The 115343-nt window shown below is 60.1% G+C and carries 96 protein-coding genes and 1 pseudogene; 46 read left to right on the top strand and 51 right to left on the bottom strand.

Annotated elements, in window-relative coordinates; genetic code table 11:
• Positions 1-342: 342 nt before the first annotated feature.
• Together PspCFBP13508_RS19335 and purL are read right to left on the bottom strand one after the other, a co-directional pair.
• Positions 343-654 carry a YqfO family protein gene (locus PspCFBP13508_RS19335; protein WP_095050948.1) on the bottom strand — a complete coding sequence of 104 codons (312 nt, stop codon included), beginning with the start codon at positions 652-654 and terminating at the stop codon, positions 343-345.
• Positions 655-659: 5 nt separating this feature from the next.
• A complete protein-coding gene (purL, locus tag PspCFBP13508_RS19340; protein ID WP_137215430.1) occupies positions 660-4556 on the bottom strand; it encodes a phosphoribosylformylglycinamidine synthase in 3897 nt (1298 codons plus the stop codon).
• 285 nt (positions 4557-4841) lie between these two features.
• Here purL and mltF point away from each other — a divergent pair, with 285 nt between their 5' ends.
• Positions 4842-6302 (top strand): membrane-bound lytic murein transglycosylase MltF, encoded by a 1461-nt coding sequence (gene mltF / locus PspCFBP13508_RS19345; protein WP_137215431.1) that lies wholly within the window; start codon positions 4842-4844, stop codon positions 6300-6302.
• 83 nt (positions 6303-6385) lie between these two features.
• Here mltF and pdxJ read toward each other — a convergent pair whose 3' ends face one another.
• The 8 genes from pdxJ to lptF form a co-directional block, all read right to left on the bottom strand.
• Positions 6386-7132 carry a pyridoxine 5'-phosphate synthase gene (gene pdxJ, locus PspCFBP13508_RS19350; protein ID WP_137215432.1) on the bottom strand — a complete coding sequence of 249 codons (747 nt, stop codon included), beginning with the start codon at positions 7130-7132 and terminating at the stop codon, positions 6386-6388.
• A gap of 39 nt (positions 7133-7171) precedes the next feature.
• Positions 7172-7861, bottom strand: a complete 690-nt coding sequence (gene recO / locus PspCFBP13508_RS19355) for a DNA repair protein RecO (RefSeq protein ID WP_016771561.1) — start codon at positions 7859-7861, stop codon at positions 7172-7174.
• A 166-nt stretch (positions 7862-8027) separates the two neighbouring features.
• A complete protein-coding gene (gene era / locus PspCFBP13508_RS19360; protein WP_016771562.1) occupies positions 8028-8930 on the bottom strand; it encodes a GTPase Era in 903 nt (300 codons plus the stop codon).
• The gene (gene rnc / locus PspCFBP13508_RS19365) at positions 8923-9612 is read right to left on the bottom strand and encodes a ribonuclease III (protein ID WP_024011703.1); all 690 of its coding nucleotides are present in this window, start codon (positions 9610-9612) and stop codon (positions 8923-8925) included. Before rnc ends, era begins: the two co-directional genes overlap by 8 nt.
• Before the next feature lie 169 nt (positions 9613-9781).
• On the bottom strand, positions 9782-10636 hold the full coding sequence (lepB, locus tag PspCFBP13508_RS19370; RefSeq protein ID WP_016771563.1) for a signal peptidase I: 855 nt from the start codon (positions 10634-10636) through the stop codon (positions 9782-9784).
• A gap of 9 nt (positions 10637-10645) precedes the next feature.
• Complete coding sequence (lepA, locus tag PspCFBP13508_RS19375) at positions 10646-12442, bottom strand: translation elongation factor 4 (protein ID WP_133334871.1); 1797 nt, start codon at positions 12440-12442, stop codon at positions 10646-10648.
• Positions 12443-12615: 173 nt separating this feature from the next.
• On the bottom strand, positions 12616-13677 hold the full coding sequence (gene lptG, locus PspCFBP13508_RS19380) for an LPS export ABC transporter permease LptG (protein WP_122601897.1): 1062 nt from the start codon (positions 13675-13677) through the stop codon (positions 12616-12618).
• Positions 13670-14791, bottom strand: coding sequence for an LPS export ABC transporter permease LptF (gene lptF / locus PspCFBP13508_RS19385; RefSeq protein ID WP_130910109.1), 1122 nt, complete (start codon positions 14789-14791; stop codon positions 13670-13672). Before lptF ends, lptG begins: the two co-directional genes overlap by 8 nt.
• A gap of 296 nt (positions 14792-15087) precedes the next feature.
• Between lptF and PspCFBP13508_RS19390 the strand changes: the two genes are divergently transcribed.
• The 5 genes from PspCFBP13508_RS19390 to rlmF all read left to right on the top strand — a co-directional run bounded on the left by PspCFBP13508_RS19390 (position 15088) and on the right by rlmF (position 21699).
• On the top strand, positions 15088-16578 hold the full coding sequence (locus tag PspCFBP13508_RS19390; RefSeq protein ID WP_137215433.1) for a leucyl aminopeptidase: 1491 nt from the start codon (positions 15088-15090) through the stop codon (positions 16576-16578).
• 57 nt (positions 16579-16635) lie between these two features.
• The gene (locus PspCFBP13508_RS19395) at positions 16636-17064 is read left to right on the top strand and encodes a DNA polymerase III subunit chi (protein ID WP_137215434.1); all 429 of its coding nucleotides are present in this window, start codon (positions 16636-16638) and stop codon (positions 17062-17064) included.
• Positions 17065-17072: 8 nt separating this feature from the next.
• Positions 17073-17471, top strand: coding sequence for a DNA polymerase III subunit chi (locus PspCFBP13508_RS19400; RefSeq protein ID WP_110647046.1), 399 nt, complete (start codon positions 17073-17075; stop codon positions 17469-17471).
• A 128-nt stretch (positions 17472-17599) separates the two neighbouring features.
• Complete coding sequence (locus tag PspCFBP13508_RS19405; protein ID WP_073473636.1) at positions 17600-20446, top strand: valine--tRNA ligase; 2847 nt, start codon at positions 17600-17602, stop codon at positions 20444-20446.
• Between the two features lie 233 nt (positions 20447-20679).
• Positions 20680-21699 carry a 23S rRNA (adenine(1618)-N(6))-methyltransferase RlmF gene (gene rlmF / locus PspCFBP13508_RS19415; RefSeq protein ID WP_016771571.1) on the top strand — a complete coding sequence of 340 codons (1020 nt, stop codon included), beginning with the start codon at positions 20680-20682 and terminating at the stop codon, positions 21697-21699.
• 210 nt (positions 21700-21909) lie between these two features.
• On the opposite strand, the gene PspCFBP13508_RS19420 is transcribed toward rlmF, so the two are convergent.
• On the bottom strand, positions 21910-22191 hold the full coding sequence (locus PspCFBP13508_RS19420; protein ID WP_003221909.1) for an HU family DNA-binding protein: 282 nt from the start codon (positions 22189-22191) through the stop codon (positions 21910-21912).
• Between the two features lie 486 nt (positions 22192-22677).
• On the opposite strand from PspCFBP13508_RS19420, the gene yejK reads away from it, so the two are divergent.
• Both yejK and PspCFBP13508_RS19430 read left to right on the top strand, forming a co-directional pair.
• Positions 22678-23682: a nucleoid-associated protein YejK gene (gene yejK / locus PspCFBP13508_RS19425; RefSeq protein WP_039759184.1), complete on the top strand. Its 1005-nt coding sequence runs from the start codon at positions 22678-22680 to the stop codon at positions 23680-23682.
• Entirely contained in the window at positions 23682-24032 is a 351-nt protein-coding gene (locus tag PspCFBP13508_RS19430) for a glutaredoxin family protein (RefSeq protein ID WP_016771573.1), read from the top strand. Before yejK ends, PspCFBP13508_RS19430 begins: the two co-directional genes overlap by 1 nt.
• A 118-nt stretch (positions 24033-24150) precedes the next feature.
• Here the strand turns inward: PspCFBP13508_RS19430 and PspCFBP13508_RS19435 are convergent, their stop codons facing one another.
• From PspCFBP13508_RS19435 to PspCFBP13508_RS19455, 5 genes are all read right to left on the bottom strand, one after another.
• The gene (locus PspCFBP13508_RS19435) at positions 24151-25086 is read right to left on the bottom strand and encodes a glutathione S-transferase family protein (RefSeq protein ID WP_110600239.1); all 936 of its coding nucleotides are present in this window, start codon (positions 25084-25086) and stop codon (positions 24151-24153) included.
• 84 nt (positions 25087-25170) lie between these two features.
• Complete coding sequence (locus tag PspCFBP13508_RS19440) at positions 25171-25473, bottom strand: GIY-YIG nuclease family protein (RefSeq protein ID WP_130912780.1); 303 nt, start codon at positions 25471-25473, stop codon at positions 25171-25173.
• 40 nt (positions 25474-25513) lie between these two features.
• Entirely contained in the window at positions 25514-25984 is a 471-nt protein-coding gene (locus tag PspCFBP13508_RS19445) for a nuclear transport factor 2 family protein (RefSeq protein ID WP_137215435.1), read from the bottom strand.
• Positions 25985-26173: 189 nt separating this feature from the next.
• Positions 26174-27478: a CynX/NimT family MFS transporter gene (locus PspCFBP13508_RS19450; protein ID WP_137215436.1), complete on the bottom strand. Its 1305-nt coding sequence runs from the start codon at positions 27476-27478 to the stop codon at positions 26174-26176.
• Complete coding sequence (locus tag PspCFBP13508_RS19455; RefSeq protein WP_137215437.1) at positions 27468-28127, bottom strand: FadR/GntR family transcriptional regulator; 660 nt, start codon at positions 28125-28127, stop codon at positions 27468-27470. The genes PspCFBP13508_RS19450 and PspCFBP13508_RS19455 overlap by 11 nt, the downstream gene beginning before the upstream one ends.
• Before the next feature lie 156 nt (positions 28128-28283).
• Between PspCFBP13508_RS19455 and PspCFBP13508_RS19460 the strand changes: the two genes are divergently transcribed.
• Positions 28284-28565: a type II toxin-antitoxin system MqsR family toxin gene (locus PspCFBP13508_RS19460; protein ID WP_137215438.1), complete on the top strand. Its 282-nt coding sequence runs from the start codon at positions 28284-28286 to the stop codon at positions 28563-28565.
• A 35-nt stretch (positions 28566-28600) separates the two neighbouring features.
• On the top strand, positions 28601-29083 hold the full coding sequence (locus tag PspCFBP13508_RS19465; RefSeq protein WP_137215439.1) for a type II toxin-antitoxin system MqsA family antitoxin: 483 nt from the start codon (positions 28601-28603) through the stop codon (positions 29081-29083).
• Positions 29084-29136: 53 nt separating this feature from the next.
• Here the strand turns inward: PspCFBP13508_RS19465 and PspCFBP13508_RS19470 are convergent, their stop codons facing one another.
• The 4 genes from PspCFBP13508_RS19470 to PspCFBP13508_RS19485 form a co-directional block, all read right to left on the bottom strand.
• Positions 29137-29901, bottom strand: a complete 765-nt coding sequence (locus PspCFBP13508_RS19470; RefSeq protein ID WP_016771581.1) for an amino acid ABC transporter ATP-binding protein — start codon at positions 29899-29901, stop codon at positions 29137-29139.
• Between the two features lie 13 nt (positions 29902-29914).
• Positions 29915-31009 carry an amino acid ABC transporter permease gene (locus tag PspCFBP13508_RS19475; RefSeq protein ID WP_130912787.1) on the bottom strand — a complete coding sequence of 365 codons (1095 nt, stop codon included), beginning with the start codon at positions 31007-31009 and terminating at the stop codon, positions 29915-29917.
• Between the two features lie 10 nt (positions 31010-31019).
• Positions 31020-32201: an amino acid ABC transporter permease gene (locus tag PspCFBP13508_RS19480; RefSeq protein WP_137215440.1), complete on the bottom strand. Its 1182-nt coding sequence runs from the start codon at positions 32199-32201 to the stop codon at positions 31020-31022.
• Between the two features lie 66 nt (positions 32202-32267).
• Positions 32268-33299, bottom strand: coding sequence for an amino acid ABC transporter substrate-binding protein (locus PspCFBP13508_RS19485; protein WP_016771583.1), 1032 nt, complete (start codon positions 33297-33299; stop codon positions 32268-32270).
• 468 nt (positions 33300-33767) lie between these two features.
• Here PspCFBP13508_RS19485 and PspCFBP13508_RS19490 point away from each other — a divergent pair, with 468 nt between their 5' ends.
• The 5 genes from PspCFBP13508_RS19490 (at position 33768) to PspCFBP13508_RS19510 (ending at position 39049) form a co-directional block, all read left to right on the top strand.
• Positions 33768-34424, top strand: a complete 657-nt coding sequence (locus tag PspCFBP13508_RS19490) for an alpha/beta fold hydrolase (protein ID WP_137215441.1) — start codon at positions 33768-33770, stop codon at positions 34422-34424.
• Positions 34425-34520: 96 nt separating this feature from the next.
• The gene (gene rhlB / locus PspCFBP13508_RS19495; RefSeq protein ID WP_137215442.1) at positions 34521-35999 is read left to right on the top strand and encodes an ATP-dependent RNA helicase RhlB; all 1479 of its coding nucleotides are present in this window, start codon (positions 34521-34523) and stop codon (positions 35997-35999) included.
• A 117-nt stretch (positions 36000-36116) separates the two neighbouring features.
• Positions 36117-37061, top strand: coding sequence for an ornithine cyclodeaminase family protein (locus PspCFBP13508_RS19500; protein ID WP_137215443.1), 945 nt, complete (start codon positions 36117-36119; stop codon positions 37059-37061).
• A 149-nt stretch (positions 37062-37210) separates the two neighbouring features.
• Complete coding sequence (locus PspCFBP13508_RS19505) at positions 37211-38338, top strand: FAD-binding oxidoreductase (RefSeq protein ID WP_137215444.1); 1128 nt, start codon at positions 37211-37213, stop codon at positions 38336-38338.
• 84 nt (positions 38339-38422) lie between these two features.
• Positions 38423-39049 carry a PAS domain-containing protein gene (locus PspCFBP13508_RS19510; protein WP_130912792.1) on the top strand — a complete coding sequence of 209 codons (627 nt, stop codon included), beginning with the start codon at positions 38423-38425 and terminating at the stop codon, positions 39047-39049.
• A gap of 101 nt (positions 39050-39150) precedes the next feature.
• Here PspCFBP13508_RS19510 and PspCFBP13508_RS19515 read toward each other — a convergent pair whose 3' ends face one another.
• From PspCFBP13508_RS19515 to PspCFBP13508_RS19540, 6 genes are all read right to left on the bottom strand, one after another.
• Positions 39151-39927, bottom strand: coding sequence for an ABC transporter substrate-binding protein (locus PspCFBP13508_RS19515; RefSeq protein WP_137215445.1), 777 nt, complete (start codon positions 39925-39927; stop codon positions 39151-39153).
• Positions 39928-40189: 262 nt separating this feature from the next.
• Positions 40190-40642, bottom strand: coding sequence for a molybdopterin synthase catalytic subunit MoaE (moaE, locus tag PspCFBP13508_RS19520; RefSeq protein WP_073473663.1), 453 nt, complete (start codon positions 40640-40642; stop codon positions 40190-40192).
• A 3-nt stretch (positions 40643-40645) separates the two neighbouring features.
• Complete coding sequence (gene moaD, locus PspCFBP13508_RS19525; RefSeq protein ID WP_130912794.1) at positions 40646-40888, bottom strand: molybdopterin converting factor subunit 1; 243 nt, start codon at positions 40886-40888, stop codon at positions 40646-40648.
• On the bottom strand, positions 40885-41358 hold the full coding sequence (gene moaC, locus PspCFBP13508_RS19530; RefSeq protein ID WP_137215446.1) for a cyclic pyranopterin monophosphate synthase MoaC: 474 nt from the start codon (positions 41356-41358) through the stop codon (positions 40885-40887). Before moaC ends, moaD begins: the two co-directional genes overlap by 4 nt.
• A 175-nt stretch (positions 41359-41533) precedes the next feature.
• Entirely contained in the window at positions 41534-42928 is a 1395-nt protein-coding gene (locus PspCFBP13508_RS19535; protein WP_024011685.1) for a PhoH family protein, read from the bottom strand.
• Positions 42929-43265: 337 nt separating this feature from the next.
• Positions 43266-44390 carry a polysaccharide deacetylase family protein gene (locus PspCFBP13508_RS19540; RefSeq protein WP_137215447.1) on the bottom strand — a complete coding sequence of 375 codons (1125 nt, stop codon included), beginning with the start codon at positions 44388-44390 and terminating at the stop codon, positions 43266-43268.
• A gap of 266 nt (positions 44391-44656) precedes the next feature.
• Here PspCFBP13508_RS19540 and yaaA point away from each other — a divergent pair, with 266 nt between their 5' ends.
• From yaaA to PspCFBP13508_RS19620, 16 genes are all read left to right on the top strand, one after another.
• Positions 44657-45436: a peroxide stress protein YaaA gene (gene yaaA / locus PspCFBP13508_RS19545; RefSeq protein WP_137215448.1), complete on the top strand. Its 780-nt coding sequence runs from the start codon at positions 44657-44659 to the stop codon at positions 45434-45436.
• Positions 45437-46245: 809 nt separating this feature from the next.
• A complete protein-coding gene (locus PspCFBP13508_RS19550) occupies positions 46246-47562 on the top strand; it encodes a UDP-glucose/GDP-mannose dehydrogenase family protein (RefSeq protein ID WP_016771595.1) in 1317 nt (438 codons plus the stop codon).
• Positions 47563-47788: 226 nt separating this feature from the next.
• The gene (gene alg8, locus PspCFBP13508_RS19555) at positions 47789-49273 is read left to right on the top strand and encodes a mannuronan synthase (RefSeq protein WP_177435472.1); all 1485 of its coding nucleotides are present in this window, start codon (positions 47789-47791) and stop codon (positions 49271-49273) included.
• A gap of 35 nt (positions 49274-49308) precedes the next feature.
• A complete protein-coding gene (locus PspCFBP13508_RS19560; protein WP_024011680.1) occupies positions 49309-50478 on the top strand; it encodes an alginate biosynthesis protein Alg44 in 1170 nt (389 codons plus the stop codon).
• Between the two features lie 9 nt (positions 50479-50487).
• Positions 50488-51996, top strand: coding sequence for an alginate biosynthesis TPR repeat lipoprotein AlgK (gene algK / locus PspCFBP13508_RS19565; protein ID WP_177327021.1), 1509 nt, complete (start codon positions 50488-50490; stop codon positions 51994-51996).
• Entirely contained in the window at positions 51993-53474 is a 1482-nt protein-coding gene (locus PspCFBP13508_RS19570) for an alginate export family protein (RefSeq protein WP_110600255.1), read from the top strand. Before algK ends, PspCFBP13508_RS19570 begins: the two co-directional genes overlap by 4 nt.
• A 26-nt stretch (positions 53475-53500) precedes the next feature.
• Positions 53501-55072, top strand: coding sequence for a mannuronan 5-epimerase AlgG (gene algG, locus PspCFBP13508_RS19575; RefSeq protein WP_137215449.1), 1572 nt, complete (start codon positions 53501-53503; stop codon positions 55070-55072).
• 11 nt (positions 55073-55083) lie between these two features.
• On the top strand, positions 55084-56550 hold the full coding sequence (locus PspCFBP13508_RS19580; protein WP_122751910.1) for an alginate O-acetyltransferase: 1467 nt from the start codon (positions 55084-55086) through the stop codon (positions 56548-56550).
• Positions 56551-56558: 8 nt separating this feature from the next.
• A complete protein-coding gene (locus PspCFBP13508_RS19585) occupies positions 56559-57683 on the top strand; it encodes a mannuronate-specific alginate lyase (RefSeq protein ID WP_137215450.1) in 1125 nt (374 codons plus the stop codon).
• A 214-nt stretch (positions 57684-57897) separates the two neighbouring features.
• The gene (locus tag PspCFBP13508_RS19590) at positions 57898-59463 is read left to right on the top strand and encodes an MBOAT family protein (RefSeq protein ID WP_024011674.1); all 1566 of its coding nucleotides are present in this window, start codon (positions 57898-57900) and stop codon (positions 59461-59463) included.
• A 10-nt stretch (positions 59464-59473) separates the two neighbouring features.
• Positions 59474-60646, top strand: coding sequence for an alginate O-acetyltransferase (locus PspCFBP13508_RS19595; protein ID WP_137215451.1), 1173 nt, complete (start codon positions 59474-59476; stop codon positions 60644-60646).
• A gap of 14 nt (positions 60647-60660) precedes the next feature.
• Positions 60661-61317, top strand: coding sequence for an alginate O-acetyltransferase AlgF (locus PspCFBP13508_RS19600; RefSeq protein ID WP_137215452.1), 657 nt, complete (start codon positions 60661-60663; stop codon positions 61315-61317).
• Positions 61318-61419: 102 nt separating this feature from the next.
• Complete coding sequence (locus tag PspCFBP13508_RS19605; protein ID WP_024011673.1) at positions 61420-62871, top strand: mannose-1-phosphate guanylyltransferase/mannose-6-phosphate isomerase; 1452 nt, start codon at positions 61420-61422, stop codon at positions 62869-62871.
• A gap of 266 nt (positions 62872-63137) precedes the next feature.
• The gene (locus PspCFBP13508_RS19610; protein WP_137215453.1) at positions 63138-63602 is read left to right on the top strand and encodes a multidrug transporter; all 465 of its coding nucleotides are present in this window, start codon (positions 63138-63140) and stop codon (positions 63600-63602) included.
• Positions 63603-63638: 36 nt separating this feature from the next.
• On the top strand, positions 63639-64463 hold the full coding sequence (locus tag PspCFBP13508_RS19615; protein WP_137215454.1) for an SDR family oxidoreductase: 825 nt from the start codon (positions 63639-63641) through the stop codon (positions 64461-64463).
• Positions 64464-64700: 237 nt separating this feature from the next.
• On the top strand, positions 64701-65696 hold the full coding sequence (locus PspCFBP13508_RS19620) for a sel1 repeat family protein (protein WP_137215455.1): 996 nt from the start codon (positions 64701-64703) through the stop codon (positions 65694-65696).
• Between the two features lie 98 nt (positions 65697-65794).
• Here the strand turns inward: PspCFBP13508_RS19620 and PspCFBP13508_RS19625 are convergent, their stop codons facing one another.
• The 4 genes from PspCFBP13508_RS19625 to PspCFBP13508_RS19645 form a co-directional block, all read right to left on the bottom strand.
• Positions 65795-66661 carry an HlyD family secretion protein gene (locus PspCFBP13508_RS19625; RefSeq protein WP_137215456.1) on the bottom strand — a complete coding sequence of 289 codons (867 nt, stop codon included), beginning with the start codon at positions 66659-66661 and terminating at the stop codon, positions 65795-65797.
• A gap of 10 nt (positions 66662-66671) precedes the next feature.
• Positions 66672-66872, bottom strand: a complete 201-nt coding sequence (locus PspCFBP13508_RS19630) for a DUF1656 domain-containing protein (RefSeq protein WP_016771611.1) — start codon at positions 66870-66872, stop codon at positions 66672-66674.
• The gene (locus PspCFBP13508_RS19635) at positions 66862-69054 is read right to left on the bottom strand and encodes an FUSC family protein (RefSeq protein ID WP_137215457.1); all 2193 of its coding nucleotides are present in this window, start codon (positions 69052-69054) and stop codon (positions 66862-66864) included. Before PspCFBP13508_RS19635 ends, PspCFBP13508_RS19630 begins: the two co-directional genes overlap by 11 nt.
• Positions 69055-69193: 139 nt before the next feature.
• On the bottom strand, positions 69194-70693 hold the full coding sequence (locus PspCFBP13508_RS19645; protein ID WP_137215458.1) for an efflux transporter outer membrane subunit: 1500 nt from the start codon (positions 70691-70693) through the stop codon (positions 69194-69196).
• 272 nt (positions 70694-70965) lie between these two features.
• Here PspCFBP13508_RS19645 and PspCFBP13508_RS19650 point away from each other — a divergent pair, with 272 nt between their 5' ends.
• From PspCFBP13508_RS19650 to PspCFBP13508_RS19665, 4 genes are all read left to right on the top strand, one after another.
• Positions 70966-71934, top strand: a complete 969-nt coding sequence (locus PspCFBP13508_RS19650; protein WP_137215459.1) for a LysR family transcriptional regulator — start codon at positions 70966-70968, stop codon at positions 71932-71934.
• Between the two features lie 415 nt (positions 71935-72349).
• Positions 72350-72724, top strand: a complete 375-nt coding sequence (locus tag PspCFBP13508_RS19655; protein ID WP_137215460.1) for a DUF6124 family protein — start codon at positions 72350-72352, stop codon at positions 72722-72724.
• Between the two features lie 1094 nt (positions 72725-73818).
• Complete coding sequence (locus PspCFBP13508_RS19660; RefSeq protein WP_137215461.1) at positions 73819-74793, top strand: D-glycerate dehydrogenase; 975 nt, start codon at positions 73819-73821, stop codon at positions 74791-74793.
• Positions 74794-74933: 140 nt separating this feature from the next.
• Positions 74934-75443 (top strand): DUF2165 domain-containing protein, encoded by a 510-nt coding sequence (locus PspCFBP13508_RS19665; RefSeq protein ID WP_137215462.1) that lies wholly within the window; start codon positions 74934-74936, stop codon positions 75441-75443.
• Positions 75444-75461: 18 nt separating this feature from the next.
• On the opposite strand, the gene PspCFBP13508_RS19670 is transcribed toward PspCFBP13508_RS19665, so the two are convergent.
• Complete coding sequence (locus PspCFBP13508_RS19670) at positions 75462-76364, bottom strand: DMT family transporter (protein WP_137215463.1); 903 nt, start codon at positions 76362-76364, stop codon at positions 75462-75464.
• A 140-nt stretch (positions 76365-76504) separates the two neighbouring features.
• Between PspCFBP13508_RS19670 and PspCFBP13508_RS19675 the strand changes: the two genes are divergently transcribed.
• Positions 76505-77380, top strand: a complete 876-nt coding sequence (locus PspCFBP13508_RS19675) for an AraC family transcriptional regulator (RefSeq protein ID WP_130912814.1) — start codon at positions 76505-76507, stop codon at positions 77378-77380.
• 199 nt (positions 77381-77579) lie between these two features.
• On the opposite strand, the gene PspCFBP13508_RS19680 is transcribed toward PspCFBP13508_RS19675, so the two are convergent.
• The 6 genes from PspCFBP13508_RS19680 to PspCFBP13508_RS19710 all read right to left on the bottom strand — a co-directional run bounded on the left by PspCFBP13508_RS19680 (position 77580) and on the right by PspCFBP13508_RS19710 (position 83987).
• Entirely contained in the window at positions 77580-80009 is a 2430-nt protein-coding gene (locus tag PspCFBP13508_RS19680; RefSeq protein ID WP_137215464.1) for a TonB-dependent receptor, read from the bottom strand.
• A 212-nt stretch (positions 80010-80221) separates the two neighbouring features.
• Positions 80222-81211 (bottom strand): FecR family protein, encoded by a 990-nt coding sequence (locus PspCFBP13508_RS19690; protein WP_137215466.1) that lies wholly within the window; start codon positions 81209-81211, stop codon positions 80222-80224.
• Positions 81208-81774, bottom strand: coding sequence for an RNA polymerase sigma factor (locus PspCFBP13508_RS19695; RefSeq protein ID WP_016771621.1), 567 nt, complete (start codon positions 81772-81774; stop codon positions 81208-81210). The genes PspCFBP13508_RS19690 and PspCFBP13508_RS19695 overlap by 4 nt, the downstream gene beginning before the upstream one ends.
• Before the next feature lies 1 nt (position 81775).
• Positions 81776-82102 (bottom strand): DUF3325 domain-containing protein, encoded by a 327-nt coding sequence (locus PspCFBP13508_RS19700; protein ID WP_122610800.1) that lies wholly within the window; start codon positions 82100-82102, stop codon positions 81776-81778.
• A complete protein-coding gene (locus PspCFBP13508_RS19705) occupies positions 82102-83685 on the bottom strand; it encodes a PepSY-associated TM helix domain-containing protein (protein WP_137215467.1) in 1584 nt (527 codons plus the stop codon). Before PspCFBP13508_RS19705 ends, PspCFBP13508_RS19700 begins: the two co-directional genes overlap by 1 nt.
• A complete protein-coding gene (locus PspCFBP13508_RS19710) occupies positions 83682-83987 on the bottom strand; it encodes a DUF3649 domain-containing protein (protein ID WP_041479671.1) in 306 nt (101 codons plus the stop codon). Before PspCFBP13508_RS19710 ends, PspCFBP13508_RS19705 begins: the two co-directional genes overlap by 4 nt.
• Before the next feature lie 146 nt (positions 83988-84133).
• Here PspCFBP13508_RS19710 and PspCFBP13508_RS19715 point away from each other — a divergent pair, with 146 nt between their 5' ends.
• From PspCFBP13508_RS19715 to fecA, 3 genes are all read left to right on the top strand, one after another.
• Positions 84134-84664, top strand: coding sequence for a sigma-70 family RNA polymerase sigma factor (locus tag PspCFBP13508_RS19715; protein ID WP_137215468.1), 531 nt, complete (start codon positions 84134-84136; stop codon positions 84662-84664).
• The gene (locus PspCFBP13508_RS19720) at positions 84661-85593 is read left to right on the top strand and encodes a DUF4880 domain-containing protein (protein ID WP_137215469.1); all 933 of its coding nucleotides are present in this window, start codon (positions 84661-84663) and stop codon (positions 85591-85593) included. Before PspCFBP13508_RS19715 ends, PspCFBP13508_RS19720 begins: the two co-directional genes overlap by 4 nt.
• 145 nt (positions 85594-85738) lie before the next feature.
• On the top strand, positions 85739-88072 hold the full coding sequence (fecA, locus tag PspCFBP13508_RS19725) for a TonB-dependent Fe(3+) dicitrate receptor FecA (protein WP_137215470.1): 2334 nt from the start codon (positions 85739-85741) through the stop codon (positions 88070-88072).
• A gap of 481 nt (positions 88073-88553) precedes the next feature.
• Here the strand turns inward: fecA and PspCFBP13508_RS19730 are convergent, their stop codons facing one another.
• Positions 88554-88961 (bottom strand): HPF/RaiA family ribosome-associated protein, encoded by a 408-nt coding sequence (locus PspCFBP13508_RS19730; RefSeq protein WP_130910818.1) that lies wholly within the window; start codon positions 88959-88961, stop codon positions 88554-88556.
• Positions 88962-89161: 200 nt separating this feature from the next.
• Positions 89162-90109 (bottom strand): LysR substrate-binding domain-containing protein, encoded by a 948-nt coding sequence (locus PspCFBP13508_RS19735; RefSeq protein ID WP_016771630.1) that lies wholly within the window; start codon positions 90107-90109, stop codon positions 89162-89164.
• Positions 90110-90244: 135 nt separating this feature from the next.
• On the opposite strand from PspCFBP13508_RS19735, the gene PspCFBP13508_RS19740 reads away from it, so the two are divergent.
• Positions 90245-91621 (top strand): L-serine ammonia-lyase, encoded by a 1377-nt coding sequence (locus tag PspCFBP13508_RS19740; RefSeq protein ID WP_137215471.1) that lies wholly within the window; start codon positions 90245-90247, stop codon positions 91619-91621.
• A gap of 264 nt (positions 91622-91885) precedes the next feature.
• Positions 91886-92203 carry a DUF3509 domain-containing protein gene (locus tag PspCFBP13508_RS19745; protein WP_137215472.1) on the top strand — a complete coding sequence of 106 codons (318 nt, stop codon included), beginning with the start codon at positions 91886-91888 and terminating at the stop codon, positions 92201-92203.
• Here PspCFBP13508_RS19745 and PspCFBP13508_RS19750 read toward each other — a convergent pair.
• Positions 92200-92700: a phosphate-starvation-inducible PsiE family protein gene (locus PspCFBP13508_RS19750; RefSeq protein WP_016771633.1), complete on the bottom strand. Its 501-nt coding sequence runs from the start codon at positions 92698-92700 to the stop codon at positions 92200-92202. The two genes, PspCFBP13508_RS19745 and PspCFBP13508_RS19750, sit on opposite strands and share 4 nt — an antisense overlap.
• Positions 92701-93036: 336 nt before the next feature.
• Here PspCFBP13508_RS19750 and PspCFBP13508_RS19755 point away from each other — a divergent pair.
• Positions 93037-93276 (top strand): annotated as a pseudogene (locus PspCFBP13508_RS19755) (YebG family protein); the annotation flags it as partial.
• A gap of 186 nt (positions 93277-93462) precedes the next feature.
• Here PspCFBP13508_RS19755 and PspCFBP13508_RS19760 read toward each other — a convergent pair.
• A complete protein-coding gene (locus tag PspCFBP13508_RS19760; protein WP_016771635.1) occupies positions 93463-94482 on the bottom strand; it encodes a Glu/Leu/Phe/Val dehydrogenase dimerization domain-containing protein in 1020 nt (339 codons plus the stop codon).
• Positions 94483-94666: 184 nt separating this feature from the next.
• Here PspCFBP13508_RS19760 and PspCFBP13508_RS19765 point away from each other — a divergent pair, with 184 nt between their 5' ends.
• Positions 94667-95470, top strand: coding sequence for a transglutaminase family protein (locus PspCFBP13508_RS19765; protein ID WP_130910821.1), 804 nt, complete (start codon positions 94667-94669; stop codon positions 95468-95470).
• Positions 95471-95611: 141 nt separating this feature from the next.
• Here PspCFBP13508_RS19765 and maiA read toward each other — a convergent pair whose 3' ends face one another.
• From maiA to hmgA, 3 genes are read right to left on the bottom strand one after another with little or no spacing between them, the layout of a single operon-like run.
• Positions 95612-96247 (bottom strand): maleylacetoacetate isomerase, encoded by a 636-nt coding sequence (gene maiA, locus PspCFBP13508_RS19770; RefSeq protein ID WP_137215473.1) that lies wholly within the window; start codon positions 96245-96247, stop codon positions 95612-95614.
• A 12-nt stretch (positions 96248-96259) separates the two neighbouring features.
• Complete coding sequence (fahA, locus tag PspCFBP13508_RS19775; protein WP_137215474.1) at positions 96260-97564, bottom strand: fumarylacetoacetase; 1305 nt, start codon at positions 97562-97564, stop codon at positions 96260-96262.
• Between the two features lie 3 nt (positions 97565-97567).
• Complete coding sequence (gene hmgA, locus PspCFBP13508_RS19780; RefSeq protein ID WP_130910824.1) at positions 97568-98872, bottom strand: homogentisate 1,2-dioxygenase; 1305 nt, start codon at positions 98870-98872, stop codon at positions 97568-97570.
• A 163-nt stretch (positions 98873-99035) separates the two neighbouring features.
• Between hmgA and PspCFBP13508_RS19785 the strand changes: the two genes are divergently transcribed.
• On the top strand, positions 99036-99815 hold the full coding sequence (locus tag PspCFBP13508_RS19785) for an IclR family transcriptional regulator (RefSeq protein WP_130910825.1): 780 nt from the start codon (positions 99036-99038) through the stop codon (positions 99813-99815).
• 42 nt (positions 99816-99857) lie between these two features.
• Here PspCFBP13508_RS19785 and PspCFBP13508_RS19790 read toward each other — a convergent pair whose 3' ends face one another.
• The 4 genes from PspCFBP13508_RS19790 to PspCFBP13508_RS19805 form a co-directional block, all read right to left on the bottom strand.
• Positions 99858-103313, bottom strand: a complete 3456-nt coding sequence (locus PspCFBP13508_RS19790) for a DUF6543 domain-containing protein (protein ID WP_137215475.1) — start codon at positions 103311-103313, stop codon at positions 99858-99860.
• Positions 103314-103466: 153 nt separating this feature from the next.
• Positions 103467-106022 (bottom strand): LuxR C-terminal-related transcriptional regulator, encoded by a 2556-nt coding sequence (locus tag PspCFBP13508_RS19795; protein ID WP_137215476.1) that lies wholly within the window; start codon positions 106020-106022, stop codon positions 103467-103469.
• Between the two features lie 138 nt (positions 106023-106160).
• Positions 106161-107528, bottom strand: coding sequence for a DUF1329 domain-containing protein (locus PspCFBP13508_RS19800; RefSeq protein ID WP_137215477.1), 1368 nt, complete (start codon positions 107526-107528; stop codon positions 106161-106163).
• 23 nt (positions 107529-107551) lie between these two features.
• Positions 107552-109345, bottom strand: a complete 1794-nt coding sequence (locus PspCFBP13508_RS19805; protein WP_137215478.1) for a DUF1302 domain-containing protein — start codon at positions 109343-109345, stop codon at positions 107552-107554.
• A gap of 708 nt (positions 109346-110053) precedes the next feature.
• On the opposite strand from PspCFBP13508_RS19805, the gene PspCFBP13508_RS19810 reads away from it, so the two are divergent.
• Together PspCFBP13508_RS19810 and PspCFBP13508_RS19815 are read left to right on the top strand one after the other, a co-directional pair.
• Positions 110054-112138 (top strand): S-type pyocin domain-containing protein, encoded by a 2085-nt coding sequence (locus PspCFBP13508_RS19810; RefSeq protein WP_137215479.1) that lies wholly within the window; start codon positions 110054-110056, stop codon positions 112136-112138.
• Entirely contained in the window at positions 112135-112395 is a 261-nt protein-coding gene (locus tag PspCFBP13508_RS19815) for a hypothetical protein (RefSeq protein ID WP_130911336.1), read from the top strand. The genes PspCFBP13508_RS19810 and PspCFBP13508_RS19815 overlap by 4 nt, the downstream gene beginning before the upstream one ends.
• A gap of 43 nt (positions 112396-112438) precedes the next feature.
• Here PspCFBP13508_RS19815 and PspCFBP13508_RS19820 read toward each other — a convergent pair whose 3' ends face one another.
• The 3 genes from PspCFBP13508_RS19820 to PspCFBP13508_RS19830 form a co-directional block, all read right to left on the bottom strand.
• Positions 112439-113350: an SDR family oxidoreductase gene (locus tag PspCFBP13508_RS19820; protein WP_130911337.1), complete on the bottom strand. Its 912-nt coding sequence runs from the start codon at positions 113348-113350 to the stop codon at positions 112439-112441.
• A gap of 154 nt (positions 113351-113504) precedes the next feature.
• A complete protein-coding gene (locus PspCFBP13508_RS19825; RefSeq protein ID WP_137215480.1) occupies positions 113505-114407 on the bottom strand; it encodes an alpha/beta hydrolase in 903 nt (300 codons plus the stop codon).
• Positions 114407-115189, bottom strand: a complete 783-nt coding sequence (locus PspCFBP13508_RS19830; protein ID WP_016771646.1) for a class II aldolase/adducin family protein — start codon at positions 115187-115189, stop codon at positions 114407-114409. The genes PspCFBP13508_RS19825 and PspCFBP13508_RS19830 overlap by 1 nt, the downstream gene beginning before the upstream one ends.
• Between the last annotated feature and the right edge of the window lie 154 nt (positions 115190-115343).

Raw genomic sequence — 115343 nt, forward strand, 5'->3', positions numbered from 1 at the left:
GGAAGGAGGTGCAGCGAAGCAAACCGTAGCCGCTGCGCCCGGATCGATCCCGCAGCGAAGGAACCCGAGCCTGCGAGGGCCGAACGTAGGAGCAAGCGTTTTTTTGCTTACTTTTTTTAGGCGTTTGTAAAAAAAGTGAGTCGCCGTAAGGGCGAAACCGCCAGCCGCAGCACCCGAAGCAACGGATATTCACCCAATCAGCCAGCATGCTCGCCTGTAAGGGCGCCTTCGCGAGCAGGCTCGCTCCCACAGTGAAAATGCGCCCGCCCAAAAATCAGCGGCAACAAAAAACCCGCAGACAATCACTCATCTGCGGGTCTCCCGTTCAAGCAGCCAAGAAGATCAGAAATCCTCCAGCCGCCACACCTCATAAGCAGGCGTCTCATACGGATGACTGAGCTTCAACGCCGCCACAACAGCCACGATCAACTCATCCGCCACGACAAGCTCAACCTTCCATTCCTCAACCCGCTCAACCTGCCCCGCCTCACCGATGAACGGCTGACTGCCGTCCAAAGGCCGAAACTGGCCAGAGCCAAGCACCTGCCACGCACAGTGGTCATAGTCACCGATCCGCCCACCACCGGCAGCGAACACAGCCCCTTTGACCACCTCGACATGACTGTCAGGAACAAAAAACGCCAGCTTGTACACGACGATCAGTTAACCCAGACGCGAGCATTACGGAACATGCGCATCCATGGCGCGTCTTCGTTCCAGTCTTCCGAACGCCACGAATTCTGCACCGCACGGAACACACGCTCCGGGTGCGGCATCATGATCGTCACGCGGCCGTCACGGCTGGTCAGGCCGGTGATCCCGCGCGGCGAGCCGTTCGGGTTGGCCGGGTAGGCTTCGGTGACCTTGCCGTGGTTGTCGACGAAACGCATCGCCACGCAACCGGACAGATCGGCTTCCAGCAATGCTTCTTCGCTGGCGAACTCGGCGTGACCTTCACCGTGAGCGATGGCGATCGGCATGCGCGAACCGGCCATGCCCTGCAGGAAGATCGAGTTCGATTCCTGGATCTGCACCATCGCCACCCGCGCTTCGAACTGCTCGGAGCGGTTGCGCACGAAGTGCGGCCAGAACTCGCTGCCCGGGATCAGCTCGTGCAGATTGGACATCATCTGGCAACCGTTGCACACGCCCAGCGTGAAGCTGTCGTTACGTTCGAAGAAGCCCTGGAACGCATCGCGGGCGCGGCTGTTGAACAGCGCCGACTTGGCCCAGCCCTCACCGGCGCCGAGCACGTCGCCGTAGGAGAAACCACCGCAGGCCACCAGGCCCTTGAACTCGTTGAGGTCGACACGACCGGCGAGGATATCGCTCATGTGCACGTCGATCGCGCTGAAACCGGCGCGGTCGAACGCGGCGGCCATTTCCACCTGACCGTTGACGCCCTGCTCACGCAGCACGGCAACCTGTGGGCGGATGCCTTTCTTGATGTAAGGCGCGGCGATGTCCTGATTGACGTCGTAGCTGAGCTTGACGCTCAGGCCCGGGTTGTCTTCTTCAAGCAGCGCGTCGAATTCCTGCTCGGCGCAGTCAGCGTTGTCGCGCAGACGCTGGATCTGGTAGCTGGTCTCGGCCCACTGACGCTGGAGCAGACGACGCTGGCCTTCGAACACGGTGTCACCGTTGAAGGTGATGTTGATCTGGCCATTGTTGATCGGCTGACCGATCACCGACACGCAGTCGCCCAGACCGGCGGCGCTGAATTGCGCGAGGATGTCCGGGGTGGCGTCCTGGCGAACCTGGATCACCGCACCGAGTTCTTCGTTGAACAGGATCGCGGCGATTTCCGAAGCGGATTCGGCAACGCTGTCAAGGTTCAGGCTCAGACCGCAGTGGCCGGCGAAGGCCATTTCCACCACGGAAGTCAGCAGACCACCATCGGAACGGTCGTGGTAGGCCAGCAGATGACCGTCGGCATTGAGGCCCTGGATCACCGCGAAGAAGGCTTTCAGGTCTTCGGCGTCATCGACGTCCGGCGCATGCTGGCCGAGTTTGCCGTGGACCTGTGCGAGGATCGAAGCACCCATGCGGTTCTGGCCGCGACCGAGGTCGATCAGGATCAGGTCGGTGGTGCCCTTGTCCATGCGCAGTTCCGGGGTCAGGGTCTGACGGATGTCAGCCACTGGCGCGAAACCGGTAACGATCAGCGACATTGGCGAGGTGACGGTCTTGTCTTCGCCGTTGTCGTTCCAGCGCGTGGCCATGGACATCGAGTCCTTGCCCACCGGAATGGTGATGCCCAGCTCAGGGCACAGCTCCATGCCGACCGCTTTCACGGTGTCGTACAGACGCGCGTCTTCGCCTGGGTGACCGGCCGCCGACATCCAGTTCGCCGACAGTTTGATGTCGGAGAGCTTGTTGATGCGCGAGGCGGCAATGTTGGTGATGGTTTCGCCGATGGCCATGCGGCCCGAGGCCGGCGCGTCCAGCAGAGCCAGCGGAGTACGCTCGCCCATCGCCATCGCTTCACCGGTGTACACGTCGAAACTGGTGGCAGTGACGGCAACGTCAGCCACCGGCACTTGCCATGGGCCAACCATCTGGTCACGGGCGACGAGGCCGGTGATGGTGCGGTCGCCGATAGTGATCAGGAAGCTTTTGCTGGCCACGGCCGGGTGATGCAGAACGCGTTCGATGGACTCGCTGATGTCGAGGTTCGACGGATCGAAGTCATCGCCCAGCTCGGCTTCGCGAACCACCGAACGGTGCATGCGCGGCGCCTTGCCCAGCAACACTTCCAGCGGCATGTCCACCGGGTTGTTGCCGAAGTGGCTGTCGGTCACGGTCAGTTGCGGTTCGGCAGTGGCTTCACCAACGACGGCAAACGGGCAACGCTCGCGTTCGCAGATCGTTTGGAAGCGCTCGAAGTCTTCCGGGCCGACTGCCAGCACGTAACGTTCCTGGGACTCGTTCGACCAGATTTCGTGCGGGGCCATGCCCGGCTCGTCGTTTGGAATGTTGCGCAGTTCGAAACGGCCACCGCGGTCGCCGTCGTTGACCAGTTCCGGGAAGGCGTTGGACAGACCGCCCGCGCCGACGTCGTGGATGAAGCTGATCGGGTTCTTGTCGCCCAGTTGCCAGCAACGGTCGATGACTTCCTGGCAGCGGCGCTCCATTTCAGGGTTTTCACGCTGCACGGAAGCAAAATCCAGATCCGCCGAGCTGGTGCCAGTGGCCATCGACGAAGCCGCGCCGCCGCCCAGACCGATCAACATCGCCGGGCCGCCGAGGACGATCAGCTTGGAGCCGACGACGATCTCGCCTTTCTTGACGTGCTCTTCGCGGATGTTGCCCATGCCGCCAGCGAGCATGATCGGCTTGTGGTAACCGCGCACTTCGTCACCGTGCGGAGTGGTGATCGATTGTTCGAAGGTACGGAAGTAGCCAGTCAGGGCCGGACGACCGAATTCGTTGTTGAACGCAGCGCCGCCGAGCGGGCCTTCGATCATGATGTCCAGCGCGGTGACGATGCGCTCAGGCTTGCCGTACGGCACTTCCCACGGCTGTTCGAAGCCCGGGATCTGCAGGTTCGATACGGTGAAACCGGTGAGGCCGGCCTTGGGCTTGGCGCCACGACCGGTTGCACCTTCGTCACGGATCTCGCCACCGGAACCGGTGGATGCGCCCGGGAACGGGGCAATCGCGGTCGGGTGGTTGTGGGTTTCAACCTTCATCAGAATGTGCACCGGCTCCTGCACCGCGCCGTACTGGCGGGTTTCAGGGTTCGGGAAGAAGCGGCCGGCGACGTTACCGACGATCACCGAAGCGTTGTCCTTGTAAGCGGACAGCACGCCTTCGCTGTGCATCTGATAGGTGTTCTTGATCATGCCGAACAGGCTTTTTTCCTGGCTCTGGCCGTCAATGTCCCAACTGGCGTTGAAGATCTTGTGGCGGCAGTGCTCGGAGTTGGCCTGGGCGAACATCATCAATTCGATGTCGTGCGGGTTGCGCTTCAGACCATTGAAGGCGTTGACCAGATAGTCGATCTCGTCTTCGGCCAGGGCCAGGCCCAGCTCGGTGTTGGCCTTTTCCAGCGCGGCGCGGCCGCCACCGAGGATGTCGATGGCGGTCAGCGGCTTCGGCTCGGCATGGCTAAACAGACCGGCGGCCTGCTCGAGGTTGGCCAGCACGATCTGGGTCATGCGGTCATGCAGCGCGTCCGAAATCAGCTGGGCTTCGGCTTCGCTGAACTGCCCTGCAACATAGAAGGCGATACCGCGTTCCAGGCGCTGGATCTTGCTGAGGCCGCAGTTGCGGGCGATGTCGCTGGCCTTGCTCGACCACGGCGAGATGGTGCCGAAACGCGGCAACACCAGAAACAGACGGCCGGTAGGCTCTTGAACCGGAACACTTGGGCCGTACTTCAGAAGGCGCGCTAGCACCTGCTGTTCGTCGCCGGTCAGGACGCCGGTGACTTCGGCGAAGTGAGCGAATTCAGCATACAGGCCAGTGACAGCTGGAACCTTCTGGCTCAGTTGCTCAAGGAGTTTGCTGTGGCGAAAGGCAGAAAGGGCAGGAGCGCCGCGCAGGATCAACATCTTCGGGACAGCCTCGGGAAGGGGTGTGCTTTGAGGCCGTGCATTCTAGCCTAAACCGACCTCAACATCACCCGAAACGCTACGCACGGTTGCACTCGGGTAGCAATCTGTGTTTCTGCCTTCGGGGTCAGGTAAATCGAGCGTTTCAGCATGGCTTATTTTTACTGTAACAAAATGCCCTGAAGGCCCGTATTCAAGGGATTTCGTTCGATTTTGTGATCGCTAGCAGACTAGTCCTACGCTGTCGAGATATGGCGCCCGTGGCCGTTTGCGTATACTGCGCAGATGTTTTTCCCAACGGCTTTGCGTCCGCGATACGCCAAATGGCTGATCGCAACCGGACTCTTCCTGGTGCTCGGTGGCTGTGTTGATAAACCCAACACACTCGAGCGCGTAAAGGAGGACGGTGTGCTGCGCGTGGTTACCCGCAACAGCCCCGCCACCTACTTTCAGGATCGCAGCGGTGAAACCGGCTTTGAATACGAGCTGGTGAAGCGCTTTGCCGACGATTTGGGCGTCGAGTTGAAGATCGAGACGGCGGACAATCTCGATGACCTGTTCAACCAGGTCGGCAAGCCAAACGGCCCGGTACTCGCGGCCGCCGGTCTGGTCGGCAGCGATGAACGCAAGAAGCAGGTGCGGTTCTCCCACTCCTACCTCGAAGTCACCCCGCAGATCATCTACCGCAACGGCCAGTCGCGCCCCACCGATCCGGCGGATCTGGTTGGCAAGAAGATCACCGTGCTCAAGGGCAGCACCCACGCCGAGCAACTGGCTGCGCTGAAACAGAAATATCCCGGCATCGAATACGAAGAATCCGACGCGGTCGAAGTCGTCGATCTGCTGCGCATGGTTGATGAAGGTCAGATCGACCTGACGCTGGTCGACTCCAACGAAGTGGCGATGAATCAAGTGTACTTCACCAATATCCGCGTGGCTTTCGACCTCGGCGACGCGCGCAGCCAGAGCTGGGCGGTGGGCCCGGGCGAAGACAACAGCCTGCTCAATGAAATCAACGCCTATCTGGACAAGGTGCAGAAGAACGGCACCCTGCAACGCCTGAAAGACCGCTATTACGGCCATGTCGATGTGCTTGGCTACATGGGCGCCACCACCTTCGCCCAGCACTTGCAGCAGCGCCTGCCGAAATACGAACAGCACTTCAAGAACTACGCGAAGAAAGAGAAAGTCGACTGGCGCCTGCTCGCCGCCATCGGTTATCAGGAATCCCTGTGGCAGCCGACGGTAACGTCAAAAACCGGCGTACGTGGCTTGATGATGCTGACCCAGAACACCGCGCAGGCGATGGGCGTATCGAACCGCCTCGACCCCAAGCAGAGCATCATGGGCGGCGCCAAGTACCTGGCTTATATGAAGGATCAGCTAGACGATTCGATCCAGGAACCGGATCGCACCTGGTTCGCGCTGGCGGCGTACAACGTCGGCAGCGGCCATCTGGATGACGCGCGCAAACTGGCGGCGAAGGAAGGCCTGAATCCGGACAAGTGGCTGGACGTGAAAAAGATCCTGCCGCGCCTCTCGCAGAAGCAGTGGTACAGCAAGACCCGCTACGGCTACGCCCGCGGTGGCGAGCCGGTGCATTTTGTGGCGAACATCCGTCGCTACTACGACATCCTGACCTGGGTAACCCAGCCGCAACTTGAAGGCGACCAGGTGGCCGAGGGCAACCTGCATGTTCCGGCGATCGACAAGTCGAAACCGGCGCAAGAGCCCGCCCCTCTTTAAAGCACAAGATCGCAGCCTTCGGCAGCTCCTACAGGGTTATGTGTACACCTGTAGGAGCTGCCGAAGGCTGCGATCTTTTGTTCTTAGCCCTTGAGAGCAGCAGCCAGGATCAGCGCTTTCATCTCCGACACAGCAGATTTGAAGCCGACAAACAACGCATGCGCCACCAGCGCATGGCCGATGTTCAGTTCATTGATGCCCTTGATCGCCGCCACGGCCTCGACGTTGTGGTAATGCAGGCCATGCCCGGCATTGACGATCAGCCCCTGGGCCAGTCCAAACGCCACGCCATCAGCGACGCGCTTGAGCTCTTCAGCCACTTCGGTGGGAGTTTCGGCATCGGCGTAACGACCGGTGTGCAGCTCGATGGCCGGCGCACCGACGCGCCTGGAGGCGGCGATCTGGCGCTCGTCGGCGTCGATGAACAGCGACACTTCGCTGCCGATTTTCGACAAACGCTCCACCGCAGCCCTGATGCGTTCTTCCTGCCCCGCCACATCCAGCCCACCTTCGGTGGTCAGTTCCTGACGGGTTTCCGGGACCAGGCAGATGTGCGCAGGGCGAATACGCTCGGCGAACGCCATCATTTCTTCGGTGACACCCATTTCGAAATTCATGCGTGTTTGCAGCACATCCTTGAGCAGCAGCACGTCGCGCTCCTGGATGTGGCGGCGATCTTCGCGCAGGTGCACGGTGATGCCATCAGCGCCCGCCTCTTCTGCGTCCAGCGCCGCTTTGACCGGATCCGGGTAGCGCGTGCCACGGGCCTGCCGCAGGGTGGCGACGTGGTCGATGTTCACGCCGAGAAGAATGCGATTGCTGCTGGTCACGGATGCGCTCCTGAATTGAGAGGTTCGGCGCACAGCATATCAGGGCTTGCGAAACAGCTCGCGACTGACAAGTGGGCGCCCGCCCAAATGCACCGCCAGCGCCTGGCGCATTAGACGCTTGGCCGCCGACAGCGCACCGGGCGCCGACCAGTCGGCTTCGGCCATGGCCAGCAGTTCGGTACCGTTGAACAGGCCTGGTTGCAGCAGATAAACCCTTTCGAGACCGGCATCGACTTGCAGACGATAGAGGCCGTCAGGTGCGACAGGCTCACCGTGCATATCGGTGTTCATTGAGAAGCCGTAGCCGAGATCATCCAGCAATCGCCATTCGAAGGAGCGCAACAATGGCTCCAGTGGTCGACCTTCGGCCAGCGCCAGCAAGGTCGCGGCGTAATGATCGAACACTGCCGGATGCGGATCTTCGGCCGGCAACAGGCGAATCAACAGCTCGTTGAGATAGAGGCCGCTAAACAGCGCTTCGCCATTGAGCCACGCCGAGGTGCCGGAGCTCTCCATACGCCCGACATTCTTCAGCTCGCCCTTGCCACGGAACTCGACCTCCAGCGCCACGAACGGCCGCGCCAGCGTCCCGGCCTTGCCCCGCGCACTGCGCAACACCGCCCGCAGCCGACCCTGCGGCGTAAGGAAATCGACCAATGCGCTGGTTTCGCGATAGGCACGCGAATGCAGGACGTAGGCGGGTTGGGCGGGAGGCGGGTTTTGCGACATTGAGTTCTCGATGAAGAAACGCGGTTTTACATACAACCCAAAACCACTGTGGGAGCGAGCCTGCTCGCGAAAGCGGAGTGACAGTCAACATCAATGCTGAATGTTACATCCTCTTCGCGAGCAGGCTCGCTCCCACAGTGAGTAGCGGTGTTTTCGAGATCGCTACTTACAGATCGCCATAACCCAGCGAACGCAGCGCGCGCTCGTCATCGGACCAGCCGCCCTTCACCTTGACCCACAGGTTGAGCATGATCTTGGAGTCGAACAGCAGCTCCATGTCCTTGCGCGCTTCGGTGCCGATGCGTTTGATGCGCTCGCCCTTGTCGCCAATGATGATTTTCTTCTGGCCGTCACGCTCGACGAGAATCAGCGCGTGGATGTGCAGGGTCTTGCCCTGCTGCTTGAACTCTTCGATTTCGACGGTGATCTGGTACGGCAGCTCGGCGCCCATCTGGCGCATGATTTTCTCGCGCACCAGCTCGGCGGCAAGGAAACGGCTGCTGCGGTCGGTGATCTGGTCTTCCGGGAAGAAGTGATCATTTTCCGGCAGGTGGTCGGCGATGACCTTTTCCAGCGCTTCGAGGTTGTGCCCGTGCTGCGCGGAAATCGGGATGATCTGCGCGTTCGGCAGCTGTTCCTGCAACCAGCTCAGGTGTGGCATCAGCTCGGCTTTGTCTTCGATGCGATCGGTCTTGTTCAGCGCGACGATCAGCGGGCCGGTCACGTACTGCACACGCTCCAGAACCATCTGGTCTTCGTCGGTCCACTTGGTACGGTCGACGACGAAGATCACCACGTCGACGTCTTTCAACGCCGCCGAAGCGGTTTTGTTCATGTAACGGTTCAGGGCCTTTTCGCCACCCTTGTGCATGCCCGGGGTGTCGACGTAGATCGCCTGCACGTCGCCCTCTGTCTTGATCCCGAGCATGTTGTGGCGGGTGGTCTGCGGCTTGCGCGAAGTGATCGCGAGCTTCTGCCCGAGGATGTGGTTGAGCAGCGTCGACTTGCCGACGTTGGGACGGCCGACGATGGCAACGTAGCCACAGCGAGTTGCGTTTGTATCAGTCATTGCCATTCTCCACGCCCAGGGCAATCAGTGCTGCGGCGGCCGCTACCTGTTCGGCAATACGACGACTCACACCCTGACCTCGGCTTTTTTCATTCAGTAAGACCACTTCGCATTCGACGAAGAAGGTTCGGCAGTGCGGTTCGCCCTGGATATCCACCACTTCGTAGCGTGGCAGTTCGCAACCGCGCGATTGCAGATGTTCCTGCAAGCGGGTTTTCGGATCCTTGTTGGTGTCGACCAGCGTCAGCCCTTCGAACTCGCCGGCCAACCACGCCAGCACGCGCTCGCGGGCGACGTCCATGCCGGCATCGAGGTAGATCGCACCGATCAGAGCTTCGAGGGCATCGGCGAGAATCGATTCACGGCGGAAACCACCGCTCTTCAGTTCACCCGATCCCAGGCGCAGATAATCGCCGAGGTCGAAACCGCGAGCCAGCACGGCCAGCGTCTCACCTTTTACCAGCCGTGCGCGCAAACGCGACAACTGGCCTTCGCGGGCCAGCGGGAAGCGATCGAACAGCGCCTCGCCAGCGACGAAGTTGAGGATGGCATCACCGAGGAATTCCAGACGCTCGTTGTTGCGCCCGGCAAAGCTGCGGTGCGTGAGGGCCAGCAGCATCAGCTCCTGATCCTTGAAGGTGTAACCGAGCTGGCGCTCGAGACGGCTTAGAGAAACGCTCACGGTTTACCCACGCTGAGTTCGTGGCTGGTTTCCACTGCCATCGCCGGGGTACGGCGCAGGCCTGGGACAATTAACGCTGTGTTCAAAAAATAAATCCTGGCGATTGCGAAGCCGATTGTGCCGGCTCCAGAAATGCATTCGGCGCTGTGGTCAACAGCGCCGTGTTTGATTACTTGATCAGGCCAACCCGCGAGAAATTCGGCAGGTGGCTGAGTTTCGGCTCTGGCCAGCTCATCCAGACCGCGAAGGCCTTGCCGACAATATTCTTGTCGGGAACCATGCCCAGCAGGTCCTTGGGAATATTCGGATCATCCCAGTAGCGGCTGTCGTTCGAATTGTCGCGGTTGTCGCCCATCATGAAGTAGTGCCCGGCAGGCACTGTCCACGAACGGTCCGGAGTGGCGCGGTAACGGCTCATTTCCTTGCGGATCAAGTGCTCGGCTGCGCCGAGTTTTTCCTGATAGAGCTCCGCGCTGCCCAGCGAACCCGCTTCGGCGCCGACCATCTTCTCGGCAATCGATTCGCCGTTGACGAACAGACGCTTGTCGGCGGTGTAACGCACCGTGTCACCCGGCAGGCCGACCACACGCTTGATGTAGTTGACGTTCGGGTCGCTCGGGTAGCGGAACACCATCACATCGCCGCGCTGCGGGTCACCGACTTCGATGATCTTCTTGTCGATCACCGGCAGACGGATGCCGTAGGAAAACTTGTTCACCAGAATGAAGTCGCCGACGTCCAGGGTCGGTTTCATCGAGCCGGACGGGATCTGGAACGGCTCCACCAGGAACGAACGCAGCACCAGCACGATGAACAGCACCGGAAAGAACGACTTGCCGTATTCGACCAGCAGCGGCTCTTTGTTCAGCTTCTCGACCACCACAGGCTCGGGCTGGCTGACACTGCCTTGATAAGAGGCAATGGCAGCACGCCGACGCGGTGCCAGGAACAGCAGATCAAGCAACGCCAACAGGCCGCAGACGAACACGGCGATGACCAGCAACAGCGGGAAATTTAGCGACATAGGACCTGATTATTCCAACCTGAGCACGGCGAGGAAGGCTTCCTGTGGAATTTCCACGTTGCCGACCTGTTTCATGCGTTTCTTACCGGCCTTCTGCTTCTCGAGCAGTTTCTTCTTACGACTGACGTCACCGCCGTAGCATTTGGCCAATACGTTCTTTCTGAGCGCCTTGACGGTTGTCCGCGCCACGATCTGACCACCGATGGCGGCCTGGATCGCCACGTCGAACATCTGACGAGGAATCAGTTCTTTCATCTTCTCGGTCAACTGGCGACCTTTGAAGTGCGAATTGTCACGGTGCACGATCAATGCCAGGGCATCGACCTTGTCGCCGTTGATCAGCACGTCCAGTTTCACCAGATTGGCCGATTGGTACCGATCGAAATGGTAGTCCAGCGAAGCATAGCCGCGGCTGGTGGATTTGAGACGGTCGAAGAAGTCCAGGACCACTTCGTTCATCGGCAGGTCGTAGGTCACTTGCACCTGATTGCCGAGGAACAGCATGTCGACCTGAACGCCGCGTTTCTCGATGCACAGGGTGATGACGTTACCCAAATGTTCCTGCGGTACGAGGATATTGGCGCGCACGATTGGCTCGCGCATGTCCTCGATTGCCGACACATCCGGAAGCTTCGACGGGTTGTCGACGTAAATCGTTTCACCGGTTTTCAACACCAGCTCGAAAATTACCGTCGGCGCGGTGGTGATCAGGTCCAGGTCGTATTCGCGCTCGAGGCGCTCCTGGATGATTTCCATGTGCAGCATGCCGAGGAAGCCGCAACGGAAGCCGAAGCCCAGGGCGTCGGAGCTTTCCGGGGTGTACTGCAGCGACGAGTCGTTCAGGGTCAGCTTCTGCAGCGCTTCGCGGAAATCCTCGAAGTCGTCGGAGCTGACGGGGAACAGACCGGCGTAAACCTGTGGCTGGATGCGTTTGAAGCCCGGCAGCACCGGCACGTCCGGCGTCGAGCTCAGGGTCAGGGTGTCACCCACCGGTGCACCATGAATGTCCTTGATGCTGGCGATGATGAAGCCCACTTCGCCGGCCTTCAGATCGACGGTCGCGGTGTGTTTCGGGTTGAACACGCCGACGCTGTCGACCAGGTGCACCTTGCCGGTGGACTTGACCAGAATCTTGTCGCCCTTCTTCACACGGCCGTGGCGCACACGTACCAGGGAAACAACGCCCAGGTAGTTGTCGAACCAGGAGTCGATGATCAACGCTTGCAGCGGATCTTCGATGTTGCCGGTCGGCGCAGGGATGGTGTGCACCAGACGCTCGAGCACTTCGTCGACACCCAGGCCGGTCTTGGCGCTGCAGGTGACGGCGTCGGTAGCGTCAATGCCGATGATCTTCTCGATCTCGTCCTTGACGCGATCCGGCTCGGCCTGTGGCAGGTCGATCTTGTTCAGGACCGGCATGACCTCCAGGCCCTGCTCAATGGCGGTGTAGCAGTTGGCCACGGACTGGGCTTCTACGCCCTGCCCCGCATCGACTACCAGCAAGGCACCTTCGCACGCGGCCAGGGAACGGCTGACTTCGTAGGTGAAGTCGACGTGGCCCGGGGTGTCAATGAAGTTCAGCTGGTAGGTGATGCCGTCGCGGGCTTTGTAATAGAGGGTAACGCTGTGGGCCTTGATGGTGATCCCGCGTTCGCGCTCAAGATCCATGGAATCCAGTACCTGGGCTTCCATTTCACGCTCGGCCAGGCCGCCGCACATCTGGATGAAACGGTCAGCCAGCGTCGACTTGCCATGGTCAATGTGGGCGATGATGGAGAAATTGCGGATATGACTCAAATCACTCACGGATCAACACTCAAAAAGGCTGCAGGCTTGGCCCGCCGAAAAATAGCCGGGAATTGTACCTGATACACGGCGCAAGCGTCACGTTCGCCTGTCACCCGGATCGCATGCAAAAACGCCCCGGTCTGGCGACCGAGGCGTTTTCAGGGTTCAAGCGCTCAATGAAAGCTTGTTCATCAGCCCGCGCGTCTGAGCAGCCAGACGCCTGCCAGCGCACACACGCCGGCCGGCACCAGTACCGCAAACAGCGGCGAGAAACCGAACACCAGACTCGATGGCCCCAGCAGATCCTGGACGATGCGGAAGGTGAAGCCCACCAGCACGCCGGTGAAAACACGCTGGCCGAGGGTCACCGAACGCAGCGGGCCGAAGATGAACGAGATCGCCATCAGCACCAGCGCGGCGGTCACCAGCGGCTGCAACACCTTGACCCAAAATGCCAGCCAGTAACGGCCATTGCTCAGGCCCTGCTCGGCCAGATAGTGGATGTAGCCCCACAGACCGCTGATCGACAGCGATTCCGGCGCCATGACCACGGTGCTGAGCAGTTGCGGGCTCAACGCCACATCCCACTCCTCGCTCGGGGCATTGACGACCTCAGTGCTGCGCTCGTGGAACAGCGTGGTGGCGACGTCGGTGAGCTGCCACTTGCTGCCGTCGAACTCGGCCTTTTTGGCGAAGCTGGAGCTGAGCAGATGGCGTTCTTTGTCGAAGTGATAGCGCGTCACGCCGTACAACAGACCGTTCGGTTGCACCGCGTTGATGTGGATGAATTCCTCACCCTGACGATGCCACATACCGTGCTTGGCGCTTTGCGCATCGCCGCTGCCCTGGGCCAGCGAGCGATTGGCCTGGGCCATGCTTTCGGTGGCCGGCGCGACGTATTCGCCAATCAGCACGCCGGCGAGCATCAGCACCAGCATCGGCTTCATGACCGCCCAGACGATACGGCCGATCGACACGCCAGCAGCGCGCATGACTGTCAGCTCACTGCTGCTGGCCAGACTGCCGAGACCGATCAGGCAGCCGATCAATGCCGCCATCGGCAGCATTTCATAGAGTCGGCGCGGTGCGGTCAGCAATACGAAACTGAGGACATCGACCAGTGTATAGGTGTCGCTGACGTCGCCCATTTCATCAATGAAGGCGAAAAGCGTTGCCAGGCCGAGGATGATCGCCAGCACGGCGATGATCGCCATGAATACGCTGCTGCCGATGTAGCGGTCGAGTTTAACCACGGGCCACCTCCAGCGCGGCGCTGCGACGGCTGGCCAGCTTCAGGCGCAGCGGCTCCCAATAAAGCAGGCCGAGGCCGATCACCAGGAAGATCGCGTGTACCCACCACAGACCGAGGGCCGGCGGGATCTTGCCTTTTTCAAGGGCGCCGCGAGCGGCAATCAGGATGGTCAGGTAAGCCATATAAAGAAGAATCGCCGGCAGCAGCTTGAGGAAACGCCCCTGACGCGGATTCACCCGCGACAGCGGCACCGCCATCAGGGTCACGATGAACACCAGCAGTGGCAGGGACATGCGCCATTGCAGTTCGGTTTTCGAACGGATGTCATCACTGCCCCACAGGGACGAGGTCGGCATTGCGTCACGATCGGTGACTTCTTCGCTGACATCCGGCTTGGGCAGCAGCACACCGTAGGTTTCGTAATGAATGGCGCGGTAATCGGCCTGCCCCGGGCTGCCGTCATAGCGAAAACCGTTGTCGAGGATCAGGTAGCGATTGCCGTCGGGGCGGATTTCCTGACGGCCCGACTCGGCCACCAGCACGGAAATCCCGCGGTCCTTTTTATCGGCGCCGAGGTTCTTCTGCGAGATGAACACGCTGCCGAGATTGACGCGATCGTCGCTCAGGGTTTCGGTGTAGGTCACCCGCGTACCGTCACGCAAGGCCTGGAAGCGGCCAGGTTCAAGGGTATCGAACTCGGTCAGCGCGTCCTGCTTGTTCAGCAGCAGCTGAAACTGGTTGGCGCCCTGCGGAGCCAGGCCGAGGCTCAGCCACGCCACCACCAGTGCCACCAGCGTTGCAGGAAACAGGGTCATGCGAAACAGCTTCTGCTGGCTCATGCCGGTGGCCGAGAGCACGGTCATTTCGCTTTCGAGATACAGGCGACCGTAGGCCAGCAGGATCCCGAGGAACAGGCCCAGCGGCAGAATCAGTTGCAGGAAACCCGGCAGACGAAAGCCCATGATCAGGAACAGCGAGCCCGGATCGAGCTGACCGGCCGCAGCCTGCGCCAGGTATTTGATGAAGCGACCGCTCATGATGATGACCAGCAGCACGGCACTTACGGCGCTGAGGGTCAACAGGACTTCGCGGGACAGATAACGGAAGACGATCAAACCAGACACTCCAGGGTTGTCAGGCTAAGGCGGCCAAACAAGCAAACACATCGACCGGCCCGCCATGCAGAGCGGTCGAAAAAAGATGCGGCATTATCCTGTGATTGGGTGCGCCTGTCACTGCGCACACTCATCCATCGCTGTAATCCCTTGCTGAGGGTTGTCAGGCGCGGGGAGCGAGGTTCAAACTGCGGCCCTTGTCGCAGGCTTTGGCCTGCGCCTCTTCTATCTATAAGCAGGCGACTGCGCACAGCGTCGAACGCCTGCGTGTTGACCATTCATTCAGGGATCCGGACATGGAACTGGTTGTAAAAAGCGTTAGCCCAGAAACGTTGAAAACCGCCACCCTGGTGGTTGCCGTCGGCGAAGGCCGCAAACTCGGTGTCGCCGCCAGACTGGTCGACGAGTCGAGCGGCGGCGCAATCAGCGCCGTACTCAAGCGTGGCGACCTGGCCGGCAAGGTCGGTCAGAGCCTGCTGCTGCACAGCCTGCCGAACCTGAAAGCCGAGCGCGTGTTGCTGGTCGGCGTGGGCAAGGACGAGGAGCTGGGCGACCGTCCGTTCCGCAAAATCGTTGCCGGCATCCTCAACACCCTCAAAGGCCTGGGCGGCGGCGATGCCGTGCTGGCGCTGGATGAAGTCATCGTCAAAGGTCGCGACAGCTACGGCAAAACCCGTCTGCTGGCAGAAACCCTGGTCGACGGCGGCTACACCTTCGACCAGTTCAAGAGCCAGAAAGCCGAACCGCGCGCCCTGAAGAAAATCACTCTGCTGACCATCAAGGCTGCGCAAGCCGAAGTGCAGCGCGCCGTGAATCACGCCACTGCTATCGCCAACGGCATGGCCTTCACCCGCGATCTGGGCAACCTGCCACCGAACATCTGCCACCCGACCTTCATGGGCGAACAGGCGAAGAACCTGGGCAAAGAGTTCAAGGATCTGAAAGTCGAAGTGCTCGACGAGAAGAAGATCAAATCCCTCGGCATGGGCTCGTTCTACGCCGTGGGCCAGGGCAGCGCCCAGCCGCCGCGCCTGATCGTCATGCAATACAGCGGTGGCAAAAAATCCGAGAAGCCGTTCGCACTGGTCGGCAAGGGCATCACCTTCGATACCGGCGGCATCAGCCTGAAGCCGGGCGCCGGCATGGACGAGATGAAGTACGACATGGGCGGCGCTGCTTCTGTTTTCGGTACGCTGCGCGCCGTGCTTGAGCTGAAACTGCCGATCAATCTGGTGTGCATCCTTGCCTGCGCCGAGAACATGCCGAGCGGCAACGCATCGCGTCCGGGCGACATCGTTACCACCATGAGCGGCCAGACTGTGGAAATCCTCAACACCGACGCTGAAGGCCGTCTGGTGCTGTGCGATGCGCTGACCTACGCCGAGCGCTTCAAGCCACAAGCGGTGATCGACATCGCCACCCTGACCGGTGCTTGCGTAGTTGCCCTGGGCGCACACACGTCCGGCCTGCTGGGCAACAACGACGAACTGATCGACCAGTTGCTCAGCGCCGGCAAGGCTGCCGACGACCGCGCCTGGCAACTGCCGCTGTTCGATGAGTATCAAGAGCAACTGGACAGCCCGTTCGCCGACATCGCCAACATTGGCGGGCCGAAGGCCGGCACCATTACTGCCGCCTGCTTCCTGTCGCGCTTCACCAAGAACCTCAACTGGGCGCATCTGGACATTGCCGGCACCGCTTGGACCAGCGGCGGCAAGGACAAGGGCGCCACTGGCCGTCCGGTCCCCCTCCTGACCCAGTACCTGCTGGATCGCGCCAAGGCCTGAAACCGCTGAAAGGTGGCGTCACCCTCGGGTGACGCCACTTGCCGCTCTGGAACCGCAATGACCAAAGTCGACTTCTATATCCTGCCCAGCGCCGATCCATCAGCGCGCCTGGATTTCGTCTGCAAGCTCACCGAGAAAGCCTGGCGCATGGGCCACCGCATCTACCTGCATTGCAGCGATTCGGCTCAGCGTGACGATCTCGATGCGCGTCTGTGGGCATTCAAGGGTGAAAGCTTCGTGCCCCACGGCCCGGCCGACAGCGAACCGGACGGTTTGATCGTGCTAGGACTCGGGCAAGACTGCGGTGAACATCAGGATCTGCTGGTCAATCTCGACCTGAAAGTCCCGGCCTTCGCCAGCAAGTTCGCTCGAGTGGCGGAGGTGGTGGTGGAAGATCCGGCCATCCGAGCAGCGGCGCGGGAGAGTTTCCGCTTCTACCGCGAACAGGGCTATTCTCTGCAAGACCACCGTTTACAGCGACTCTGAGCACTCCAATGGACACTCCGAAACCGCAACAGAAGTCCGCACACCTGCTGGACGATCTCGAATCGATCCGCCAGTTGCTCGGCGATGACAACCTGCAACCGCCGCTGTTGACCGATACGGTCGATGACAGCGAACAGGAACAGATTCCAATGCTGTTCGACTCCGTCGGCAACCAGCCGGCGGCCGTCGAGCCGCCACCAGCGCCGCCGGCTGCCCCGGCTGCCGCACCGGTCGATAAAGGCCCGGACGCACTTCTCCACCTGGACAGCGAGCTGCGCGCCGCCGCGCAATTGATCATGCAAGACGTGATCGACGACTTCGCTCCGCACATCGAAACCGAAATCAAACGTCGCCTCGATGCGCGGATGGAACGGCTGCTCGCTGCAGCTGCAAGCGGCAAGCTTTAAGCTGCAAGCCAAAGCCAAAGCAAATCCGCCGCGCTCCTCTTGAAGCTTGCAGCTTGTGGCTTGTGGCTGTCCCCACGGCTATACTTCCCGGCTTTTCCTGAATAAATGCCAATAGGGTCCCGCCGCGCATGGATAAGACCTACCAGCCGCACGCCATTGAAACTTCCTGGTACAAGACCTGGGAGTCCGAGAACTACTTCGCCCCGCAAGGCGCGGGCGAGTCCTACACCATCATGATCCCGCCGCCGAACGTCACCGGCAGCCTGCACATGGGTCACGGCTTCAACAACGCGATCATGGACGCGTTGATCCGTTTCCGCCGCATGCAGGGTCGCGACACCCTGTGGCAGCCGGGCACCGACCACGCCGGTATCGCCACACAGATGCTGGTGGAGCGCCAACTCGAAGCCCAGGGCCAGAATCGTCACGATCTGGGCCGGGAAAAATTTCTTGAGAAAGTCTGGGAGTGGAAAGATCAGTCCGGCGGCAACATCAGCCGGCAGATCCGCCGCCTCGGCTCGTCCGTCGACTGGAGCCGCGAGCGCTTCACCATGGACGACGGCCTCTCGGAAGCGGTCAAGGAAGCCTTCGTGCGCCTGCATGAAGACGGCCTGATCTACCGCGGCAAGCGTCTGGTCAACTGGGACACCAAACTGCACACAGCGATTTCCGACCTCGAAGTGGAAAACCACGAAGAGAAAGGCTTTCTGTGGAACCTGAAATATCCATTGGCCGATGGCGTTAAAACCGCCGAGGGCAATGACTTCCTGATCGTCGCCACCACTCGTCCGGAAACCATGCTCGGCGACTCCGCCGTCGCGGTTAACCCGAACGACGAGCGCTACAAGGCCCTGATCGGTAAATTTGTCGAGCTGCCATTGGTTGGCCGGCGCATCCCGATCATCGCCGACGATTATTGCGACCCTGAATTCGGCACCGGCTGCGTGAAAATCACCCCGGCCCACGATTTCAACGACTACGAAGTCGGCAAGCGCCACAACCTGCCCCTGCTGAACATCTTCGACAAGAACGCCAACGTGCTGCCTGCCGCCCAGGTGTTCAACCTCGACGGCACGCTGAACGAGAGCATCGACGGCAAGATTCCGGCCGAGTTCGCCGGTCTGGAACGTTTCGAAGCGCGCAAGCAGATCGTTGCCGCTTTCGACGCCGCCGGCCTGCTGGTGAGCGTCAACGATCACAACCTGAAAACGCCGAAAGGCGATCGCTCCGGCACGGTCATCGAGCCGTGGCTGACCGACCAGTGGTACGTATCGACCAAGCCTCTGGCCGAGCCGGCGATTGCTGCCGTTGAAGACGGTCGCATCCAGTTCGTGCCCAAGCAGTACGAAAACATGTACTTCTCGTGGATGCGCGACATCCAGGACTGGTGCATCAGCCGTCAGCTGTGGTGGGGCCACCGGATTCCGGCCTGGTACGACGAGTCGGGCAAGGTCTACGTGGGTCGCGACGAAGCCGAAGTGCGCGCCAAGCACAACCTCGGCCCGGACGTTGCGCTGCAACAGGACAACGACGTACTCGACACCTGGTTCAGCTCCGGCCTATGGACGTTCTCTACTCTGGGCTGGCCTGAGCAGACCGAGTTCCTGAAGAAATTCCACTCCACCGACGTGCTGGTCACCGGTTTCGACATCATTTTCTTCTGGGTTGCCCGGATGATCATGATGACCATGCACCTGATGAAGAACGAAGACGGCACGCCGCAGGTTCCGTTCAAGACTGTCTACGTACACGGTCTGGTACGCGACGGCCAGGGCCAGAAGATGTCCAAGTCCAAGGGCAACGTCCTTGACCCGCTGGACATCATCGACGGCATCGACCTCGAAACCCTGGTGCAGAAGCGCACCTCGGGCCTGATGCAACCGAAACTGGCGAAGAAGATCGAGAAAGCCACCCGCGAAGAATTCGCCAATGGCATCGAAAGCTATGGCACCGACGCCCTGCGCTTCACCTTCTGCTCGCTGGCCTCGACCGGACGCGACATCAAGTTCGACATGGGCCGCGTCGAAGGCTATCGCAACTTCTGCAACAAGATCTGGAACGCCGCGCGTTACGTTCTGGACAAGGGCGAAGACTGCGGCCAGAACGGCGAAGCCTACGAGCTGTCGCTGGCCGATCGCTGGATCATCTCGCAACTGCAACGCACCGAAGCCGAAGTGACCCGTCAACTGGATCAGTTCCGTTTCGACCTCGCCGCGCAAGCGCTGTACGAATTCATCTGGAACCAGTACTGCGACTGGTATCTGGAACTGTCCAAACCTGTGTTGTGGGACGAGAACGCGCCGGTCGAACGTCAGCGCGGCACTCGCCGGACCTTGGTGCGCGTGTTGGAAGTGGCGCTGCGCCTGGCGCACCCGTTCATGCCGTTCATCACTGAAGAAATCTGGCAGCGCATCGCGCCGCTGGCCGGTATTCAGGGCAAGACGATCATGCTGCAGCCTTGGCCGGTGGCTAACGAAGAGCGCATCGATCCGGCGGCGGAAAACGACATCGAATGGCTCAAGGAACTGATGCTCGGCACGCGCAACATTCGTGGCGAGATGAACATCGGCCCGGGCAAGCCACTGCCGATCTTCCTGAAGAACGTCAGCGCTGAAGACCAGCGCCGCCTGACCGAGAACGAAGCGCTGCTGAAGAAGCTGGCGCGTCTGGAATCGATCACCGTACTCGCCGCTGGCGAAGAAGCACCGCTGTCCGCTACCGCACTGGTGGGCGAGATGGAAGTGCTGGTGCCAATGGCCGGCCTGATCGACAAAGGCGCCGAACTGGCGCGTCTGGACAAGGAAATCCTGCGTTTGCAGGGCGAAGTCCAGCGGGTTGGCGGCAAGCTGTCCAACGCAGGTTTCGTCGACAAGGCTCCGGCCGAAGTCATCGAGAAGGAACGCGCCAAACTGGCCGAGGCCGAACAGGCCCTGGGCAAACTGGCCGAGCAGCACGCGCGGATTGCCAGTCTGTAACGGCAAATCGCACTGAAAAAGGGAGGCCCAAGTGGCCTCCCTTTTTTATTCCTGCAAAACCTCGAGTCCCCTGTGGGAGCGAGCCTGCTCGCGAAAGCGCTGAGTCAGCCGACAAATCTGCCGGATGTGCAACCGCCTTCGCGAGCAGGCTCGCTCCCACAGTTTGAACGGTGTTGCCTTCAGATGTGGGACAATGCCCGCCACTTTCAGCCATACCCGAATCGACCACGCCCATGACCGCCCCCCGCACACCCAAACCTGCGCGCAAGAAGCCTGACGCCGCGTCCCCGAGCAAAGCCGTCGAGCCGCGTGAGAAGGCCAGCCTGCATCCGCGCAATCGCCATCAGGGTCGTTACGACTTTCCGGCACTGATCAAGACCACGCCGGAACTGGCCAAGTACGTGATCACCAACCCGTACGGCAAGGAAAGCATCGACTTCGCCAGCCCCGACGCGGTGCGGGTGTTCAACCGGGCGCTGCTCAAGGCGTTCTACGGTATTCAACATTGGGATATCCCGGCGGACTATCTGTGCCCTCCGGTTCCGGGGCGTGCCGACTATGTGCACTTTCTCGCCGACCTGCTGGCGAGCATGAACGACGGCAAGGTGCCGCGCGGCGCGATCGTCAATGTGCTGGACATTGGTATGGGCGCCAACTGCGTGTATCCGCTGATCGGCAATAGCGAATACCGTTGGCACTTCCTCGGCTCGGAGATCGACCCGACAGCCGTGGCGGCGGCGCGAGCCATCGTGCAATCGAATGATCTGAGCAAGGTGATCCAGCTGCGCCAGCAGGAAAACCGCAAGCACATCCTCATCGGCTTGCTGGAGCCGGGCGAGCGTTTCGACCTGACCATGTGCAACCCGCCATTCCACGCTTCCATGGAAGAGGCGACCAAGGGCAGCGAGCGCAAGTGGCGCGCCTTGGGCAAGGCCGACCCGAAACGCAAGCTGCCGGTGCTGAACTTCGGCGGACAATCGGCAGAGCTGTGGTGTGAAGGCGGTGAAGCACGCTTCGTGACGCAGTTGATTGCCGAGAGCGCGAACTTCCAGCACAAGGTGTTGTGGTTCAGCACGCTGGTATCGAAGGCATCGAACCTGCCGGCCATCGAGACGGCACTGAAGAAGGCCGGCGTGCTGGAAAGCCAGGTGGTGGAGATGTCGCAGGGGCAGAAGCAGAGCCGCTTTGTCGCCTGGACCTTCCAGACCAAGTCCGAGCAGCAGATCTGGCGGCGCGAGCGCTGGGTGCGCTGATAGCTTCGCAGATGCCCCTGTAGGAGCTGCGGCACGCTGCGATCTTTTGATCTTGATCTTGATGGTTAAAACAAGATCAAAAGATCGCAGCCTTCGGCAGCTCCTACGGGACGTGCACCCACAAAGACCCTAGTGACATCAAGAAATCACAGACACAAAAAAACCGTGCCCCGGATCACTCCGAAGCACGGTTTTTTTTATCGCTGCGTCTTACTTGTTCACAGCGTCGGTCAGGCCTTTGGCCACAACCAGCTTGATCACTTTCTTTGCAGGGATTTCGATGGCAGCGCCAGTCGAAGGGTTACGGCCGGTGCGGGCAGGACGCTCGGTCACTTTCAGCTTGCCGATACCTGGCAAGGTGATTTCGCCGCCGTTTTCCAGCTGATCGGCAACGATTTGGCCCAGTTGGTCCAGAGCGTTACGCGCGGTGGTTTTCGGCGCGTCGATAGCTTCAGCGATGTCGGCGATCAGTTGGTCTTTAGTAAGAGCCATGTAGTGTTCCTTCCCTATCAAATTCATATGGATTGCAGAGTGCAGTGTCAGCCATCGAGCCCGATCTTCTGGATCTGGCACCCTCGGCGATAACCACGACGAGTCGGGTTATAGATGCCGAAATCAGGGTTTGGTTCGACCTGACAAATGCTGAATGCACGCTTAACGCAGTGACTTCGCGTAAGACCGGGCAAAACTAGCACAGCGACAAGGAAATATCCGCCTCTAGCTACCCATTTGGTCAGCTTTATTGCGCTAAATCGGTAAAAAACCGCATAAGGCCGGCCCCTTGCCCCGGTTTCAGCCTTCAACCCCCTGTAGGAGCTGCCGAAGGCTGCGATCTTTTGACTTTGTTTTTTTCAAAAACAAGATCAAAAGATCGCAAGCTTCGGTAGCTCCTGCACAGAGCCTCAGATAGAGATTCGGGTACACTGAGCGCTTTTTCGGGGGAGCCTGCCCTCCTCCCTTCCAACAGCCGAGAAGCCCATGCCGATCCGTCATTGCATCGTCCACCTGATCGACAAAAAACCCGACGGCACGCCCGCAGTTCTGCATGCCCGTGACTCCGAACTGGCCGAGTCCGCAGCCATCGAAAACATGCTCGCCGACCTCAACGAAAGCTACAACGCCAAACAGGGCAAAGCCTGGGGCCTGTTCCATCCGGAATCCGGCGCGTTCCCCTTCAGCGGCTGGCTGAAGGAGTACATGGAAGGCGGCCGTGACTTCACCGCGTTCAGTAAAGTGGCGGTCGAGCATCTGCAGAAGCTGATGGAGGAATCCAACCTGTCGGTGGGTGGCCATGTGCTGTTTGCCCACTATCAGCAAGGCATGACCGACTACCTGGCAATCGCCCTGCTGCACCACAGCGAAGGCGTGGCGGTAACCGACGAGCTCGACGTGACGCCTTCGCGCCATCTCGACCTCGGCCAATTGCATCTGGCAGCGCGGATCAACGTTTCCGAGTGGCAGAACAACAAGCAGTCCAAGCAGTACATCTCGTTCATCAAGGGCAAGAATGGCAAGAAGGTCTCGGAATACTTCCGCGACTTCATCGGCTGCCAGGAAGGCGTCGACGGCCCCGGCGAGACGCGCACACTGCTCAAGGCCTTCAGCGACTTTGTCGAGAGCGAAGACCTGCCGGAAGACTCGGCCCGCGAGAAAACCAAAACGCTGGTCGACTACGCCAGCAGCCAGGCCAAGCTCGGCGAACCGATGGGTCTTGAGGAACTGTCAGAGCTGATCGACGAAGAACGCCCGAAGGCCTTCTACGACCACATCCGCAACAAGGACTATGGCCTGTCGCCGGAGATCCCGGCGGACAAACGTACCCTCAACCAATTCCGCCGCTTTACCGGCCGCGCCGAAGGCCTGTCGATCAGCTTCGAAGCGCACCTGCTGGGTTCGAAGATCGAGTACGACGAAGAGAACGGCACCCTGATCATCAAAGGCCTGCCGACTTCGCTGACCGATCAGTTGAAGCGGCGTAACTGATGCTCGGCAATGTGCTGAAAAAAGTCGCCCTGGTATTGCTGGTGGTCGTGGTCTATCAGAACTGGGGCAAGATCGAGCGGGTGTTCAATCCCGCGCAAATGGTCTCGCCGCAGACCCGGGCGCAAGCCAACGTCGTGCTCTATGCCACCGACTGGTGCGGTTACTGCAAACAGACCAAACGCTTTCTCGACAGCAAGGGCATACCGTTCAAGGAGTTCGACATCGAGAAGGATGCCGATGCGCGCCAGGCGTATGAGGCACTGGGTGGGCGCGGGATTCCGCTGATCGATGTGAACGGCACGTTGATTCGCGGATTTGATCCAGACGAAATCCTCGCTGCCCTGAAATAGTCCACTGTGGGAGCGAGCCTGCTCGCGAAAGCGCTGCATCAGCCAACGATAATGTTGAATGATCCATCGTCTTCGCGAGCAGGCTCGCTCCCACAGGTTTTGCAGCTGACTGGATAAATCAGCGCGCTTCGATACGGAACCCAAAACGCGGAAAGTGCACATGCACCACGCCGCCACGTTCGTCTTCACGGCGAATGATCAGCTCTTCACTGCCAGCAAACAGCAGCTCGCCCACCACCGGATCAACGCCGTAATCGATAGCGGCAATTGCCACTTGCTGGCCGGCCTTGAAGCCGTTCGGATCGACGAACCGCTCATCCGGCAATGCCGCTGGCGTCGCGTTATGCGCGACCTCCAATGCCTCGGCGGAAGACATCTCGCTCGCTGCGCCATGGCCGAACCCCAGCACCCGACCCAGCCACGCCGCGACCGCCGGATATTCATCCACCAGCGGCGCCGTGACGTGGGTCGCCTTGAGGAACCACAGCGGATGCGCCAACGCGAAGTCGGCAATCGACGGTTCGCCAAAGAGGAAGTCACCCTGTTCGCGCTGCAACTGTTGCTCCAGCCGCGCCATGATCGTCGGCCACTGATGCTTGGCCTGCTCGGCGGACAGACGCGTGGCGCTGCCACCGCTGAACAAACCGGCGCGGTCGGCCAGGAAGGCCTTGATCGCTTCCGGCGGCAATTTGCCGAAACGCACCGCCACCGATTCCGGCTGGAACACTAGGCTCACGGCGTGCTGGAACACCACCGAATCGGCCCACGCGGCAAAACTGGCGCTGGTCATTTCCTGGCCCTCGGGGAAGAACGCCGGCAGGGCTTTTTCCTGTTCCAGGCGTCGAGCGATCAGTGCGGTGTCGCAATAGATGTCAGCACCGATCTGCAACACTGGAGTCTTGCGGTAGCCACCGGTCAACGCGGTCAGATCCGGCTTTGGCATCACCGGGGAAATATGCACCGAACGCCAGGACAGGCCTTTGAAACCCAGCAGCAGGCGGGCCTTCTCGGCGAATGGAGAGGTCGGGTAATGGTGCAGAATCAACTCAGACATGCTCGGCTCCGCCGCTCAGATAGTGAGCCCGCAGCTTAGCGTGCATTGGATTAGCAGCCTACAGATCTGCCTGATGGGAACCAATCAGTCAGATTGATAAGACGCGACGAGGCATTCCTTGGCGCTTTTGCGCAGCTTCTTGATCAGCCGTTCCTGGCGCAGAGCATCGCTTTTGTCGCGGCACAGTTCGGTGTAGACCAGCGCCATCGCCGGGCTGGAAAGAAAGAACCGCGCGCCCTTGCCGCTCTGGTGCTTGGCGAAACGGCGTACGGGGTCGTCGCTGATTCCGCAATACAACGAGCCATTGGCGGCACGCACGAGGTAGACGAACCAGGATTTGCTCGCTGGTTCGGCAGCGTCGACGGATTGTTCGCTAAGACTGGTCACTTCGGGATCTGAACGTGTAGGAAAACAGGCGGCGATCTTATCAGCGCCCGGCCTGAAATGCCTTCAGTCCCTTGCGCGCCTGGGCACGTACGGCGTTGCGCACCAGCGGTGTCCAGCCCAGCAGCAGACCTTTGAAACCCAGCGCCTGCCGCGACCAGCGCCACATATCGAAGTGATCGTGATGCTCGCAGATCTTGCCGTCACGGAACACGAAGCGCGCCTGGATATCGTTGACCACGACATTGCCGGTCTGGCTGAACAGGTAAGTCGCCACCCAATGCGCGCCGCCGGTGCGCTCGTCGGCGCGGACGTTGTCGAAGGTCAGGGAAAAATCCTTGGCGCGGGTAGTCAGCATGCGCCACATGTCGCCGGCATCGCGACCGCGCAACTCACCGAAGGCCGGATCGCTGAAGACCACGTCATCGGTATAGCAGGCGGCCATGGCTTCGGCATCGAGGCGCTGGAAGGCCTGGTAGAAGCGAGTGATCAGGGCGCTGTGGGCTTCGCTCAAGGCAATCTCCAAAGAAAGATATACAGATTGCCAGCACCATAATCTGCCGCGCGCAGAAACACTATCGGCAATACGCAAAACCCTTGTGGGAGCGAGCCTGCTCGCGAAGGCAATTCAACATTCAACACCTTTGTTGACCGAACACCGCTTTCGCGAGCAGGCTCGCTCCCACATTTGCAACCAGTGCATTCAGAGCTTTTCGCTTTGCACCTGCACATACAACGCACGCCCTGCGCCCAGCCCGGCAATGATCGCACCGGCGCCGATAATGCCGAAAATCCAGCCCAACGCATTCCAGCCGCCGGTCCAGTCATGGACCACGCCTACGGCAAACGGCCCCATGGACGCCAGGGTGTAGCCAAAACCCTGCGACATGCTCGACAGATTCGCCGCGACATGGGAATCGCGCGAGCGCAGGACGATCAGGGTCAGGGCCAGACTGAACGTACCGCCCTGCCCCAGGCCGAGCAGAATCGCCCAGCCCCACAGACCTTCGATCGGTGCGTACAGGCAGCCGAACAGGCCGGCCAGGGTCAGCGCCATGACCACGACGATCGCCAGGCGCTGATCCTTGCCCCGGGTCGCCAGCCACGGCGCGGCCAGCGAACTGGCCAGCTGAATGATCACCGAACCGGACAGCACCAATCCGGCCTGAGTCGGTGTCAGCCCGCGCCCGATGAGGATCGACGGCAACCAGCCAAACACGATGTAGGCCAGCGACGATTGCAGGCCCATGTACAAGGTCACCTGCCAGGCCAGCGGATCACGCAGCAACCCGCGCACGCGATAGGCGACGTTGTGTGCGCCATGTTTGGAGCCGACTTGTGGCAGCCAGAAAACCGCCGCCACCAATGCCGGAATCACCCAAAAGCCGAGGCCCATCGCCCAGCTGTTGCCGAAGTGTTCACTCAGCGGCACAGTCGAACCCGCCGCCATCGCCGCGCCCAGGCACAGCGCCATGGTGTAGACGCCGGTCATGGTCCCGGCGTGTTTGGCGAAGTCGCGCTTGACGATGCCCGGCAGCAGCACGCCGACGATGCCGATGCTGGCGCCGCCAAGGACGCTGCCGGCGAACAGCCCGATCTCGCCGAAATTGCTGCGCAGGATGATGCCGCCGGCCAGTGTCAGCAGAATCCCCAGCACCACGCGCTCAGCACCAAACCGCCGCGCCAGAATCGGCGCCAGCGGTGCGAACAAGCCCAGGCACAGCACCGGCAACGTGGTCAGCAATCCCGCCTGCGCCGCAGACAGCCCGAGGCTCCTGGAGACCTCGCTAAGCAATGGCGCCATGCTCGACAACGCCGGGCGCAGGTTCAGCGCCACCAGAATCAGCCCGAGCAGCAGCAACCATGGACGTTTCACCAACGGATGGCTTTGCTGCACCTGCTCGTCATCAGCCTCGGCATCGATCAGCAGCTCTTCAAGTTCGGGGGTGCGTTTCGACGCTGTGGATAACTCACTGCGGGGCATGGATTTCTCGGTTTCAAGGTTCATTGATCAACTGCCTCGACAAGGCTTTGGCCCGTTCCGGGTCGCGTTGCTCGACCGCATCGAGCAAGTCGATGTGCAGATCGAACACTTCCTGACGGCGCGGGGAGATATTCAGGGTCTGGCGCAATTGCGCGCCGACGATGCTGGAGAAGTAGCGATACAACTCGCTGAGGGTCGGGTTGTGCGCGGCGTCGACCAGTCGGCGATGGAACACCAGATCGCAGGCGATATAGGTGTCGAGATCGCCGTGGTAATGGCTGCCGCTGGTGCCGAGCGCTTCACGCAGCGCCGCCAGATCCTCATCGGTTCGGCGCAACGCGGCCAGGCCGATGGCCTCGACTTCAAGGATGTGCCGGGTCTCCCGGGCCTGCTCCAGCGAACAACGCGATAGCGCTTTAAGTGTGTCGAGCGGGTCGACCAGCGCACGAAGATAACTGCCGTCGCCCTGACGAATCTCGATCAACCCCGAGAACGCCAGAACACGCATCGCCTCACGCACGGTATTGCGGCTGATGCCCAGCTCGGCGCACAGCTCAGGCTCGGTCGGCAGACGCTCGCCGACCTGCCACGCACCGCTGTTGATGCGTTGACGCAGTTGATCCAAAGCCTGATCGACCAGGGATCGCTTGATCAAAGGGGAAATGTTTGACATGTGCCTCACCCTTTCATCCAATCATAGGATGAATTTTCCGACATGTTAGTCAGACCCATGTAGGACGGCAACCACCTAGGGTCAATCGGAGACACATGGAGCGGCATTTTCGATTGGTCAAAATTACCCTTTAAGGGTAATTTCAGGGACAGGGTTTTGGCTTCTTATGGAAAAGAACACACCCATTACGACTTGGCGGTGATCAAGGCGGATGTCAGGAGATTAGGCTGGAGGGCATTCACACACTCAGCGAGGAGAACCGGTTCCGATATGGAGCTGACACTTGCAGACATGCAGGAAGTCGTCTTCATGCTGCAGCGCAACATGCTCTACAAGTCGATGACGACCTATGACAACCACCGTATCTGGCAGGACGTCTATCACATCAATTCACATGGTCTGGAGATTTACATAAAGGTGTCCTATCACTACGACTGACGCCCGCCGGTGATCTCCTTCAAGGAGAACAATTCATGAATACGCAACAGTGTCTCAGTTGCGGCGCCTCTGAAGGCATGGTGCATTTCGAAGGTCGAGGCGAAACGTTGAGCGTCAAAGGCATGGAGCGCCGCGTTGACGATCTTTCGGGCTGGGAGTGCCAGAAGTGCGGAGAAATCGAACTCGATGAAGTGTGCGGGCAGCGCTACTCGGACGCATGCGATGAGCTCGTTATCGCCAGCAGAAAAATGATTGGCAACGAGATGAAAAAGATTCGTCGCAAATTGCACCTTACGCAAAAAGATACGGTGCAACTATTGTCTGGAGGGGGGCATAACGCATTTTCTCGCTATGAGCGGGGCGAGGTATTGCCGCCCAAGGCGCTGATACTGTTAATGCGCTTATTAGAGCGCTACCCGTACTTGCTTACCGATGTGAAGACTTTCGGCGAAGGTGCAGATTTGAGAGGTTTCGAGCACATCGTCCACAAAGAACATGAATCCCTTTCGGTTTCCTGACCCCGAAAAAAACAACCCGGCACATGGCCGGGTTGTTTTTTACTCATCCACCATCAATGCAAAATCTGACTCAAGAACAACTTGGTCCGATCATTCTGCGGATTGTCGAAGAAGTCATTCGGCGCGGCCTGCTCAACGATTTCGCCCTTGTCCATGAAGATCACGCGGTTGGCCACGGTGCGGGCAAAGCCCATTTCGTGGGTCACGCAGAGCATGGTCATGCCGTCTTCGGCCAGACCGATCATGGTGTCGAGCACTTCCTTCACCATCTCCGGATCGAGTGCCGAAGTCGGTTCGTCGAACAGCATGATTTTCGGCTTCATGCACAGGGCGCGGGCGATCGCCACTCGCTGTTGCTGACCACCGGACAGTTGCCCCGGGTACTTGTGCGCCTGCTCCGGAATGCGTACGCGTTCCAGGTAATGCATGGCAATTTCTTCGGCCTTGCGCTTGGGCATTTTGCGCACCCACATCGGCGCCAGGGTGCAGTTCTGCAGGATGGTCAGGTGCGGGAACAGGTTGAAGTGCTGGAACACCATGCCGACTTCGCGACGGATCGCTTCGATCTGCTTGAGGTCGTTGGTCAGTTCCACGCCATCGACAACGATGCGCCCCTGCTGGTGTTCTTCCAGACGATTCAGGCAACGAATCGTGGTCGACTTACCGGAACCCGACGGGCCGCACAGGACGATGCGCTCGCCCTGTTTGACGTTGAGGTTGATGTCCTTGAGTACGTGAAACTGGCCGTACCACTTGTTCACGCCCTGCATCTGGATGATGCCTTCCGGACCCACAGGCTTTTTGATTGCTTCGCTCATTTACAGAGAACTCCTAACGCTTGTGGCCAGTGTCGAGCTTGCGTTCCAGATGCATGGAATAGCGCGACATACCAAAACAGAAAATCCAGAACACCAGGGCGGCGAACACGTAGCCTTCGGTGGCCATGCCCAGCCATTTCGGGTCGGCGGCGGCTTGCTTGACGCTGTTGAGCAGGTCAAACAGACCGATGATGATCACCAGGCTGGTGTCCTTGAACAGCGCAATGAACGTGTTGACGATGCCCGGGATCACCAGCTTCAGGGCTTGCGGCAGAATCACCAGACCCATCGAACGCCAGTAACCGAGGCCCATCGCTGCCGCCGCTTCGTACTGCCCTTTGGGAATCGCCTGCAGACCACCGCGCACCACTTCGGCGACGTAGGCCGACTGGAACAGGATCACGCCGATCAGCGCCCGCAGCAGCTTGTCGAAGTTCATGCCTTCGGGCAGGAACAGCGGCAGCATCACCGAGGACATGAACAACACCGTGATCAACGGCACGCCGCGCCAGAATTCGATGAAGGTCACGCAGACCACCCGAATCGCCGGCATGTTAGAGCGTCGACCCAGCGCCAGCACAATGCCCAGCGGCAATGCTCCGGCGATGCCGACGGTGGCAATCACCAGGGTCAGCATCAGGCCGCCCCACTGGCTGGTCGGCACGGTGGTCATTCCGAAACCGCCATGCAGCAGAGTGAAAGCGATGATCGGGTACAGCACCAGGAAACTCAGGCCATAGACCGCTTTACGCGGCATGCGCGAGATGAACAGCGGTGCTGCGCCAATGACCGCCAGCCACACGGTCAGGTCGACGCGCCAGCGCAGTTCGGTCGGGTAGTAACCGTACATGAACTGGCCGAAACGCTGCTGAATGAACACCCAGCAGGCGCCTTCCTTGGTGCAGTCGGCGCGGGTGGTGCCGACCCAGTTGGCGTCGACGATCGCCCAGCTGAGGATCGGTGGCACGACCAGGTAGATCAGGTAGAACGCAAACAGCGTCAGCAGGGTGTTGAGCCAGCTGGAGAACATGTTTGCGCGCATCCACGCCACCACGCCGATACTGCTGTTCGGTGGAGGCATGTCGGGTTTGAAAGTATGAGTACTCATGCGCTTTTCCTTACCGCTCGATCAGCGCAATGCGCTTGTTGTACCAGTTCATCAGCAGGGAAATGCTGATACTGATCGCCAGGTACACGCTCATGGTGATGGCAATCACTTCGATGGCCTGCCCGGTCTGGTTGAGCACGGTGCCGGCGAACAGCGAAACCATTTCCGGGTAACCGATACCGGCGGCCAGCGAGGAGTTCTTCGCAAGGTTCAGGTATTGGCTGGTCAGCGGCGGAATGATCACGCGCAGGGCTTGCGGGATGATCACCTTGCGCAGGGTCGGGCCGTTGCGCAGGCCGAGGGAACGCGCCGCTTCGGTCTGGCCGTGGCTGACCGACTTGATCCCGGAACGCACGATTTCGGCGATGAACGCTGCGGTGTACACGGTGAGTGCGAGGGTCAACGCCAGCAGTTCCGGGATCAACACCCAGCCGCCGACAAAGTTGAAGCCCTTGAGCTCAGGCATTTCCCAGTGCAGCGGAGCGCCGAAGATCAACGCGCACAGGGTCGGGATCACCAGCGCAATCGCCAGGCCAGTCCAGAACTTGTGGAACGGTACGCCGGTTTCTTCGAAGCGCTTGTTGGCCCAGCGGCACATCAGCACGATGCCGACAATGGCCAGGACGATGCTGACCACGAAGGCCCAGAAGCCATCAGCGGCGAGTGCGGCCGGCATGTTCAGGCCACGGCTGCTGACGAAGAAGGTGTCGCCGAAGTTGTGGCTGTTGCGCGGCCCCGGCATGGTCAGGAACACCGCGAAGTACCAGAACAGGATCTGCAGCAGCGGCGGAATGTTGCGGAACACTTCCACATACACTGTCGCCAGTTTGGCGATGATCCAGTTCTGTGACAGCCGCGCTACACCAACGATGAAACCGAGAATCGTCGCCAGGATCACGCCGATAAAGGTCACCAGAAGAGTATTGAGCAGGCCGATGACGAACACTCGCGCGTAGCTGTCCGCTTCGGTGTAGTCGATCAGGTGTTGAGCGATGCCGAACCCGGCACTGCGCTCCAGAAAGCTGAAACCGGAGGTGATGCCCCGGTGCTGAAGGTTGGTTTGCGTATTGTCGAACAGGTACCAGCCAAGCGAGACCACCGCCACAACAGTGATGATCTGGAATAGCCACGCACGCACTCGTGGATCGCTGAGGCTGAGCCTCTGCTTTGGTGCGCCGATAGAATTTTGCATGAAGTGCCCCGAGAGAAATGGAACAAGAACATCACCCGGCGGTTGGCCCGCCGGGCGATAGAACCATTAGCGCACTGGTGGTGCGTACTGAATGCCGCCGTTGTTCCACAGGGCGTTCAGGCCACGGTCGATTTCCAGCGGAGTGCTCTTGCCGAGGTTTTTCTCGAAGATTTCGCCGTAGTTGCCGACCTGCTTGACGATCTGCACAACCCAGTCTTTCGGCAGTTTCAGGTCTTTGCCGTACTCGCCGTCTGCACCGAGCATACGGGCCACGTCCGGGTTCTTGGTGGACTTGGCTTCAGCTTCGACGTTCTTCGAAGTGATGCCGGCCTCTTCGGCATTGAGCAGCGCGTAGCCGACCCAACGCACGATCGCCAGCCACTCGTCGTCGCCGTTACGCACGACCGGGCCCAGTGGTTCCTTGGAAATGGTTTCCGGCAGAACTACGTAGTCCTTCGGCGAAGCCAGCTTGCTGCGCTGGGCGAACAGCTGGGACTTGTCGGAGGTCAGCACGTCGCAACGACCGGATTCCAGCGACTTGGCGCTTTCATCGGAGGTGTCGAAGGTGATCGGGGTGTATTTCAGACCGTTGCCACGGAAGTAGTCGGAAACGTTCAGCTCGGTGGTGGTACCGGCCTGGATGCAGATGGTCGCGCCGTCGAGCTCTTTGGCACTTTTCACGCCCAGCTTGTTGTTCACCAGGAAGCCGATGCCGTCGTAGTAGGTGATGAAGCCCGGGAATTTCAGGCCCATGCCCGCGTCACGGGAACTGGTCATGGTGGTGTTGCGCGACAGGATGTCGATCTCGCCCGATTGCAGCGCGGTGAAACGCTCCTTGGCGTTCAACTGGCTGAACTTGACCTTGTTGGCGTCGCCGAAAACGGCTGCGGCCACAGCGCGGCAGACGTCGGCGTCGATGCCGAGGATCTTGCCGGTCGCATCCGGTACCGAGAAGCCCGGCAGACCGTCGCTCACGCCACACTGCACGAAACCTTTTTTCTGTACCGCATCCAGGGTTGCACCCGCCTGAGCGAACCCGCTGACGCCGAGTACTGCTGCAGCAGTCACGACCGCCAGAGTGGATTTCAACATCTTCATTCAAACCTCCAGTTTTGCTCTTGTTGTGTCGGAGCTTGAGCCCTGTCGCACCCTTTTGAGGCGTTGTTGACCCGTGTTGGCTTTTTTTGGGGTCAACCGACGTAAGACCTTCGCTATGAGTCTAGTAGGAGAAAATCCACATCATGGATCACTCACTTCTCACCAATCGGCCGAACGGGCTGTAGCCCTTTCACATTCGCTAAGCCCGTAGCGGCCATTGGCGAACATCCATCACCGGATTCGTTGCTGTCCCATCGCGCGACGTAGACTGATAGTGTTACCGCCACGCGTAGGACGCTTCGTACGGAAACCTCCATAGCAAACGCCGTACCACACCGCTTGCCGAAGTCATTGCGCGGCACGTCAATAGCTAAACTTGTAACCTTGCGACATCTTGTTAACGGATCAACCGGGCGCGCACTTCCATCACGCACTCAATGAGAGCGCCCGCACATTTTTGGAGCAGACATGACCGAGCCCTTGATTCTTCAGCCTGTTAAGCCCGCGGATGCCTGCGTGATCTGGCTGCACGGCCTCGGCGCCGACCGCTACGACTTCCTGCCGGTGGCCGAAGCGTTGCAGGAAAGTTTGCTGAGCACGCGTTTTGTGCTGCCGCAGGCACCGACCCGTCCAGTGACGATAAATGGCGGATATGCCATGCCCAGCTGGTATGACATCAAGGCCATGAGCCCGGCCCGGGCGATCGATCACGATGAGCTGGAGGCGTCGGCAGAGCGCATCATCGAGCTGATCGAAAACGAGCGCGCCAGCGGAATAGACGCCTCGCGGATTTTCCTCGCAGGATTTTCCCAGGGCGGCGCGGTGGTATTGCATACCGCGTTCCTTAAATGGCAGGGACCGCTGGGCGGGGTGCTGGCGTTGTCGACGTACGCACCGACATTCAGCGACGAACTGGAGTTATCCGCCAGTCAGCAGCGTATTCCGGTGCTGTGTCTGCACGGGCAGTTCGATGGCGTGGTGCAGAACTCGATGGGGCGTACTGCCTATGAGCATTTGGTGAAGCATGGTGTCACCGTGACATGGCAGGAATACCCAATGGAGCACGAAGTGTTACCTGAAGAGATTCGCGACGTCGGCGTCTGGCTGAGCGAACGCCTGCGCTGATTTGCGAGCAATGTCCGCCCATTGATCCCTCCTACTACGCCGCGCCCGATTCTTGCATTACACTGGCCGGCGTACATTCCTTAACCAACTGATGAGATGACCGTGCTCAAAGCACTCAAGAAGATGTTCGGTAAAAGCGAGGCTGAGCAGCTCGCGCCAGTTCCCAGTGCGCCGTCGCACGCCCCCGGTCATCGCACCGATGCCCCGCAGGCCGACCGCCCCGCTCCCGTAGCGACACCGAAACAGCCGCCAAAACCGGAACCGGCCGCTCCCATCGCCGCTGAACCCACCCAAGACGAAGCGCCGAAACCGGCCAGACCACGCCGCGAACCGAAGCCCAAGGCACCGGTCATTCCATGGAAACTCGAAGACTTCGTCGTCGAGCCACAGGAAGGCAAAACCCGCTTCCATGATTTCAAGCTTGCCCCGGAACTGATGCACGCCATCCAGGACCTGGGCTTTCCGTACTGCACGCCGATCCAGGCGCAGGTGCTGGGTTTCACCCTCGCCGGCAAAGACGCCATCGGTCGCGCGCAGACCGGCACCGGCAAGACCGCCGCGTTCCTGATCTCGATCATCACCCAACTGCTGCAGACGCCGCCGCCGAAAGAGCGCTACATGGGCGAGCCGCGCGCACTGATCATCGCGCCAACCCGCGAGCTGGTGGTGCAGATTGCCAAGGACGCCGCTGACCTGACCAAGTACACCGGTCTCAACGTGATGACGTTCGTCGGCGGCATGGACTTCGACAAACAGCTCAAGCACCTCGAAGCACGGCATTGCGACATCCTCGTCGCCACGCCGGGCCGCCTGCTCGACTTCAACCAGCGCGGCGACGTGCATCTGGATATGGTCGAAGTGATGGTGCTGGACGAAGCCGACCGCATGCTCGACATGGGTTTCATCCCGCAGGTACGGCAGATCATTCGCCAGACCCCGCCGAAGTCCGAACGCCAGACTTTGCTGTTCTCCGCAACCTTCACCGAAGACGTGATGAATCTGGCCAAGCAATGGACCACCGATCCGGCCATCGTCGAAATCGAAATCACCAACGTCGCCAACGAGAACGTCGAGCAGCACATCTACGCCGTGGCCGCTGCCGACAAATACAAACTGCTCTATAACCTCGTCAACGACAACGGTTGGGAGCGGGTCATCGTGTTTGCCAACCGCAAGGACGAAGTACGCCGTATCGAAGAGCGCCTGGTGCGTGATGGCATCAACGCCGCGCAGCTGTCCGGCGACGTGCCGCAGCACAAGCGCATCAAGACTCTGGAAGGCTTCCGCGAAGGCAAGATTCGCGTGCTGGTGGCCACCGATGTCGCCGGCCGCGGCATTCACATCGACGGCATCAGCCACGTGATCAACTTCACCCTGCCGGAAGTCCCGGACGACTACGTGCACCGCATCGGCCGTACCGGTCGTGCGGGCGCTGACGGCGTGTCGATCAGCTTCGCCGGTGAAGACGACTCCTATCAGTTGCCGTCCATCGAAGAAAAGCTCGGTCGCAAGATCAGCTGTGAAACGCCGCCAACGCATCTGCTGCGCGCGGTTGAGCGCAAACGCCCGCAGTAAGCGTCACGATATGAAAAAGCGCAGCCGGAGACGGACTGCGCTTTTTTTATGCCCGACGGTTGCCCAAAGAAACTAAAAGTCCATAATGGAAAAATAAGTTTAGTTTTGGAGCGCAGAATGTCCAGTTCGCCCTATGTGATCGACCAAGCCAAGGCCCGTGAGCTGCTGGCGCGTATTGATGTGCCGCAGATCCTGCGCAAGCTGTTCCGCGACCTCGCAGCAGGCAATGCCGTGCAACCTGCGCAGCAATTGGTGGAATTCCCCAAGGGCGCCGGCGACTTCATCAATTATCTGGGCGTGCTGGCCGAGGACGGCGTGTACGGAGTGAAGACTTCGCCGTACATAGTTCGTGAGCAGGGTGCGCTGGTGACGGCGTGGACCTTGTTGATGTCGATGAAAACCGGCCAGCCGCTGCTGCTTTGCGATGCGGGCGAGCTGACCACGGAGCGCACCGCCGCGACCACGGCAGTTGCGGTCGACGCCCTCGCGCCGTTGGATGCCCGACGACTGGCGATCATCGGCAGCGGCAAGGTCGCTCAGGCGCATCTGCATTACGTCAAAGCGTTGCGCGACTGGCAAAGCATCAGTCTGTATTCGCCGTCGCTCACGGAAGACGCCGAAACACAGGCCGTATTGAAGGCCATCGCGCCGTCACTGAAGATTGCCGACAGCCGCGAGACCGCCGTTACCGATGCGGATGTGATCATGCTCTGCACCTCGTCTGCCGGGCCGGTGATCGATCCGGCGCAACTGCACAAACCGGCGCTGATCACCTCGATCAGCACCAACGCCCCCCGCGCCCATGAAGTACCGCCGCAAAGCCTCAACGACATGCAGGTGTTCTGCGACTATCGTCTGACCACGCCCGAATCCGCGGGTGAGATGTTGATTGCCGCCGAACAGCATGGCTGGGACAAGGATTCGATTGTTGGCGATCTCGCCGACTTGCTCAGCGAAAAAGTGCAGCGCCCGGGTTACGACCGTCACGTGTTCTTCCGTTCAATCGGCTTGGGCCTGGAAGACATTGCCCTCGCCAATGCGGTTTATCACTTAACCCACTAACGCCAAAAATTCCCTGTGGGAGCGAGCCTGCTCGCGAATGCGGACTGACATTCACCGAAGATGTCGACTGATACACCGCTTCGCGAGCAGGCTCGCTCCCACAAGGGACTAGCGTACGCATTGATATTGCGTACCCACTGGAGACCCACATGAGCCACGCAGATTTCATCATCATCGGCGGCGGGATTGCCGGCGCTTCTACCGGGTTCTGGCTGGCGCCGCACGGCAAAGTGATCGTGCTCGAGCGTGAAACCCATCCCGGCTATCACTCCACCGGTCGCTCCGCCGCGCTGTACACCGCCGCCTACGGCACCGCACAGGTACGCGCACTCACTCAGGCGAGCCGCGCATTCTTCGACAGTCCTCCGAGCGGCTTCTGCGAGCACCCGCTGCTGACCCCGCGCGGCGAAATGACCGTCGACTTCATCGGTGATCCCGCCGAACTGAACAACCAGTACCTCAGCGCCAAAGCCACGGTGCCGGAAATGCAACTGCTCAGCGCCGACGAAGCCTGCGCGCGCCTGCCGATCCTGCGCCGGGAAAAAGTCCACGGCGCGATCTACGACCCATCGGCCTGCGACATCGACACCGACGCGCTGCATCAAGGCTACCTGCGCGGCATTCGGCGCAATCACGGCGAAGTGCGCACCGATTGCGAGGTGCTCGGCTTGAGCCGCGATGCCGATGGCCTGTGGATCGTGCAGACCAATGGCGAGACGTTCAGCGCACCAGTGCTGATCAACGCCGCAGGCGCCTGGGCGGACAAGATCGGTACCCTCGCCGGTGCCCAGCCGCTGGGTCTGCAACCGAAACGCCGCGCCGCATTTATCTTTGCCGGCCCTGAAGGCGTGGACACTCATCATTGGCCAATGCTGGTCAGCCTCGACGAATCCTTCTACATGAAGCCCGACGCCGGCATGTTTCTCGGCTCGCCGGCCAACGCCGATCCGGTCGAACCACACGATGTGCAGCCGGAAGAACTCGACATCGCCATGGGCATCTATCAGATCGAAGAGGCTACAACGCTGACCATCCGCCGCCCGACCCGCACGTGGGCCGGCTTGCGCAGTTTCGTTGCTGACGGTGATCTGCTCAGCGGCTTCGATCCGCAGGTGCCGGGGCTGTTCTGGGTCGCCGCGCAGGGTGGTTATGGCATTCAGACGTCGCCGGCGATGGGTCAGGCCAGTGCGGCGCTGGTGCGCGGCGAGCCATTCCCCGAGCACCTGCATCAATTCGGTCTCGACAGCGCCATGCTCTCCCCGGCCCGACTGGCTTGACCGCATCGACTCGTCGAAAAGATTGCGGCACACTCGCAGCGCCCCGGCACAAGGGGCGCTGACGCTGCCTGGAGCTCCACTGTCATGACTGCCCCCGAATTCGACCCGGCGCTGGATAACTTCCGCGCCATCGCCGACGCCATCGCCACGCTGTTCTTTCCCCATGCCGAGGTGGTGCTGCACGACCTGCGCACGCAGAAGGTCGACTACATCGCCAACAACCTGTCCAAGCGCGAGATCGGCGACGACTCGTCGCTGGAAGACATGCTCAGCGAGGATGTCAGCGACAGGAACATCGGCCCGTACGAAAAGCTCAATTGGGACGGTCAGAAAATTCGTAGCCTGAGCACTGTGCTGCGCGACAGCGAAAGCCGGCCGCTGGCGGTGCTGTGCATCAATCTGAATATTTCCCTGTTCGAAAACGCCAAGGCGGCGCTGGACCTGTTTCTCTCGCCGAGCAAGCTGATTCCGCAGCCCGACTCGCTGTTTCGTGATGACTGGCAGGAACGCATCAATACCTTCCTCCACGCCTGGCTGCGTGAACGACAGTTGAGCCTGAATGTGCTGACCCGCGATCACAAACGCGAACTGGTGCTGGCCTTGCACGCCGAGGGAGCGTTCAAGGGCAAGAGCGCTTCGAACTATGTGGCGAATGTGCTGAACATGGGGCGGGCGACGGTGTACAAGCATTTGAAGGAATTGAAGGGCTGAAGATTTGCATCGCCAGCGCTGGCCGCTTCGCGAGCAGGCTCGCTCCCACATTTGGAATGCGTTACCCCTGTGGGAGCGAGCCTGCTCGCGAAAGCGCTTGATCAATCGCCGTAGATATCGGACTTGAAATACTTCTCGGAAATTTTCTGATACTCGCCATTCGCTCGAATCCCGTCGATGGCGCTGTTCAACTGGCTGACCAGCTCGGTATTGCCTTTGCGCACCGCAATCCCCGCGCCCTCGCCGACGTACTTCGGATCCTTCAGCTCCGGCCCGACAAACGCATAACCCTGGCCGCGCGGCATCGACAGAAAGTCGTTAAGCGGAATGGTATCGGCGAAAATCGCATCAAGGCGCCCCGCCGCCAGGTCCATGTAGATTTCTTCGTTGTTGCTGTAGCGCTTGACGTTGATGCCCTTGGGTTCGAACACCTCGGTGGCGTAACGATCAGTGGTGGTCGCGCGCTGCACGCCGACGTTCTTGCCTTTGAGGCCGGCGTACTGATCATCCACCGTAGCGCCTTCCTTCATGACCAGACGCGAAGAAGTGAAGTAGTACTTGTGGCTGAAATCCACGGATTTCTTGCGATCTTCGTTGATGGTCATCGACGACAGCGCCATGTCGATCTTCTTCACTTTCAGCGAGGGAATCAGCCCGTCGAACTCACCTTCAACCCACACGCACTTGACCTTCATCTGCGCACACAGGGCATTGCCGATGTCGTAGTCAAAGCCGACAATTTCGCCCTTGTCGGTTTTCGAGGCGAATGGCGGGTACGCGGCTTCGATGCCGATGCGCAGGGTTTGCTCGGCGGTGAAGGCGCTGGCGGAGGCCAACAGGCTGAAGGCCAGACCGGTGATGAGGGGGAGTTTCTTCATGTTCGTTCTCTCGCGGGTTGTTGTTGGTTTGGCGAAGAAGAGCAGCTACAAGCGGCAAGCTGATAGCTGCAAGACAGAAGCTTTTTTGTACTTGGAAATCCATACTGGACTCTCAGGTACAAATCGTCAATCGGGTAGAAAGGGAAGGATTTTCGGTGTCGCAGATGACGCCTTCGCGAGCAGGCTCGCTCCCACAGGGGAACGCATTCCAATTGTGGGAGTGAGCCTGCTCGCGGAGACTGACCGGAGGGCGCTAAAAGAATTACTTATTCCAGCGATCAGCGGCGGCATGATCACTGTCACGCCCTTCGACCCAACGTGGTCCATCGCTGGTGTTTTCTTTCTTCCAGAACGGCGCGCGCGTTTTCAGGTAGTCCATGACGAAGGCGCAGGCATCGAACGCGGCCTGGCGATGGGCGCTGGCGGCGCCGACGAAGACGATCGGCTCGCCCGGTTCCAGCGCGCCGATGCGGTGCAGCACTTCCAGTTTCAACAGCGGCCAGCGCTGCTCGGCTTCGACAGCGATTTTGCCGAGGGCTTTTTCGGTCATGCCCGGATAGTGCTCAAGGAACATCCCGGCCACATCGAGACCGTCGTTGAAGTCGCGCACGTAACCGACAAAGCTCACCACCGCGCCAACGCCGACATTGGCCGCATGCATCGCATTGACTTCAGCGCCCGGATCGAACGGCGTGGCCTGCACGCGAATCGCCATGGCTCAGCCTCCGGTCACGGTGGGGAAAAACGCAACTTCGTCGCCATCGGTCACTGGTTCGTCGAGCTGGCAAAGATCCTCGTTGCGCGCGCACATCAGGTTCTGCTCGCTCAACACCTCGGCGCCGTCACGTTGCGCCAACAGTGCGCGCACGTCTTCAACCGTGGCGAAATCGCCCTCGACCGTCACTGAATCCACGCCCAGCGCTTCACGGTAACGGGCAAAAAACTTCACGGTCAGTTTCATGGCTGCTCCGCCTGGAAGTGGCCGCTCTTGCCGCCGACTTTCTCCAGCAGCCGCACGCTCTCAATGGTAATGCCCCGGTCGACGGCTTTGCACATGTCGTAAATGGTCAGGGCGGCGACGCTGGCGGCGGTCAGCGCTTCCATCTCGACACCGGTCTGCCCGGACAACTTGCAGCGAGCGACAATGCGCACGCTGTCCTCACCCTCGGCGCTGAGTTCGACTTTGACGCCAGTCAGCATCAGCGGGTGGCACAGGGGAATCAGATCGCTGGTCTTCTTCGCCGCCTGAATCCCGGCGATGCGCGCCACGGCGAACACATCGCCCTTGGGATGGCCGCCGCTAACGATCATCTGCAGCGTTGCGGGGAGCATGCGCACCAGCGCTTGAGCCGTCGCCTCACGGAACGTCACGGCTTTTTCAGTGACGTCGACCATGTTGGCGCGACCTTGGGAATCGAGATGAGTCAGCACGAGGGCCTCCTTGAGGCAGCTGCGAGCGGCAAGCTACAAGCGGCAAGTTAAAGCGCGGTAGGCAGGCGTCAGGAAAGCTCGCATTTAAACAGCCGAAAGCCGCAAGCTTCAAGCGGCAAGTGAATTTCACTCGGACCACTTGTAGCTTGCGGCTTGAAGCTTGTAGCTGCTCCTCTTAGAGATGCGATTCGGCGTATTCGGCCAGGATCGAGCGAGGCACCCCTTGCAGGGTGATGTGCACACCGTTGGGGAAGTCCTTGAAGCGTTCGGTCAGGTAGGTCAGTCCGGAGCTGGTCGCGGACAGGTAAGGGGTATCGATCTGCGCCAGGTTGCCCAGGCACACCACTTTGGAACCGGCGCCAGCACGGGTGATGATGGTTTTCATCTGGTGCGGCGTGAGGTTCTGGCATTCGTCGATCAGGATCAGGCTCTGCTGGAAGCTGCGACCGCGAATGTAGTTGAGCGATTTGAACTGCAACGGCACTTTGCTGAGGATGTAGTCGACGCTGCCATGGGTGTTTTCGTCATCCATGTGCAAGGCTTCGAGGTTGTCGGTGATGGCGCCCAGCCAAGGCTCCATTTTCTCCGCTTCGGTGCCGGGCAGGAAGCCGATTTCCTGGTCCAGGCCCTGCACGCTGCGGGTGGCGATGATGCGGCGATAACGCTTGCTGACCATGGTCTGCTCGATCGCAGCGGCCAGCGCCAGAATGGTTTTACCGGAACCGGCGGCGCCGGACAGGTTGACCAGATGAATGTCCGGGTCAAGCAACGCATACAGCGCCAGACTCTGATAGATGTCGCGCGGCTTCAGCCCCCACGCCTCCTGATGCAACAGCGGTTCCTGATGCAGGTCGAGGATCAGCAGGCGGTCTTCCTGGATTTCCTTGATCCAGCCGACAAAGCCCTGCTCGTCGATGATGAACTCGTTGATGTGCACGGCCGGCAGGTTGTCGATCAGTTGCACCTGATGCCAGGTGCGGCCGTGGTCCTGACGGGTTTCGACCTTGCTCACGCGGTCCCAGAAGGAGCCGGTCATGTTGTGGTAGCCGTTGGGCAGCAGGGACACGTCATCGACCAGTTGGTCGGTGCTGTAGTCCTCGGCATCGATGCCACAAGCGCGCGCCTTCAGGCGCATGTTGATGTCTTTGGTGACCAGCACCACCGGTTTCTGCGGATCGCGGGTGTGCAGATCAATCAGTTGGTTGATGATTTTGTTGTCGTTCAGATGCTCGGGCAGAATCAGGTTCGACTCGGCCTGCTTGCTCATCAGAATTGACAGCAAGCCCTTCGGCCCGCCCTTGCCGCGCTGGATCGGCACACCCAGTTCGACGTCTTCGGGGGACGCATCGCCCAGGGTCTTGTCGATCAGGCGGATCGCCTGACGGCATTCGGCGGCCACGCTGTGATGGCCGCTCTTGAGCTTGTCCAGCTCTTCCAGCACGGTCATCGGGATGGCGACGTGGTGTTCTTCGAAATTCAGCAGGGCATTTGGATCGTGAATCAATACGTTGGTATCGAGTACATACAGGATTGGCTGGTTGGAGGAAGGGCTGCGTCCGTGATCATCCATACTCGGTCACCTATGTGGGAGCCATTCGACGCAATACCTTGACAGTGCTGCGCCTCGAGGTGACTGCCGAATTCATCCACGCGGGCTGGATGAAATGCACACAATAGGAGTCTGGGAAGACGCCACCTGTGTTGCAGGTTTCGGCGGTCTGTCTTCGTAATACTCCAAAACCGATGACATAAAAAAGCACTTTGACGGTTTTTTTAAGTTTATTTTGCAGAGTGACGAAAAGCCCTTGGCGGACTCCCCGTACCCCGCTAAAGTCGGAAGTCCGCCTGCATCGAATTCCTCCTGAAAATCATCCCAAGCCCAATGTTTCCGGGCTTTTTGTCGTTTCTCAACGAAACGCGTCCTGACAGTCTTCCCAGCCAATGCCGCTCTGCGCAGTCTGGGTGATCAGCCACGGTAAGGACGTCTTCACCGCATCCTGTTTCATGTTGAAATTGATCACCCCGTGTCGCCACAGCAGCATCAGGGTCAACACTCGCTGCGCGCTCGCCGGCCCCTTGAGCTTGCCGGCACCGTCCTGGGCATCGATGTCCCACAGCGCCACTTGCAGGCCCTGGCTATTGAAAAAACCTTGCGCGTCACTGCGGCGCTGGCCATCCGGCGGACGGAATAGCGGCACGTAGTTTTCCGGCAGTTTGTTTTTCACCAGATCGGCGCTGCGCCGTACCGAATCCTGCCAGTCCTGCCAATGGCTGTGGGAGCGGAACTCCCAGCCCTGCACGCCCACGCACTGCCGGGAGAAACTCGCCTGCAGACTGCTGACCGAACGGCCGGTGAGTCGCGCCTGAATATCCTTGCCCAAGACAAAGAATGTCCCGCTCAGATTGGATTTGCGCAGGTATTCGGTCAGCCAGTCGGTGTTGTCCGGTTGCACGTTGGCGGCGCTGTCGAACGTCAGCAGAAACAGCCGATCGTGCATGTCATCGCCGTTGCGCTCGTAGTCGCCGAAACGATCGAATTCGTTACTGGTTTGCGGCGACAGCGCGGCCTTGCGCATCAGCTCGTCGAGGTACTGCAAATGGAAGATCCGGCTCGGCTCGGCCCACTTGGTGTAATAACTGTCGTCGCTCACCACGAACTTGGCCGCCTGCTCACGCAGGGTCGGCAGGTCTTCGACGAGGAAGCAGAACGAGGCGTCCTGATCGCAGCTTTGCTGGGCGTGGTTGTAGTTGGCGAGCAAGCGCTGCCAGAGGCGCTGGCGCAGCTGATTGACCGCATCGATATTGACCGTGCGCAGGCCCAGGCGCTGGGCCAGTGCCGCCTCGTCGATGGACTCGGTGCCGAGCAGGCCGCGAGCGAACATGAGGATTTCCGCCCGCGACGCGACGTCGAACAGGGTCGGGTTGCTGAGCTGCTCCGGCCAGGTCGTGCGATCCAGCGTCGCCGCATCACCGGGCGCCGCCATGGCCGCGAAGCTCAGCAGCCACGCGGTGAGTAAAAGAACAATGCGCAAAAGGATGTCTCCATAACAAAACCCGCGCGGAACTATATCGCGGGTGGATCAAAAGAAAGATCAAAAGATCGCAGCCTTCGGCAGCTCCTACCTGTCCGCATTGAATTCATTGCGGTTTGATGCCGTGCGCAATCTGTAGGAGCTGTCGAGCCCCGGCGAGGCTGCGATCTTGTTCCATGACACCACCGATCACCTATCACGCTCATAGCTGGAGTCAACAAGGACAACCCCCTAGAATCGCCCCCACGATTAAAGGAGACGACTTCATGCTGATGGTGATTTCCCCCGCCAAGACCCTCGACTACGAAACACCGCCGGCGACCCAGCGCTTTACCCAGCCGCAGTACCTCGACCATTCCCAGGAACTGATCCAGCAGTTGCGCGAGCTGAGCCCGGCGCAGATCAGCGAATTAATGCACGTATCCGACAAGATCGGTGGCCTCAATGCCGCGCGTTTCGGCAGTTGGACACCCGCCTTCACCCCGGAAAACGCCAAACAGGCGCTGCTCGCCTTCAAGGGTGACGTCTACACCGGCCTCGACGCGCAGTCCTTCAGCGAAGCGCAATTCGATTACGCGCAAAAACACCTGCGCATGCTCTCCGGCTTTTATGGCCTGCTGCGCCCGCTGGACCTGATGCAGCCGTATCGTCTGGAGATGGGCACCAAACTGGCCAACGCCCGTGGCAAGGATCTGTATGCGTTCTGGGGCACGCGCATCAGCGAGTGGCTGAATGAAGCACTGGCCGATCAGGGCGATGACGTACTCCTCAACCTTGCATCCAACGAATACTTTTCTGCGGTCAAACGCAGTGCGTTGAAGGCGCGGGTCATCAACACCGAGTTCAAGGATCAGAAGAACGGCCAGTACAAGATCATCAGTTTCTACGCGAAAAAAGCGCGCGGGCTGATGAGCCGTTTTGTGATTGAGGAACGCATCAACGACCCGGCTCAACTCAAGCAGTTCGATGTACAGGGTTATTGCTACTGCGCCGAGCAATCGAAACCCGACAATCTGGTGTTTTTGCGCGACCACGCCCCGGAATAAAGCATGCCCTTTGCACGACTCTTTTCCTCAAGAGTCGTGCAGTCCGCCCGAAGTCAAAATCCCCCCGCGACATATCGCCAAATTCATGGCGCCAATAAAACCACACTCCATTTTCTAATTTTAGTTTCACTCGACACTGAAGTTTTTTTTCAGTAGTGGCACCTAAATTTTTTATCCCTAGTGGCACAAAACTATCGACCCCGGTTTCACCCCGATAACTAAAGGGCGAAATCGTTAGTGCTATCAATTTGCACCCAGTGCCATCTTCATCAATATTTCAAAAAATTTCGGCCGGCACGATGAGCGGGCTGGAACTATGTCCAAATGCGTTGCTCATACCACCGGTAACGATTCTCGCCGAGTTTGTACGAGATAACTTACGCAGAGCTGGTAGCCATGTAACCAAGTTGTCACAGCAACTTGCCTGAGTGACTAACGAGTCTCAAAACAATCGATGGACAGGAGATACGCACCATTAATATCCCCTACAAAGGCCAAGGCCGCGCCCCTATAAACGTGCTCGCCTGAGCACCTAACTGCTTGATTTACCGGCTCCCTACCGGACGTCGAGCAGGCTACACGACTGCACTAGAGTCTTCCCGCACGGAAGATCGGCTGCATAACAGGGCAAGTCATAACAACAAGGCCTAGTTGCGCACATCTTGAGTGCACTTATTAGACACTCGGAACTTTGTATGCCTGCACACGGCATTGTGGCGCCTGTAAGCCGCACTTCCGAGTGCACTAGTGACCGCTGAACACCATTAACTCCGGCCTTCTAAGGCCTGATATATACAGAGGTAATTGCGATGCGCATCAGCATATTTGGTTTGGGTTACGTTGGCGCAGTATGTGCCGGTTGCCTGTCTGCACGGGGCCATGACGTAGTTGGCGTCGATGTTGCCAAAGACAAGATCGACATGATTAACGCCGGCAAATCGCCGATTGTAGAACCAGGCCTGGGCGAACTGCTGCAGCAGGGTATCCAGACCGGTCGTCTGCGCGGCACGACCAACTTCGCCGAGGCGATTCGTGATACCGACCTGTCGATGATCTGCGTCGGCACGCCGAGCAAGAAGAACGGCGACCTGGAACTGAACTACATCGAGGCCGTGTGCCGCGAGATCGGTTTTGTCCTGCGTGAAAAAACCACCCGCCACACCATCGTGGTGCGCAGCACCGTGTTGCCAGGCACCGTGGCCAACGTGGTCATCCCGATTCTGGAAGACTGCTCGGGCAAGAAGGCCGGCGTCGATTTCGGCGTTGCGGTCAACCCGGAATTCCTCCGCGAATCCACCGCCATCGCTGACTACGATCAGCCACCGATGACCGTTATCGGCGAGTTCGATACCGCGTCGGGCGACGTTCTGCAATCGCTGTACGAAGAACTCGACGCACCGATCATCCGCAAGGACATCGCCGTTGCCGAGATGATCAAGTACACCTGCAACGTCTGGCACGCGACCAAAGTGACCTTCGCCAACGAGATCGGCAACATCGCCAAAGCGGTCGGCGTCGATGGTCGTGAAGTGATGGAAGTGGTTTGCCAGGACAAGACTCTGAACCTGTCCCAGTACTACATGCGCCCGGGCTTCGCCTTCGGCGGTTCCTGCCTGCCGAAAGACGTACGTGCGCTGACCTACCGCGCCGGTTCCCTGGACGTCGAAGCACCGCTGCTCAACTCGCTGATGCGCAGTAACGAATCGCAAGTGCAGAACGCTTTCGACATCGTTGAAAGCCATGAAAAACGCAAAGTCGCCCTGCTCGGTCTGAGCTTCAAGGCCGGCACCGACGACCTGCGCGAAAGCCCGCTGGTCGAACTGGCGGAGATGCTGATCGGCAAGGGTTACGACCTGAGCATCTACGACAGCAACGTCGAATACGCCCGTGTCCACGGTGCGAACAAGGACTACATCGAATCGAAGATTCCGCACGTATCGTCCCTGCTCAACTCGGACTTCGACTCGGTGATCGACAACTCCGACGTGATCATCCTCGGCAACCGCGACGAGAAATTCCGTTCGCTGGCCCAGGAAGCGCCGCAGGGCAAGCAAGTCATCGACCTGGTGGGCTTCATGTCCAAGGCCACCAGCGCCGGTAGCCGCACCGAAGGGATCTGCTGGTAAGCAGACATTGCGCGGCACCGCATACCGCGTCGCCGCGCACTGACTGTGTGAACCCGTGGTAGGAGCTGACGAGTGAAACGAGGCTGCGATCTTTACCGGCTCACTTGAGTCGTGAGTGAACACCCAGAAGATCAAAAGATCGCAGCCTTCGGCAGCTCCTACAGTGGGCCATTGATGAGCCTGCCTTAACCCCATCGGGCCCAGCCCGAGATAGAGACGGATGCAGATTATGCACAGGCTAAGACACGGCCTACTTCAGGCCGCCGGTTGGCTGTTTTACCTAAGTTTGTTGATGGGCCTGGCCTTGATGCTGCCCACGTCCACATTCGACTCCGAGTCGAAGGACTTCATTTTCCTGATTGGCGCCGTGGGTATCTGGCGCTACTCGATGGGTGCAACGCACTTTGTGCGCGGCATGATTTTTCTCTACATCGTTTACCCGCATCTGCGTCGCAAAGTACGCAAGCTGGGTAAAGCGGCGGACCCGTCGCATGTGTTTCTGATGGTCACCAGCTTTCGTATTGACGCGCTGACCACCGCGCAGGTCTACAGCTCGGTGATCCGCGAAGCCATCGACTGCGAACTACCGACCACCATTGTCTGCTCGATCGTGGAAATGTCCGACGAGTTGCTGGTCAAGGCGCTGTGGGCGCGGATGAATCCGCCGGAGCGGGTCAAGCTCGACTTCGTGCGCATTCCCGGTACCGGCAAGCGCGATGGTCTGGCCTTCGGTTTCCGCGCGATCTCCCGTCACCTGCCGGACGACCGTGCCGTGGTGGCCGTGATCGACGGCGACACCGTGCTCGGCGAAGGCGTCGTGCGCAAGACCGTGCCGTGGTTCCAGTTGTTCGGCAATGTCGGCGGCCTGACCACCAACGAGTTCTGCGAAGTGCGCGGCGGCTACATCATGAGCGAATGGCACAAGCTGCGTTTCGCCCAGCGCCACATCAACATGTGCTCGATGGCCCTGTCCAAGCGCGTACTGACCATGACCGGTCGGATGTCGGTTTTCAAAGCCTCCGTGGTGACCAATCCGGAGTTCATCGCCGACGTTGAAAGCGACTCGCTGCAACACTGGCGTCTGGGCCGCTTCAAGTTCCTGACAGGCGACGACAAGTCGAGCTGGTTCAGCCTGATGCGCCTGGGTTACGACACCTTCTACGTGCCGGATGCCGCGATCAACACCGTTGAACATCCGCCGGAAAAGAGCTTCATCAAGGCCAGCCGCAAGCTGATGTTCCGCTGGTACGGCAACAACCTGCGCCAGAACTCGCGCGCACTGGGCCTGGGTATCCGCCGCCTCGGCGCGTTCACCTCGGTGGTGCTGTTCGACCAGCGCGTGTCGATGTGGACTTCGCTGCTCGGCCTGACCGTGGCACTGATTGCCAGCTTCAAGTACGGCACCGCGTTCATCCTCGTGTACCTGCTGTGGATCGGTATCACCCGCCTGATCCTGACGCTGTTGCTGTCGTGTTCCGGTCACCGCATCGGCCCTGCTTACCCGGCGATTCTGTATTACAACCAGATCGTTGGCGCCCTGGTGAAGATCTACGTGTTCTTCCGCCTCGACCAACAATCCTGGACTCGCCAGCCCACATCCCTGACCCGTGATCTCGCCAGCTTTCAACGTTGGTTCAACACCTGGTCGTCTCGGACCATGACCTTCTCCGCCGGCAGCATTTTTGTCGCCGTGCTGCTGATGATGGTCTGACCCGCTCCTATTGAATTAACAAGGAAATCGCCCCTATGAATACCGCCGTCAACGTCAACGTAGTGCATGAATCCGAAGCCCAGCGCCAGCACGCTCGCGTGAAAATCCCGGCCAAGCTGCGTTTCTTCGGCCCTGACCGGACTCCGCTCGAAGCGCGGGTCCTCGATCTGTCGGCTGGCGGTCTGGCGTTCAACGCCGGGCAGATGCCGCTGACCATCGGCGAGGTGTACAAGGCGCGTCTGCAATTTGTCATCGACAACCTCGGCCTGGCCATGGACGTTGAACTGCAAGTGCGTTCCTTCGATCGCGCCACCGGCCGCGCCGGCTGCCAGTTCCAGAACCTCGAGCCGCAGGACATTTCCACCCTGCGCCACCTGATCACTTCGCACCTGGCCGGCGACATCGTCAGCATCGGCGAAGTGCTGGCGACCCTGCAGCGCGACAACTTCACAAAGGCGCGCAAGAACAAGACCAACGACACCGGCATGACCCCGTTTGGCCGTCTGAAAGCCGTGACCTTCAGCGCCGGTATTTTCGCTGTTGGTCTGGTCGCCGCCGGTTTCATCTTCAAGTCGGTGTACGGCATGTACTTCGTCAGCCACGCCCAGGCCGGTCTGGTCAGCGTGCCGGGGATGAACATCACTATGCCGCGCGACGGCACCGTACAGAGCCTGGTCAAGTCCGACGGCGTTGCCGCCAAAGGCGCACCGCTGGCGACCTTCAGCACCAGCATGCTCGACGTGCTCAAGGGCCATCTGGCCGAAGACCAACTGGCCCCGGCCAAGGTTGAAGAACTGTTCGGCAAGCAAATGACCGGCACCCTGACCTCGCCGTGCGATTGCACCGTGGCCCAGCAACTGGTGGCTGACGGTCAGTACGCGAGCAAGGGCGACGTGATCTTCCAACTGGTGCCGCGCAACACCCAGGCCAACGTTGAAGCACGCTTCTCCTATCGCCAGTTCGGCGACGTGCGTCCGGGCACTCCGGTGAGTTTCCAGATCGCCGGCGAAGACAAGACCCGCACCGGCAAGATCGTCAGCAGCACCAGCCTGAAGAGCGCCGACCTGTCCTCCGACATTCGCGTACAGATCCAGCCTGACGAGCCGCTCGACAGCAGCCTCGCCGGCCGCCCGGTGGAAGTGAACAGCGACCGTGGCCCGAACCTGAACTGGCTGATCGACAAAGCCATGGCTGCCGGTCTTTAAGTCGAGGACATGCCTGTGACTACGCATAACTTGAACACACCGCCGACCCTGTGGGAGCGAGCCTGCTCGCGAAAGGGCCAGCGCGGTTTGTCTGAAGTACCGAGTCGACTGCTTCGCGAGCAGGCTCGCTCCCACATGGGATTGATGGTGTGCTCGCTGGCACTAGCAGTTTCTATGGCCGGTTGCGCCGGGCTGCCCGACCAGCGTCTGGCGAACGAAGCGCTCAAGCGTGGCGACACCGCCACCGCTGCGCAGAATTACCAGCAACTGGCCGATCTGGGTTACAGCGAGGCGCAAGTCGGCCTGGCTGATATCCAGGTCGACAGCCGCGACCCGGCGCAGATGAAACAGGCCGAGGCGACTTACCGTGCAGCGGCCAGCGTATCGCCGCGTGCCCAGGCACGTCTCGGTCGTCTGCTGGTGGCCAAGCCGGGCTCCACCGAAGCCGAGCACCACGAAGCCGAAACCCTGCTGAAAAAAGCCGCCGCCAATGGCGAAGGCAACACGTTGATCCCGCTGGCGATGCTGTATCTGCAATACCCGCACAGCTTCCCCAACATCAACGCGCAGCAGCAGATCGATCAGTGGCGCAAGTCGGGCTACCCGGAAGCGGGTCTGGCGCAGGTGCTGCTGTATCGCACCCAGGGCACTTACGACCAGCATCTGGATGACGTGGAAAAAATCTGCAAGGCCGCGCTCAACACCACCGACATCTGCTACGTCGAACTGGCCACCGTCTACCAGAAACGTGGCCAGCCGGAGCAACAGGCCGAGCTGATCAAGCAGATGCAGGCCGGTTACAGCCGTGGCACCGTCACCGCGCAGCGTGTCGACTCCGTAGCCCGCGTGCTGGCCGATTCGACCCTGGGCAAGACTGACGAAAAAACCGCGCAGGCGCTGCTCGAGCCGATCGCTCCGGGCTACCCGGCGTCGTGGGTCACCCTCGCGCAATTGCTTTACGACTTCCCCGAACTGGGCGACGTCGACCAGATGATGAAGTACCTGGACAACGGCCGCGCCGCCGACCAGCCGCGCGCCGAACTGCTGCTGGGCAAGGTCTACTACGAAGGCAAAATGGTCCCGGCTGACGCGAAAGTCGCCGAGGAACATTTCCAGAAAGCCGTCGGCCGCGAAGTCGCTGCCGATTACTACCTCGGCCAGATCTACCGTCGTGGCTACCTGGGCAAGGTCTATCCGCAGAAGGCCCTCGACCACCTGCTGACCGCTGCGCGCAACGGCCAGAACAGTGCCGACTTCGCCATCGCCCAGTTGTTCTCGCAAGGCAAGGGCACCAAGCCCGACCCGCTGAACGCCTACGTGTTCAGCCAGTTGGCCAAGGCCCAGAACACCCCGCAAGCCGATGAACTGGCAGCGACCCTCGAGGCGCAACTGCCGCCCGAGCGCCTGCCCGAAGCCCGCCGCCTGTTGCAACAGGAACAGGCCAGCCGCGGCGCCCTGAACTCGAACACGCTGCAACTGCACGCCCTGCAAGAAGAAGACGGCGAGGAAAAACTATGAAGCTGAACCCATTCGTGAAGGCCGGTATTGGCCTCACCTTCGCGCTGCTCTGGTCTTGCCCGACACTGGCTGCGATGACTGAAAGCAAGAACTTCGGTCTGGAAGTGAAACTCACCGGCCAGTCCGAAGACGACCGTGACCTGGGCACTGCCGGCGGCGGCGACGTCAACGGCGTGGGCCTCGACTTGCGTCCATGGATCTACGGCGAAAGCGGCGCGTGGAGCGCTTATGCGATGGGTCAGGCCGTGACCTCGACCGACATCATCGAGACCGACACCCTGCAGCAGTCCGACGGCGCACAGACCACCGACAGCGGCGATCGCGAAACCAAGAAAAACTACTTGGCGATGCGCGAGTTCTGGGTCGGTTACAGCGGCTTCACGCCCTACCCTGGCGAGATTCTCAAGTTCGGTCGTCAGCGTCTGCGCAATGACGACGGCCAATGGCGCGACACCAACATCGAAGCGCTGAACTGGACCTTCGATACCACACTGCTGCGCGCCAATGCCGGTGTCGCCGAGCGTTTCAGCGAATACCGCACCGACTTGAAAGAGCTGGCACCGAAAGACAAGGATCGCCTGCACGCCTACGCCGACGCTGCTTACCAGTGGACGCCGGGGCAGTGGGTCGGCATTCGCGGTCACCACACCCACGACGACGGCAAACTCGATTACGCCGAGCCGGGCGTCCCGCGCGACTCGCTGGACAAGACCGAGAACGGCGACATCAGCTGGATCGGCCTGACCGCCGACAGCGACGCCTACAACTGGCGCAACACCAACACCGTCAACTACTGGGGCAGCATCACCGGCATGAGCGGCGACCGCGACACGGTCAACGCGCTGAACGCCGACGGCACACGCCCGACACAAGCCAAGCGCAGCGATGACATCAGCGGCTGGGCAGCCGATGTCGGCGTACGTCTGCGCCTCGATCCGCAGTGGCAAGTCGGCGGTGCCTACGCCCGCGCCAGTGCCGATTACGAGCAGAACGGTCTGGAGAGCAACCGCTCCAACTACACCGGTACCCGCTCGCGCGTGCACCGTTTCGGCGAAGCGTTCCGTGGCGAAATGAACAACATGCAGACCGCCACCCTGTTCGGTTCGTGGATGGTCAACGATGAGTACGACGCCAGCCTGATCTACCACAAGTTCTGGCGTGTCGACGGCAACAAGCCGGTCGGCAGCAACGGCATCAATGCGGTGGAAAACAACACAGACGACGTCACCGGCGCGATCCTCTCCAGCACATCCCTGCCGCTTGAAGATGGCAACAAGGACCTGGGTCAGGAAATGGACCTGGTCGTCACCAAGTACTTCAAGCAAGGCCTGTTGCCGGCGGCGTTGAGCCAGTCGATCGACGAGCCTTCGGCACTGGTGCGTTTCCGTGGCGGTGTGTTCAAACCGGGCGATGCCTACGGCAGCCAGGTTGATTCCTACATGCACCGCGCATTCATTGACGTGATCTGGCGCTTCTGATGCAAACCGCCAAGGGAGTGCCCGACATGATCAGCACCAGAACAGGCTCACTCAGCCTGCTGGCCGGCGCGATGCTGCTGGCCAGCGCCAGCGCCTTCGCCAATGTTGAACCGGCGAAACCTGCGACCGTGGCCAAAGAACTGCAACAGGCCAAGACCTACACCGTCAGCAGCGCGCCGACCGACGCACTGAAACTGGCCAAGCCGACACTGCCCGACCTCTCCGGCTTCACCGCCGAAGCCGCTGCCGCGAAGATCGTGCGCAGCAAACCGGGCAAGATCAGCGTGCGCCGGATGATGCAGGAAAACGCCCTGAAGGACTTCATCGGCGGCGATAACAAGATGGCCGAATGGGTGGTGCGTCAGCACGGCATCCCGCAGGCGATCTTCATCGACGACGGCTACATGAACCTCAAGGACCTGGCGAAAAAACTGCCCAAGCAGTATTTCAGCGAGACGTCCCCGGGCGTGTATCTGGCCAAATTGCCGATCGTGGTCGGCGAGAAAGGCATCCTCGAAATCGACGGTCAGACCCAGGAACTGCGCCTGTCCCAAGAGGCCGGCTCATTCCTGGTCAACGACGGCAAGCTGTTCGTGCGCGACACCAAAGTCACCGGCTGGCGCGAAAAGGAAAACGGCCCGGCAACCTTCCGTTCGCCGAAGGAATTCCGTCCGTTCCTGCTCGCCTGGGGCGGCACCGAGACCTACATCGTCAACAGCAAGATGGCCAGCTTCGGTTACGCCAACAGTAAGTCGTACGGGGTGAGTATTTCCCAGTACACGCCGAACATGGCCAAAGTCCTCAAGCGCCCGGAACCGACCGGCTGGATCGTCGGCTCCGAGTTCTCGGACATGTGGTACGGCTTCTACTGCTACGAAACCAGCGACTTTGTGGTCAAGGGCAACACCTACAAAGACAACATCGTCTACGGCATCGACCCGCATGACCGCTCGCACCGTCTGATCATTGCCGAGAACACCGTTCACGGCACGAAGAAGAAGCACGGGATCATTATTTCCCGTGAGGTCAACGACAGCTTCATCTTCAACAACAAGAGTTTCGACAACAAGTTGTCGGGCCTGGTGATCGACCGTAACAGCGTCAACAACATCATTGCCTACAACGAGATCTACAAGAACCACACCGACGGCATCACGCTCTACGAGTCCGCCGACAACCTGCTGTGGGGCAACAAGGTCATCAGCAATACCCGTCACGGCATTCGTATTCGTAACAGCGTGAACATCCGCCTCTACGAAAACGTTGCCATGACCAACGGCCTGACCGGTATCTACGGCCACATCAAGGACCTGACCGACACCGACCGTGACATCAAGCTCGACCCGTTCGACGCGCAGGTCTCGCTGATCGTCGTCGGCGGCGAGCTGGCGGCCAATGGCAGCGGCCCGCTGTCGATCGATTCGCCGCTGAGTGTCGAGCTGTATCGCGTGTCGATGCTGGCGCCGACCAAGTCCAGCGGCATCAGCTTCAACGGCATCCTCGGCGAGCGCCAGGATGAAATTCTCGACCTGCTGGTGCGCCAGCAGAAAGCCGTGCTGATCGACCCTGTCGAACGCCAGACCGAAATGCAGGACTGAGGATAATTTTTATGCACCCACACATGATCAAACTGCTCAGCCTCTCGGCCCTGACCCTCGGCATTCTCGCTGCCGGCAACGCCCGCGCCGACGCTGACGGCGCAAGCGTCACGCCACCGAAGTTCACCGCCGAGCCGTGCTGCAACCTGTGCCCGGCTGCCCATGACGCGAAGAACTACACCACGCGTTATCAGCAGAACTTCACCACCCTGGTACAGGCCCAGGGCGACTGGCTGTTCCGGACCCAGGAAGACCTGCGCACCGAGTTCAACACTACGCCGGCCGGCTACAAGCGCCTGCAACAACTGCACGATGCGTTCAAGAGCAAAGGCGTCGAACTGGTGATCGTTTACCAGCCGACCCGTGGCCTGGTGAATCGCAACAAGCTAAACCCGCAGGAAAAAGCCGCGTTCGATTACGAGAAAGCGCTGGGCAACTACAAGACCATGCTCGGCCGTTTCGCCAAGATGGGCTACGTGGTGCCGGACCTGTCGCCACTGACCAACGAATCGCTGCCGGACACCCTGCCCGCCCACGATTTCTACTTCCGTGGCGACCAGCACTGGACGCCCTATGGCGCCCAGCGCACGGCAAAAATCGTCGCCGAAAAGGTCAAGCAGATCCCGGCCTTCGCCGACATTCCCAAGCGTGAATTCGAGACCAAGCGCTCCGGACGCATGGGCAAGACCGGCACCCTGCACAACATGGCCGGGCAGCTGTGCGGCACCAGCTACGCGATCCAGTACATGGACCAGTTCACCACCGAGCCGAAAGGCGAGGCAGGCGACGGCGATCTGTTCGGCGATTCCGGCAATCCGCAGATCACCCTGGTCGGTACATCGCACAGCGGCAAGAACTACAACTTCGCCGGTTTCCTTGAAGAAGCCATCGGCGCTGACATCCTCAACGTGGCCTTCCCCGGCGGCGGTTTCGAAGGTTCGATGCTGCAATACCTGGGCAGCGAGGAATTCCAGAAGACCCCGCCGAAGATTCTCATCTGGGAATTCTCGCCGCTGTATCGCCTCGACCAGGAAACCATCTATCGCCAAATGATGGCGCTGCTCGATAACGGTTGCGAAGGCAAAGACGCACAGATGTCCGCCAGTGCCACGCTGAAGCCGGGCAGCAAGCAAGAACTGCTGGTCAACAGCAAGAACCTGAACCTGCAAAACGCCAACCATCAGGTCGACATCCGCTTCGCCGACACGTCGGTGAAAACCCTGCAAGCCACCCTCTGGTACATGAACGGTCGCCACGAGGACATCAAGATCGAGAAACCGGAAACCTCCGACACCGACGGTCGTTTCGCCTTTGAGCTGCGCACGGACGAAGACTGGGCCTCGCAAAATCTGCTGGCAGTCGAAGTCCAGGGTCCTGAAGCCGGACCTGACGCCGCGCCACAAAAAGTCGAAGCGAAAATCTGCAAACGCAACGTATTCCCGGGCGTCGGTCAACAGACCGCGCAGCTCGGGCAATGAGGTCTGCTATGCGAAATCCGAAACTGAAAAACCTGTTGGCACCGACCCTCCTGAGCCTGGCGATGTTCGCCGGGGCAACTCAGGCTGCCGCGCCATTGCGTCCACCGCAGGGCTACTTCGCCCCGGTGGATAAATTCAAGACCGGCGACAAGAGCGAAGGCTGCGACGCGATGCCGGCGCCGTACACCGGTCCGCTGCAATTTCGCAGCAAGTACGAAGGTTCGGACAAGGCCCGCGCGACGCTGAACGTGCAGTCCGAAAAAGCCTTTCGCGACACCACCAAAGACATCACTACGCTGGAGCGCGGCACCGCCAAGCGCGTCATGCAGTTCATGCGCGACGGTCGCCCGGAGCAGCTCGAATGCACGCTCAACTGGCTGACCGCGTGGGCCAAGGCTGACGCGTTGATGTCCAAAGACTTCAACCACACCGGCAAGTCGATGCGCAAATGGGCGCTGGGCAGCATGGCGTCGTCGTACATTCGCCTGAAGTTCTCCGACTCGCACCCGCTGGCCCAGCACCAGCAGGAAGCGCAGTTGATCGAAGCCTGGTTCAGCAAAATGGCTGATCAGGTGGTCAGCGACTGGGACAACCTGCCGCTGGAGAAAACCAACAACCACTCGTACTGGGCCGCCTGGTCGGTGATGGCCACCGCCGTCGCCACCAACCGCCGCGACCTGTTCGACTGGGCCGTCAAGGAATACAAGGTCGGCGTCAATCAAGTCGATGCCGATGGCTTCCTGCCCAACGAACTCAAGCGCCAGCAACGCGCCCTCGCCTATCACAACTACGCCCTGCCGCCGCTGGCGATGATCGCCAGTTTCGCCCAGGTCAACGGTGTCGATCTGCGTCAGGAAAACAACGGCGCGCTCAAGCGTCTCGGTGATCGGGTGTTGGCCGGCGTCAAGGACCCTGATGAGTTCGAAGAAAAGAACGGCAAAAAGCAGGACATGACTGACCTGAAAGAGGACATGAAATTCGCCTGGCTCGAACCGTTCTGCACGCTCTACACCTGTGCGCCGGATGTGATCGAGAAGAAACGCGACATGCAACCGTTCAAGACTTTCCGTCTTGGCGGCGACCTGACCAAGGTCTACGACCCGTCGCATGAAAAGGGCAACAAGGGTTCGTAAGGCCAGACGCAAAACCTGTGGGAGCGAGCCTGCTCGCGAATGCGGTCTGACATTCAGAATGTGATGTCGACTGACACGACGCTTTCGCGAGCAGGCTCGCTCCCACGGGTGCCGGTGTCAGGTTTGAGATTTTTGAGTTGACCCTCCGGTTTTACGTGGGGGGTTTGGGGGGGCTTTGGCCCTTGACTGTTGGTTCAAACATGGAGAGATCGGGATGGTATTTTCATCCAACGTGTTCCTGTTTCTGTTCTTGCCGATCTTTCTCGGCTTGTACTACCTGAGCGGGCAACGCTATCGCAACCTGCTGCTGCTGATCGCCAGCTACGTGTTCTACGCCTGGTGGCGGGTGGACTTCCTCGCGCTGTTCGCAGCGGTCACGCTGTGGAACTACTGGATCGGCCTCAAGGTCGGTGCTGCCGGCGTGCGAACCAAACCGGCGCAGCGCTGGCTGCTGCTCGGCGTGGCCGTCGACCTGTGCATCCTCGGCTACTTCAAGTACGCCAACTTCGGTGTCGACAGCATCAACGAGATCATGACTTCGTTCGGTCTCGAGCCGTTCATCCTCACCCACGTGCTGCTGCCGATCGGTATTTCGTTCTACATCTTCGAATCGATCAGCTACATCATCGACGTGTACCGTGGCGACACGCCGGCGACGCGCAACCTGATCGACTTCGCAGCATTCGTGGCGATCTTCCCGCACCTGATTGCCGGCCCGGTCCTGCGCTTCCGCGACCTCGCCGACCAGTTCAACAATCGCACGCACACCCTCGACAAGTTCTCCGAGGGCTGCACACGGTTCATGCAGGGTTTCATCAAGAAGGTCTTCATCGCCGACACCCTCGCCGTGGTCGCCGACCATTGCTTCGCCCTGCAGAACCCGACCACGGGTGACGCCTGGCTCGGCGCACTGGCGTACACCGCACAGCTGTATTTCGACTTCTCCGGTTACAGCGACATGGCCATCGGCCTGGGCTTGATGATGGGTTTCCGCTTCATGGAAAACTTCAAGCAGCCGTATATCAGCCAGTCGATCACCGAGTTCTGGCGCCGCTGGCACATCAGCCTCTCCACCTGGCTGCGTGACTACCTGTACATCACCCTCGGCGGTAATCGTAAAGGCACGCTGATGACCTATCGCAACCTGTTCCTGACCATGCTGCTCGGTGGTCTGTGGCACGGCGCGAACATCACTTACATCATCTGGGGCGCCTGGCACGGCATGTGGCTGGCGATCGAAAAAATGCTCGGCCTGAACACATCGCCACGCAGCCTCAACCCGATCCGTTGGGCACTGACCTTCCTGCTGGTAGTGATGGGCTGGGTGATCTTCCGTGCCGAGAACCTGCACGTTGCCGGGCGCATGTACGGCGCGATGTTCAGCTTCGGCGACTGGTCGCTGTCGGAACTCAATCAGGCCAGCCTCACCGGTCTGCAAGTGGCGACTCTGGTGGTGGCTTACGTGACCCTGGCGTTCTTCGGCCTGCGTGATCTGTACACCAATCAGCCGCCAGCCAAGACCAAACCGGAAGTCAACGTCGAGGCCGATGGCCCTGCCACGGCGACGCCGGGAATGATCAAGGCAGCGCCTGGGGAAAATCCGGCGAGCATCCACGAACCTGGCTACACCGTCGGCGTCGAAGCCCAGGTGCAACCGGCCTACTGGACCGCTGACTGGTCGCGCTACGTGATGCGCGGGCTGATCCTGCTGCTGTTCATCGCCTCGATTCTCAAACTCTCGGCGCAAAGCTTCTCGCCGTTCCTTTACTTCCAGTTCTGAGGGATCTGACATGACCCGCTCATTACGCATCTTCTACATCGCCCTGTTCCTGGTGACGCTGTTGGTCCTCGGTCTGTGGTCGATTCGCAGCTTCTTCGGCTTCAGCACCAACGCCGACGCGACGGTGCTCAATGGCCGCTGGACCAAGGCGGTGGAAACCCACTACGACGATGAATTCCCGATCAAGCGTCTGGGCACCAACCTCTGGGCCGCGCTGGATTTCAAATTGTTCAACGAAGGTCGTCCGGGCGTCGTGCTCGGCCGCGACCAGTGGTTGTACAGCGATGAAGAATTCAACCCGATCGTCAACGAACAGCAGAACCTGCAAGGCAACTACGCGCTGGTCGAAGGCGTGCGCCAGACCCTGAAAGAGAAAGGCGTGAAACTGGTGATGGCGATCGTCCCGGCCAAGGTGCGTCTGTATCCGGAGCATCTGGATGAAGTGAAGCCTTCGAGCATTCACCAGAACCTGTATCAGGATTTCCACGCCCGTGTCGCGGCCGACAAGATCCTCGCCCCTGACCTGCTCGGCCCGCTGCAACAGGCCAAGCAGAACGGTCAGCAAGTGTTCCTGCGCACTGACACCCACTGGACGCCGGAAGGCGCCGAGATCGCCGCCAACACGCTGGCGAAAACCATTGCCGAGAAATTCCCGCTGAGCGGCGAGCCACAGCGCTTCGTCACCACGCCAGCAGAGAAGATCACGCACAAGGGCGATCTGCGTCTGTTCCTGCCGCTCGATCCGCTGTTCGAAAACATGATGCCGGCGCCTGAGCCACTGCTCAAACGCAACACCGTTGCCGCCGAGCAGCCTGCCGGTGACGACGCCCTGTTCGCCAACAGCGAAGTACCGGTCGCGCTGATCGGCACCAGCTACAGCGCCAACCCCAACTGGAACTTCGTCGGTGCGCTCAAACAAGCGCTGCACAGCGACGTCGTCAACTACGCCGAAGACGGCCATGGCCCGATTCTGCCGATGCTCAGCTACCTGAAAAGCGATGACTTCAAGAACAGCCCGCCACAAGTGCTGATCTGGGAGTTTCCTGAACGATATCTGCCTGTGAACAACGAAATCGGCGACGCCGACCCGCAGTGGGTCGCAGAGCTCAAACAAGCCGGCGCCCGCCAACAAAACGTAGCCATCAACACTAAATCCGAGACGCCCGATCGGGCGCAAAACTGAAAGAGAGGTACACCATGACTTTCACTACAACTCCTCGTCGTCTCGCTAAAAGCTTCGCACTGGTTGCTGGCCTCAGCGTACTTTCCGTCCCAGCCTTCGCCGGTGGCGACGCCGCCCTGTACGGCCCGACCGCACCGAAAGGTTCGACCTTCGTGCGTGTCTACAACGCCAGCAACGCTGAAGTCAGCGCGACTGTCGGCAGCACCAACCTGAGCGACATCGCGCCACTGGCCAGCAGCGACTTCAGCTTCATGCCGGGCGGCGACTACAGCGCCAAAGTCGGCAGCCAGACCCTGCCGGTGAAACTCGCCGGTGACCACTACTACACCCTGGTCAACAACGCTTCCGGCGCGCCACAACTGATCGAAGAACCGCCGTTCAAGAACAAGCAGAAATCCCTGGTACGCGTACAGAACCTCAGCGACAAATCGCTGACCCTGAAAACCGCCGACGGCAAGACCGACGTGGTGCCGAACGTCGCTGCCAAGGGCCGTGGCGAACGTGAAATCAACCCGGTGAAAGTCAGCCTGGCGCTGTACGAAGGCGACAAAAAAGTCGGCGACGTAAAACCGGTTGCCCTGGAGCGTGGTGAGGCAGCGGTGCTGTACGTCACCGGCAACGGCAGCAACCTGTCGCCAGTCTGGGTGAAACGCCCGGTGTCGACTCGCTAATCGCTCGAGCTATCAGCTACTAGCTTCAAGCTGCAAGTGAAGTGCTTCTAACTCACCACTTGCAGCTTGCAGCTCTCAACTGCATTTTATGGAGTAAACACTATGATTCCGGTGATCTTGTCAGGTGGTAGCGGTTCGCGTCTGTGGCCTCTTTCGCGCAAGCAATTCCCCAAGCAATTCCTCGCCCTGACCGGCGAACACACACTGTTCCAGCAAACCCTCGAGCGCCTGGTGTTCGAAGGCATGGACACGCCGATCGTGGTCTGCAACAAGGAACACCGTTTCATCGTCAACGAGCAACTGGCCGCGCGCAATCTGGAATGCCAGCGCATCCTGATGGAACCGTTCGGCCGCAACACTTCGCCGGCCGTGGCGCTGACCGCGATGATGCTGGTCAATGAAGGCCGTGACGAACTGATGCTGGTGCTGCCGGCCGACCACGTGCTGGAAGACCAGAAAGCCCTGCAACGTGCGCTGGCCCTGGCCACCGTCGCTGCCGAGAACGGCGAAATGGTCCTGTTCGGTGTGCCGGCGACCAAACCGGAAACCGGTTACGGCTACATCAAATCCACTGCTGATTCGCTGCTGCCGGAAGGCGTCAGCCGCGTCTCGCACTTCGTTGAAAAACCGGATGTGAAGCGCGCCACCGAGTACGTCGAATCCGGCGGTTACTACTGGAACAGCGGCATGTTCCTGTTCCGCGCCAGCCGCTTCCTCGAAGAACTGAAAAAGCACGATCCGGACATCTACGACACCTGCCTGCTGACCCTTGAGCGCAGCCAGCAGGACGCCGACACCATCACCTTCGACGAAGCCACCTTTGCCTGCTGCCCGGACAACTCCATCGACTACTCGGTGATGGAAAAAACCCAGCGCGCCTGCGTGGTGCCGCTGACCGCCGGCTGGAGCGATGTCGGCTGCTGGTCGTCGCTGTGGGAAGTCAACGAGAAAGACGCCAACGGCAACGTCAGCAAAGGCGACGTGGTCATCCAGGACAGCAAGAACTGCATGATCCACGGCAACGGCAAACTGGTCTCGGTGATCGGCCTGGAAAACATCGTCGTGGTCGAAACCAAGGACGCGATGATGATTGCCCACAAGGACAAGGTCCAGGGCGTCAAGCAGATGGTCAACACCCTCAACGCCCAGGGCCGCAGCGAAACCCAGAACCACTGCGAAGTCTATCGTCCGTGGGGCTCGTACGACTCGGTGGACATGGGCGGGCGTTTCCAGGTCAAGCACATCTCGGTCAAGCCGGGCGCGTGCCTGTCACTGCAGATGCACCATCACCGCGCCGAACACTGGATCGTGGTCAGCGGCACCGCCGAAGTGACCTGCGACGAGAACGTGTTCCTGCTCACCGAAAACCAGTCGACCTACATTCCGATTGCCTCGGTGCATCGCCTGCGCAACCCGGGCAAGATCCCGCTGGAAATCATCGAAGTGCAGTCGGGTTCGTACCTGGGTGAAGACGATATCGAGCGTTTCGAAGATATCTACGGCCGTTCCACCCCGATCGAGCGCGGCGTGTCGGTGAAAACCATCGCCCAGTAATCGCTTGCTCAAACAAGAAGCCCTCGTCCAGCCCGTTGCGTCCCCTATCCGCAGCGGGCTGGGCGGGGGCTTTTTTTGTCCTGATTCAGCGTCGCCAGAAATGGCCTCTTCGCGAGCAGGCTCGCTCCCACAGGGGAATGCGTTTCAAGTGTGGGAGCGAGCCTGCTCGCGAAGACGCCGGTCTGACGGCTCAAGTCCCGATGCCCATCGCCAACCTCACCTACGCTTAGGTAGGATGCCTCTCTGTCTCTGCGAGGTTATCCGACATGTTCATCGGCATCCTGCTGGTCATCACCTGGCTGATCCTGCTGCTGCGCTACCCGGCCAAGGCCTTGCCGGTGTCGGTGGCCGCTGCCATCGGCCTCGGCTTCGTAGCGATGTGGGTGGTGTGGCTGGACAATCGCGAGGTCAAACAGCTGGCGCGCCTGGAATTGCGCATCGCTTATGCTCCCGAACAATGCCCGGCCGATCGTCCGCTGCAATTGAAAATGAACAACGGCAACGATGTGCCGCTGACCGAGCTGCGCTGGCGCATCGCTGCCTATGCGCCGGGCGATACGGTCAATCTGGCCGACAATCAATACACCGCCCCACGCTATCGCGGCCCCGGCGAACTGCAGGCCGGCGCGACCTGGGAAGACTGCCTGCCGCTGCCGCCACTGCGCCCCGGTTATCGTCCGCAAACCCTGAAGTTTCGCGCCGAGCACTTGCAGGGTAGTTTCTCTGACTGATCCCCTCCCCCGACTTTTTTGCACAAGGAATGCGCCATGCCCGTTGCGTTGATTACCGGTTGTTCCAGCGGCATCGGCCGCGCCCTCGCCGATGCGTTCAAAGCAGCCGGCTACGAAGTGTGGGCCAGTGCGCGCAAGGCTGAAGACGTCGCTGCGCTCAGCGCTGCCGGTTTCACCGCGATTCAGCTGGACGTCAACGATGGCGCCGCGCTGGAGCAACTCGCCGAGCGCCTGAACCAGCAACACGGCGGCCTCGATGTGTTGATCAACAACGCCGGCTACGGCGCGATGGGGCCGCTGCTCGATGGCGGTGTCGCGGCCATGCAGCGCCAGTTCGAAACCAATGTGTTTTCGATTGTCGGTGTCACCCGCGCGCTGTTCCCGGTACTGCGCCGGGCCAAGGGGCTGGTGGTGAATATCGGCAGTGTTTCCGGCGTGCTGGTCACACCATTTGCCGGCGCCTACTGCGCTTCGAAAGCGGCGGTGCATGCGCTGAGTGATGCGCTGCGCATGGAACTGGCGCCGTTCGGCATACGCGTGATGGAAGTTCAGCCCGGCGCCATCGAATCGAGCTTCGCGAAGAATGCCGGGCACGAAGCGGAACAGTTGATCAATGAGCAATCGCCGTGGTTTCCCCTGCGTGAAGGCATTCGCGCACGGGCCAAGGCATCGCAGGACAAGCCGACACCTGCCAATGAGTTTGCCGCCGAGTTGCTCAAGGCTGTGCAGCAGAGCAAACCGCCACGGCTAGTTCGCATTGGTAATGGCAGCCGGGCGTTGCCGTTGTTGGCGGCGTTGTTGCCCAAGGGTTTGCTGGAATCGACGTTGATGAAGCGGTTCGGCTTGCGTGGGAAGCTTTGATTCACTTCAGTGAAATTGCCAAATCAGCCGATCAACGTAGAATGCGCCGCACTTGAAGCATGCAATGCTCCAAGTGAACCGTATAGCGCATGGAATCGCTGGTGCACGCATCGAAGCAAGGGAACTGCTGAATACTGATATCCCCCTCCCCCGGCCTTTCTCTACGGAAACGTCGCTGCTTTGTTTGCCTGCCTGACGACGCCCTGCGTACGCTTCACTTCAGATCAGGACCAACTTTTGAAACTTCTCAACGTATTGCCTTTGGCATTGCTCACATGGCTGGCGGGCTGTTCCACTCAAGAAGTGCCCCTCAACGACACCCTGCCGAAATTGACCGCGCAAGCGCTCTTGCCCGCCGTCACCGCAAATGAATACTGCAATCCACTGATGGACAGCGACATTCTGTTTGGCACAGGCTTGCTGATGTTCGAGGACGGATCGCGGGATGTCGCCCAAACTTGCCTGGTCATGGCGGCGCCGAACCACCCTAGAGCGTTTTGCTACCTGTCCACAATGGTGATGCAGTCCGGCGACCTGAGCAAAAACAAAAACCAGGTTTTCAACTACACGGCCTACGCGGCAAAGCAAAATGACTGGTGTGCGGAGTACGGCATGTACGATATGTACAGTTCCGGCACTCTCGGGGCGAAAAAAGACGCCAAACTTGCCATGCGCTGGCTGCTGCGCTCATCGCAACACGGTTATCCGGATGCCCAGAAGGAACTGATCAGTCAGTACGAAAAACAGGACAACCTGCCCGAAGCGTACGCGTGGAGCAAATTCCTCATCGATACTGAGGACGCCGCCATCGGCACCACACTCAAAACGCGGATGAGCCCGAGCCAGGTTGCCGAGGCTGACAAACGCTACAACGACCTCGTCCCTCAGGTCGCCAGCAAGGCGGCATTGGCCGCAGAAGAACGAGCAGAGGACGTCGCCCGCTACTCCGCCCAGATCTATCAAGACTATCCGGATACCTTCAAGGGCCTGACGTCCGCCGAACGTCAGGCCTACATGACCCGGTCGATCGGCGATGCCATGGACCTGCCATTCATCAGGAACCGAGACCATGTATTGATCTACATCGTGATCAATCGCGCCGCTGAGTTGAAAAAACCTGGCGCAAATATTGCCAATGATCAGCGGATCATCACTCTCATTGAAGACAAACGGTTAACAGTCGATGAGACCATCGAATCCGGACTGCGGGTGGTCAAAGCGTTCTACCGATAACCCGGATCGCGAGCAGGCTCGCTCCTACAGTGGATCTTCGGTGTACTGCAGATCCAGTGTGGGAGCGAGCCTGCTCGCGAAGAAGGCGACCCGGTCTTTCAGAGATCCGCAGCAGCCTGATTCACCACCACCGTGCAAGTAATCCCCGCCGCCAGCAAAACGCCCTCCGGCACTTCATCAATGTGAATCCTTACCGGCACCCGCTGAGCCAACCGCACCCAGTTGAACGTCGGATTCACATCGGCGATCAGCTCGCGGCTCTCCGGGTTGTCGCGGTCGTAGATGCCGCGGGAAATGCTCTCGACATGGCCCTTGAGCACTTCGCCGCTCATAAGCTGCATATCGGCTTCGTCACCGACTTTCACATGCGGCAGTTTGGTTTCTTCGAAGAAGCCGTAAACCCAGAACGAGTTCATGTCGACCACGGCCATTTTCGCCTCGCCGATGCGCGCGTAGTCGCCGCGATGCACATTGAGGTTGGTCACGTAGCCGTCCACCGCCGCACGCACTTCGGTGCGTTTGAGGTTGAGTTCGGCGGCTTCCAATTGCGCCTGGGCGTGTTGGTAATCGGCCAGCGCGGCATCAGCGATGTTGCTGGCGTCGTCGCGGTTCTCCTTGGAGATCACCAGATTGTCGAGGTCGGCGCGGCGGTGGGCGTTGACCTTGCGCATTTCCCAGGTCGACTTGCGCGAAGCCACCAGTGACTGCGCCTGCTTGACCGCGATGCGGTAGTGCTCGGGGTCGATGCGCATCAGCAGATCGCCCTTCTTCACCAATTGATTGTCGCGCACCGGCACTTCAACCACTTCCCCGGTGACGTCGGCGGCGACGTTGATGATGTCGGCGCGCACGCGGCCATCGCGGGTCCACGGCGTGTTCATGTAGTGCTCCCACAACGTGCGGCCGATCCACAGCGCCAGGGCCAGTACCAGCAGGGTCGCGAGCAGGCTGAAAAACTTTTTCATCAAGATGTTCTCAACGGTAGACAGTCAGCGCCATGGCGCCGAACAGACAGGTAAACAGGCTCAGACGCAGCAGCGCCGGGTGCCAGAAAAAGCGGTACAGGTCGAACCCCGAGAGGAAGCGGTCCACAGCCCAGGCCAATCCCGCAGCAATGAAAAACATCAGGGTCATGGTCGGCATGTACACGCCGTGGAAGGCGATTTCACGAGGCATGGGCGAGTCCTTCGGGCCGGGCAGAAGCGAATTGGGCGAGGGGTGATTGCGGGTCGAGCAGCGAGGTGCGGATGAAGTGCAGGTAGCTTTTCACCCGCCGCAACGCCGAGGTATCGAAGTGCGGCGCGAACGGCTCATCGGTGGCGGCGACGCGGCTGATCGCGTGATCGACGGCCACCAGTGCACGTTCGAGATTGCTCGCGTTCGGCTGCAAAAACAGGCGCACCAACGCGCGCCCCATCACGCGGATTGCCTGGCGCCACGGCTGCGATTCGGCATACGCCGGGTGCACCGGCAGGATCGCCTGTTCCTTGCGCAACTCGATGATCGCGTGGCCGACTTCCAGCACCACGAACATCCAGCGCAGCAGACTCTTCTGCACTTTCGGTTGCCCTGCCGCGAGGCCATAGGCCTGATGCAGCAGATCGCGGGTACGGCTCTCGAAACGCGAGGCCAGGCCCTTGAGTTTGCCGCTGATCGCGTAGACCACTTGGCCACGCAAGTCCTGCTCCAGGCGCTGCCACAGCCAGCGACTGTTCGGCGGCAGAATAATCGCCCCCGCCGCCGCACACACGAGCATGCCCATGACCATGGCGATGTAGTCGTTGATGAAGGTGTAGGGGTTGTAAATCGTGAGGTTGTCCGGCACTGAACCGGTGCTGAAAAAGATCAACAACCCGAGGCCGACACCGGCGTATTGCGGTCGTGAAGCGAGGAACGAACCGAGCACGATCACCGGCGCGAGCATCACGCAGAGCAAGGGGAAACCGTCGATCAACGGGAAGATGAAAAACATCTCGACGAAGCCGATCAGCGCACCGAGAAACGTGCCGCAGGCCATTTGAAAGGCCATGCGTTTGGGGTTCGGTGTCGCGGCGGAAAGGCCGACGGTGGCGGCAGCGATCAGGGTCATGGTCGCCCCGCTCGGCCACGCGGTGGCGACCCAATAACTGCCCAACACAATCAGGATGAACGAGGCACGAATTCCCGACGCGGCTGCGGCCCACCAGTTGGTTTGCGGGGTGAAGGGCTCGTCCCAGCGCTCGCGTTCGTGGCGGTGCTCGGCCAGAGACGCATGGGTCTGCGCATAGCTGTGCAGGTCATCGACGAAGCGGTAGAGCAATTCGTAGGCGGTGTGGAAATCCAGTTGTTCGGCTTCGCTCGGAGCAGTGTCCTGAAAGATCCCGCGCAGGGTTCGGACACGTGCCGGCAGACCTTCCTTGTAGGTGGCCAACGCGGTCGCCAAACGTGCCGCATCCGGGCTGGTCAGGGCGCGACCGCTGAAGCCGTCGAGCACTTCGGCGAGATCCTGCAAGCCCGGTTTGATCGCTGCCACGACGTGCTCTTCGCCATTGCCGTGCAGGCGTTCGAGCAACTGATGCAAGGCGTTGAAACGCGTGGTGATGCCCATGAACTCGCTGTTCAATCGGCTCAGACGACCGTTGCGCCGGCGCATGTGCGGGTCCTCGAACACGGTCACGCTGCGCAAGCCTTCCAGGCCGACGGCTTCGGCAATGAAGCGCACGTTGCTGGCTTCGAACGCCTCGGCTTTGCTGCGCCCGCGCAAGCCATCGGTGACGAAGAGCGCGAACACACCGAAGCGCTGATACAAAGCGTTGCGCATCGCCGCGCTGGCGGTCTGCGGCAGGATCGCCGCGCTGATCAGGGTTGAGCAGAGAATCCCCAGCGAGATCTCCAGCACCCGCCACACCGCGGCCATGAAGGCGCCGTCGGGATGCGCCAGCGCCGGCAGACCGACCATCGCTGCGGTGTAACCGGCAAGGACAAAACCGTAGGCGCGAAAGTTACGGCAACGTGCGGCACCGGCCGAGCAGATGCCGACCCAGATCGCCAGCGAGCCGAGAAACAGCTCCGTGTTCTGCGCAAACAAAGCGATCAGCGTGACCATCATCGCCGACCCGGCCAGCGTGCCGAGGAAGCGATAGAAACTCTTGGCGAAAACCTGGCCGCTCTGCGGTTGCATGACGATAAACACGGTGATCATCGCCGTGCGCGGTTGCGGCAATTCCAGACGCATCGCCAGCCACAAGGTGAGAAACGCGGCGAGCAACACCTTGAAGATATACACCCAGGTCACGCCGTCGCTGCGTGCCCAGTCGAAGAAACCGCGACGCCATTCCAGGGAGTGGAGCCAGCGCAGGGGGGCGGGCAAGGAGGTCATTGGAAATACTCAGGCATGCAATGCGGACTCGAAACCTGTGGGAGCGAGCCTGCTCGCGAAAGCGGCGTGTCAGGCAACATGTTCATTGACTGATACGCACTCTTCGCGAGCAGGCTCGCTCCCACAATGGAGGCTGTGTTCAACGCAAGAGAACCGGGGTTTTCGGGGCTTGGGTCTGCTCGGCTGTCGGCACGTCATCACCGGCACCAAGGCCGCCACCCAATGCCGTCACCAATTCGGCATGCGCACTCAATCGCGCCGCCTGCACCTGCTGCTGCACTTGCTGCTGTTTGAACAGCAATGTCTGCGCATTGAGCACGTTGAGGTAATCGGTGAGGCCGCGTTGGTAGGCGATCATCGCGATGTCGTAAGTCTTCTTTGCGGCAGCCACGGATTCGGCAGCGAACTCCTGCTGCTTGTCCATCGATTCGCGACGGATCAACTGGTCGGAAATGTTCTTCAGCGCGTTGATCAGGGTCTGGTTGTAGTGCGCCACGGCGATGTCATAACCGGCCGCCGCTTCGCCCAGTTCGCCACGCAGTCGACCGCCGTCGAAGATCGGCAACGAGATCGCCGGGCCGACGTTGGAGTTGAGTTTCTTGCCAGTCAAAAACTCCAGCGCGCCGCCGCCAGTGGCCATGTAGCCGAGGCTGCCGACCAGATCTACATTGGGGTAAAACCCGGCGTGAGCGACATCGATACCGCGCGCCTGCGCCGCCACTTGCCAGCGACTGGCGACCACGTCCGGACGCTGGCCGAGCAGTTCGGCAGGCAATGCCGAGGGCAATTTCAACGGCGCCGCGAGGGACAGCGTCGGCCGTTGCAGTTGCGCCGCAGCGCCCGGCCCTTTGCCGGCCAGCGCAGCAATCTGGTTGCGGCTCAGGGCGATTTCCTCGTCCAGCGCATCGAGTTGGCGATGGGTTTCCGGCAACGGCGTTTCGGCCTGGCTGACTTCGAAGTGCGTGCCGATCCCGCCGCTCAGGCGTTTCTGCGCCAGATCGAGAATCTGCTGTTGCTGCTGGAGCGTCGCGGCGACGATGTCGCGCTGGGCGTAATGCAGCGACAGTTCGATGTAGGCGCGGACGATATTGTTCTGCAATTCCAGCTGCGCCAGGCGCGCCTCGGCCACGCTTACATGGGCCAGATCCACAGCCCGTTCGCTGGCATTACGCTCCCGCCCCCAGAGGTCGAGGGCGTAGCTGAAGCCGAGCGCTGCGTTGTTGTCCCATGTGGTGGTGTTGGCCAGATCGCCGGGGCCGTAGAACTGGTCGGTCGGCCAGTTGTGGCGCTTGAGGGTCGATTCGCCATTGATCTGCAACGCCTCGGCTGCTTCGGCAACACCGGCCATAGCCTTGGCCTGACGCACCCGCGCGGCGGCGATGGCCATGCTCGGGCTGCCCTGCACGGCGAGGTCGATCCAGCGATTGAGTTGCGGGTCGCCAAACGCTTGCCACCATTGCGCAGTGGGCCAATGGGCGTCCTTGGCTGCGTCGGCAATGGCTGCATCGGTGGCCAGTGAATCGGCCGCAAGCGTTTCGCCGTGAGGGGCAATGCCTTGGGTTGAGATGCAGCCGCCGAGAGCCAGGGTTAAAGCCAGAACACTGAGCGGCAAAAGCGCTCTGTTGATGCGACGCGGCACAGCTGCGAATTCCTGAGAAAGGGATCAATCGAGGGATTTGTGTAGGAGCTGCCGAAGGCTGCGATGTTTTGATGTTGTCTTTTAAAAGATCAAAAGATCGCAGCCTTCGGCAGCTCCTACAGGGATTGGCGCAATTCTATGGAGCTGCCCTGACGGCGATAAGCTGGGTTTTCTGTGAATCTTTGTTACGGTTAACGAGATAATCCCTTGGTCGGGGGTCTCAGCCCCTGAAACTTCGTGTCACAATTTGCCATCTCCCTTGAGAGCACCCCATGGACACTTTGCAAAACATGCGCGCCTTCAGTTGTGTTGCCGAAGCGGGCAGCTTCACCGCCGCCGCCGTGCAACTGGACACCACCACCGCCAACGTCTCGCGCGCGGTCTCCAATCTGGAAGCCCACCTGCAAACCCGCCTGCTCAATCGCACGACCCGGCGCATCGCCCTGACCGAGGCCGGCAAGCGCTACCTGCTGCGCTGCGAACAGATCCTCGCCTACGTCGAAGAAGCCGAAGCGGAAGCCAGCGACGCCCACGCGCGCCCGGCCGGCCAACTGAAAGTGCACACCATGACCGGCATCGGCCAGCACTTCGTCATCGACGCCATCGCCCGCTACCGCAAGACCCACCCCGACGTGACCTTCGACCTGACCCTGGCCAACCGCGTGCCGGACCTGCTCGACGAGGGCTACGACGTGTCCATCGTGCTCGCCAGCGAACTGCCCGACTCGGGCTTCGTCTCGCAACGCCTGGGCATCACCTACAGCATCGTCTGCGCCTCGCCGGCCTACGTAAAAGCCAACGGCGCCGCACAGAAACCCAGCGACCTGCTCAACCATGCCTGCCTGCGCCTGGTCAGCCCGGTGATCCCCTTGGAAAAATGGGCCTTCGACGGCCCGGACGGCCAGGAAACAGTCACCATCAACAGCTCGCCATTCCTGGTCAACTCCGCCGACGCCATGAAAACCGCCATCACCAGCGGCATGGGCGTCGGCGTGCTGCCGGTCTACGCCGCCATCGAAGGACTGCGCAACGGCACTCTGGTGCGCGTGATGCCGAACTACCGCTCGCAGGAACTCAACCTCTACGCCATCTACCCGTCGCGGCAGTACCTGGATGCCAAGATCAAAACCTGGGTGGAATATTTGCGCGGATCGTTGCCGGAAATATTGGCGGCGCATCAGGCGGAACTGGTTGCTTATGAATTGACCGGGAGCCTGGCGGGCGTCCGCGTTGCGAACTGAGTTTTAAACACTCGCAGGTTTCGTGCAGGAGCTGACGAGTGCAACGAGGCTGCGATCTTTTGATTTTGCTGTTTAAAAATCAAAAGATCGCAGCCTACGGCAGCTCCTACGTTGGGGTGTTTACGGGGAAGTTTCCGACAGGTTTTGCAGGTTGTCCGTCGGAAGTGCGCTGGCTAGGATCTGGCGGTTGCTGACGAATCAGCGACCGGGTCTGGAAAACCCGCAGGATCACAGCGCATGACATAATGCCGCGCTCTTTCAGCGCCGGTATTCAGTTATGGCGGCTGTACGTGGGAGACCTTCGGGTCTGCCGGGTTTGATCCTTTGCCGGTTTTTCCAGTCCGCGTACAGCTGCCACCCCTTTCGCCTGGAAAACGAAAAATGGCAGCTCCATTAATCCAAAAGGATCTTTGCCATGTTCAAACCCACACCCAATCCCCCCGAATCCGCAAGCACCTCACCCTACCAATCCCCTGACTCGAACAAACTCCACGACGCCGCCGAGCGCGCGCTGGATCACTACCTCAAACCGGCCACCACCGCGCAGCAAAGCCACAAACCCAGCACCATGTTCCAGGTCGCCCCGGACCAGGACAACGAAAGCCTGCTGGCCCACGCCTGCGAATCCCTCGCCTCGGCGAGCATCATGAGCAGCGACATCGCCGCCCACGTCGACAGCCCACAGCGGCACACGATATTGGCCATCCAGCAGGTGATCATGCTGGCGGAACTGGCGGTGAATCGGGTACTGGATAATTACGAAATCCATCAGCCCCCGTCACACAATTGAATCTCTGTGGGAGCGAGCCTGCTCGCGAGGGCTTCGGCACATTCAACATTCGAGGTGTCAGATAAACCGCCTTCGCGAGCAGGCTCGCTCCCACAATTCTGGATCGTGTACATCAGCGAGATATGAGTCGGCTGTCACGCCGCCTTCGCTGGCAAGCCAGCTCCCACAGGGACGGGGTGAATCTGGCAGAGATGGGTTGGCAGTGGAGACGCTTTCGCGAGCAGGCTCGCTCCCACAATTCTGGATCGTGTGCATCAGCAAGATGTGAGTTGGCTGTCAGGCCGCCTTCGCTGGCAAGCCAGCTCCCACAGGGACGGGGTGAATCTGGCAGACAGAGGTTGGCAGTGGAGACGCTTTCGCGAGCAGGCTCGCTCCCACAATTCTGGATCGTGTGCATCAGCAAGATGTGAGTTGGCTGTCAGGCCGCCTTCGCTGGCAAGCCAGCTCCCACAGGGACGGGGTGAATCTGGCAGAGATAGGTTGGCAGTGGAGACGCTTTCGCGAGCAGGCTCGCTTCCACAGAAAGCAAAAGCAAGATCAAAAGATCGCAGCCTTCGGCAGCTCCTACAGTTTGAATCGAGTACATCAGCGAGAAACAGGTCGGCTGTCAGGCCGCCTTCGCGAGCAGGCTCGCTCCCACAAAAGCAAAAGCAAGGCAGCGCAGCTGCCCGCGGCGAAGCCGCCCCACTCAACAATGAGCGTTAGCTCGAGTGCTTTTGATCCACCGGCGACGTCGGAAGGCTGAGTGGAGGGATTGATCCGGGGGTGGGAGCGCAGCGACCGTCTGGCGCAGCCAGACACAGCGGAAGGAGGTGCAGCGAAGCAAACCGGAGCCGCTGCGCCCGGATCAGTCCCGGAGCGAAGGAACCCGAGCCTGCGAGGGCCGAACGTAGGAGCAAGCGTTTTTTGCTTACTTTTTTTGGCGCTTGTAAAAAAGTAAGTCGCCGTCAGGCGAAACCGCCAGCCGCCGCAGCGAAACCTTCGGATATTCACACCAGACAAACCAAGGCATGGCCGGCCCAGAGGCCGCCAAGACAACCCGAGCGAGAAAATGTTAGCGTGCTTGCAATCAAGCCCCGACGAGCCCAACCCCAATGAAAAAAACAGTCCTGGCCTTCAGCCGCATCACCCCGCCCATGATCGAACGCCTGCAAGAAGAATTCGACGTCATCGTCCCCAACCCCAAGACCGGTGACATCAACGCCCAGTTCGACGAAGCCCTGCCCCACGCCCACGGCCTCATCGGCGTCGGCCGCAAACTCGGCCGCGCACAACTGGAAAGCGCAACCAGACTCGAAGTGGTCTCGAGCGTCTCGGTCGGCTACGACAACTACGACCTCGACTACTTCAACGAACGCGGGATCATGCTCACCAACACCCCCGACGTGCTCACCGAAAGCACCGCCGACCTCGCCTTCGCCCTGATCATGAGCAGCGCCCGCCGCGTCGCCGAACTCGACGCCTGGACCAAGGCCGGGCAATGGCAGGCCAGCGTCGGCGCCCCGCTGTTCGGCACTGATGTGCACGGCAAGACCCTCGGCATCGTCGGCATGGGCAACATCGGCGCCGCTGTCGCCCGGCGCGGGCGCTTCGGCTTCAACATGCCGATCATCTACAGCGGTAACAGCCGCAAGACCGAACTGGAACAGGAGCTCGGCGCGCAGTTCCGCAGCCTCGATGAGCTGCTGGCCGAAGCCGATTTCGTTTGCCTGGTGGTGCCGTTGAGCGACAAGACCCGCCACCTGATCAGCCATCGCGAACTGGCGCTGATGAAGCCGAGCGCGATCCTGGTCAACATCTCGCGCGGCCCGGTGGTCGACGAACCGGCACTGATTGAAGCCCTGCAAAACAACCGCATCCGTGGCGCCGGGCTGGACGTCTATGAAAAAGAACCGCTGGCCGAATCGCCGCTGTTCCAATTGAAGAACGCCGTGACCCTGCCGCACATCGGCTCGGCCACCACCGAAACCCGCGAAGCCATGGCCAACCGCGCCCTGGCCAACCTGCGCAGCGCCCTGCTCGGCGAACGGCCGCAGGATCTGGTCAATCCGCAGGCCTGGCGCGGCTGAAAAAAAGGGCCAGCGCAACATTGCGCTGGCCCTCACCTTACATAACTTGCAACCGAACAAGAACGCCAGACCCAGTAACTGCCATATAAGCTCTCGCAACTTATCAACTTATTGATTATTTGCTATGGAGAGCTGATCCCGTGAACACCCTGACCACCGACAAACTGATTCGTTACAGCAAAGTCATCCTGATGGCTTATATAAGTTTCTTTGGCCTGCTGGTGATGATTCATAACTTCACTGACTATGAGTCCAACTACACTTACGTTGCACATATCCTGAGCATGGACACCACCAACGCCAGTGAAAACATCATGTACCGGGCGATCGACTCGCCGATGATCCATCACCGGATCTATTGGTTCATCATCACCATGGAAGTGACTTATACGGTGCTCTGCCTGATCGGCACTTACCAGTTATATCGCTACATCGACGCATCAGCAGCGCAGTTTCATGAAGCCAAGAAATTTTCGATCATGGGCATATTGGTCGCCATTTTCATTTATTACGTATGCCTGCAAACGGTCGGTGTCGAGTGGTTCGACATGGACACTTCGCAATCCTGGAATGCCAAGGACTGGGCAAGACACATTGTCGACTTCGTCTTCCCGGCAATGATTTACATCACTTTGAAAGTCGAGCGCTGACTATCAGCGCTCGAGTTATCAAGCCAACTTCCCATGCCCGGCAGGCACCAACGCTTTGGGTTTACGGAACACCAACACGTTGCCCAGCATCACCAGCACCAGCCCGACCAAAGCCGGTGCTGTCCATTGATATCCTTCGGCAAACGCCGACACGTTCAGCGCCACCACCGGGAACAGCACCGTGCAGTAAGCCGCCCGCTCCGGGCCCATGCGCCCGACCAGCGTCAGGTACGCGGTGAAGCCGATCACCGAGCCGGGAATCACCAGATACAACAGTGCCCCGACGTAACGCGGCGACCAATCCATGTCGAAGGGTATGCCCTTGATCAGACACCACACCGTCAGCATCGCTGCGCCGTAAGCCATGCCCCAGGCGTTGGTGGTCAGCGGTCGCAATCCCGCTTTCTGTTGCAGACTCGAGAGCATATTGCCGGCGGAAAAACACAAGGTGCCACATAACGCCAATCCAAGGCCGAGCAGGGTTTGCGGGCTGGCCTCATGCCCGGCCAGTTCCGGCCAGAACAACAGCCCCAGACCTGACAGCCCCAACGCACCGCCCAGCAACACATTGCGGGCAATGCGCTGGCCGAAGAACACCCGCGCATTAAGGGCGTTCCACAGCGTTGCCGTGGAAAACACCACCGCCACCAGCCCGCTGGGAATCCACTGGCTGGCCGTCAGAAAGCACATGAAGTTCACACAGAACAGGCACAGCCCCTGGGCCACACAGATCAAATGGCCACGGCGGTTCATCGGTTGCAGGCGCCGGCTGAGCAGCAACAGTGCAAACAGCACCAGCGCGGCAAGGCCGAAGCGATAGACAATCGACACCGGGATTTCGACCACGCCCAATTGCCATTTCAAGGCAATCCAGGTGGTGCCCCAGATCAGCACGGTCAGCAGGTACAACGACAGGTTCATGGCACACACTCCTTAAGCAGGCCTTGAGTGTCTGCCTCGGGCGTCATTCGGCGCTTGCACAATCTTGCGCTTTTGTCTGGCGGCAGGCTGGCAGCGCTGCGTCTACGGAGTAGGATGCAAGGCGTTGGAGAGAACCGAACATGGCCGCTATCGATACCCTGCAAGTCTTTCAAGCCCTCAACCGCTCGCCGAATGCACGTCTGGTGCACAGCGCCGAGCTCGGTGACGGCATGTCTGCGGCCTTGTGGACCAACCACCACGATGCCCAGGAATACGAAGCGCCAAGTCATCACACGCTGTCGTGCTACGTCGCCGGCGGCACCGGCACCTTCCGTCGTGGCCAGCCGGGCCGCAAGGGCGGGCCGGACAAGCTGTGTATCCTGCCGGCCGATCATGAATCGGGCTGGGTGATCAATGGCGATATCCGTCTGGCGCACCTGTATTTCAGCGCCGAACAATTCGCCCTCGGTTGCGTGACGTTGCTTGATCGCGAGCCGCGCGAGATGCAATTACGCGAGCAGACCTTTCTCGAAGATCCGCAGCAGGCGCAGCGCTTCCGGCAATTGCTGAATCTGAACTGGCAAGAGCCGGCCGAGCGCTTGCTGACCAGCAGCCTCGCCCATGAATTGATCAGCCACACGCTGCTCAGCCAGGTGGGTGCGCGTCAGGGCTTGCGCCTGAAGGGCGGGCTCGCGCCGCACCAGCGCCGACAACTGGTGGAGTTCATCGACAACCAGTTGAGCGAAGCCATCAGCCTCGGGCAACTGGCCGGGCTGTGTGCGCTGTCGGAATATCACTTTGCGCGGATGTTTCGCGTCAGCTTCGGGCTACCGCCGCACCAGTACGTGCTGGCGCGGCGCTTGAGCCGGGCGCGGGAATTGTTGCGCGGCACGGCGTTGCCGCTTGGCGAGATTGCGCTGGCGTGCGGGTTTGCCAGTGCCAGCCATTTTACTAATCGGTTCAGGCAGGTTTTGGGTGGGACGCCGGGCGAGTATCGGCAGGCGTTTTTGCGGTAACCCCATTCCCCTCACCCCAGCCCTCTCCCAGAGGGAGAGGGGGCCGACCGAGGTGTCTTGCGGTGTACATCGACCTGAAAAATCGCATCGATTATGGATTCCAAGCATTACTTTCAGGTCGGTGTATCTCTCGAATATCCCACGGTCAGTCCCCTCTCCCTCCGGGAGAGGGCTAGGGTGAGGGGCTTTTGGTCTTGCCTCAAAACTCCAGAGTGCTGGAAAGCGAAACCTGCCGCGAATCCCCCATCGACACAAAGAAGCGGCTCGCCGACGAGGTGTAATAGGTGCGATCGAACAGGTTCTTCACGTTCAACTGAAACTTGACCTTCTGCCCTTCGACTTTTGTGTCGTAAGTGGCAAACGCATCAGCCACCGTGTAGCTCGGCAGGTCAAAATCATTCACCGCATTGCCTGCGCGTTCGCCGACGTACCGCGCACCGGCACCGACACGCAACTGATCACCACCAAACACACTGCCGAAGTCATACACTGCCGACAGCGAGCCGGAATTCTTCGCTACGTTTTGCAGGCGCTTGCCTTTGTAATCCGGATCTTCGGTGACTTCGGCATCGGTATATGCATAGCTGCCGATCAGGTTCCAGTGCTCGCTGAGCTGCCCGCTCAGGTCAACTTCCAGCCCGCGTGAACGCACCTCGCCTGCCGCACTGTAAATCGTCGTCGGGCCTTCGGAGTTGGCCACCAGTACGTTGCGTTTCTTGATGTCGAACAACGCGATATTGCCGGTGATGCTGCCCGGCATATCCAGCCGCGCCCCCAGCTCCCACGACTTGGCTTCTTCCGGCGCAATGCTGCCGTCGAGCACGGTACTGCTGCCGCTCAGCGGGGCGATGGTCGAGTTGGGTTTGAACGATTCGGTGTAGCTGCCGTAGAACGACAGCGCGTCGGTGTAGCGATACACCAGCCCTGCGCGCGGCACCCACTTCTGCCCGTTGCTGTCGGTATTGGCCTTGAACGGCACGCCTTTGCCAGCGTACTGGTCGTACTCCTGAAAACGGCCGCCGGCGACCAGAATCCACTGCTCGTTGAGGTGAATCGAATCCTGCAGGAACAGCGAATCGCTGCGCAGTTTGTCGGTCTGCGCGCTGTCGGGCGCACTCACCGTAGTGCCCATCACTTCGCGACCATAGACCGGGTTGAGATAGCTGAAGGTGGTCAGGCTTTTCTGCCGGATCAGATCTTCGCGGTAGATCTTGCGGTATTCATCATCAACGCCGAACACCAGATCATGCTGCATGCCCAGCACATTCACTTTGCCTTCAAGGCTGGCGGTGGTGAAACGATCGGTGCTGATCGCGTTCTGGGTACCGTCCATGCTGCGGGTCAGTGTGCCTTTGTTGGTGTCGATCGCCGTCACGCGCACTTGGCTGGCGTCGTAGGTTTCGCGGTTCCAGCTGTAGCCGAAGTGGGCTTTCCAGTCGTCGTTGAGTTCATGATCGGCTTCGAAATGGTAGAGGTCCGAGCGCCCTTCCATGTCGTTGAACGGCTCGTCGAGACGCTCCTTGCGCGAGATATCCAGCGGATGATTGGTGCGCGGATCGATCAAGGTGCCACGGTCGAACGGCGTGAGAAATTCGCGGTGTTCGTAGGCGAACAACAGCTTGGTGCGCTGGCCGTACCAGGCCAGCGACGGTGCGATCAGCGTCTCGCGGTGGGTGCCGAAGTTGCGCCAGTAATCTTCGTCTTCATGATCGACGACCATGCGATAAGCGAAGCCGGAATCGCCCAGCGCGCCGGTGCTGTCGAAGGCGCCACCGCTGCCATTCTTGCCGTCACCGTAGGTCGAACCGCGTACGGTCACGGCGTTGTACTGGGTCAGTTCCGGCTTCTTGCTGACCAGGTTGACCACACCACCCGGATCCTGAATCCCATAGAGCAACGAGGCCGGGCCCTTGAGCACTTCGACGCGATCCACGGTGGCGTTCATGCCACGGCCCTGCACCAGCGGCATGCCGTCGCGCATGATCGAGCCGTTGCGGTTGTCGCCGAAGCCGCGAGTCATCACCGAATCCTGGGTACTGCCCAAGGTGTTGCCCTGGGTGATGCCGCTGACATTGGCCAGCGCGTCGTCGAGATTGCGCGGCGCCTGATCGCGAATGACCTGCGCCGGGATGACATTGACCGTCTGCGGAATTTCTTGCAGCGACGCCGATGAGCGCATCACCGAACTGGTTTCCGGTGGCTGATAACTCATCGATTCGTCGCGCGTGGACGTGATGGTGGTGGCGCCGAGATTGAGCGCGCCTGCGGTCGGCATCGGCTCCAGCGCCAGGGTATGACTGTCGGTGCGGCGAAAGCTCAGGCCGGAGTTGCCGAGCAGGCGTTGCAGGGCCTGTTCGGCGCTCATCTGGCCGTTGACTGCCGGAGCATTGAAGCCGTACGGCGCTTCGTCGGTGTAGACCACGCTTTGCCCGGTCACGCGACTGAAGTCGCTCAGGGCTTGCGGCAGCGGTTTCGCGGCCAGGGCAAAATTGAATTGCTGTTGCGCCTGATTGCTCACCGCTTCTGCCGCCAGCGCGATACTCATCGGCAGCAATGCCAACGCGGAAAAACTCAGCGCCGACATGCCCAACCACTGTTTGACCGAACCGGATTTTGCCCTGGACTTCATTGCTCAATGACCTGTGTAGAACCGCAACGGATGCGAATGGCTCGCAGTTTCAGTCACTACACGGATGGGGCTCGGGGTTACCTCACCTTTAATTTGAAAATATTTTTCGGGGAATTTGTTGCCTGGGCTGACGCCTTCGCGGGCAGGCCCGCTCCCACCTTTGGAATGCGTTCCCTGTGGGAGCGAGCCTGCTCGCGAAGAGGCCGGCAGCCTTAGCGCAAAATAATCAGCTGCCCCAACACCCGATGCTGCTCAAACCCCAACACCCCCTGCAACGAATTGAGCACTGCTTGCGGGTCCTTGCTCGGAAAGCTGCCGCTGATCTTGCGCGCCGCCAGCTCATCGTTGAGCAGCACAATCCGCCCCGGGTAATAGCGGCGCAGATCCTCGACGACTTCGCCCAGCGTGGTCTTGTAGTAAGTCAGCCAACCCTGACGCCAGGCCAGTTGCGCTTCACTGTCCACGGCATGCAGTTTTTCCGCAGAGCCGTCGGCATAAGCGACCTGCTGCCCGGCAGTGAGAATCTGTTGTTGGCCATGCTCGTGCGCCGTCACCGCGACACGTCCGGCCAACACCGTCACTTGCGCGCCATGAGGTTGCCGGCGCACTTCGAACTGCGTGCCGAGCACCCGCGCCTCGCCCTGTTCCGCCGCCACCACAAACGGATCGCCAGTGTGAGTGACGCTGAAGAAAGCAGCGCCTCTGATCAATTTCACGCGGCGCTGGCCATGACTGAAATCCACAACAATCGCGCTATCGGCATCCAGCGTCACTTGCGACTGATCGGCCAGTGTCACCGTGCGAATTTCGCCAGGTGCCGAGACATGATCGGCGCGCAGATCGTCGAGCCAGCGCTGCGCCTGCCACCCCGTGCCGAGGCTGACCATCAACAGCAGACACGCCGCCAGCGCCAGCGCGCCCGACCAACGCAACATCGGCGAGCGACGCGGGGCGTCCATCGCCTGCAGATAACCCTGCAGCGCGAGCGCATCTTCATCGGCCAGCGTGCGCGCGGGGCTTTCGCTGAGTTCCCAGATCACCTGCGCCTGCGCATACGCTTGGGCATGGGCCGGGTCGGCCCGCAGCCATTGGCTGAAGGTGAGCTGATCGCCAGTGCTCGGGCGGTCATGCAACAGGCTCAGCCAGGCCAGCGCGGCCTGCTCCTGGGCCGGCGTCGGTGTGATCGGATCGGATGGCTTCACGGTGCTTTCCCTGGCAGGCGTGGCGCGGGGTCGCGCAGGCTGGCCTTGCAGGCCTCGAGGGCGCGCATCATATGTTTTTCCACGGCACTTTGGGACAGGCCCATGGCCTTGGCGATCTCGGCGTACTTGCGCCCGTGAATGCGATTGAGCAGAAAGATCTGCCGCGTGCGCTCGGGCAAGGCGCGCAATGCTGCTTCGACGTGGCGCAGATCGTTGCCCGCTTCCAGCGCGGCCTGAGGCTCACTGCCGTGGCTGTCGGGTTCGTCCGGCTGCCAGCCTTCGTTGACCCGCGTGCGCGTGCCTTCACTGCGCAAATGATCGATGGCGATGTTGCCGGCGCAGCGCAGCAGATAAGTGCTGAGCTCTTCGACCTGCACCAGCGGCCGGCGCCAGAAACGCAAAAACAGATCCTGGACCAGATCCGCCGCCGTCGCCCGACAACCGACGCGCCGATTCACCAGCGCCTCCATTTGCGCACGCTGGGACAGAAACACCTGAAGAAAATGCGCACGCGCGCCACGCGCTTCATCGTCACGCGATTCCGGTGGCAGACCGATCAGCACTTCAGCACTGCGCCCAGGCGGCGACCGGGCTCGCCAGCAGGCTCAACCCGGCCAGGGCCATGGCCAGACGCGGGCGATACGGCAGCAACAGCACCAATGCCAAAGCGCTGAGCATCAGCACCGCGAACCAGTCGACCAGACCGAAACTCCAACCACTGGCCGCGACCGCCGCCCACAGCGAAAGCGCCAGCAACAGCCATCCCGCCAACGCCAGACCCTGACGGCGGCGTGTCGACGGTTTGGCGCCGAGCAATTCGGCATGATGGCGTGGCATCGACAGGCACAACGCGGTGAAGCCGGCATAGGTGAGCAACAAGGCCAGCAGCATCAGTTGGCCCCCTGTTCGACTGTGATCGAGCGAGGCGAAGAACTTGCTTTGCGAACGCTGACGCGCTCGCCCGCACGCTGCATCTTGCGTGCAGCCCAGCCAAGAAAAAGCCCCGTCGCCAGACACGTCAGATCAAATCCGGCCAGTGCCCAGTCGCGCTGCATCAGGGTCGCGCCAAGATTCCACGGCGTAGTCAGCGCATTGATCAGCGGCACCGCGATAAACAGCGCAGCGCCGAGCGTCAGCTGTTCGATCCACGCCTTGCGTCCCGGACGCAACACCGCGTGCACCACGCTCAGACCCCAAGCCATGAAAAACGCATTCACTTCCCAATCGGCCCGCCCTGCCAGACTCACCGGCAGCAGTCGATTGGCCAAAAAGAACACCGCCACCGCCGATACCAGGCCGGCCATGCTGGCGATATTCAGCACCTCGACCAAGCGCAATTCGAACGGCAGCGCCGCGCTTTTCACGTGCTTGAGCTGCCGCTTGCCGAGCCAGATCACCAGCCCGGTGCCAATCATCGCCGTGCCGGCCAATCCGCAAACGAAATACAGCCAGCGCAACAGCGGCCCGGCGAAATGGCCCATGTGCAAACCGTAAAACGCGCCACCCACCGCCATCGCTACGGGTTGATCGGGTGTACTGCTCAGAAGCTGCCCGGTGACGCCGTTGAACGTCACCGCCCGGCCGAAATCATGCACCACCCGATCGCCCGCGCGGGACAGCACCACCGTGGCGCTGGCATCGCCCGGATTGCTCACCGACAGGCGCGCGGTGTGGCCGCCCGACCATTGCTCGCTGGCCTTGGCCAGTAGCGGCGCCATGGCGGTCAGCGGTGCGGCGACATCGGCGCGCTCGGGCGTCTTCGAGGCGGGAAAGACTTCGTCGTAGAACTTGCGCACGTCGCTGCCGTAAGAGGCAACGATGCTCGCCGGCATAACCATCGACATGAAAATCACCAGGCTGCTGTAAGTGATCATCAAGTGAAACGGCAGCACCAGCACACCCACGGCGTTATGCCCGTCGAGCCAGGAACGCTGGCCCTTGCGCGGGCGGAAGGTGAAGAAGTCCTTGAAGATTTTCTTGTGGGTGATGATGCCGCTGATCAACGCAACGAACATCACCATTGCGGCGATGGTCGCCAGCCAGCGCCCCCACGGGTAAGGCATCTGCAACTGGAAGTGGAAACGGTAAAAGAACTCGCCGCCCATGCTTTCGCGGCCCTGCACCTCGGCCCCGGTCTGAGCGTCGAGAGTTCGGGATTCGAAGCGGCCGCGCTCGCCGGGTTTGCCCGGCGCCTGCTGCCAGCGCACCTTCAGACCGGGGTCGCGGGCATCGGGCAAATCGATCAGCCAGCGCGAGGCACCGGTGGCGTGTTGCTGCAGATAATCTTGCGCCAGCGCCAGACTCGCTTCGCTATCAAGCGAATGTGCAGCGATTTCCGGCTGCATCCAGTGGCTGATTTCATCTTTGAAATAAGCGAGCGTGCCGGTGAGAAAAATCGCGAACAGCAACCAGCCGAACACCAGCCCGGCCCAAGTGTGCAGCCATGCCATCGCCTGCCGGAAGCCCTCTTTCATGCCAGCCCCAGACCGCGCGCGGCACCGGAAACGGTGGCGAGAATCACGCTCGGCACCAACAGGCCGACCCACGCCGACCACGCGCTGCGGCAGGCAAAGCACCAGAGCACTGCGACCAGATAGACCAGAAAGGACACGGTCATGCCAGTGACCACCGCTTCGGCGCGGTTCAGCGGCAGCCACAACGTCAGGGTGACACTGGCCAGCGCCGCGACCAGATAGCCGCCGAAAATCGCCGCCAGCACTCGCGAAGTGACGGCCAGACGATAGGACATGGGAAGAGTGGCGAGTTTGCCTTTCATGTTTCGACCCTGAAACGAAAAACGTTCGGCCGACAAGCCGAATCTACAGGCGAGCAATATTAATGATAAATATTCTCATACGCAAAAGCATCTGATTGCCGGACACTGTCGTCAGCCTCTACAATGCGAAACGTTCTTGTTCTCTAATGCACGTTCTCTACGCAAGTTTTGCGTCCGGAGTGATTTCGTTGCCGCCCGCCCATCCCGTCGAATCGCTCTACCACGCTCATCACAGCTGGCTCACCGGCTGGTTGCGGCGCAAGCTCGGCTGCCCGGACAGCGCGGCGGATCTGGCTCAGGACACGTTTATCAAGGTGCTGACCGCTCGCGAGCCACCGCTGATCATCGAACCGCGCGCCTTTCTCACTACGCTGGCCAAGCGCGTGCTGTTCAATCATTACCGGCGCCAGGATGTGGAACGCGCCTACCTCGAGACGCTGGCGCAAATGCCGGAAATGGTCGCGCCGTCGGAAGAGCACAAAGCGATCATCCTGCAGACGCTGGTCGAACTCGATGAGCTGCTCGACGGTTTGCCGCGCCAGGTCAAACGCGCATTCCTGCTCGCTCAGGTCGATGGTCTGACTTATCCACAGATCGCCGCAGAACTGGGTATTTCGGTGGCCACGGTCAAACGCCATTTGAACAAAGCGGCCATGCGCTGCTATTTCGCCCTGTGAATCGGGTGCCGGATTTCTCCGCGCAAGTCGCCGAACAGGCGGTGCACTGGCTGCTGGAAATGCAGCAGGGCACGCTGAGCCCGCGCCAACAACAGGCCTGGCAACAATGGCTGGACGCGCACAGCGAACACCGCCGGGCGTGGGAACACATGCAACGGGTCAACCAGCGCCTACGCGGCGTGGCGTCGCCGTTGGCCCACGCGGCGCTGAATGGGCCGAAGTCGGGCAGCCGCCGTCAGGCGTTGAAAATGTTGCTGATTCTCGGTGCCGGCTCAGCAGCGACCTGGGGCCTGCGCGAGCACACGCCACTGCCATCGCTGCTCGCCGATTACCGCACGCCGGTCGGCCAGCGGCGCAAGATTGCCTTGGGCGGTGCCGATTCGTTGCAGCTCAATACCGCCAGCTCGGTTGATGTTGATGGTGCGCAGCGGTTGATTCGTCTGCTCGAGGGCGAAATGCTGTTGAGCGCTGCAAATCCGTTCGAAATACGCACAGCACACGGCGTGCTGAAAACCCAAGATGTGCGCCTCAATGTGCGGCAGTTTGTTGATCGCACGCAGATCGCCCTGTTTGAAGGACGTGTCGAACTCATCGTCGAGCACCGCGCGCCGATGCTACTGCCGGTCGCGCGGCAGTTGAGTTTTACGGCCAGCTCCGTCAGCGCGGCCAAACCACTGGACGCCAACAGCGGTGCCTGGACTGACGGCATGCTGGTCGCCGCCCATATGCGCCTCGGCGATTTCCTCGAAGAGCTTGGCCGTTATCGTCGTGGGCAGCTGCGGTGCGACAGCAAGGTTGCCGATCTACTGATTTCCGGGACGTATCCGCTGGATGACAGCGAGCGGATTCTCGACCTGTTGCAGATCAGTCTGCCGGTGCAAGTGAAGCGCTTTACCCGTTATTGGGTGAGCGTCGAAGCGCGGGTTTGAACAGCAAGATCAAAAGATCGCAGCCTTCGTGTAGGAGCTGCCGAAGGCTGCGATCTTTTGATTTTTAAAAAAATGAGCCGTTTTTCAAATCTGGCGTGACAGAGAAGGAAAGCCCCCTTGATTCCACCTTCTCAGGATCATCCACATGCAGCCCACCCGTCTTACGCCACTGACCCGCAGCCTGCGCAATCTTCTGCTCGGCGCCAGCCTGAGTTTCACCGCCCTGCCCGCTGCGCTGGGCGCCGAGGCCAAGGTTTATCACATCGCCCCGGCGTCGCTGGAAACCGCGCTGAACCAGTTTGGCCGGGAAGCCGGCGTACTGATTTCCTTCGGTTCACAAGTCACCAGCGGTGTGCAGAGCCGGGGTCTTGAGGGCAATTACACGACGCAACAAGGCCTCGATGCCTTGCTCGAAGGCACCGGCCTGCAAGCCCGCGCCGAAGGCGACAATGCCTTCAGCCTGCAACCGCTGGCTGACGCGGCGCTGGAGCTGGGCACCTCGACCGTGGTCGGCGACTGGCTCGGCGACGCGGCGCAGATCAACGTCTTCGAACACCCGGGCGCGCGCGATGTGATCCGCCGCGAAGAATTCGAACGCCAAGGCGCGACCCAGGCCCGCGATGTGCTCAATCGCATCCCCGGTGTGAATGCGCCGGAGAACAACGGCACGGGCAGCCATGATATGGCGCTGAACTTCGGCATTCGCGGTTTGAATCCGCGCCTGGCCGCACGCTCGACAGTGCTGATGGACGGCATCCCGGTGCCTTTCGCGCCGTATGGTCAGCCGCAGCTGTCGTTCGCGCCGATCAGCATGGGCAACATGGATGCGGTGGACGTGGTGCGCGGCGGCGGCGCGGTGCGTTATGGCCCGCAGAACGTCGGCGGCGTGGTTAACTTCGTGACCCGGGCGATTCCCGACGAGCCAACGGTCAAGGGTGGATTCCAGACTGAAACCAGCCCATCGTCGAGCCACGACGGTTTCAAGACCAGCGCCAATCTGCTGGCCGGCGGCACCAACGCCAACGGCCTCGGTGGTGCGCTGTTGTACTCCGGCACCCGTGGCGGTGACTGGCGCGAACACAGCGATACCGAGATCGACGACCTGATCCTCAAGGGCAAGTACCAGCTCGACGAGGCCAACAGCTTCAACGCCATGGCCCAGTATTACGAAGGCAAGGCCGACATGCCCGGCGGTCTCAACGTCGCCGATTACGATGCCGATCCGTATCAATCGACGCGGCCGAAAGACCAGTTCTGGGGGCGCCGCACGATGTTCAACTTCGGCTATCGCTATCAGGAAGATCGCCGCGAATTCACCGCCAACACCTTCTTCACCAAAACCCTGCGCAGCGGTTATCTGGACCAGGGCACATTCCTTTCGTTGTCGCCGCGCGAGTATTGGGTACGTGGTCTGGAAACCCGTTTCGCCCAAGGCTTCGATCTGGGTCCTAGCAGCCACGAAGTCGGCGTCGGCTACCGCTACATCAACGAGGCCGGCCACGAACTGCGTTATCGCACGCCGATCAGCGCCAACGAATACCCGACCACCAGCAGCCGCAACGACCGCGACACTCGCGGTGGTACCGAGGCCAACGCATTCTTCGTCGATGACCGCATCGACATCGGCAAATGGACCATCACTCCGGGCGTGCGCTACGAGATGATCGAGTCGCAACAGACCAACAACCTGACCAACGTCAAATACAAGGGCGACTACAACACCGCGCTGCCGGCGCTGAACGTGCTGTATCACCTCACCGACAGCTGGAATCTGTATGCCAACACCGAAGGCTCGTTCGGCAGCGTGCAATACAGCCAGATGCCCAACCGCGTGAGCAGCGGCGAAGTGAAACCGGAAAAGGCCCGCACCTGGGAACTCGGCACGCGCTATGACAACGGCGCCCTGCGCGCGGAAATCGGTGCGTTCCTGATCAACTTCGACAACCAGTACGAAAGCAACCAGACCAACGACTCGGTGATCGCTCGCGGCGAAACCCGCCATCAGGGCATCGAGACCAGCGTCAATTACGCGCTCGACGACTTGAGCCCGGCGCTGGCCGGTTTCGATGTCTACGCCAGTTATGCCTATGTCGACGCAACCATCCGCGAGGACGGGCCGAACAAAGGCAACCGCGTGCCGTTTTCCTCCAAACACAAAGGCACGATCGGCGTCGGTTATACCGAAGGGCCATGGAAGCTGAATCTGGACAGCAGCTTCCAGAGCGACCAGTTTGCCGACAACGCCAATACATCGAAGGAAAGTGCCGACGGCAGCACCGGCAAGATCCCCGGTTACATGCTGTTCAGCAGCCGCGCCGGGTATGACTTCGGACCGCAGTTGTCTGATCTGAACGTGGCGGTAGGAGTGAAGAACATCTTCAACACGCAGTACTTCACACGCTCGTTCGATGACAACAACAAGGGCAAGTACGTGGGTGAGCCGCGGACGGTTTATGTGCAGACTTCGGTGGCGTTCTGATCGCAACCCATTGAAGATCAAAAGCCCCTCACCCTAACCCTCTCCCAGGGGGAGAGGGGACTGACCGAGGTGTATTTACGATTTGCGCCCGCCTGCAATATCGAGCCGAACGCTGGACTTGAAAACAACCGGATCGACTCCCTCTCCCTCGGGAGAGGGAACTGACCGAGGTGTATTTACAATTTACGCTCGCCTGCAATATCGAGCCGAACGCTGGACTTGAAAACAACCGGAATCGGCCCCCTCTCCCAGACGGAGAGGGAACTGACCGAGGTGTATTTACGATTTACGCTCGCCTGCAATATCGAGCCGAACGCTGGACTTGAAAACAACCGGGTTCGGCTCCCTCTCCCTCGGGAGAGGGCTGGGGTGAGGGGCTACGATCTCAAACCCTGCCGCGAAACAACCAACAGCCCAAACAAAAAAAACGGGCCTGCATCAGCAGGCCCGTTCTCCTTTGGTGACTTGTGATCTCAGCGCATCAACTGTTGATCGCTGCCTGTTCGTTCTCGTCGAATTCTTCCGCCAACAGCTTGTCATTGGCCTTGCCGGTAAACGGCACTACAGCGGCGCGTGGTTTACCTCGCAGTTTGCCGAACAGGTGCTCCAGTGCGTGCTCAAGTTTTTCGGCAGCGCCGTCGATTGCCAGTTCCAGCGAATCGGCTTTGTGGGTCACGGAAATCGGTTGGTGGCCTTTTGGCCGCGCTTCCAGTTGGCAGCGCAAGTCATGGGGACCTGGTTTGTCACCGTTCTCGTCGCTCAGGTGGACTTCGACACGGGTCAGGTCTTCTTCATAACGTTCGAGCGTGCTCTCAATAGTTGTACGTACCCACTCCTCCAGTCGCTGACTACTTTGAATATGGTTATCGCTGTTGACTTGGATTTGCATAGTTCATCCCTTATTTCAGCTAGCTCGCTGGAGGCCTTGAAGTGAATTTCCTGACCTCCTGGTTACAACAATCGGCCCGACTGCCGAACATTTCAACCCCTGAAAAAAGAAAAATATTCATTCGCAAAAAAAGCCGGACAACCGAGCGAGGCGCTGTTAATGTCGGGAGTTGGGTCGACCCGCTCCGCAGAAAAATCTGCTCACATCTGCTGCTCATTCAGCGGGTGAAGACTGCGGAAAATTCCCGCCTCCTCCACCAGCCAGTCATGCACAGCGCGCACGCCCGGATGGCTCAACGCCCCCGGCGCATACAGCAGCACATACCGTTTATGGTTGGGCACCGACAAGCCGAACGGCACGATCAATGTGCCGCGCTCCAGCTCATCGTTGAGCAACGTGCGCCGGGCAATCGCCACGCCCATGCCGGCGATCGCCGCTTCGATGGTCAGGTGATTGCGATTGAAAGTGTGGCCGCGTCGCACATCGGCGCCTTCGAAGCCGATCGCGTTCAAATAGAACTCCCATTCCGCGTATTCGTAACTGCCACGCCAGGCAGTGATGTCGTGCAGCAGCGGGAAATGCACCAGATCCGCCGGCCCGTGCAACGGCGGTCGCCCGCGGAGCAGGCTCGGCGCGCACACCGGGAAAATCTGCTCGTCGAGCAAGGCTGTGGATAACAATCCGGGGTAACTGCCATCGTTGAGGTCGATGGCCAGATCGAAATCGCCCTCATGCAGCGGCACGCTGCTGTCCTCGGCCACCAGGCGCAACTGGATATCCGGAAAGCGTTGCTGCAAGCGCGGCAGGCGCGGAGTCAGCCACTTGCCGAGAAACGACGGGATCGAACGCAACCGCAGAGTCCCGCTGATCATCCCCGCGTCGAGTCGGCGCAATTCGGCATCGATGCTGCCATAGGCTTCGTTGACGGTAATCGCCAGCCGCTGCCCCTGCGCACTCAACTCAACGCCCCGCGCGCGCCGATGAAACAGGCGAAAGCCCAGGCGTTCTTCCAATTGACGAATCTGCTGGCTGACCGCGCCCGGGGTGATGTGCAGCTCTTCGGCACAACGGGTGAACGACAGGTGCCGAGCGGCACAGGCAAATACCTGCAGCCAGACATAGGTCTGGGCATGCAATTGACGACTCATTGTTTAGTCCTGCTAAAGGCTGTCTTAGGAGGTTTCGTTGGTCACCTCGAACCGAGGCAGGCAGTATCGCCGACATTGCGCTTGTCCGACAAAAAATGGCAGCGATTCCTACTCCATTGCTTGTGAGGGTTTAGCATGGCTATCAGTGTTTTCGATCTATTCAAAGTCGGCATCGGCCCGTCCAGTTCCCATACCGTCGGTCCGATGCGCGCAGCGGCGACGTTTGCCCAGGCTTTGATCGATCAGCATCTGCTCAACGATGTGCGACGAGTTGAAATCCGTTTGTACGGTTCGCTGTCGGCCACCGGCATTGGCCATGCCACTGACCGCGCCACGGTCATGGGCCTGATGGGCGAGTGGCCGGACAGCATCGATCCTTCGACCATCGATCCACGCATCCAGCAACTGCGCGAAACCGGGCAACTGTCCCTAGCCGGTCAACGTGCAATTGCTTTTGACTGGCAGAGCGATCTGCTGCTGCTCGACGAGAGCCTGCCCTACCACCCCAACGCCATGTCGCTGAGCGCCTTTGGCGCAAGCGCCGAGCTGTTCACGCAAACCTATTACTCGGTGGGCGGCGGTTTCATCGTCGAAGCGGCTGAAGCCGAGTCTGGTGTGGCGCCAACCAGCGACGTGGTGTTGCCCTATGATTTTTCCAGCGCCGCCGAACTGCTCGCCCTGTGCAAACAACACAATCTGCGCGTGTCCGAACTGATGATGGCCAACGAGCGCGCCTGGCGCAGCGACGCCGAAATCCGTCACGGCCTGCTGCACATCTGGTCGGTGATGCGCGAGTGCGTCGAACAAGGTTTGCGCCACGAAGGCATCCTGCCCGGCGGTCTGAAAGTACCGCGTCGCGCAGCGAAACTGCACCGCAGCCTGTTGGAAATCGGCAAACCGAATGTGATCAGTTCGACTCTGTCGGCGATGGAATGGGTCAACCTGTTCGCTCTCGCGGTCAATGAAGAAAACGCGGCCGGCGGGCGCATGGTCACCGCGCCGACCAATGGTGCTGCCGGGATCATTCCGGCGGTTCTGCACTACTACATGAAATTCAACCCGGATGCGTCTGACGATGACGTCGTTGCGTTCTTTCTAGGCGCAGCCGCAGTCGGCATTTTGTGCAAGAAAAACGCATCGATCTCCGGTGCCGAAGTCGGCTGCCAGGGCGAAGTCGGTTCGGCTTGCGCAATGGCCGCCGCCGGCTTGGCCGACGTCCTCGGCGCGACACCGGAGCAACTGGAGAACGCTGCCGAAATCGGCCTGGAACACAACCTCGGCCTGACCTGCGATCCGGTCGGTGGTCTGGTGCAAGTGCCGTGCATTGAGCGCAATGCCATCGCGGCGGTGAAGGCGATCAACGCCACGCAAATGGCCCTGCGCGGCGACGGCAATCACTTTATTTCCCTCGACCGGGTGATCCGCACCATGCGCGACACCGGCGCCGACATGCACGACAAATACAAGGAAACTTCACGAGGCGGGCTGGCGGTGAACTGGGTGGAGTGCTGATCGGCCTGATTGCACTGTCAGCGATCATCGGCCCATTCCTGCCCTGAAAACGCGCCATAAAAAACGGCGAGCCCCGAGGCTCGCCGTTTTTTTTCGCCGTGTTTATTGTTCGACAATTTTTCCGGCATGCCCCTTGCTATATCACCCTTGAGGCAAACGGACATTGCAAACCTCAGCGAACGAGATGCCAGTGGTCTGGTGTTGCGAACCAAATCAGATCATGGCCGGTCAACAACTGCACGTTCAATCAGGCGGTGACGCATCATGGACAACCCATTTCAAATCATTACCGATGCTTTCGCGCCGGACTATCAGATCAATCTGAGCATTCAGGGCCTGGACGGCAGCATCATGTTGACCCTGTCCAATGCCGGCCGCATCGTGGCCAAGCGCATGATCAGCGCCGAACAGCGCAACGATCCCGAGCGTTTGAAACGGCTGGTACAAAGCATCCAGTTTGGCATCGCCATCGAACAGGGCCACAGCGCCATGTCGATTCTCGAGGCCATGACCAGCTGCGCCGGGCTGACCCCGCCACCGCCACGCGTCAAAGGCCAGCCGGGCCAGGCGGCGGGTCTTTAGAGCTCGCCCTTCTCCACTTCCGGATGCTCGCTGGAGCCCGTGCCGATCTTGCGCTGCGGGTTCTCGATCTTCACGGAAGGGAATTGCGACGAAGCGTAACGCACCACCAGGATCGCGAACGCCAGCAGCAGAATGCCGCCGCACAGGTAGATGATGCCCATGTCCGGCGGGTTGTGGTGCGAGACGTTGGAGATCAGCAGGCGCGTCAGCGCGGTGATCGCAACGTAAATCAGAAAGCGCACCGGCATATGGTTGGTCTTGAAATAAATCCCGACCATCGCGCCCAGTTCCAGATAGATGAACAGCAACAGAATGTCATCGATCTTGATGTGCCCGACTTCGAGCATGCCGAGGAACTCCATCACCGCCGCCCACGCCGTCACCGCACCGATGGCGAACAGCGCCAGATAGTGGAAGGTTTCGACGAACAGGTTGCCCAGGGACTCGGCCAGTTGATGCACGTTACGCCGCAGTTTCTCGGCCCAGTTTATTTTCACGATGAGTTTCCTTAGCCCGTTTCGGGCGGATGATGCGTATCGCACGTGACGGTTTTGCGCGCGCGCCTTGTTGCAATGGTTTTCATGCAGGTTCAGGGCCACGCATCATGGCGATCCGCCGCAAATCCCGCGCCGTGGCGTTTGGTCGCACCGCTAGAGTTTCTGTGGGAGCGAGCCTGCTCGCGAATAGCAGCCACCCCGTCCCCTGACAAACGCCAAATCCGGTCTACATTGAAAAGCCACTACCCATGGCGCAGGGATTCGCTTATCCTTTTCGCTGTATATGGATACAGTAGTCGTCAAGACAACTTAACGTGAAGGCATGTGAGGTGGTGAATGGCCGTCGAAGTGGTATACCGCAGCAGCCGAGATCTGGAGCGCTTGTTCATGGATAAAGCCGAAGCTGATCGTCATGACAAAATGCTCGAACTGGCCGAATATCTGGCCGATGTGCTGCAAAAAGCCGTTCCGTCCCTGACCGAACAGCAAGTGGAAGAAGCCGGGATCTACATGGCGAAGAATCGCGATGTGTTCGCCCGGGCATTCAAGAGTCAGCCCGATGCGCTGTCGGAGCTGATCAACGCGCCGGCCGAGCCTGTCGAAAAAGCTGAAGCGGCAGAACCTGACGAGGCGCCGGCGAAGCCCGCCAAAGCAGCGAAAGCGCCGAAGTAATCAGAAAGATCGTCCGATCGCGGCCCGAGCCTTCGGCAGCTCCTGCATTCCGAGTTTAGGAGCTGCCGAAGGCTGCGATCTTTTGCTTTTTCAGCGATACAAAACTTTCTCCGCCAACTCATCCGCCACCCGCGCCGGCGAACGTTTTTCCGCCTGAGCATGGGCAAAGACTTCGGTCAGCCGCGAACTGATTTTCGACAGATGCGCCGTAATCGTCGGCAATTCCTCCCCACGATGTTTCAGCGAAACATAAATTAGCCCGCCGGCATTGATCACATAATCCGGCGCGTAAAGAATCCCCCGCCGTTCCAGTTGATCCGCCACATCCAGATGGGAAAGTTGATTGTTCGCCGAACCGGCCACAGCGGAACAGCGCAGTTGCGACACCGAGTGACTGTTGAGCACACCGCCCAACCCACAAGGCGCGAGAATGTCGCACGGCGTGCTGAGCAATGCATCGTTGGCGATCGGGTGGGCATTGAGCTGTTCCATGGCCAGTTGCACCTTGCCGTGGTCGATGTCACTGACCAGCAACTCGGCGCCGGCAGCGTGCAGTTGCTCGGCCAGTGCATAACCGACGTTGCCAAGCCCCTGAATGGCAATGCGCAAACCTTCGAGGTTGTCGCTGCCCAGACGCGCCATCGCCGTGGCGCGAATGCCGGTGAACACGCCCATGGCCGCGTGCGGTGCCGGATCGCCTGCCGAGGTGGTGCTGGTGACATGCCGCGTCTGTTGGGCAATGCAGTCCATATCCGCCACTGAAGTACCGCTGTCGATCGCGGTGATGTAGCGACCGTCGAGTTGCTCGATGCAACGGCCGAAAGCCTCGAACAACGCGGCGCGATTCTCGACATGGGCCGGGCGCACGATCACCGCCACCCCGCCGCCCTGCGCAAGGCCGGCGAGCGCCGCTTTGTAGCTCATGTTTTGCGCCAGGCGAATGGCGTCCTCGACCGCAGATTCGTCGTTGGGATAGGCAAGGTAACGGCACCCGCCCAGGGCTGGCCCCAGGCGACTGTCATGAATGGCAATGACCGCCTTCAACCCGGTGACCGGGTCCACGCTCAGGTGCAGCGATTCCAGGCGAGTGCTTTGCATGAGAGCGAACATCGACAGGCTCCCGAATCACTTCTTGTAGAACGCCAGTATAGGCTTGCCCCTGAAAATTGCTGGCGCGCACCGGCATGAGCCGCCGAGCGGACAATGTTGCGCCGCTATAACTCGCGCTCAACGCGCCCGGTACTGGACGAACAACCCGGACGGGGCTAAAACGAGGCATTGGAGGGAGATTCAGATGAGTGCGCGCCAACGCTTTTTCGAATGCCTGCATCGTTCACCGCCAGCCCTGCTGGAAGCTGCGCTGTGGATAAGTGCCGAGCACGACAAAACCCTCGAGCCCGAGGCATGGTTGCGCACCTTCAAGGATCTGCAACTACGCGTCAGCTATGGCCTGCCGATGCTGCCGGTCAGCGAACTGGCGCAACCGTTGTTGCGGCGCATGGTCGATCTCGGTTTCGCACAGGATGATTTCCTGCCGCTGCGCCCACAGGCGGCGCTGCTGCACCGCGTGTTGCACACCCAGCGCGGTCAGCCGCTGGCATTGGCGTTGATCGCACTGGAACTGGCGCATGGCCTCGAGATTCCTTTGGTCGGGGTCAACTTCCCCGGGCATTTCCTGTTGCGGGTACCCGGCGCCGACCACTTGCTCGACCCTTGCGGCGGGCGACGCTTGTATCCCAACGACTGTCGCGAACTGTTGCAACGCCAATACGGGCCGAACATGCAGCTCAGCGCCGAACATTTGCTGAGCGCAACGCCAGTGCAGATGCTGCAGCGTCTGTCACGCAACCTGCGCCAATTGCACCTGACCCACGACGATTACATTGCCGCGCTGATCGACGCGGAACGAGTGCTCGAACTGGGCGGCGCCAAAGCCGCCGATTACATGGCCCGGGCCAGTCTGTATCAACGGCTGGACTGCCCAAACGCCGAGCGCTTCGACCTTGAGCACGCGTTGCTGCTCAGTGAAGACCCGATCCAGCGCCTGCGCCTGACCGAACGCCTCGGCCATCTGCCGCCCAACTCCGTCGTGCATTGACCACCTTCCGCAGGCTTGCCCCCATCCTTGAGGCCCACACAAAGCTGTGTGGGAGCGAGCCTGCTCGCGAAGGCGCTGTGTCAGCTGAATGAAAGGCCACTGACACTCCGTCTTCGCGAGCAGGCTCGCTCCCACAGGGGATTAAGGGGTGTCCGGTTGATTGGCAGGATGCGCCTTGATAAACGCCGGATGTTCAGCCGCCAACGCAGCCACACGGCGGATTTTCGGATACGCCTCCAGGCTGACGTTGAACCGCTCTGCGGCATACAACTGCGGAATCAGATACACATCCGCCACACACGGCCATTCGCCAAAACAGAAACCGCTGTCGCCGATCAACTGCTCCACCGTCGCCAGCCCTTGGCTGATCCAATGCCCGATCCACTCCATTACCTGCGTTTCATCCTGCCCGGACTGGCGCAGGCGATTGAGCACGCTGACGTTGTGCAGCGGGTGCACATCGCAGCCGATCACCGCCGCCACACCGCGCACCCGCGCGCGGGCCAGCAGATCATCCGGGAGCAACGGCACCTGTGGATAACGCTCCTCCAGATACTCGATGATCGCCGGCGACTGAATCAGCAGCGCGCCGTCATCAGTGCGCAAGGTCGGCACCCGCCCCTGCGGATTGAGCGCCAGATACGCCGGTTGCCGATGTTCACCGCCCGACGGTGCGATCAGGTTGACCGGCAGCGCCTGGTAATCGAGGCCCTTCAACGCCAGCGCAATGCGCACCCGGTACGATGAAGTGGAACGGTAATAGCCATAGAGATCCATAAGCCGCTCCTGTCAGCGTGCAGCGATCACGGTGCCGCGACATTCGCCGAAGCCGATCGAGGCAAAACCTTCGCGGGCGCAGCGAGCGCGCAGGATGATTTCGTCACCGTCCTCAAGGAATTTGCGCACTTCGCCGGAAGCCAGTTCGATCGGTTTCTTACCGCCCTCAGTGATTTCCAGCAAGCTCCCAAACTGGCTGTTTTCCGGGCCGGACAAAGTGCCCGAACCGAACAGGTCACCGGCCTGCAATTGGCAACCGTTGACGCTGTGGTGCGCGACCATTTGCGCGACGGTCCAGTACATGTAGCGGGTGTTGCTCAAGGTCAGGCGATGGGCCGGCAGATTCTGCTCGCGCATGGCTTCGGTGCGCAGCAGCACTTCCAGTTCGATGTCGAAGGCGCCGCCATCCTGATCACGCTTGTCGAGCAGATACGGCAACGGCTGCGGATCACCTTCAGGACGCGCCGGTTGCGCCGTGCGGAACGGCTCAAGCGCTTCGGCCGTCACCACCCAGGGCGAGACACTGGTGATGAAACTCTTCGACAGAAACGGCCCGAGTGGCTGGTATTCCCAGGCCTGGATATCCCGCGCCGACCAGTCGTTGAGCAGGCAGAAACCGGCGATGTGCTCGGCAGCGTCACCGATGGCAATCGGCTCGCCCATCTCATTGCCCTGGCCGATCCAGATGCCCAGTTCCAGTTCGTAATCCAGACGTGCGCATGGGCCGAAGACCGGTTCGGTCTGCCCGGCCGGCAGCGTCTGGCCTTTCGGCCGGCGCACGTCGGTGCCGGACGCTCGCACCGTGGAAGCGCGACCGTGGTAACCGATCGGCACGTGCTTGTAGTTCGGCAGCAGCGGGTTATCCGGGCGGAACAGTTTGCCGACGTTCTGCGCGTGCTCGATGCCGACGTAGAAGTCGGTGTAATCGCTGATTCGCGCCGGCAGGTGCATCTGGCAATCGGCAGCCAGTGGCAAGACTTTCGCGCCTTGCGCTTCGATGCTGCCGCGCAGGGTGCTGCCTTCACTGAACAGTTCGACCAGGCGTTCGCGCAGGGCAACCCGCGCCTCACGGCCAAGTTCGAAGAACGCGTTCAACTGCCCGCCGTGCATGGCTTCCACCGCACTGCGTGCGACACCGTCGAACAGCCCGGCCTCAAGCGCCACCTGCAAATCGAAGATGTGCTCGCCAATCGCTACGCCCGCGCGCGGCGTCGAACCGTTGAGACTGAACACGCCCAGCGGCAGATTCTGCAACGGGAAATCGCTGTGACCGTTGGCCGAAGCGACCCAGCTGCGGGTGATGGAATTCTGTGTCATGGGTTATCTCCGGGTCGGGTCGAACGTGGCGGGCAGCGAGGCCCAGCAAGCGTCATAACTGGATTGCAATTGAGGGCAGTCGAGGGCGAAACGGCTTGGGCGCAGCACCTGGCTGGTCTCGAACATGAAGGCCATGGTGTTATCGATTTTTGCAGGTGCAAGCTCGGCGTTGATCGCCCTGGTGCAGGTCTCGCCGTCGGGGCCGTGGGCGCTCATGCAGCTGTGCAACGAGGCGCCGCCGGGCACGAAACCTTCAGCCTTGGCGTCGTATTCGCCCTGGATCAGGCCCATGAATTCGTTCATCAGGTTGCGATGGAACCACGGCGGCCGGAAGGTCTTTTCGGCGACCATCCAGCGCGGCGGGAAGATCACGAAATCGAGGTTGGCCAGACCGTGCACGCTGGTCGGCGAGGTCAGTACGGTGAAGATCGAAGGATCGGGATGATCGAAACTCACTGTGCCGATGGTGTTGAAACGGCGCAGGTCGTATTTGTACGGCACGTTGTTGCCGTGCCAGGCGACCACATTGAGCGGTGAGTGATTGAGTTCAGTAGCCCACAGCTGGCCAAGGAATTTCTGCACCAGAGTGGTCGGTTGCTGGAGGTTTTCGTAGGCAGCGACCGGGGCAAGGAAATCCCGGGGATTGGCCAGACCGTTGCTGCCGATCGGCCCCAGATCCGGCAGGCGCAGCGGCGCGCCATGGTTCTCGGCGAGGTAACCGCGCGCCTGCGGGTCGAGCAATTCGACGCGAAATTTCAGGCCACGCGGCAGCACGACGATTTCCAGCGGCGCCACTTCGAGTACGCCCAGTTCGGTGGCGATACGCAGGCGACCGAGTTGCGGCACCAGCAGCATTTCCCCATCGGCGTTGAAGAACACCCGCTCCATCGAACGGTTGGCGGTGTAGTTATAAATGCTGATGCCGGACGGTTTCTCGGCGCCGGCGTTTGCGGCCATGCTGACCAGGCCATCGATGAAATCCGTCGGTTCGGTCGGCAGCTCCAGTGGATTCCAGCGCAGGCGATTGGGCGTCACTTCACCCAACGGTCCGCCGGCCAGTTGCCGTTCCAGTTTGACGAACGCCGGGTGATTGGCCGATGGCTGAATCCGGTACATCCAGGTGCGGCGCGCTTCGCTGCGCGGCATGGTGAACGCGGTGCCGGAGAACAGTTCGGTATACAGGCCGTATGGGGCTTTTTGCGGGGAATTCTGGCCAACGGGCAGCGCGCCGGGCAACGCTTCAGTGCTGAATTCGTTGCCGAAGCCGGACTGGTAAACCAAGTCCTGCGCGGTTGAATCGAGGTTCATGGAGCCTCCTGAACAGGGAGTCGGCAATGGCCCATCGCTCTGGCTCAGAGGTCTCGGCACGCCGGGGTTGTTATTATCGTAATCTGATTACGCATAACGTAATTTGCTCGCTATCCAGCGTCAAGCTATAAAGACGCCCACTCGAACCGGAACCGCCAGCCCCATGGAAAAAACCAGCGACAGCAACGGCAAACAGAAAGTCCGCTCCGCCGAGGTCGGCACCGACATCCTCAAGGCTTTGGCCGAGTTGTCACCGTCGACTTCGCTGTCGCGTCTGGCCGAACACGTGCAGATGCCGGCGAGCAAGGTGCATCGCTATCTGCAGGCGTTGATTGCTTCGGGATTTGCCGAACAGAACGCCGCCACCAACCATTACGGCCTCGGTCGCGAAGCGCTGCGGGTGGGCCTGGCCGCGCTCAACAGCATGGACGTGTTGAAGGTCGCTGCCCTGCCGCTGTCCGAGTTGCGCGATGAACTCAATGAAACCTGCTTCCTCGCGGTGTGGGGCAATCAGGGCGCAACCGTGGTGCACATCGAACCAGCGGTGCGCGCGGTGACGGTGGTGACGCAATTGGGTTCGGTGCTGCCGCTGCTCAGTTCGTCCACCGGGCTGGTGTTCAGCGCTTACCTGCCGCATCGGGAAACCGACGACTTGCGTGAGCAGGAAATCGCTGTCGCGGAGCATCCGCTCAAGGATGAAACAGCCTATGCAGCGCTGTGTGAACAGATCCGCGAACGCGGTCTGCATCACGTGCATGGTTTGTTGATGCCGGGTGTGGATGCGCTTTCTGCGCCAGTGTTCAACGCGGTCGGGCAGATCGCTGCGGTGCTGACCATCGTCGGCCCGACCTCGCTGTTCCACGCCGACGAAAACGGCCCGGCGGCGCAGCGGTTGCTGGCGGCTACGCGGGCCGTGAGTTGGCGGATGGGCTACGAACGATAACGCTCTTGCCCATTGAACGAGCGGTAACTATTCACAATACGATCAATGAACGGTGGTTTTGCTCAGGCTGGCATCAGCGCCTTCCATCAACGTGTTGAACAGTTCGACGAGTATCTCTTTCAAGTCTTCCTGGCCGGTGTAATACGTGACCAGTTCCGCAACCGTCCGCGCGTCCTCGAACAGGCTGAGAAACGACCGCTGTGCATGGGTGACTTCCTTGACCGGGTTACCCGCCGCCACGGCTTTGCCCAGGGTCAACAGGCCGGTCAGTGTTTCCTGCACATGTCCCAGCGCAGCGCGGTAGTCGCCTCGTTTATGCGATTGAGAGGCGTCGTAAATGCTTTTCATCATCTGCACAGCCACCACGACAGTGCCCACAGGAGGCACCAGCAGGCTCACGATGTTTGCCGCTTTCAACAGGTTGTCGTAAACCAGACCGACGATGATTTCATTGAGACTGGTGGTGCGCTCGTCGATATCACTCAATGCACGGCGCACTCGCTCGTCATGGAAAGTGAACAGATCCGGCAGTAACGACCGCTGCTGCGTGCGAATGACCGGTTTGGCATCGACTGTTGCAACCAGCTTGTCGAAATAGTCGTTGATCACCTTTTGGTCTACCAGCAGTATCCGCTCGCTGTAGTAGCTCCTGAACGGATCGTTTCGCAGACGAATCGAGGGAATGAACTCAGCGATTGGCCGGAAGCTGACCAGGTCCGGCGCATCCGGCGTATAGAGCAAATCGGCGAACCCTGAAGACAGCTTCAGTCGGAAAATATAAACGCCGCCAACCGTACGATCCCCGGCAGTCGTCAGACCCAGCGCGCCGATATTGAATTTATACACACCGACGTCACCTTCGGAGACGCTATTGGAGATTGACTCATAGCCGCCGCTTTCTTTCAGATTATCGATGACCCGTTGGATGGCCGAGAACGACTCCGTGGATAACCTGCCGTTGGTAAAGTCGGCAAAAGCATTGCAGTACATCTCACAGCGGATTTTGCGGGCGTGCACTGCACGTTTGAATGCGTAACCGGGATGCGCCTTGTTCTGATATTGCTCTTTCAGCATCGCGGCATATCGATCACCTGGACGGAACGTTTTCGACAGCGAGGACAGGTCTCGGATATCCAGTTTTTCAACGAGGGGATGCCCATTCACCAAATAGTACTTCGGGCTGAATTTCGTTTCGTAAGCTGGGTTTACCGCGTCAAAAGCGAGCCCCTCAAGCAATAGGTCGGTAACGCTTTTACGGAAATCTTCGGTCTGAACAATAATCTGGTCAGGATTGACCGAAACGTTGCTGCCACGTGTACGCAAAATATCTTCTATCTGAGTTTTCACCGAGTCATAGGTGAACTGCTCAAATGTCGGGAAACCATTGTCTCGAGCATCAACCGTAGACAGCGCCTTGAGTTCGGTGGACAGGCGCGAATAGCGCTTGCGGCCTTCAACGCCAAGCGCTCGATAACCTACTGGTGCAATAGCCTTGTGCAGGGCAACTTCGGCTCGGTAGGCGGCATTCACGTAATCGGCAAGCGGTGCTTTGGGATCCAGATGAAGATCGGCCGGACGGCTATCGAGGGTGTAGCGATAGCTCAGTTGTGTGCGAGCGCTGCCGAGCAACTCGCCTGCTTCGTGCAGGTAGTCTGGATGGATCAGCAAGGCAGCGTATTCACGATCGGCGGACATTGCCGACTCCAGCCAACGGTTCGCCGCATAAAGATCGGAAAACTTCTGCAGCTCGAATTCACCGCCAGGCATTCTGACCAACATCAGCGAAGGTACATATTCTCTGGCCGAAATAACCAGGACGTCTTTCAATGCCGGCGCCTGCAATCTGATTCGCAAACCCTGGACAGTCACCGCAGGGTCATTGGCCATGGCGCGAGCAATGATATTCGCATCGGTGGAATCCAACTTCCCAGAATGTCGAGCAACGAAAACTGCAAACTCCATCTGGCTATACAGGCAGTTTCGATAAGCCTGCTGATAATCATCGGAAGGCGAGAATGCAAAACTTCCGGCAAACTCCAGTCGCAGGTTACGATGCTCCAGCCATTGTTCTAGCGCCTGCGTCGTCAACCGGCTTCCGACAGGAGCGCCAATGATAGTCAGATTGGCTTTATAACCATTGTCGTGCAGACCGGAAACAATAAACTCTGTCAGCGTTCGTGTTTCTTCCTGCTCGATAGTTCGCCCGCCGATCTGCAAGGTGTAGGAACTGTGGACACGTATCACTTGCGCATCAAGATGTTCGCCCAGCACGCTGTCTGCCCATTCAGCGAACTTCCGCACCACATAATCCTTGAGTGAAAAACATGCATCGAACGCGTTCGAATAAATAGCCTGGTATTGGTCCCTGGACTTTTCCAGCTGGCTATATCGCTCTTGAATGTCGCTACCAGCGGTCTGCAGCCAAAGCGGCCAGTCGGTACGTTTCAGTGCAGCCCAGAGCAGATCGAAGCGGCTATCGATACCGCGGCGCAGCACGTGCAGGCCCTGATTGTCCTGCAGCGCGGATATGAACGGGTTATCTCGGCTATTGAGCAAGGACGACACGCTTTCAAGCTGGCCTTTGAGATGAGTCTCTACACTAAAGGCATAAGGACTTTGCGTGGCTTTCGGATATCTGATCTGGTCGCTACCCAGCAACAGCCGCTTCTGAAGTTCGCGATGCAAATCAACATTCTTGTCAAAATACTCGAAGCCTTTTTCCGGCGTATGCAAGAGGTAAGAGGTGGATTCATTTACCAGCGGCATCTCTGCGCCCGCACGCTCGGCGTTGTCCAGAACGAAACAGGGCTGGCGCGCCAGAAGGTAATTCTGCGGCGGTTGCAGGTTGACTTCAAACGCCGCGCGACCGCTGTCCGAGCTGAGCAGAAGGGCGAATCGCTCACCCACCCCGGCATCAAGCACATTGGCCATGACCGACAGCGACAGCTCTGCACTTGTGACCATGGCATAGGCTTGGATGAAAGCCTGCTTATTGGACAACGGTGCACTGTCAGCCAGAACGGCTTTCACGGGCGCCGCCCAGAACTTTGCGATCTCGGCGCGCAACGTTTTTTCCAGTCCGGCAGCTATGGCAGCAATCAGATCTTCGACAATAATGGTGTTGATGATCTTTACTTTGAACTGCTCACTGAACGTGTCCGGCAGATAAAAAACCCCATCGCCGCCCATAATGTAAGCAGGACTGACATTGTTATCGAGGCAGTAAACGGTGACTTCCCAAAGAGTGCCCGAAGGCCGGTCTGCACTGGCGGGAAAAGCAGGATCGGTATTGACATAGACCTTGTCGATATCGACTGTTTTGCCCAGACGTTTCAATTCACCTTGAAGCATGTTGCGCAGAATATCCATAACGCTCGGCACGGCGCCGATAATCTTGAACATCTCCGTTTTGGCATGGCTTGCCTTTTTCCACTCTTCAGCCCATGAAACCTGTTCACCCAGCGAATCACGCATCAAACTTTTAAATAACTTGATCACAACTTTCCCTTACTTGACCATCCAGAGCCGCAAGTGCGGCCACTGCAGATAGTTGCAAGGTAGTTTCTTTTCCAAGCCACTTGAAGCTCGAACAATTTACAAAACATGCCCACAAATAACACAAACCATTTACATTCAAAGCAAAGCAAAATACTAAACAAGTATTCCCAGCAACTTCGCCTTGGCCACAGCCTGAGTTCTGCGCTCCACACCCAACTTCCCATTAATACGTCTCGCATGGGTTTTTACAGTATGCAGCGAGATAAAAAGTTGTTCGGCAACTTGCTGGTTCGAAGCACCTTGGGCAATCAGCATCAGCACTTCGCGTTCGCGCCGACTGAGGCCTGGTGCCTGATCAACGTCGTCGCAATGCCAGTCAGGAACCGGCCTGGCAGACGTTGTGCCGATGTTGCCTCGGCGTAATTCCCACTCGCGCAGGGCTTGCTGCAACTGGCAGCGCTCCACCAGCATTGCGGCTCGCTGGAAAGCCTGCTGCGCCTGCACCGCCTCACCGCTGGATTCGGCCAACTGGGTGTAGGCCAGCAGCAACTCCGTTTCTGCCGCCAACATGCCTTTGGCCTGAACATGTTTCAACAATCGTTCAATGCCTGGCAGACCGGTTTCGTCCGGATTCAATTGCGCATGCGCGCAGGCCAGCAAGTATTCGATGCGAATAATCAGTTCGAACGTCGCGGGTGGCGCCTGCAACGCAGAGGGTCCTCGGTAATGCCGTAGCAGTCGGCCCAACGCTTCCTGGACAAGATGCGGTCGCCCCTGCTGCAACCAGAACTGGCTGCTGACCTGCAACACGACACCGCGATAGACCGTATCGGGAATCTGCCGCTGCTGCATGACCCTTTCGGCTTCGCGCAGGCGCTCGAAAGCGCACGCGTAATCACCGCGATTGCCGGCCAGTTGCGCCTGCCCCAGATAACCATAGAGGACCCGCTTGTCCTGGCTGCGCAAGCAATCTTCGAGACCTTGGCTGAACAGCTGCGCAGCCTGCTCTTCAAGCCCCATGCACAGCGCCAGCCGTCCGCGTCGCAGGGCAATCCGCCCCAGCAGCGGCGTGGGCACCATAGTGCGCTGACGCAGCAATTGCTCGATGTCCACCAGCAGACTTTCAGCGCGTACAGGCGCTCCTCGCTGCTCAAGCCATTGCGCATGATCAAGCTCCAGCAACCCCTCGAACAACAGGGAGCCATGCGCGCGCGCCAGGCACAGCGCCTCGCGGTTAAGGGCGTGGGCCTGATCGAGTTCACCGCATAGCAACGCCTGCTGGGTCAGTCCCGACAGGCACATCACACGCGCCTGCCAGGCATCGTCAGCCAGCGCTGACAACGCCTCCTGAAAACAGGCGCGCGCCGGCTCCATTTGCCCTTGCAGGTGGCAAAGCCAACCCTGTTGCGCCTGCCAGCGGGCCAAGAGTTGCTGCTCCAGTTGCGCTGTCGGCTGCGGCATGAAGCGGCCGAGATGGGCCATGCATTGCCCGGCCTGTTGAAATCGCCCGGCAAACAATAAGGCGCCCGTGACCAGCCCGACCAGCTGCGGTGTCATCAGGGTCAGCTCCTGACTTTGCTGCTCGTGCAAGCGCAACAGCAGGACGACCGCCTGGTCCTCGAACAAGTCTTCGAAGTTGAAATGCTGCAACAGGCTGACGGCGGTTTCGTACTCCTCGGCCAACAACGCTTGCTCGAACGCTGCTCGCCAATCCTGCGCCGCAGTGAACCACTGACAGGCGCGCCGGTGCCAGGAGCGTGCACATGGCCAGTGCGACGCCTGCATGATTCGCGACAGCGGCCGGAAGACCTGCAACCAATCGGCGGACTCCTGCCATGGCTCGATAAAGCAGCCCAGCACTTGCAGATCATGCAGCAGCCGGGCGCCTTCGCCGGGGCCGAACAAATGCTCGCACAACGACGCATTGAACCGTGGCAGGTGCGCCAGAACACGCCATGCCTCGTCCTGCTCCGGCGTCAGGTTGCTGAAGAGTTCGTGCTGCAGATAATCCAGAAGAGTGTCGACACGCTGCTGTGGTTGCGGGTTTTGCGACCAGTCACATTTTTGCAGGAGTGCCATGCGCGCCCCCGCGCACCAGCCACCGGTACGCTGAATGATGCGGCCAGCGACACGGTCCGCCTGATCTGGCGGCAAATGGCGCAACACCGATACCACCTCATCGTGAGTCAGCGCCAGGCTGGCGGGTTCGGATTCGTAGAGTTCATCATCGAGCAACAGCCGCGGCCAGTTGCACTGCGGCCGGCGGCGAGTGCTGATCCACCAGGTGAGCGCCGGGCTGCTGATTGCCAGCAAGCGATCAAACAACGCATCCAGAGCCGGATCCGGCAGGCGACTGTAATCGTCAATAAACAGCGAAGTCGGTTTCGACCAATGGGCCAGCTCCGCCATCAGTTGCGTTTCGTCAAGGCCTTCGACAAGCCCGAGCGCCCGCCTCAGACGCAGGCAGAATTCTTCGGTGCTGAGCGCCGCGCCTGCCAGCGGCAGCCAGATTGCCTCGCACTCCGTACGCACCTGCAGAAGACATTCGGTGAGCAGTGCGGTTTTGCCACTGCCCGCGGGCGCGCACAACAGCTTCACCCGCGCGCTGGATGCCAGTAAAGGTGCGCTCAAACGGCTGCGAGGTTGATGATGCGAAGAAAGCCTGGGCAAAAATCCGGGTCGATCCAGGCACGGGGTCATGGCGGTCATCGGCTGAGCCTTCTTATCGTTGTGCGCTCACCCTAGCCCTCTCCCGCGCCCTTGTTGACGAGTATTCAGCACGCTGATTGATGGCCATAAAAAAGGCGACCGTGCGGTCGCCTTTTGTCCAGCGGTGCAGTTCAAGCGTTAGCGCACACCCTCGGCGCGCAGGGCCGAGGGTGTGTAATCCGCGGCCTTGGCTTCAAAGCCGAATTCGAAGCTGTGCTTCTCTTCGTTCTTCATGCCCAACGCAATGTAGCGGCCGGCAATGATGTCGTAGAGCGCTTCCAGCGTGTAGGCCTGGGCCTGATGATCGTAGTAGTACTGCGCGTGACCTTCGGCGACGCGCCACAGTTGCCCGCGACCGTCGTAGTGATCGGCCAGTGCCACTTGCCAGCTGTCCTCGTCGATGTACATGTGGCGCTTGGCGTAGATGTGCCGCTCGTTCGGTTTCACCGTGCCGATCACTTCCCAGACGCGGTGCAGTTCGTAACGGGTCAGGTCCTGATTGATATGCCCGGCCTTGACGATGTCGTCGTACTTGAGCTTCGGCGAGTCGAGTTTGTAGCTGTTGTAGGGAATGTACATTTCCTTCTTGCCGACCAGTTTCCAGTCGTAGCGATCCGGCGCGCCGGAGAACATGTCGAAGTTGTCGGAAGTCCTCAGGCCATCGGCCGCTGTACCCGGACCGTCATAGGCCACTTGCGGTGCCCGACGTACGCGGCGTTGACCGGCGTTGTAGATCCACGCCAGACGCGGTTCCTTCACCTGATCGAGGGTTTCGTGCACCAGCAGCACGTTACCGGCCAGCCGCGCCGGCGCAGTCACCGATTGCTTGAAGAAGGTCAGCACGTTGGCGGCTTTTTCCGGGTCGATGTCTTTCATCAGTTGCGGCACGGCGATCTCTTCTTCGAAGCGGATCGGCGTGTAGCTGCCGTTGGTCTGCGGCGTGACCTGGGTGATGATCCGCCGCAGATTGCCACCGTGATAACGGGTGATGTGGTTCCACAGCACCTCGACGCCGTTCTTGGGAATCGGGAAGGCGTAGTAGCGATTGCCGGTGAAATTGGCCAGGCCGTTGCCGTCGTTGATCGCGTTGACGTTCAGCGCGCTGCGCTTGGCCGACTCATAGATTTCCGCTGGCGCGCCCACGGTGCGGTGGGTCGGGTAGACCGGAATCTTGTAGGTTTCCGGGTAGCGTTTGAACATCGCCACCTGGCCTTCGGAGAGCTTGCTTTTGTACTGCTCGACGTTCGCGGCGGTGATGGTGAACAGCGGTTTTTCGTTGGCAAACGGGTCGGCGAGGAAGCCCTTGCTGTCCACTGCGCCGGCGTTTTTCGGGATGCCGCCGGTCCATGCCGGGATCGAACCGTCCGCGTTGCCGGCTTTTTCCGCTCCGAGCGGGGTCAGGCTGGTGCCGAGTTTGTTGGCTTCATCCGGCGACACCGCCGCCATCACGTTGGCGGCCAGCAGACTCAAGGCCAGCACGCCACATTGCAGAATCGTTTTGCGCATTGCAGTCATCCTTCTCGGGCAGATCAGAAGTTCACGCCGAAGCTAAGGGCCACGAAGTCACGGTCTTCGAGGACGTTGTAGTCGCCACCGAAAAAGTCGGTGTAACTCAGGCTTGCGGTGTAGGTGTTGCGGTAGTCGGCATCGACGCCGACGCTGATGGCTTTCGCACCTTCGTTGAACAGACCGTTGGGGCCGTAACCGGCGACGTCATGGGACCACGACAGGTTGGGCTTGAGGTTGATCCCGCCGATGACGTTGGCGTAATCGAGAATCGCCCGGGCGCGATAGCCCCACGAAGTCGAGGTGACGAAGCCGTCGGTATCGCCGCCGAATCCGTACTGACCGTAGACCGAATCACGGCCATAACGCAGCTCACTGCGGGACTCCAGACCACCGACATGCACCACCGCCGCTTCACCGACCACGGTCAGGCGTTCGGCGCCGAGCACCTGATCGAAGAAGTGCGTGAGGGTGCTCTGGACCTGTGTGACTTCCTTGCGCCGGTAGCCTTTGTTGTCGGCACCCGGCGAAGTGGCGAGTGGCGATGCGGTGCCGCCGGCAATCGGGTTGACCAGCGCCAGGGTCAGGTCGTTGGTGTTGACCTGCACCGGCGCGTTCGGCCGGTAGCTGATCTCGCCGGTCCACGCGGTGCCGGTGGGCAGCGTGGTGGAGAAACTCGCGCCGTACAGACGAATGTCTTCCGGGTATTCGAGGTAATACTGACCGCGCCCGAGCATCACGCTCTGCGCCAGCCCCGCACCGCTGCCAGGCGCGAGGCCGTTGGCAATGCCGACCATGCCTGGCAACGCCGCCAGTGTCGACAGCCCCGCCGTGGTGGTGCCGACCGTCGGTGTACGGCTGTGGTAGTTCATGAAGTAGAGGCCGTATTCGGTGTCTTCGCCGAGCCAGCGCAGCGCCGTGCCCCACTGCCCGGAATCGCGCGCATCGCGATCGCCGCCACGGGGGATCACCACGCCCTCGCGGGTGACCTGAATGCCTTGGCCGAACGCGGTGGTCAGCGGCACCAGTGGCGCCACCGCCGGACTGCCGACGGTGTAGCCGTTGTTGCAACCGTCCGCCGCGACGTCGACGCCAAAGAAGGTGCCGCAGTTGTCGAGAACGGTCTGGTCCCACTCCAGTTGGTAGAAGCCTTCGACCGAAAGTTTGTCGGTCAGGCTCTGCGAACCAAACAGCATGTTCACCGGAATCAGGCCTTCCTTGATCTCGGCACCGGGACGGCGGAATGCCGAGACGTCGACCGGGTTGATGCTGTTGATCGAGTTGCCGATGAAGGTACTTTCGCCCCAGCTCACCACCTGCTTGCCGGCCCGCACGGTGCCGGGCAAATCGGCGATGGCATAGTTGTGATAGACGAATGCATCGAGGATCTGCGCGCCGGAAGATTTGGCGCCTTCCTTGCGGCCGCTGTCGCTGATCTGTTTGAACTCGCGGTCTTCGTCCTTGAGTTCGAAGTCGTACCAGTATTTGCCCCGCACGAACACGCCGGTATCGCCGTACTTCAGTTCGAGGTCGTGGATACCCTTGAAGATTTTCGAGAAGGTTTCGCCCTTCTTGAAATTCAGGCGCCCGTCATCACCGGTGGACGATTGTCCGCTGCCGCCATTGACCGTGCCGACCAGCGAACTGTCGGCATCGCGCAGGCCCCAGCTCGCGCCGACCGAAAGTGACGAGTCGAAGGTACCTTCGATTTCGCCGATGTTGAAGGCGACCGCGTGCGCCTGGGCGCAGCAACCCAAAGCCACCGCAGCGGCCAGCGCCTGCGGTGTGAAGATGGCGCGCATTGTTGTTTTTGTCATGCGTCTTCCCCGGTGAGTGACAGAAGGCCCCACCCTACTGCCGGGCGCTGCGGTCGATAAGCGCACCAAGGAGGTATTTGCGTTGTCGCTCGAAAGGATGAATGGCCTTGCCCGGCGTGGGCTGTAGCGGTTCATGGACTGGCTGGATGGCGCATCATCAGCGCCATGCATGGGCACGCCACTGTTGCGCGCCCCGTAACAGTGCATGTCCGGAATCGGTATTTTTCCTACAGGCTCAAGCACTTATTCTGAGCGCGCTTTCCCGGACATTGCGGAAAGCGCTGAGCCCGCTCCGCTGCATGCGGCTGCGATTGGCTACAGGTTTCGGATAAATCGATTTTCCGGTTTATCACCCCGGTGTTCACTGACGTTGATTTGTAGCTCCTTGATCCAACGTCTTACCTTGGCCGCTGCGTTTGCAGCGGCCTTTTTTATGGGCGTTTAAAAAGGCTGGATAGCGGTTCGGCAACGCTTCCGATCAGCGCGTCGGACATTTCTTCGAAGCTCGGACGAATTCCTTCTGCATCGATGAAAACCCGCGAAAACCCTTTCGACACAAGGCCCTGTTACTGACGGGCTTCTCGGATTTGATAACCGTCACTCTGATGTAACTTGAAACACCTCAACCATTCGCTGGTGACACGGATGTCATCGCCATCCGTGCGCACTTTCAAGCGAGTGAAAACGCACATTCAAAAGGATATGAATATGCCAAAGCCTCCACCGTTGGAACTGGATCCAGTACATATCAGGGAGCTCGGCCCTGATGGCTTCGAACCATTCAAAGAACGCGACATGAATTACTCCTACAGCGGCATGTTCGGCCCTGCCGGCGCCAATCCGCAGACGCGTGAATTGGTGCATGAAACGCAAGTCGCCGTGGAACAGGAATTCAACGCAAGAACCGCCTCGATTCCACAAACCATTGAGGTCGAACTGGCGGCGACCAGGCTGGAAGGGCCGACGAATCCTCTGCTACCTGCCGCGGCACTGGCCCGCGAAGTGGGCGTCAGGAACACGTTTATTCAACGCAAGAGCGCCGAGTTTCAACGGCAGACTGCCATCGCCAACCGCTTTTATGGCAGCGATCCACTGGGAAAAACCTTCAAGGATTACCTGAATCAGGCATCGGCCAATCGGCGCGCGCATGGCGCAGCGGTCCGCAGCAGAGCGTTGTGGAGCGAGTCCTTTCGGGCCGCCCACGAAGCGCGGCTGCTGGGCCAGACATTGGCGCTGCTCAACCAGCAACAGGCTGGCGTACTCAATTGGCTGGCCACCGTGCAGGCCCAGGATCAGGCCCAGGCGGCAGCGGCAGAGGCGCAACGCCAAGCTGCAGAACATGCCCGCATTGCCGCGGAGCAACAGCGCCAGCGTGACATTGCCGAAGCGGCGCGCCGGGAGCAGGAAGAAATCCGCGCACGCGAACAGGCACGTCTGGCCGCGTTGGCGGAGCAACAGCGTCGCGATGCCGAACAGGCTCGACTGGCGGCTGAGACCGCGCGCCTGAATGCTGAGGCTGAAGCTCGGGAGAAAGAGCGGATGGCTGCGTTGAAAATCGCCCAGGCCGAGGCAGATGCCAAAGCTGAAGCAGCGGCGCTGGCCCATGCGGCAGAACAGGCTCGGTTACAGGATGAAAGGAAACATGTCTTTCCGGCTTCTGGAGCAGTGGCAAGCAACGGCCCGGCCGTTTCTTTCGCTTCGACAGCCGTCCCGCTCAGCCCGGCTATCTCGGCGGGAATACTCAATGCGCTACGCACCGCAAAAGCGACCCTGACAGCGACGGGCACGGCGCTGTTCGGCAGTCCAGTACTGATGGGGTTCGCAGCGCTATTGATGCCGTCACCTCTGGGCAACAGCGAACGCTTCGCCATGAGCGTTCCACTGGCCGAGCTGTCGTCCGAGCCGGCCGAGACGCTACGTGACATCGCAGGCCGGCAGGGTACTTTGGAGATGCAGGTCGGGCTAGGCGTCAGGCGACTCGGGGCTGGCACGCAAGTGTTCGTCGCTACGAGTGATGACTTCCATATTCGCTCAAGTGTGCTGGTCCTCAATGCCGCATACGATTTGCTCAACGACGTATACAAGGTCGCACTATCGGACTCGCCCACCGATTTCCTGACCTGGACGCCGGCAATCTCGCCGGGTGGCCAATCGACCGCTTTGCCAATAGTGGATACCGATTCGCCCGCCTATTCCGGCGCTTCTCTTGTTCCGGTTGAAGGGCGGCTGGATCTGAACCCGATCCTGGTTGAAGGCTGGGATCGATTCATCATTGTGTTTCCGGCTGATTCGGGGATTGAGCCGCTTTATGTGGTGTTCAGCAGTCCTTATAAAGGGGCGACCGTAGAAGGGAAGCACAGTGGGCGTAGTTTCAACCCTGACGAGATTGGAGATGAAATATCAGATTTGCAGTGGGCAACAGCCGCTGTTTCATCGGAAGGAACGGACATTGTGAAGTTACACATTTCAAAGTTTCCGCAATCAGCTGCCAATGACGTAATGCTTGATCGCCTGGAGCGAATCGCTCGTGGAGAACTCGAAGCTACCGACACTGACAGACGTTTCTACACTCACGAGATAAGAGAGTTCGAACGATTCAGAGCTTTAGGCTTCGGTGATACCGAGATGCCAGAAATCGGGTCACCGATCTGGAATAACGTGCATACAGCAACGTTGGAAGATTTCCGGCTAAAAGATGATCCGGCGCTTCTTTACACGCCCGAAGCACTGGCTGCCGCAATGGAGCAGGAAGAACGTGATTATCAGAAGTTGCTGAAGGAGATGTGGCAATGAGCACCGTTGAGATGATTGTTAAAAATGAACCTCTGGATGACATTGTCACGGTGTTCGCGTTACTTCAGGCAACGCCACATCTGGACATGATGATCAGACGCCACAATCGAGACCTGATCAACGAGTATGGGACCCTGGAAGCATCGTACTCTCGGCTCTTCGCTGCAGGAATCTTGCTGGAGGGAGAAAAGGGCCTGGCTATCAAAGGACCTAACTGGAAGCCGCCCAAGTTCATGACAGAAAAAAGATACATTTGACAACTGGAGCCACGAGCCGCGAGGGCTGGTGGCTCCGTTACCTTCAAATCGAATATTTCTGCAAATTCGCCATCATTTCCTTCAACGCTTCAATATTGTCCTTGGGATGCGCCGCGCCCTCGAAATTACAAATCTGCTGCCAGTGCGCCGCCACATCCTCTGGCGAGAACCCCTCGCGCGGATCGAAGCCGGCACCGAGGCTGCGCTCCCAGCGCACCTTGCCCATCCAGCCGCCGCCGACTTCGAACAGGCCGGACGTTTCCTGGCATTGCTCGCTGGCCAGATATACGACCAATGGGCTGACCAGTTCCGGCTTCAGTTGCTCGAATACTTGCGGCGGGATCAGGCCCTCGGTCATGCGCGTGCCGCCGGTCGGGGCGATGGCGTTGACCAGAATGTTGTTCTTGCGCCCTTCGATCGCCAGCGTTCGGGTCAACCCGTACAGCCCAAGCTTGGCCATGCCGTAGTTGGATTGACCGAAATTGCCGTAAATGCCAGAAGTCGACGCAGTGAAAATTACGCGACCGTAGTTTTGCTCGCGCAGATGCGGCCAGGCGGCACGGGTGACCTTGTAGGCGCCTTCGACGTGGACGCGATAGACCAGATCCCAGTCGGCGTCGTCCATCTTGTGAAACGATTTGTCGCGCAGGATCCCGGCGTTGTTGACCACGACGTCGACGCGGCCGAAGGCATCGAGGGCGTTCTGTACCAGTTTGTCGCCGTCAGTCACCGAGTCGTGGTTGGCTTCGGCAATACCGCCAGCCTCGCGGATCTCCGCCACTACGCGGTCGGCAGCCGAGGCGTTGGCGCCCTCGCCCTGTGTCGAGCCACCGAGATCGTTGACCAGCACCTTGGCGCCCTGTCTGGCGAACAGCAGCGCATGGGCACGACCGAGGCCACCACCGGCGCCGGTGACAATCACGACTTTATCTTCGAAACGCACAGGTTCATTCATCGCGGCAACTCCAGCAGGCCAAGGGATATTGCCCCGAGTGTCAGGCACGGCGCTTTGGCTCACAACGAACACGGCTGCGGCTGAATGGTGCGCGATAAGGCTGGGGGATGATCGAGACTGTCAGGTCGCCGAGAGCTTGTGCACTCGGCGAAAATCAGGAGTACGCCACCTTGCGCGGAGGCAAAACCAGACGATCGCGAAACGCCAGATAGTGCTTGAGCACCTGTACCGGCGCCTCGGTTTGCGGATAGTGGCCGATGCCCGGCAACAGCACAGTGTCCGGATCGGGGATCAACTCGCGATAACGCTCGACCATGTGTACGCCGGAAATCGGATCGACCGCACCGTCGATGACCCGCAAAGGAATATCACCACGCTGCATGGCCGTCACCCAGCGCTCGCGCTGCACCCGGCGCTCAGGAATGTAAGTGATCAATTTGTGCATGATGCGCGGGCCATGGTTGCTGTCGACCAGGCTCCAGTAATCATCCAGCTCGCTTTCACTTGGCTGGGTCTGAGGGCCGAAGATCTGTCGGAAACCCTTGACCAACGCCTCACGGCTGAACGCGCGGCCGAGCAACCAGCCAATCGGACTGAGCAGCAGTTTCTGCATCAGCAACGGACGATGGGTTTCCGGAAAAAGACCGCCATTGAGGAACACGCAACTGGCAACTTCGATGCGTTTTTCGTAGTGCCGAGCGAGCAGCTCCTGAGCAACGCTGTCGCCGTAGTCGTGGGCGAGGATGTGCACGGCTTGGTCAACCTGCAGATGGGCAAGCAGTGCCTGTTGCAGATCGGCCTGTTCCAGCAGGCTGTAGGTGTGATTGCGCGGTTTTGCCGAATCGCCGAAACCGAGCATGTCGCAGGCGATCACCTGATAACGCTGGGCCAGTGGTTGCCACAGGTAGTGCCAATCCCAACTGGCGGTGGGAAAACCGTGAATCAGCAACAGCGGTTCACCCTGCCCGACTGTCCAGTAGCGGATCGACTGGCCACGAAAGACAAAAGTCCGGCTGCGCTTGCGCCAGACACTCAGAGGAATCTCGGCGAGTGGCATTAGAATTTATACCCCGGATCCTGTAGATCGAGTTTGCGCAGCAGCGCCGGCCACGCCAGCGCGCCGCCCATGCCCTGCGCGCTCTTGGTGACGCCGGCAATCATCGCTTTGGCGCCGGCGAGAATCTGCGGTTCGATGGCGATCAGTTCGGCACCTCCAGTCTGCGCCATGACCTGAATGTCGCAGGCGCGCTGGAAGGTGAACATCATCAGAAACGTATCGGCAATAGTGCCACCACAAGTCAGCAGACCGTGGTTGTGCAGCATGAGAAAATTGTTGTCGCCGAGGTCGGCCTGAAGGCGCGCCTTTTCTTCATGGTTCAGTGCCACACCTTCATAGGCGTGATAGGCCAGGCTCGACAACACAAACAGTGACTGTTGACTGATCGGCAGCACCCCCTGCCTTTGCGCCGACACCGCAACGCCTGACGCAGTGTGCGTATGCAGCACGCAAACCACATCGTGGCGCACTTCGTGGACGGCGCTGTGAATGGTGTAGCCGGCGGGGTTGATTTCGTACGGGCTGTCCATGAGTTTGTTGCCGGCCTGATCGACTTTCACCAGGCTTGATGCGGTGATCTCGTGGAACATCAGGCCAAACGGATTGATCAGGAAATCTTCGGTGCCGGGCACCTTGGCCGAGATATGCGTGAAGATCAGATCGTCCCAGCCGTGCAGCGCGACCAGGCGATAACAGGCGGCAAGATCGACACGGGTCTGCCACTCGGCAGCGCTGACCTGATCTTTGACATTCGGCGACGATTGGACGGGGGCTACGCTCACTGTATGCACCTCTGCGTTCTTCTTGTTCTGCTCGTGTCAGCAGTCTAGTCAGGCGCAGGGCATCGCGTAGTTGCATTGGCAGCCAGCTTGATGACTGAACGGGTCAGCCGGGCAAACATCCTGGATCCGTTGCAATGCAACAACGCTTAGAAGG

The organism is Pseudomonas sp. CFBP13508 (assembly GCF_005233515.1).
Taxonomy (GTDB): domain Bacteria; phylum Pseudomonadota; class Gammaproteobacteria; order Pseudomonadales; family Pseudomonadaceae; genus Aquipseudomonas; species Aquipseudomonas mercuritolerans.

Bases quoted from the DNA above. Each gene is read 5' to 3' on its own strand.
- algG (WP_137215449.1), top strand. From the start codon at position 53,501: ATGATCAGCACCAGAACAGGCTCACTCAGCCTGCTGGCCGGCGCGATG.
- PspCFBP13508_RS19625 (WP_137215456.1), bottom strand. From the start codon at position 66,661: ATGAAAAAGTTTTTCAGCCTGCTCGCGACCCTGCTGGTACTGGCCCTG.
- PspCFBP13508_RS19585 (WP_137215450.1), top strand. From the start codon at position 56,559: ATGCGAAATCCGAAACTGAAAAACCTGTTGGCACCGACCCTCCTGAGC.
- fahA (WP_137215474.1), bottom strand. From the start codon at position 97,564: ATGACACAGAATTCCATCACCCGCAGCTGGGTCGCTTCGGCCAACGGT.
- PspCFBP13508_RS19590 (WP_024011674.1), top strand. From the start codon at position 57,898: ATGGTATTTTCATCCAACGTGTTCCTGTTTCTGTTCTTGCCGATCTTT.
- PspCFBP13508_RS19465 (WP_137215439.1), top strand. From the start codon at position 28,601: ATGAATACGCAACAGTGTCTCAGTTGCGGCGCCTCTGAAGGCATGGTG.
- PspCFBP13508_RS19670 (WP_137215463.1), bottom strand. From the start codon at position 76,364: ATGAACCTGTCGTTGTACCTGCTGACCGTGCTGATCTGGGGCACCACC.
- PspCFBP13508_RS19795 (WP_137215476.1), bottom strand. From the start codon at position 106,022: ATGACCGCCATGACCCCGTGCCTGGATCGACCCGGATTTTTGCCCAGG.
- PspCFBP13508_RS19810 (WP_137215479.1), top strand. From the start codon at position 110,054: ATGCCAAAGCCTCCACCGTTGGAACTGGATCCAGTACATATCAGGGAG.
- PspCFBP13508_RS19470 (WP_016771581.1), bottom strand. From the start codon at position 29,901: ATGAGCGAAGCAATCAAAAAGCCTGTGGGTCCGGAAGGCATCATCCAG.
- PspCFBP13508_RS19825 (WP_137215480.1), bottom strand. From the start codon at position 114,407: ATGCCACTCGCCGAGATTCCTCTGAGTGTCTGGCGCAAGCGCAGCCGG.
- PspCFBP13508_RS19660 (WP_137215461.1), top strand. From the start codon at position 73,819: ATGAAAAAAACAGTCCTGGCCTTCAGCCGCATCACCCCGCCCATGATC.
- PspCFBP13508_RS19610 (WP_137215453.1), top strand. From the start codon at position 63,138: ATGTTCATCGGCATCCTGCTGGTCATCACCTGGCTGATCCTGCTGCTG.
- PspCFBP13508_RS19485 (WP_016771583.1), bottom strand. From the start codon at position 33,299: ATGAAGATGTTGAAATCCACTCTGGCGGTCGTGACTGCTGCAGCAGTA.
- PspCFBP13508_RS19550 (WP_016771595.1), top strand. From the start codon at position 46,246: ATGCGCATCAGCATATTTGGTTTGGGTTACGTTGGCGCAGTATGTGCC.
- PspCFBP13508_RS19815 (WP_130911336.1), top strand. From the start codon at position 112,135: ATGAGCACCGTTGAGATGATTGTTAAAAATGAACCTCTGGATGACATT.
- yejK (WP_039759184.1), top strand. From the start codon at position 22,678: ATGCCGATCCGTCATTGCATCGTCCACCTGATCGACAAAAAACCCGAC.
- PspCFBP13508_RS19580 (WP_122751910.1), top strand. From the start codon at position 55,084: ATGCACCCACACATGATCAAACTGCTCAGCCTCTCGGCCCTGACCCTC.
- PspCFBP13508_RS19805 (WP_137215478.1), bottom strand. From the start codon at position 109,345: ATGACAAAAACAACAATGCGCGCCATCTTCACACCGCAGGCGCTGGCC.
- moaD (WP_130912794.1), bottom strand. From the start codon at position 40,888: ATGAAACTGACCGTGAAGTTTTTTGCCCGTTACCGTGAAGCGCTGGGC.
- PspCFBP13508_RS19500 (WP_137215443.1), top strand. From the start codon at position 36,117: ATGTCCAGTTCGCCCTATGTGATCGACCAAGCCAAGGCCCGTGAGCTG.
- PspCFBP13508_RS19480 (WP_137215440.1), bottom strand. From the start codon at position 32,201: ATGCAAAATTCTATCGGCGCACCAAAGCAGAGGCTCAGCCTCAGCGAT.
- PspCFBP13508_RS19390 (WP_137215433.1), top strand. From the start codon at position 15,088: ATGGAACTGGTTGTAAAAAGCGTTAGCCCAGAAACGTTGAAAACCGCC.
- PspCFBP13508_RS19475 (WP_130912787.1), bottom strand. From the start codon at position 31,009: ATGAGTACTCATACTTTCAAACCCGACATGCCTCCACCGAACAGCAGT.
- era (WP_016771562.1), bottom strand. From the start codon at position 8,930: ATGACTGATACAAACGCAACTCGCTGTGGCTACGTTGCCATCGTCGGC.
- PspCFBP13508_RS19505 (WP_137215444.1), top strand. From the start codon at position 37,211: ATGAGCCACGCAGATTTCATCATCATCGGCGGCGGGATTGCCGGCGCT.
- moaE (WP_073473663.1), bottom strand. From the start codon at position 40,642: ATGGCGATTCGCGTGCAGGCCACGCCGTTCGATCCGGGCGCTGAAGTC.
- purL (WP_137215430.1), bottom strand. From the start codon at position 4,556: ATGTTGATCCTGCGCGGCGCTCCTGCCCTTTCTGCCTTTCGCCACAGC.
- rlmF (WP_016771571.1), top strand. From the start codon at position 20,680: ATGACCGCCCCCCGCACACCCAAACCTGCGCGCAAGAAGCCTGACGCC.
- PspCFBP13508_RS19785 (WP_130910825.1), top strand. From the start codon at position 99,036: ATGGAAAAAACCAGCGACAGCAACGGCAAACAGAAAGTCCGCTCCGCC.
- PspCFBP13508_RS19510 (WP_130912792.1), top strand. From the start codon at position 38,423: ATGACTGCCCCCGAATTCGACCCGGCGCTGGATAACTTCCGCGCCATC.
- PspCFBP13508_RS19595 (WP_137215451.1), top strand. From the start codon at position 59,474: ATGACCCGCTCATTACGCATCTTCTACATCGCCCTGTTCCTGGTGACG.
- PspCFBP13508_RS19630 (WP_016771611.1), bottom strand. From the start codon at position 66,872: ATGCCTCGTGAAATCGCCTTCCACGGCGTGTACATGCCGACCATGACC.
- PspCFBP13508_RS19490 (WP_137215441.1), top strand. From the start codon at position 33,768: ATGACCGAGCCCTTGATTCTTCAGCCTGTTAAGCCCGCGGATGCCTGC.
- PspCFBP13508_RS19655 (WP_137215460.1), top strand. From the start codon at position 72,350: ATGTTCAAACCCACACCCAATCCCCCCGAATCCGCAAGCACCTCACCC.
- rhlB (WP_137215442.1), top strand. From the start codon at position 34,521: ATGACCGTGCTCAAAGCACTCAAGAAGATGTTCGGTAAAAGCGAGGCT.
- PspCFBP13508_RS19395 (WP_137215434.1), top strand. From the start codon at position 16,636: ATGACCAAAGTCGACTTCTATATCCTGCCCAGCGCCGATCCATCAGCG.
- PspCFBP13508_RS19745 (WP_137215472.1), top strand. From the start codon at position 91,886: ATGGACAACCCATTTCAAATCATTACCGATGCTTTCGCGCCGGACTAT.
- mltF (WP_137215431.1), top strand. From the start codon at position 4,842: ATGTTTTTCCCAACGGCTTTGCGTCCGCGATACGCCAAATGGCTGATC.
- algK (WP_177327021.1), top strand. From the start codon at position 50,488: ATGCCTGTGACTACGCATAACTTGAACACACCGCCGACCCTGTGGGAG.
- PspCFBP13508_RS19735 (WP_016771630.1), bottom strand. From the start codon at position 90,109: ATGAGTCGTCAATTGCATGCCCAGACCTATGTCTGGCTGCAGGTATTT.
- PspCFBP13508_RS19715 (WP_137215468.1), top strand. From the start codon at position 84,134: ATGCACGTTCTCTACGCAAGTTTTGCGTCCGGAGTGATTTCGTTGCCG.
- fecA (WP_137215470.1), top strand. From the start codon at position 85,739: ATGCAGCCCACCCGTCTTACGCCACTGACCCGCAGCCTGCGCAATCTT.
- PspCFBP13508_RS19535 (WP_024011685.1), bottom strand. From the start codon at position 42,928: ATGGATGATCACGGACGCAGCCCTTCCTCCAACCAGCCAATCCTGTAT.
- PspCFBP13508_RS19730 (WP_130910818.1), bottom strand. From the start codon at position 88,961: ATGCAAATCCAAGTCAACAGCGATAACCATATTCAAAGTAGTCAGCGA.
- PspCFBP13508_RS19710 (WP_041479671.1), bottom strand. From the start codon at position 83,987: ATGAAAGGCAAACTCGCCACTCTTCCCATGTCCTATCGTCTGGCCGTC.
- PspCFBP13508_RS19515 (WP_137215445.1), bottom strand. From the start codon at position 39,927: ATGAAGAAACTCCCCCTCATCACCGGTCTGGCCTTCAGCCTGTTGGCC.
- PspCFBP13508_RS19420 (WP_003221909.1), bottom strand. From the start codon at position 22,191: ATGGCTCTTACTAAAGACCAACTGATCGCCGACATCGCTGAAGCTATC.
- yaaA (WP_137215448.1), top strand. From the start codon at position 44,657: ATGCTGATGGTGATTTCCCCCGCCAAGACCCTCGACTACGAAACACCG.
- PspCFBP13508_RS19430 (WP_016771573.1), top strand. From the start codon at position 23,682: ATGCTCGGCAATGTGCTGAAAAAAGTCGCCCTGGTATTGCTGGTGGTC.
- PspCFBP13508_RS19650 (WP_137215459.1), top strand. From the start codon at position 70,966: ATGGACACTTTGCAAAACATGCGCGCCTTCAGTTGTGTTGCCGAAGCG.
- PspCFBP13508_RS19760 (WP_016771635.1), bottom strand. From the start codon at position 94,482: ATGTTCGCTCTCATGCAAAGCACTCGCCTGGAATCGCTGCACCTGAGC.
- PspCFBP13508_RS19615 (WP_137215454.1), top strand. From the start codon at position 63,639: ATGCCCGTTGCGTTGATTACCGGTTGTTCCAGCGGCATCGGCCGCGCC.
- PspCFBP13508_RS19600 (WP_137215452.1), top strand. From the start codon at position 60,661: ATGACTTTCACTACAACTCCTCGTCGTCTCGCTAAAAGCTTCGCACTG.
- PspCFBP13508_RS19700 (WP_122610800.1), bottom strand. From the start codon at position 82,102: ATGCTGCTGGCCTTGTTGCTCACCTATGCCGGCTTCACCGCGTTGTGC.
- PspCFBP13508_RS19820 (WP_130911337.1), bottom strand. From the start codon at position 113,350: ATGAATGAACCTGTGCGTTTCGAAGATAAAGTCGTGATTGTCACCGGC.
- lepB (WP_016771563.1), bottom strand. From the start codon at position 10,636: ATGTCGCTAAATTTCCCGCTGTTGCTGGTCATCGCCGTGTTCGTCTGC.
- PspCFBP13508_RS19450 (WP_137215436.1), bottom strand. From the start codon at position 27,478: ATGAACCTTGAAACCGAGAAATCCATGCCCCGCAGTGAGTTATCCACA.
- PspCFBP13508_RS19405 (WP_073473636.1), top strand. From the start codon at position 17,600: ATGGATAAGACCTACCAGCCGCACGCCATTGAAACTTCCTGGTACAAG.
- PspCFBP13508_RS19560 (WP_024011680.1), top strand. From the start codon at position 49,309: ATGAATACCGCCGTCAACGTCAACGTAGTGCATGAATCCGAAGCCCAG.
- PspCFBP13508_RS19635 (WP_137215457.1), bottom strand. From the start codon at position 69,054: ATGACCTCCTTGCCCGCCCCCCTGCGCTGGCTCCACTCCCTGGAATGG.
- PspCFBP13508_RS19740 (WP_137215471.1), top strand. From the start codon at position 90,245: ATGGCTATCAGTGTTTTCGATCTATTCAAAGTCGGCATCGGCCCGTCC.
- PspCFBP13508_RS19800 (WP_137215477.1), bottom strand. From the start codon at position 107,528: ATGCGCAAAACGATTCTGCAATGTGGCGTGCTGGCCTTGAGTCTGCTG.
- PspCFBP13508_RS19765 (WP_130910821.1), top strand. From the start codon at position 94,667: ATGAGTGCGCGCCAACGCTTTTTCGAATGCCTGCATCGTTCACCGCCA.
- maiA (WP_137215473.1), bottom strand. From the start codon at position 96,247: ATGGATCTCTATGGCTATTACCGTTCCACTTCATCGTACCGGGTGCGC.
- PspCFBP13508_RS19400 (WP_110647046.1), top strand. From the start codon at position 17,073: ATGGACACTCCGAAACCGCAACAGAAGTCCGCACACCTGCTGGACGAT.
- recO (WP_016771561.1), bottom strand. From the start codon at position 7,861: ATGTCGCAAAACCCGCCTCCCGCCCAACCCGCCTACGTCCTGCATTCG.
- PspCFBP13508_RS19455 (WP_137215437.1), bottom strand. From the start codon at position 28,127: ATGTCAAACATTTCCCCTTTGATCAAGCGATCCCTGGTCGATCAGGCT.
- PspCFBP13508_RS19570 (WP_110600255.1), top strand. From the start codon at position 51,993: ATGAAGCTGAACCCATTCGTGAAGGCCGGTATTGGCCTCACCTTCGCG.
- PspCFBP13508_RS19680 (WP_137215464.1), bottom strand. From the start codon at position 80,009: ATGAAGTCCAGGGCAAAATCCGGTTCGGTCAAACAGTGGTTGGGCATG.
- PspCFBP13508_RS19435 (WP_110600239.1), bottom strand. From the start codon at position 25,086: ATGTCTGAGTTGATTCTGCACCATTACCCGACCTCTCCATTCGCCGAG.
- PspCFBP13508_RS19675 (WP_130912814.1), top strand. From the start codon at position 76,505: ATGGCCGCTATCGATACCCTGCAAGTCTTTCAAGCCCTCAACCGCTCG.
- PspCFBP13508_RS19605 (WP_024011673.1), top strand. From the start codon at position 61,420: ATGATTCCGGTGATCTTGTCAGGTGGTAGCGGTTCGCGTCTGTGGCCT.
- hmgA (WP_130910824.1), bottom strand. From the start codon at position 98,872: ATGAACCTCGATTCAACCGCGCAGGACTTGGTTTACCAGTCCGGCTTC.
- PspCFBP13508_RS19705 (WP_137215467.1), bottom strand. From the start codon at position 83,685: ATGAAAGAGGGCTTCCGGCAGGCGATGGCATGGCTGCACACTTGGGCC.